A 114,705-nucleotide genomic window follows, 5' to 3' on the forward strand; every position below is an offset into this window, starting at 1 on the left:
CCAGCAGGCCGCCGATCCACAGCCCCAGCAGCTGGATGAGGCCGACGGCGGTGCTCCCGAGGTAGAGCCGTCCGACGCCGCAGATCCCGACGAAGGGCAGCAGCAGTTGCAGCAGACCCGCAGTGGTCTTCGACTTGTCGGAGAACGGTTCGCCGGTCGCCGGATCCCGCCCGTACGGGGCGGAGGGATCGCCGTAGGCACCGTAACCGGTGGGCCCGTAACCGGAGGATCCGTAGCCCGGTGCGGAGGCCGGCGGGTACTGCGGCGCGCCCTGGAACTGCGGGTCGGGTGTGCCGTAGACGGGTCCGGTGCCGCCGTACCGGCCGCCGGTCTGTGCCTCGGACTCGTGCGCGGTGCCGTACTGCCCTTCGCTCGACGGCGGCGGATAGCTCGGCGTGGTGCCCCAGCCCGGACCGTTGCCCATGCCCGCATAGGTGTTCCAGCCCGGTCCCGCCGTACCCCAGGTGGGCGCGGTCGACTCGGTGGTGGGCGGCGGAACGGACAGCGACGCCTGGGCGGTCGGATCGTAGTCGGCGGTGCCACCGAACGCGGGCAGTTCCTCGGTGGAGGCCGGCTCGCCGTCGCGTGGTGCGGCGCTCGCGCCGGCTTCGGACGTCTCCTCGGCGGCGGCCTGTTTGCGCAGGTCCGGCCCCGTGGAGGTCTCGTCCTTCTTCCGCAGATCCGGGCCCGTGGGCTCCGGGGACCCCGCGTCGGATGTGGGACCCGGGGATCCCGGGTCGGATGTGGTCACGACTTGTCCCCTTCGTTCTCGCTGCGCGTACCTGACTCGACCTTACCGCCGGGCTCGGCCGGCACCACCGACCCGGACGCGCCGTCGCGGTGCCCGTCGTCGGTCTCGGTTGCGCCACCGGCCGCGGCGGCCTCGTCTGCGCCACCCGGACGGCGGGATTTCAGTTCCTCCGGCGCTTCCCGGCCCTTGCGCGCGACGACGACGTAGGCGACGGCGAGGACGAACACGATGGCGGACGTGAAGGAATTGATCCGGATCCCGGCGATCTCGGTGGCCGGATCGGACCGCATGAGTTCGACGAAGAAGCGGCCCGCGCTGTATCCGGCCACGTAGAGAGCGAACAGTCGGCCGTGTCCGATGCGGAATCGCCGGTCGACGAACACGAGCAGCAGCACGACGAGCAGATTCCACACCAGCTCGTACAGGAACGTCGGGTGCACCACCGCCGCGACCTGCCCGGTGGAGATTCCGTCGATGAGGTCCGGGCTAGTCTGTCCTGCGTCGTTGCGGCGTTCGTAGATCTCGAGGCCCCACGGCACGGTCGTCTCCCGACCGTAGAGTTCCTGGTTGAACCAGTTGCCGAGCCGGCCGATGGCCTGGGCCAGCAGGATCGCCGGGGCCAGCGCGTCACCGAAGGCGGGCAGGGGGACGCCGCGGCGACGGCACCCGATCCAGGCGCCCACCCCGCCGAGGGCGACCGCCCCCCAGATGCCCAGCCCGCCCTGCCAGATCTTCAGCGCGTCGACCGGGTCGGCGCCCGCACCGAAGTACTTCTGCCAGTCGGTGGCGACGTGGTAAAGGCGGCCACCGATCAGACCGAACGGCACCGCCCACACCGCGACGTCGAGCACGGTGCCCGGTTCGCCGCCGCGGGCGACCCAGCGGCGGTCGCCCCAGAAGATCGCGACGACGATCCCGACGATGATGCACAGGGCGTAGGCCCGCAGCGCGATCGGCCCGAGGTACCACACCCCCTGCGGCGGACTGGGCAGATACGCCAGGACGGTGGCGGCGGGGACGGCGGTGGAGGTCACGTGGCCACGCTAGCCGAGCGCACGCCCTCCGCGAGTTCCGTGGTGAGCGCGCGCAACGCGTCGGCGCCCTGCGCCACGGCGGCCACCAGCGCAGAGCCGACGATCACCGCGTCGGCGTAGGCGGCGATCTGGGCGGCCTGGTCCCGCGACCGCACGCCCAGGCCGACACCCACGGGAATCTGCGAGTGCTCGCGCACGCGGGCGACGAGTTCGGGCGCCATGTCCGAGACGGCGTCGCGGGCGCCGGTCACGCCCATCGTGGAGGTGGCGTAGACGAATCCGCGGCAGGAGTCGACGGTCGTGGCGAGACGCTCGGCGGTCGAGGACGGGGCGACGAGGAAGATGCGGTCGAGCCCGTGCCGGTCCGCCGCCGCCATCCACCGCTCGGCCTCGTCGGGAATGAGGTCCGGGGTGATGATGCCCAGTCCTCCGGCGGCGGCGAGGTCGCGGGCGAACTCGTCGATCCCGTACTTGAGGACGATGTTCCAGTAGGTCATCACGACAGCGTGGCCCCCGGCGGCGGCGACGGCCTCGACGACGCGGAACACGTCCCGCACCCGGAAACCCGCCGTGAGTGCCCCGTCGGCGGCGGCCTGGATGGTGGGGCCGTCCATCACCGGGTCGCTGTAGGGGATGCCGACCTCGACGATGTCGCACCCGGCCTGCACGAGCGTTTCGAACGCCTCGATCGAGCGCGGCAGGTCGGGGTACCCGGCGGGGAGATAGCCGACGAGCGCGGCCCGGTTCTCGGCCTTGCATCGGGCGAAGACCTCGCCGAGGCGGGACTGCGGCTGCTGGGCGCTCACTGCGCGGATCCTTCCGTCGTGTCGGGGGTGGCCGGGTCGGCGGGAAGGAGCCCGAACCACCGCGCGGCGGTGTCGACGTCCTTGTCGCCGCGGCCGGACAGATTGACCAGCACGACCGCGCCGGGGCCGAGTTCGCGACCCAGGTCCAGGGCCCCGGCGACGGCGTGCGCCGACTCGATGGCGGGGATGATGCCCTCGGTGCGCGAGAGCAGCGAGAACGCGTCCATGGCCTCGGTGTCGGTGACGGGCCGGTAGTCGGCGCGGCCGATGTCCTTGAGGTAGGAGTGCTCGGGTCCGACGCCGGGGTAGTCCAGGCCGGCGGAGATCGAATGGGACTCGACGGTCTGCCCGTCCTCGTCCTGCAGCAGGTAGGAGTAGGCGCCGTGCAGCGCGCCGGGCGTGCCGCCGGTGATGGTGGCGGCGTGCCGCCCGGTTTCCACGCCGTCGCCGCCGGCCTCGAAGCCGACCAGGCGGACGCCGGGATCGTCGAGGAAGGCATGGAAGATGCCGATGGCGTTGGACCCGCCGCCGACGCAGGCGGTGACGGCATCGGGCAACCGTCCGGTGAGCGCCTGCACCTGCGCGCGCGCCTCCAGGCCGATGATCCGCTGGAAGTCGCGCACCATCATCGGGAACGGGTGCGGGCCGGCGGCGGTGCCGAAGCAGTAGTACGTGTTGTGGGCGTTGGTGACCCAGTCGCGCATCGCCTCGTTGATCGCGTCCTTGAGGGTGCGCGAGCCGCTGGTGGCGGCGACGACCTCGGCGCCGAGCAGGCGCATCCGGGCGACGTTGAGGGCCTGCCGTTCGGTGTCGACCTCGCCCATGTAGACGACACAGTCGAGGCCGAGCAGCGCGCAGGCGGTGGCGGTGGCGACACCGTGCTGCCCGGCGCCGGTCTCCGCGATGACCCGGCTCTTGCCCATCCGTTTGGCGAGCAGGGCCTGGCCGAGCACGTTGTTGATCTTGTGTGAGCCGGTGTGGTTGAGATCCTCGCGCTTGAGCAGGATCCGGGCGCCGCCGGCGTGGTCGCTCAGCCGCTTGGCCTCGTACACCGGGGACGGCCGGCCCGTGTAGTCGCGCTGCAACCGATCGAGTTCGTCGAGGAACCCGTTGTCGACCCGCGCCTTGTCGTATTCGGCGGTGACCTCCTCGATGACCGCCATCAGCGCCTCGGGGACGAACCGCCCGCCGAAGACCCCGAAGTGGCCGCCGGGGTCGGGTTCGTGCGCGCTGTGCTCGGCCACTGCGGCGCTCATGCGGGGCAGACCGCGGCCCTTGGCGGAAAGTACGGGATCGTCTGTGCTCACCCGTCCAGTCTGCCCCAACGTCGCCCCCGCCTCGTCGCCGGGTCCGGGCCGTCGGCGGTGCACCGGACTGCGCTCAGCGCGCGGGCTTCGGGCAGGACGGATGGGTGCCGGCGGTGACCAGTTCGGCAACCGCGTGGCGCGGGTCGCCGCTGGTCACCAGACCCTCACCGACGAGCACCGCGTCGGCGCCCGCGCCGGCATAGGTGAGCAGATCGGAGGGACCGCGCACCCCGGACTCGGCGATCTTGACGACCTCGGTCGGCAACCCCGGCGCGATCCGGGCGAATGTGCTCTTGTCGACCTCGAGAGTCTTGAGATCGCGGGCGTTGACTCCGATGACCGTGGCGCCGGCCTCGAGGGCCCGGTCGGCCTCCTCCTCGGTGTGCACCTCCACGAGCGCCGTCATCCCGAGGGATTCGACACGGTCGACGAGCGAGGTCAGCACGGGTTGTTCGAGGGCGGCGACGATGAGCAGCACGATGTCTGCGCCGTGGGCACGCGCCTCGTGGATCTGGTACGGCCCCACGATGAAGTCCTTGCGCAGCACCGGGATCCGCACCGCGCGCCGCACGGCGTCGAGGTCCTCGAGGCTGCCCTGGAACCGGCGCTGCTCGGTGAGCACGCTGATCGCGCGGGCACCGCCGGCCTCGTAGGCCTTGGCGAGTTCGGCGGGATCGGAGATGTCGGCGAGCGCACCCTTCGACGGGCTCGCCCGCTTGACCTCGGCGATCACGGCGATTCCCGGCTTGAGCAACGCGGCCTTGGCGTCGAGGGACGGGGGCGCGGCGGCGGCCGCGGCCTTGACCGCAGCGAAGTCGAGGACCGCTTCCCGGGCGGCGACGTCGGCGCGCACCCCTTCGAGTATCGAGTCGAGAACTGTCATCGTGGCTCGAAGTCCTTTCGCCCCTGTCAATCCGATGTGAGAAAGCTCATCGGAGTTTCTTGAAGGGTAGTGCGCGCCCTCACCGACCCGTGCGGCGGGTCCCCGAATCGTCGGTGCCGCCCTCCCCGCCTCGATCGGCGGACCGGTCGTCGGCGGCGTCGACCGTGGGGTCCTCCCCCGCGTCGAGCGCGTCCCACAGCGTGCGTTCGGTGACCGGCTCGTCGGCGGTGTCCCGGCGGACCGTGGCCTCCCGGCGGGCGGCGGGGCTGTCGTAGCGGGACGACAGCCCCGCCCGGGCCCGCGGGGTGCGCCACAGCTGCACCGCGGCGGCCAGCGCGGCGACGGCACCGGCCAGGGCGAGCAGCGCCGGGGCGGTGGCGACGGTGAGGGAGGTGACCTCGGCGCGTGCGGGCAACTCGGCGATGCGCGCCGCGGTCGCGTCGTCGGCGCTCCCGGTGAGCAGGCCCACCGCCGGAACGGCGGCAGCGACCGCGACGACCGCGACGAGCACCGCCAGCACCCGCAGTGCCCACCCGCGCACCGCGAAGGACGCCGCGACCGCGGCCAGCAGCGCCAGGGCGAGCGGGGTCAGCGCAGCCGCCCACGTCCCCCCGACGAGCCCGGTGACCCGGTCCTCACCGAGGCCGTCGGAGGAGGTGACGGTCACCCAGGTCAGGCGGCTCGCACCCCACAGCGCGGCGGCGGCGGTCGCGAGCAGCGCGGCGGTCGCGCCGCGGCGCCGCCCGGTGGCGTCGCGAGCACTCACGACCGGTCCCCGTCGTACGGGGTGAGGGTGCCGGCGGCGGCGACGGCGGAGAGCACCGCCATGGCCTTGTTGCGCGCTTCGGTGTCCTCGTAGACCGGGTCGGAATCGGCCACGACGCCGGCACCGGCCTGCACGTAGGCGACGCCGTCCTTGACCAGGGCGGAACGGATCGCGATGGCGGTGTCGGCGTCACCGGCGAAATCGAGGTAGCCGACGATGCCGCCGTAGATGCCGCGCCGGGTCGGTTCGAGCTCGTCGATCAGTTCCATCGCCCGCACCTTGGGGGCACCGGACAGGGTCCCGGCGGGAAAGCACGCGGTGACCGCGTCGAGGGCGTGCCGGCCTTCGGCGAGGCGACCGGTCACGGTCGAGACGAGGTGCATGACGTGGCTGTAACGCTCGATGTGCCGGTAGTCGTGCACCTTGACCGTGCCGGGTTCGCACACCCGGCCCAGGTCGTTGCGGCCGAGGTCGACGAGCATGAGGTGCTCGGCGTTCTCCTTCTCGTCGGCGAGCAGGTCCTTCTCGAGCAGGATGTCCTCCTCCTCGCTGGTGCCGCGCCAGCGGGTGCCGGCGATGGGATGCGTGGTGGCGACGCCGTCGGCGACGGTCACCAGCGCCTCCGGGCTCGAGCCGACGATGGAGAACGCGGTGCCGCCGTCGCCGTCGGGAACGTGCATGAGGAACATGTACGGGCTCGGGTTCGAGGCCCGCAGCATCCGGTACACGTCGATCGGCGCCGCGGGGCAGTCGATCTCGAAGCGCTGGGACAGCACCACCTGGAACGCCTCGCCGGCCTCGATCTCGCCGATGAGCCGGCGCACGTCGGCGCCGAAGCCGTCGGTGGTGCGCTGGCGCCGGTAGTCGGGGGCGGGGCGGTCGAAGGTCGAGACGGTCGACGGGGCCGGCGCGGCCAGCGCCGCGGTCATCCGGTCCAGCCGGGCGACGGCGTCGTCGTACGCCTCGTCGACGCGCTCGTCGGAACCGTCCCAGTTGACGGCGTTGGCGATGAGGGTGATCGCGCCCTCGTGGTGGTCGACGGCGGCGAGGTCGGTGGCGAGCATCATCACCGTCTCCGGGATGTGCAGGTCGTCGACAGCGTGTTCGGGCAGCCGTTCGATCCGGCGCACGACGTCGTAGCCGAGGTAGCCGACCATGCCGCCGGTGAGCGGGGGCAGGCCGTGCAGCCGCTCGGTGTGCAGCAGCTGCAACGTCTGCCGCAGCACGTCGAGGGGGTTGCCGCCGGTGGGGGCCCCGGCGGGCACGTGCCCGTACCAGGTGGCCTCGCCGTCGACCACGGTGAGCGCGGCGGGGCTGCCTGCGCCGATGAACGACCACCGGGACCAGGACCGGCCGTTCTCGGCGGATTCGAGCAGGAAGGTGCCGGGCCGGTCGGCGGCGAGCTTGCGGTACGCCGACAACGGAGTCTCCGCGTCGGCGAGGACCTTGCGGGTCACGGGGACGACCCGGTGCTCGGCGGCGAGGAGCCGGAACTGCTCGCGGGTGGTGGTGGAGTCGGGTCGACCGCCCTCGGTGGGGTCGGGCGCCGCTGCGGGGATGGTGGTGGGCTCGCCGGACATGGCGCCCATCATCCCAGGGCCTGCCGCGACGAGCGCGGTCGCGGTAGCGTCACCGGACATGAGAGCCGGTGATACCGCCCCCGACTTCACGGCGAACGACCAGGACGGGCGTCCGCGGACCCTGTCCGCGCTGCTGGCGGACGGGCCGGTGGTGCTGTTCTTCTATCCGGCCGCGTTCACCCCCGTGTGCACGGCGGAGGCGTGCCACTTCCGGGATCTGGCGGCCGAGTTCGCGGCCGTCGGCGCGACCCGGATCGGTATCAGCACCGACCCGGTGGACCGGCTGGGCGCATGGTCGACACGCCAGTCGTTCGACTTTCCGCTGCTGTCCGACCCGGACGGCGAGGTGGCGGCCCGGTTCGGGGTGCGCCGGGGGCTGCTCGCCCGGCTGTCGCCGGTCAAGCGGACCACGTTCGTGCTGGACACCGACCGCACCGTGCTCGAGGTGATCGCCAGCGAGGTGCGCCCCGACGTGCACGCGGACCGCGCCCTCGCGGCGCTGCGGGCGCGGCGCGCGGCCCGGGACTGACGGTCAGTCCACCTGGACGGAGCGCTTCGCCAATCCCATCCAGAACCCGTCGATCACCTGCCGGGGCGCCCGCTCCGGGTCGCTCGACGCGCCGAGGGTGACGAACAGCGGGGCGAAGTGCTCGATCGTCGGGTGGGCGTACGGCATGCCGGGCGCCCGGGTGCGGAAGTCGAGCAGACCGTCGACGTCGCCGGCGGCGAGCCGCTCGGCGGCCCATGCGTCGAACTCGGCGGACCAGCCCGGCGCGGCGGCCTCGGGACGCGGGTCGCGCAGGAACGGCAGACCGTGGGTGGTGAAGCCGGAGCCGACGACGAGCACACCCTGCTCCCGGAGGGGCCGCAGCCGCGCGCCGAGCGCGAGCAGCCGCGCCGGCTCGAGGGTGGGCAGGGAGATCTGCAGGACCGGGATGTCCGCGTCCGGGTACATGACGGTGAGCGGCACGTACGCGCCGTGGTCGAGACCGCGGTGCGGCTGCTGCACGACGGGTTCGCCGTCGGGCATGAGCGCGGCCACCGTGCGGGCGAGGTCGGGGGCACCGGGCGCCGGGTAGGTGACCTCGTAGAAGCGGCGGGGGAACCCGCCGAAGTCGTACACGAGCGGGGTACCGGTGGTGGTGGCACCGATCGTCAGCGGCGCGGACTCCCAGTGCGCGGAGACCACGAGGATCGCGGTGGGGGTCGGCAGGTCGGCGGCCCAGCGCTGCAGCTGCGCCACCCACGTCGCGCTGTCGACCAGGGGCGGCGCACCGTGACTGAGGAACAGGGCGGGCATGAGACTCACACGAACTCCTAATGTTGAAGCTTCAACAATACTACCCGAGGCCGCGCCGGGGCCTCCGGAACGTCCCGGCGGGGATGGATCGGCGACGGGGCGGGTATCCCCCGCCCATGACCGGAACACAGGGCCTGAAAGTGGTCGTCACGGGCGCGACCGGAAACGTGGGCACCAGCGTCACGGCGGCACTCGCCGCCCGGGAGACCATCGGATCGGTGATCGGCATCGCCCGCCGCCCCACCGACTGGCGCTGCCCCAAGACCGACTTCGTCGTCGCCGACGTCGCCCGCGACGACCTGCACGAGCTGCTGCGGGGTGCCGACGCGGTCGTTCACCTGGCCTGGCTCTTCCAGCCCACCCACAAACCCGAGGTCACCTGGCGCAACAATGTTCTCGGATCGATCCGGGTGTTCGAGACCGCCGCCGCGGCGGGCGTCCCCGCCGTGGTGCACGCCTCGTCGGTCGGCGCCTACTCGCCGGGACCCCAGCACGAACGGATCGACGAGCGCTGGCCCACCCACGGCTGGCCCGGCGCCGCATACCCGCGGGAGAAGGCGTACCTCGAACGTTGGCTCGACGCGTTCGAACTGCGGCACCCCGACCTCCGGGTGGTCCGGATGCGGCCCGGGTTCATCTTCAAGCGCGAGTCCGCCACCGCCCAGCGCCGACTGTTCGCCGGACCGTTCGTCCCCGGACGCCTCGTCCGCGCCCTGCCCGTCGTCCCTCGCACCGCCGGGCTGCGGATGCAGGTACTGCACACCGAGGACGCCGCCGACGCGTACGTGCGGGCCGTGCTGCGACCGGTGCGGGGCGCCTTCAATCTCGCTGCCGAGCCCCCGGTCGACACCGAAGTCCTCGCCGAGATCCTCGGGGCCCGCACGGTGCCCGTCCCGGCCGCGGCGCTGCACGCGGCCGTCGCCGTCGCCTGGCACGCCCGGCTCGCCCCCGCCTCCCCCGGGCTGCTCGACACGGTGCTGCGGCTGCCGCTCATGGACTGCACCCGCGCCCGCACGGATCTCGAGTGGATCCCGCGGTTCTCTCCCCGGGCCACTCTCGAGGAGTTCCTGACCGGACTCCGCGACGGCGCGGGACTGCCGACGCCGCCACTGACGGCGGACAGCATGGGCGGCCGACTGCACGAGGTCGCCACCGGCATGGGACAGCGCCCCTGACCATCGGCTCCGACGGGACGCCGGCCTCCCGCACCGGCGGTCCCGATAGGGTGGACGATCGAGAAAGGACGGTGCACCAGTGGGCTCCGCGCAGATCGACGATACCGAGTGGCTGACCGCATCCCAGCAGCGGGCCTGGCGGAAACTGGTGGCACTGATCACCCGGTTGCCGGCCGCGCTCGACACGCAGCTGCAGCGAGACTCGGCGCTCACCCACTTCGACTACTCGGTCCTCGCCGAGCTGTCGGAGGCGCCCGGCCGGCGGCTGCGCCTGTCCGAGCTGGCGCAGCTGTCCAACGCGTCGCTCTCGCGGCTGTCCCACGTGGTGACCAAGCTGGAGAACGCCGGGTGGGTGCGCCGGCAGAGCGTGCCCGGCACGCGCGGCTCGTACGCGGTGCTCACCGACGCCGGCATGACCAAGCTCGTCGAAGCGGCGCCCGGTCACGTCGCGACCGTCCAGGCCCTGGTGTTCCGGGGCCTCGACGACGAACAGGTCGCCGCGCTCACCGAGCTCGGCACCGCACTGCTCGGGCAACTCGACCGGGGCATCGCCGCCGGGACCGGCAAGGCCTGACTCCGACGACCGCCCGGTCCGGCGGGACCTCCGCTCAGCCGAGCGCCTGGGCCCGCAGGTCGCGGGCCAGGTGGTCGCGCTGCTCGACCACCAGGCGCCGCAATGCCGCCGGGGCGTCGGCGTGCGCGTCGAGCCACCGGTCGCTCGGCTCGAGGGTGTCCCCGGCCGGGAACAACCCGACGACGATCCGGCGCGCCATCTCGATACTGCGCTCGGACCACACCGTGCGGATCGCGGCGAAGTAGTCGTCGTCGAACGGGGCGATCAGTTCCCGGTGCGCCCCGGCCCGGAACCCGGCGATGGTGGCGTCGAGGTGCTCGTTCGACAGCGCCGTGTCGGTGAGGATCGCGGTCCACGCCTGTTCCTTGACCGCGGCGAGTGGTCGCGCGGCCAGGGCACGCAGCCGAGCGGTCCGTCCGGAACCGGTGTCGTCGCGGGCGAGTTCCCCGTCGAGATCGGCGGGTTCCGCGTGCCCGGTGGCCGCCAGGGCGGTCCACAGCTGCCAGCGCAGATCCGGATCCGACCGCAGCCCCTGCGGTGCCTTCCCGGTCCCGTCGAGCATCGCCCGTAGCTCCGCGGCGCGGGTGTCGTCGACGGTGGCGGCCGTCGCGACCGCGCGGGCCCAGGCGAGTTGCCCGTCCGACCCCGGCTCGGCGGTGAACGTCGCCGTCCAGGCCGCTTCCAGCCAGAGGCGGCGCTGCTCGGGCCGGCTCGTCATCGGTAGGTAGTGCTCGATCGCATAGGACGCGTTCGCCGTCAGCGCGGTCAGCAGGGCCGGATTCGATTCGGACACCGCGAACCTGCGGACCGCGGCCAGGTACCGCGCCGCGCTCAGCTCCCCGTCACGGGTGGCGTTCCACAGCGCCGACCAGATCAATCCCCGCGCCAGCGGGTCGGCGACGCGGTCGAGCGAATGCTCCACCGTCTCGAGCGAGCGTGGATCGAGCCGGACCTTGGCGTAGGTCAGGTCGGCGTCGTTGAGCAGGATCAGCGGCGCGGGCGCGCACTCGATCGGGGTGCGTTCGGCCTCGAGGTCGACCTCGACGCGGCGCCGGCAGACCAGGTCGCCGTGCTCGTCGAAGTCGTAGTGCCCGACGGCCAGCCGGTGGGGTCGCGCCGGCCGCTGGACGATCGCGGACCGCCCCTCCCCCGCGTCCTCGAGCGTCAGGGTCGACACACCGCTGGTCTGCAACCAGGCGCGCGCCCAGCCCGACAGGTCCCGCCCCGACGTCGCCGACAGCTCGGCGAGCAGATCCGCGAGAGTGGTGTTCCCGAAGGCGTGCCTGCGGAAGTAGCGCCGCGCGCCCTCGAAGAAGGCGTCCCGCCCGACGAAGGCGACGAGCTGCTTGAGGACGCTCGCGCCCTTCGCATACGTGATGCCGTCGAAGTTGAGTTTGGCGGCCTCGAGGTCGCCGATGTCGGCGACGATCGGGTGGGTCGTCGGCAACTGGTCCTGCAGGTAGGCCCATGCCTTGCGCCGGTTCGCGAAGGCGACCCACGCGTCGGTGAACTCGGTGGCCTCGGCGCTGACCAGCGCGCCCATGTAGTCGGCGAAGGACTCCTTGAGCCACAGGTCGTCCCACCACGTCATGGTGACGAGGTCGCCGAACCACATGTGGGCCATCTCGTGCAGGATCGTGTTCGCGCGGGCCTGGTACTGCGCGGTGGTGGCGGCGCCGCGGAACACGTACGCCTCGGTGAAGGTGACGCACCCCGGATTCTCCATCGCACCCAGGTTGTACTCGGGCACGAACACCTGGTCGTACTTGCCGAACGGGTAGGGATAGCCGAAATGGTCGGCGTAGAAGTCCATCCCCTGCCGGGTCACCGCGAAGACCGCGTCGGCGTCGAGGTACTGCGCCAGCGAGGCGCGGCACAACACGGCCAGGGGAACGGCGAGTTCGTCCCGGCCCCAAGAGGATTCGGCGCGGTGGTACGGTCCCGCCACGACGGCGGTGATGTAGGTGGAGATCGGCAGTGTCGGCGCGAACTTCACCGTCTGGGCGTCGCCGAGCGACTCTCGTTCGGCGACATGCTGATTGGACAGCACCTGCCAGCCCGCCGGGGCGGACACGACGAAGGTGAACGGCGCCTTCATGTCCGGCTGTTCGAAGCACGCGAACACGCGTCGCGCGTCCGCGGGTTCGTACTGCGTGTACAGGTAGGTCCGGCCGTCGGCGGGATCGAGGTACCGGTGCAGACCCTCGCCGGACCTGCTGTAGCTTGCGGTGGCGACGACGGTGACGACGTTGTGCGCGCGCAGGCCGCTCAGCCCGATGCGCGCGCCGTCGTACCGGACGGGCACCGCGGCGCCGTTGAGCACGACCGACTCCACGGCGGGGCCGAGGAAGTCGAGCCACGTCGCGTCCGCAGTCGCGGAGAACTCGACCGTCGTCGTGGTCGTGAAGCCGGGGTTCCCGGCGTCCGGGGCGCCGCGCAGGTCGAGCTCGACGTGGTAGCTGCGGACCGACACGGCCCGGGAACGCTCGGCGGTTTCGGCTCGGGTCAGGTTCGCGGACTCCATACGGCGATCCTGCCAGGATCCGCCGGCCGGGACCGTCGGCCGGCGCGCGTCGCGGGCGGTGCGCTCTACCCGAGCGGGACACCTCCGACTCCCCACTGCTCCCGCGGCACCTCGGTGATGGTCACCCACACCGACTTCGCATCCTTGCCCGTCGCCTCCGCGTAGGCCTTGGTCACCGCCTCGATGGTGGCGCGCTTCTGCTCGACGGTGAGACCGGGGGTCTGGCTGATCTGGATGAGAGGCATGGGTGCATTGTGCCGCACCGCCGGTCGACGAGGCGTAACGAAACAATCCGGTCGGTCGATTTCCCCTCGGACACCGTCCTCGTCATGCATCACCTCTCGGAAGGATCAGCATGGGATCGTCGGAACTGTTCACCGAGTTCGTCGGCTGGGCCGCGGAAGGCTTCCTCACGGGGGATCCGATCCGGTCGGCCATCGGCACCGTCGTGTTCCTCGGACTCGGCCTGTGGAGCCTGCTCACCGGCGCGCCGATCGTCATCTGACGGCCGCTCCGCGGCCGGTGTGTCCTTTGGGCTGCTGGAGCAGCCCAAAGGACACACCGGCGCCGGAGGCGCCTATTCGGCGGCGAGCAGGACGTCCGCGTCGAAGCACGTGTGGGTGCCGGTGTGGCACGCGGCCCCGACCTGGTCGACGACGAGCAACACCGTGTCGCCGTCGCAGTCGAGCCGCACCTCGTGCACGTGCTGGGTGTGGCCGGAGGTCTCGCCCTTGACCCAGTACTGTCCGCGTGAACGCGAGAAGTACGTCGCCGTGCGGGTCTCGAGGGTCCGCGCGAGCGCCTCGTCGTCCATCCAGGCCATCATCAGCACCTCGCCGGTGGCGCGTTCCTGCGCGACGGCGGCGAACAGCCCCGCCTCGTTGCGCTTGAGCCGCGCCGCGATCGCCGGATCCAGCCTGTTCATCGCACCTCGATCCCCTCTGCGCGCATCGCCGCCTTCACCTGCGGGATGGTGAGCTCCCCGAAATGGAACACGCTGGCCGCGAGCACCGCGTCGGCGCCGGCGTGCACGGCCGGCGCGAAGTGCTCCACCGCTCCGGCGCCGCCGCTGGCGATCACCGGCACGTGGACCGCGGCGCGCACCGCCTGGATCATCGGCAGGTCGAATCCGGACTTGGTGCCGTCGGCGTCCATCGAGTTCAGCAGGATCTCCCCCACCCCGAGTTCCGCGCCGCGGCGGGCCCATTCGACGGCGTCGATGCCGGTGCCCCGACGACCGCCGTGCGTGGTGACCTCCCAGCCCGACGGGGTGTCGTCCTCGCCGTCGGGCACGGTGCGGGCGTCGACGGACAGCACGATGCACTGCGATCCGAACCGCTCGGACATCTCGCGCAGCACCTCGGGGCGGGCGATGGCAGCGGTGTTGATGCTGACCTTGTCCGCGCCGGCCCGCAGCAACCGATCCACGTCCTCGACGGTGCGCACACCGCCGCCCACCGTCAACGGGATGAACACCTGTTCGGCCGTGCGGCTGACCACGTCGAGCATGGTGCCGCGATCGCCGCTGGACGCGGTGACGTCGAGGAAGGTCAACTCGTCCGCGCCCTGCAGGTCGTACGCAGCGGCGAGCTCGACGGGATCACCGGCGTCGCGCAGGTTCTCGAAGTTCACCCCCTTGACGACGCGGCCGGCGTCGACGTCCAGACACGGGATCACCCGCACTGCCAGGGTCATGTAATTCGGTCCTCCTCGGGGACGGGACCGGCGAGCGATCCCACGATGTCGAGTATCTCCTCGTGCACACCCGGCGCTCCGGCGACCACCGAACCGGATCCGATGCGCCAGGGCTCGCCGGCGAAGTCGGTGGCGCGGCCACCGGCTGCCCGGACCAGAGCGACACCGGCGGCGTTGTCCCACGGGTGGTGCCCGAAGACGACGGCCGCGCCGAGCACGCCGGCCGCCGTGTACGCCAGGTCCACTCCGGTCGAACCGTGCATGCGCAGGCGGGAGACCCGGCGGCTGAGCTCGGTGATGACATCGAGACGGCGTCGGCCCGGGATGCGCCCGCGGCTGTCGATGTCGAAGCTGCCCACACCGACCATCACCTCCCCGAGAGCCGCCGGCTGCAGCGGCGGCTGGGGACGGCCGTTGCGCAGCAGCGGCCCGCCGGCGGTGGCCGCGAACCGGTCTCCGACGAACGGCAACCAGGTCAGTCCGAGGACCGGGTCGCCGTCCCGGACGAGCGCGAGCAGGATCCCCGCCGTGGGGAGCCCGGCCGAGTAGTTGACGGTGCCGTCGATGGGGTCGAGCAGCCATACCGTGCCCGAATCGGCTTCGGGACCGCCGAACTCCTCACCGTGCACGGAGATGCCGGTGCGCCGCTCGAGTTCGGAGGAGATGCTCCGTTCGAGCTCGAGGTCGAGGTCGGTGGCGAAGTCGTTGGGGCCCTTGTCCACCGAGCGCGGCGCCCCGCGACCGGCGACGAAACGTTCCGACGCGACGTCGAGCACCTCGCCGGCGACGGCGAGCAGGCTGGACAGGTCGGCGGGCGTGGTCATCGGATCAGCGCGAGACCGCGTCGAGTGCCTCGGTAAGCGTGAACCGGCCGGCGTACAGCGCCTTGCCGACGATGGCACCCTCGACGCCCCTGTCGACGAGACCGGCGATCGCCCGCAGGTCGTCGAGGGCGGACACGCCGCCGGAGGCGACGACGGGAGCGTCGGTGGCGGCGCAGACCTGGGCGAGCAGATCGAGGTTGGGGCCGGTGAGGGTGCCGTCCTTGGTGACGTCGGTGACGACGTACCGGCTACAACCGTCGCGGTCGAGCCGCGCGAGGACCTCCCACAGGTCGCCGCCGTCGGAGACCCAGCCGCGGCCGCGCAGACGCCACTGTCCGTCGATGAGCTTGACGTCGAGTCCGACGGCAATGCGGTCGCCGTACTCGGCGATGGCGCGGGCGCACCAGTCGGGATCCTCGATGGCGGCGGTGCCGAGGTTGACACGGGCGCACCCGGTGGCCAGCGCCGCTTCGAGGGACTCGTCGTCGCGGATACCGCCCGACAGTTCGACCTTCACGTCGAGCTCGCCGACGACGTCGGCGAGGAGCTCGCGGTTGGAGCCACGCCCGAAGGCGGCGTCGAGATCGACGAGGTGCACCCATTCGGCGCCGGCGTTCTGCCATTCGAGGGCGGCATCGCGCGGAGAGCCGTAGCTGGTCTCGCTGCCCGCCTCTCCCTGGACGAGGCGAACTGCTTCACCGTTGGCGACATCGACTGCAGGCAAAAGGACCAGGCTCACTGCGCCCATGCTAGCGGGTCGCGGCGGCCGCCGAGCACCGGCCCCGACGGTCAAACGTCCCCGTCGCGGCGCGGCACATCGTTACCGTCGCGGCGCGGCACATCGTTACCGTCGCGGCGCGGCACATCGTCCCCGTCGCGGCGCGGCACATCGTTACCGTCGCGGCCGAAGGCGCGGCGCGTCATCCGTGTCGAGACGACGCCCATCGCGCCGATCGCGCCGGCCACGCCGGCGAGGGCGACGATCAACGCGACGACGGGCCCCGGTTGCAGCACCACGATCACGACGGTGGCGAGCAGGAGCACGCCCGTGGCGGCACCCATCGCGGTCAGGGCCAGCCGGCCGAGCGAGAAGCCCGGCCGGGCCGGGTCGTCGCCCGCGCCGCGGTTCACAAACTGCCGACCCAGTTGCGCAGCAGTTCGGCCCCGGCGTCACCGGACTTCTCGGGATGGAACTGCGTCGCCGACAGCGGGCCGTTCTCGACCGCGGCGAGGAACCGCACGCCGTGCTCGGCCCAGGTCAGTGCGGGCGGAGCGATGAGCTCCGACGGCGGCAGCTCCCACGTCTGCGCGGCGTAGGAGTGCACGAAGTAGAACCGGGTGTCGGGGTCCATGCCCGCGAACAGCACGCTGTTGTCGGGGGCGTCGACGGTGTTCCACCCCATGTGCGGCAGTACCGGCGCATCGAGGCGTTCGACGGTGCCGGGCCATTCGCCGCAGCCGTCGGTCTCGACCCCGAATTCCACACCCTTGTCGAAGAGGATCTGCATGCCGACGCAGATGCCGAGCACGGGACGGCCGCCGGCGAGCCGCTGGCCGATGATGCGGTCCCCGCGCACCGCCTTCAGTCCCGCCATGCACGCCGCGAACGCGCCGACACCGGGCACGACCAGGCCGTCGGCGGCGAGCGCGACCTGCGGGTCGGCGGTCACCTCCACCTGCACGCCGGTGCGCGCCACCGCGCGCGTCGCCGAATGCAGATTGCCGGAGCCGTAGTCGAGGACGGCGACCTTGGTTGCGCTCATGGCCTCGATTCTATGGGGCCGCGCCGCGCCGCTCCGACGGCCCGGCGATCCGCGCGAGCAGCGGCAGGAGCGGCACGAGCAGCGCGACGGTGGCGAAGGCGGCGGGATAGCCTGCGACGGTGGCGATCCCGCCGAGCAGCAGGGATCCGGCCCCGGTGCCCGCGTCGAAGCCGATGTTCCAGGCGGCGCTCGCGGCGCCGATGTGGGCGGGTCCGGCGCGACGGAACGCCAGCATCAGCGCGTCGTTCTGGACGATCCCGAAACCGAGACCGAATACCACGGCCGCACCGAGCAGTACCGCCGCGCCACCGCGCTCGTCCGCGGCGAGCGCGAACGGCACCATCGCCACGGCGACCAGACCGAGCCCGGCCGGCAGGAGCCGGCCCGCACCGATCCGGTCCGCGACCGCGCCGGCACCGTAGCGGCCGACGAGGGTGGACGCGCTGATCAGCGCCAACGCGACCGCCACGTACCCGGAGGCCGCGGGTACGGCGATCGCCAGCAGCGAGGTGAGGCCACCGTAGGCGACAGCGCCGGCGGCGATCGCCACCGCCGGCAGGGCCAGTGCGCCGAGCGGCATGCGGCTTCCGGCCGCGCCGGGGCGGCGGGCGACCACCCGCGGCAGGCGCGCTATCGCGACGAGCGCGAACGTGGGCACCGCTGCGCCGAGCACGAACACGGGCACGGTGGAGGCCCGCTCGGCGACGGCCAGGCCGAGCGGCAGGCCGACCATCTGCGCCGCGGCGATGGCGATGCCCTGTGCCCCGGTGGCGCGACCGAGCAGCCGGGCGGGGGCGAGTTCGGCCACGAGCGCGGCGCTGGCCACGGTGATCATGCCGAAGCCGATGCCGCGCACCGCGGAGGTCGGCAGCACCACGGCCGGATGCAGTGACAGCAGGAGCAGCAGCGACGGCACGCCGAGGAGCAGGCATCCGGCGGCGAGCACGGTGCGGTAGCCGCGGGCCCGGACCAGGCGCGGGACGGCCGGCTGGGTGAGCACGGTCGCGGCCATGAACACCGCCGTCACCGCCCCGGCGAGGGTGCCGCTGCCGCCGGCGTCGGCGACGGCCTGCGGCACCACGGGCAGCAGCAGGGAGAAGCCGGCGAACGCGCCCGCCGCCATCGCCCAGGCGGCGGGCAGGCCCGGCACTCCGATCAGGCCGGGCCGATCCGAGGGGGTCAGAGCAGCCTCAGCACGCCGGCGATCGCGGCAAGCAGGGTCAGCGCCAGCAGCACTCCGGCGAAGAGGTTGTTCCCGGCCCGCCACATCGACCAGGTGCCGCCTGCGGCGAGGCCGGCCACCATGAACAGGCCGTAGGTCAGGACGACGTCCACTACAGGGTGCCCTTGGTCGACGGCACGCCGCTGACCCGGGGATCCGGCTCGACGGCCTGGCGCAACGCTCGCGCGACGGCCTTGAATTCGGCCTCGGTGATGTGGTGCTGGTCGCGGCCGTAGAGCACGCGGACGTGCAGGGCGATGCGGGCGTGGAAGGCCAGGGATTCGAACACGTGCTTGTTGATCACGGTCGAGTACGGCACGCCGGGGTAACCGCCGATCACCGAGTGCACCATGTAGTCCGGTTCGCCGGTGTGCACGCAGTAGGGACGGCCGGAGACGTCCACCGCCGCGTGCGCGAGGGTCTCGTCCATCGGGATGAAGGCGTCCCCGAAGCGGCGGATGCCGCGCTTGTCCCCGAGCGCCTGGTTCAGCGCCTGGCCGAGGACTATGGCGGTGTCCTCGACGGTGTGGTGCGCCTCGATCTCGATGTCGCCCTGCGCGCGCACGGTCAGGTCGAAGCTGGCGTGCTGACCGAGTGCGGTGAGCATGTGGTCGTAGAACGGGACACCGGTGGCGATGTCGGTGCGGCCGGTGCCGTCGAGGTTCAGCTCGACGACGATGGACGACTCCTTGGTGGTCCGTTCGATCCGCGCGGTGCGCGGGGTGGGGGTGGTCTGCTCGCTCATCGCGCGTCCTCGATCTCGGTGGCGGCGAGCTTTTCGCTCACCCGTAGCAGTTCGTCGTTCTCGTGGGGCAGGCCGACGGTGGTGCGCAGGAACCCGGGGATGCCGACGTCCCGGATCAGCACTCCCTCGTCGAGGTAGCGGCGCCAGGTGGCGGCGGCGTCGGCGAAGCGGCCGAACAGGACGAAATTCGCATCCGAAGGCACCACGTGGTAGCCGAATCGGGTCAGCTCGGTCACGATGCGGTCGCGTTCGGCGCACAGCCGCGCGACCGAGCCGAGAGTCTCGTCGGCGTGGCGCAGCGCAGCGCGGGCGGCGGCCTGGGTGAGCACCGACAGGTGGTAGGGCAGCCGCACGAGCAGCAGCGCTTCGACGACGGCGGGCGCGGCGGCGAGGTAGCCGAGCCGGCCACCGGCGAACGCGAACGCCTTGCTCATGGTGCGCGAGACGATCACCTTGGCCGGGTACTCGTCGATCAGGGCGAGCGCGCTGGGGGCGGCGGAGAACTCGGCGTAGGCCTCGTCGACGATCACGATGCCGGGGGCGGCCGCGCAGATCGCGCGCAGCTCGTCCAGCGGGATGCTGTGTCCGGTCGGGTTGTTGGGGCTGGTGACGAAGACCACGTCGGGGCGCTGCACCCGGATGGCGGCGACCGACGAGTCGACGTCGAGGGTGAAGTCCTCGCCCCGGTACGTGGGCAACCACTCGGTCTGGGTGCCGTCGGCGATGATCGGGTGCATCGAGTAGGACGGCACGAACCCCATCGCGGAGCGGCCCGGGCCGCCGAAGGCCTGCAGGATCTGCTGCAGGATCTCGTTGGATCCGTTGGCGGCCCAGACGTTCTCGACGCTCACGGCGACCCCGGTCTGCCGCGTGAGGTAGGCGGCCAGGTCGGTGCGCAGCGCGACGGCGTCACGGTCGGGGTAGCGGTGCAGCTGCGCGGCAGCCTCGCGCACCGACTCGGCGACGTCGTCGATCAGCGCCGGCGTCGGCGGGTGCGGGTTCTCGTTGGTGTTCAGCTGCACCGGCACCGTCAGCTGCGGCGCACCGTAGGCGGACTTGCCGCGCAGGTTCTCCCGCAGTGGCAGGTCGTCGACGGTGATACCGGATCCCGGCGTGCTCACTGCTGGTCCTCGAAGCGCAGCCGTACCGCCTCGCCGTGGGCGGGCAGGTCCTCGGCGGTGGCGAGGGTGATCACGTGTCCCGCGACGTCCTCGAGCGCCTCCCGGGTGTACTCGACGACGTGGATGCCCCGCAGGAACGTCTGCACGCTCAGGCCGGACTGGTGCCGGGCGCAGCCGGCGGTGGGCAGCACGTGGTTCGAGCCGGCGCAGTAGTCGCCGAGGCTGACCGGCGCCCAGGGACCGACGAAGATCGCGCCCGCAGCCCGCACCCGCGCCGCGACCGCGGACGCGTTCTCGGTCTGGATCTCGAGGTGTTCGGCGGCGTAGGCGTTCACGACCTGCAGACCCTGGTCGACATCGTCGACGAGGACGATCCCGGACTGGCTGCCCGACAACGCGGTCCGTACACGTTCGCGGTGCTTGGTGCGCTCGAGCTGGGCGTCGACGGCGTCGGCGACGGCGTCGGCGAGGTCGGCGCTGGTGGTGACGAGCACCGACGCCGCCATGACGTCGTGCTCGGCCTGGCTGATCATGTCGGCGGCGACGTGCACCGGGTCGGCGGTGTGGTCGGCCAGGATGGCGATCTCGGTGGGGCCGGCCTCGGCGTCGATGCCGACCACGGCGCGGCACAGGCGCTTGGCGGCGGTGACGTAGATGTTGCCCGGGCCGGTGATCATGTCCACGGGCGCCAGTTCGGCACCCTCGGTGTCGGTGCCGCCGTAGCTGAGCAGCGCCACGGCCTGGGCCCCGCCGACGGCCCACACCTCGTCGACGTCGAGCAGGGCGGCAGCGGCGAGGATCGTCGGGTGCGGCAGGCCCCCGAAGTTCGCCTGCGGCGGGGAGGCGACGACGAGCGACTCGACACCGGCGGCCTGGGCGGGCACGACGTTCATCACGACCGACGAGGGGTAGACGGCGTTGCCGCCGGGCACGTACAGCCCCACCCGCTCGACCGGCACCCAGCGTTCGGTGACGGTGCCGCCGGGCACGACCTCGGTGACGGTGTCGGTCCGGCGCTGGTCCTGGTGCACCGTGCGGGTGCGTTCGATCGCCACGACCAGCGCCGAACGCACGGCGGGATCGAGTTCGTCGAGCGCCCGGTCGAGTTCGGCCCTCGGAACCCGCACGCGGTCGGGACGGACCCCGTCGAACTTCTCGCTGTAGTCGAGGGCCGCGACGGCGCCTCGGTCGCGTACGTCCTCGACGACGGGCCGCACCTGATGCAGCACCGCGTCCACATCCACTCCGCCGCGGGGCAGCGCGCCCCTCAGCTCCGCAGTGGTGGGGGTTCGACCGCGCAGGTCGGTGCGGGCAAGCATGAGGTGTCCTCTCTCGCGAACGGGGGTCCGTTCCATTATCCGTGATGGCGGCGATCACCCTCGACGGCAGTCCCCGAACGCGCCGTCGGCGCGCTCCGGTGCGAGGGGCAGCCGGACCTATGCTGACCCCATGGAGGACGATGCGTCGCGCCCCCCGACGTTGGGGGAGCTGATCCGCCGGCAACGTGAGCTCGCCGAGTTGCCCATGCGGCAGCTGGCCGCGATGGTGGGGATCTCGAACCCGTACCTGTCGCAGATCGAACGGAACCTGCGCGCACCGAGCGAGCGCGTGCTGCAGGCGATCGCCGAGCAGCTGCATCTGTCGGCCGACGCGCTGACGGCGGAGGTGGGCCGGCCGGACCCGGGTGAGTCGGCGGTGGTCCGCGCGATCCACGAGGATCCGGACCTGACCAACGCGCAGCGGCGGTCGCTGGTGGAGATGTACGAGGCGTTCCGGGAGGTGACGGTGGGTAAGCGTCGTCGTGGCGCGCGCCCCGACGACGGCACAGAGTGAGGAAGTTCACATCGCACCCGCCAATGTGAGCCTTCCTCATGTTTCGGCTGGTGAGGGGCCCGTCCCGGACCATGCCCGGGACGTGCAGCTCGCATGTACCTCGCGGTAAGATGCGCGGCTCGGCACGCGGTGTCACCCTCGGGACACACCCCTCTTCCTCGTCTGGAGATGTCCCTTGCTCGACCACGTGCACAAGAAGTTGAAGTCGACCCTGGACCCGATCGGCTGGGGTCCCGCAGTGACGTCGGTGGCCGGACGCGCGGTCCGCAACCCTCAGGCCGTCACCGCCGCGACGGCGGAGTACGCGGGCCGGCTGGCGAAGATCCCGGCCGCGGCCACCCGCGTGTTCAACGCGAACGATCCCGACGCACCGATGCCGGTCGACCCGCGGGACCGCCGCTTCTCCGACACCGCGTGGCAGGAGAACCCCGCGTACTTCTCGCTCCTGCAGAGCTACCTGGCCACGCGGGCCTACGTCGAGGAACTCACCGAGGCCGGCTCCGGCGATCCGCTGCAGGACGGTAAGGCACGCCAGTTCGCGAACCTGATGTTCGACGCGTTGGCGCCGTCGAACTTCCTGTGGAATCCCGGTGTGCTCACCCGCGCCTTCGAGACCGGCGGGGCGAGCCTGCTGCGCGGCGCCCGCTACGCCGCGCACGACATCCTCAACCGCGGCGGCCTGCCGTTGAAGGTGGATTCGGACGCGTTCACCGTCGGCGAGAACCTCGCGGCCACACCCGGCAAGGTGGTCTTCCGCAACGACCTGATCGAGCTGATCCAGTACGCGCCGCAGACCGAGCAGGTGCACGCGGTGCCGATCCTGGCCGCACCGCCCTGGATCAACAAGTACTACATCCTCGACCTCGCGCCCGGCCGGAGCCTCGCCGAATGGGCGGTCCAGCACGGCCGAACCGTGTTCATGATCTCGTACCGGAACCCGGACGAGTCGATGCGGCACATCACGATGGACGACTACTACGTCGACGGCATCGCCACTGCGCTGGACGTGGTCGAGGAGATCACCGGCTCGCCGAAGATCGAGGTGCTCTCCATCTGCCTCGGCGGCGCGATGGCCGCGATGGCCGCCGCGCGCGCGTTCGCCGTCGGCGACAAGCGCGTGAGCGCCTTCACGATGCTCAACACGCTGCTCGACTACAGCCAGGTCGGGGAACTGGGTCTGCTGACCGACCCGGCGACGCTGGACCTCGTCGAGTTCCGGATGCGGCAGCAGGGCTTCCTGTCCGGCAAGGAGATGGCCGGCAGCTTCGACATGATCCGCGCGAAGGACCTCGTCTTCAACTACTGGGTCTCGCGGTGGATGAAGGGCGAGAAGCCGGCGGCCTTCGACATCCTCGCGTGGAACGAGGACAGCACGAGCATGCCCGCGGAGATGCACTCGCACTACCTCCGGTCGCTCTACGGCCGCAACGAGCTCGCCGAGGGCCTCTACGTGCTCGACGGACAGCCGCTGAACCTGCACGACATCGCGTGTGACACCTATGTCGTCGGCGCGATCAACGACCACATCGTGCCCTGGACGTCGTCGTACCAGGCGGTGAACCTGCTCGGGGGCGACGTGCGCTACGTGCTCACCAACGGCGGGCACGTCGCCGGTGCGGTGAACCCCCCGGGCAAGCGGGTGTGGTTCAAGGCCGTCGGCGCGCCGGACGCCGAGTCCGGCACCCCCCTGCCCGCGGATCCGCAGGTCTGGGACGAGGCCGCCACCCGCTACGAGCACTCGTGGTGGGAGGACTGGACGGCGTGGTCGAACAAGCGCGCCGGGGAACTGGTGGCGCCGCCGGCCATGGGGAGTACCGCCCATCCCCCGCTCGAGGATGCTCCGGGTACGTACGTCTTCAGCTGAGGACTTGCCCGTTAGCAATCATCCTGCTAACCTGCTAACAGCGTCCTCCGAGGCGCTGTCGCACACTCGAACGGAAGGAACGCCATGACCACCGCCAAGACCCCGGTCGACGCCGCCGTCGCCAAGACCACCGCCGACGCCGCCAAGGCCAACGAGGCCGCTGCCAAGGCCACCGCGGACGCCACCGCCGCCGCTCAGAAGATCGCCGAGTCGGCCACCGCCGCCGCCAACCAGGCCACCGCCGAGTTCACCAAGGCCCTCGACGACAGCGCCGCCCGCCTGAGCGAGTTCAACGACAAGGTCGTCGACGCCGCCAAGCAGAGCGGCAACCTGACCGTCGATACCTACGAGCGCGCCGTGTCGAGCCTGCTCGACCTGCAGGAGAAGCTCGCCTCCGCCAGCCCCGTCGGCTGGGTCGAGGACCTCACCAAGGCGCAGGTCTCCTTCGCCCGGGAGCTGACCGCCACGGTCACCACCACCGCCCGCGATCTCCTCAAGTGATCGATTGTGCGTCTTTTCCGTCGCGATCACGACGGAGAAGCCGTACCACCACACCGGGCGCCGGTTCAATGAACCCCATGGATGCCCTGCAGACCGTCGCGATCGCCGCCGCCCCGTTCCGTCTGGGGGCGGCGGCGATCGCCGGTTGGAGCAGCTACCTGGCCACCCTGACCCGGCGCGGCGCGCATCCACTCGACGTCGCGACCGACATCGCCGACTGGTGGCGGGCGCTCACCGACCGCGAACCGCCGCACTGGGCGCATCCGTGGCCCGTCGCACACTCCTGGCCGCTCGCCCGGCTGCGTGACTGCAGCGACCCCGACGCCCCGGAACCGGAAGCCGTACCCACCCTGCTGCTGCCGCCGCAGTCCGGGTCGCACTCGTGCATCGTCGATCTCTCCTCCGACCGCAGTCAGGTCCAGGCCCTGCGCGGCGGCGGGCTGACACGGCTGTACTGCCTGGACTGGGCCCCCGCCGGTCCGGCCACCGACAGCGCCTCCCTCGACGACCATCTCGCCGTCCTCGCCGAGGCCGTCGACCTGCTCGGCGGTCGGGTCAACCTGATCGGCGGCAGCCAGGGCGGCTGGCTCGCGGCGATGCACACCGCCCTGCACCCGCAGACCGTGCACAGCCTCACCGTCGCGGGGGCGCCGATCGACTTCCACGCCGACCGTCCCGCTGCCGTCGCCTTCGACCACCTGCCCCGCGCGGTGTCCACGTCCGTGCTGAACCTGTGGTACGACACCGGCCGGCTGTTCGGGGTGCTGCCCACCGACCCGGTGAGCGAGATCGAGCGCAGCCTCGAACTGCTGGGTCTGCTCGACGACCCCGAGACCCTCGCCCAGGCGATCGAGGAACGCCGGTGGTTCCTCTGGCGGCAGGAGATCCCTGCGGCGTTCCGGACGTGGATCCTCGAGCACCTGTTCATCGGCAACGACCTTGTCGCCGGCGCCGTCACCACCGCTGCCGGCACGGTGGACCTGACCGCCGTCGAGTGCCCCGTGCACATCGTCCTCGGTCGACACGACCTCGTGGTGCCACCGGGACAGGTCCTCGCCCTCGCCGACCAGGTGCGCACCCCCGCGGGTGACATCACGGTGCACGAGGTCGATGCCGGGCACCTCGGGTTGTTCGTCGGCCGGCGCGCCCTCGCCGACCTGTGGCCACGGCTCGCTGCCCGGATCGCCGCGCACTCCCGATGAGGATCTCCGCCACCGCAGTCCGGGCGGCCGCGGTCGCGGCGGCCGCGGTGGCGGTGGTACTGGCCGTCGTCGCAACCCCCGCCGCGGCGGCGCCGGCGGCGCCCGCCCACGCCCCGGCCGACGGGTTCCTGTGGGGCGTGTCGAGTTCGGGCTTCCAGTCCGAAGGCTCACCGCCGGACAGCAACTGGACCCGATACGCCGCGGCGGGCCGCACCCGCGAACCTGTCGGCACGTCGGTGGATTTCCGGCACCGCTACCGGGAGGACATCGCCGCCGCCGCAGGCCTCGGGGTGGACGTGTTCCGGTTCTCGGTCGAGTGGTCCCGCATCCAACCCACCCCACACGACTGGGACGAGACCGAACTGCGCTACTACGACGACGTGGTCGCGGCGGTGCGCGGGCACGGCATGATCCCGATGATCACCCTCGACCACTGGGTGTACCCCGGCTGGATCGCCGACCGCGGCGGCTGGCGCGATCCCGCCACGATCGAGGCGTGGCTCGCCAACGCCGAGCGGGTCGTCGCCCGGTACGCCGGGCAGGGGGTGATGTGGGTGACGATCAACGAACCGACCATCTACGTCCAGAAGGAACTCGCCTTCGGCGGGCTCACCGCCGGCGACGTCCCGCGCATGTTCGACGCCCTGGTCGTCGCGCACCGCGCCGTCTATGCCCGGATCCACGAACTGGATCCGGGGGCGCGCGTGACGTCGAACACCGCATACATACCCGGCGTCCAGACCGGACTCGACACGCTGTTCGTCGACCGGGTCCGCGACACCCTCGACTTCCTCGGCCTGGACTACTACTACGGCGCCACGGTGGACAACCCGAGCGCGATCCACGCGCTCACCGACGACTTCGCCTCGATCGTTCCGCATCCCGACGGGATGTACGAGGCGCTGATGCACTACACCCACCGTTACCCCGGGCTGCCGCTGTACGTGGTGGAGAACGGAATGCCCACCGCCGACGGGGCGCCCCGCGCCGACGGCTGGACCCGGGCGCGACACCTGCGTGAGCACGTCGACCGGGTGCGCCGAGCCGCGGCCGACGGCGCCCCCGTCTTCGGATACAACTACTGGTCGATCACCGACAACTACGAGTGGGGAAGCTACACACCACGTTTCGGCCTCTACACCGTCGACGTGCGCACCGATCCGGATCTGATGCGCCGCCCGACCGACGGGGTCGCCGCCTACCGGGCCGTCACCGGCGAGCCCTGGCCGGTGCCGGTGCCGGCACCGGTGCCGAGATGACCCGCCCGGCCCGGTCGTAGCATGGCGGGATGACCTGGCAGACCTGGGTGGCCCTGCTCGGCGCGTCCTGGATGATCAGCCTCTCCCCCGGCGCCGGCGCCATCGCATCGATGTCCTCGGGCCTCGCCCACGGGTTGCGGCGCGGCTGGTGGAACATCGTCGGACTGCAACTCGGCCTGCTGCTGCAGATCGTCGTGGTCGCCGCCGGCGTCGGCGCGATCCTCGCCGGATCCGCCGCCGCCTTCACGGTGATCAAGTGGTTCGGCGTCGCCTACCTCGTCTATCTGGGAGTGCGCCAGTGGCGCACGCGGCCCACCGAGGTCACCCCCGACGCGGCGCCGGGTCTCGGCTCGGCACCGGTCCTGGTGGCCCGCGGCTTCCTGATCAACGCGAGCAACCCGAAGGCTGTGGTGTTCATGCTGGCCGTACTGCCGCAGTTCCTCGATCCCGGGGCTCCGCTGCTGCAGCAGTACCTGATCATCGCGGCGACCATGGTGACCGTCGACATGATCGTCATGACCGGATACACGGGTCTGGCGGCACGGGTGCTGACGCTGATGCGCTCGCCACACCAGCAGCGCCTCACCGGCCGGGTGTTCTCCGGGCTGTTCTTCGCTGCCGCCGCGTTCCTCGCCACCGTGCGCCGCACGGCCACCGCGGCCTAGCGTCCGGTCAGTGCTGTCGCGGCGGCACGCCGAGCCGCTCGCACGCGGCGTGATACAGGGCGACGACCGCGGTACGGATCCCCGCCCGGTCGGCGACGGGTTCGAGCCACGGCACCCGCACCGTCGTCTCGGTGCCGCCCACCTCGGCGACCCACTCGCCGAACTCGGTGTGCACGCCGGTCATGCGCGCGACGTCTGCCGTGGGTTCGGCGAACGCACGGACCACCAGCAGGTTGTCGTCGGCGTGGTCGTCGTTCATGTGCCGGGTCACGGCCGCGACGACGGCGGGCTCGAAGGAAGTCACGCCGGCGAGCCTAGCCCGACCGATCGTGGCCGGCGGCCGGCACCCCGAAGGCGCGTTCGAGTGCGGTGAGTTCGTCGTCGAGGTGCCCGAGGAGACGATCGAGCCGCGGGACGCTGCGGCTGCACGAGGTCAGACCGAAGGCGATCCGGTCGTCGGTGCTGGTGCAGGTGATGTTGAGGGCCTGCCCGTCGACCGGCACCGACAGCGGGTACAGGGCGTCGACGCGGGCACCGTTCCAGTACAGCGGCTCGGTCGGGCCGGGCACGTTGGAGACGATCACGTTGAACGGCGGGCGGACCACGGCCCGGTTGCCGGTGAGCACCCCCACCGCAAGCGGTGCCATGCCCAGGGCACTCACGGTGAGCAGCGCCGTCTGGGAGCGGCCCCGCAGGGACTGCTTGCCGTCGACCATCGCGTCCCTGACGGCGAGCAGGCGCGCCGCCGAGTCGTCGAGGTGGGTCGCCAGCGGGCACATCAGGACGCCGACGTCGTTGCCGCCCTCGGTGGTCTTCTCCCGCCGCAGCGAGACCGGCACCATCGCGACGAGCGAATCGTCGGGCAGGGCCTCGTGTTCGAGCAGATAGGCGCGCAGTGCTCCCGCGGACATCGCGAGAACGACATCGTTGACGGTGGCGCGGGCCGCCTCGGCGACGCGCCGCAGCCGCACCAGCGACCAGTCGTGCGCGGCGAAGCGGCGGCCACCGGCGATGGAGACGTTGAACATCGTGCGCGGCGCCGCGAGCGACATCGCGCCACCGCGGCCCCGCAGGGCCCGGTCCACGGTCCCGACCACGGCGGGCACCATCCCGACGGCCTCGCCGATCACGCCGCGCACGGCGCGCACCGTCACGCCCGGCAGGTCGAGCGCGGTCCCCACCGCGGAGTGCACCGGGTCCGGGGACGGGAAGGGCGACCAGGGCGCCGGCATGTCGGTGCGGTCCGGGTCGGCGCTCAGGGCCCGGTGCAGCAGCCGCATGGCACCGACCCCGTCGGCGAGGGCGTGGTGGATCTTCGTGTAGATCGCGTACCGGCCGTCGGCGAGACCCTCGATCAGGTGCATCTCCCACAGCGGCCGGCTGCGGTCGAGCAGGGTGCTGTGCAGCCGGGACACCAGCGCGCGCAGTTCGGCGTTCCCGCCGGGCTGCGGCAGCGCGTCGCGCCGGACGTGGTACTCGAGATCGAAGTGCGGATCGTCCTCCCACGCCCACATCCCGAAGGTGGTGAGCGAGCGGACGGCTCGTCGGCGCCACAGGGACGCCACGTCGTCACGGGCGAGGGCCGCGTCGAACAAGGTGCGCAGGGTACGGGCGTCGCCGCCCGGCGGCGGCTGCAGCAGGATCAGTCCCCCGACATGCATGGGATGTTCGCGCGACTCGCCGAGCAGGAACATCGAGTCGGTCGGTGCCATCGGCAGACGCATGCGAACTCTCTCCGCTCCCCCGCCGGGGAACTCGTTCGTGGTGGGCCCCCTGTGACCCGCCGGACGCGCGCCGCCGCCGTGAGGTGCCTCACGGCGGCGGATACGTAGCCAGTTGTACGCGATCGGCGCGGCCGGCGCCACGCGCGGCGCGGCGTGGCGTCACATGTCGAGACCGAGGTCGAGGACGCTCACCGAATGGGTCAACGCGCCGACGGCGAGGTAGTCGACGCCGGTGCGGGCGTAGTCCGCGGCCACGTCGAGGGTCAGGCCCCCGGAGGACTCGAGCCGAGTCCGCGGCGCGTGGGTGTTACGCCGCTGCACCGCGATCTGCGTCTGCCACAGCGGGAAGTTGTCGAGCAGGATCAGCTCGACGTTCTCGGCGAGCACCTCGTCGAACTGCTCGAGGCTGTCGACCTCCACCTCGCACTCGAGGCCGGGGACCTGGGCCCGCACGGCCCGCAGCGCCGCGACGACCGAACCGGCGGCGACGACGTGGTTGTCCTTGATCAGCGCGGCGTCGCCGAGACCCATCCGGTGGTTGACCCCACCACCGACCCGCACCGCGTACTTCTGCAGCGCGCGCAGGCCGGGCAGGGTCTTGCGGCTGTCGCGGATCTTCGCGTCGGTGCCGGCGACGGCGTCCACCCACCGAGCGGTGGCCGTGGCGATGCCGGACAGGTGACACATCAGGTTCAGCATGGTGCGCTCGGCGGTGAGCAGGCCCCGGGTGGGTGCCTGCACCGTCAGGACGGTCTCCCCCGCCTCGGCGCGGTGCCCGTCGACGGCACGGTCGAGCACCTCGTAGGTGCCGGCGCCGAGGACCTCGTCGAGCACCAGCAGACCGATGTCGATCCCGGCGACGGTGCCGGGGCTGCGCGGCACCACCGATGCCGTGGCCACGGCATCGGCGGGCACCGTGGCGTCGGTGGTCACATCCGGGCCGTAGCGCAGGTCCTCGTCGAGGGCGACGCGCACCAGCGCGAGCGTCTCGTCCCGATCGAGTCCGGCGGGCAGCTCGGTACTGGCCATTCAGTGCGCTCCTGTGAGTTGTGGTGTGTGCAGCGTGATCTCGCCGTCCGCATCGAGCCGCGTCTCGAGGCTGCGACGCTGGGCGGGGTCGGTGCCGGGATGGTCCGAACGGGTGTGGCATCCGCGGCTCTCGGTCCGGGCGCCGGCCGCGAGGGTCAGGGCCCGGGCCGCGACGGTGAGCGCGGCGTCCTCGAGTGCCGGCGCGTCGGCGCACCGGTCGGTCGGGGCGGAAGCGAGGTTCGCCCCGGCGACGGCGAGTCCGGCCGCATCGCGGACGACGGAGGCGTGCCGGGTCATCAGCTGCTGCAACGCCGCCCGGGGCGCGCGGGGCCGCGCCGGCAGGTCGGCGTCGGCGGTCTCGACGCGCAGTCCCCCGCGCTCCTCGGCCGCTGCCACGCCGGCGCGTTCGCCGACGACGAGGCCCTCGAGCAGGCTGTTGGAGGCGAGCCGGTTGCCCCCGTGCAGGCCGGTGCGGGCGACCTCGCCCGCCGCGTACAGCCCCGGAACGCCGGTGCGGCCGTACACGTCGGTGACGACCCCACCGCACGAGTAGTGCGCGGCCGGGGCGACGGGGATCAGGTCCCGAGCCGGGTCCAGGCCCACCTGCGCGAGGGAGGCCGTGACGGTCGGGAACCGCCGCGCGAATCCCTCCAGGTGCCGCGCATCGAGCAGGACGTGGTCGTCGCCGAGTTCGGCGAGCCGGGTGGCGATGGCACGGGAGACGACGTCGCGCGGTGCGAGGTCGCCGAGGGGATGCGCTCCGGCGGTGACCGAGCGGCCGGCGCTGTCCACGAGGCGTGCGCCCTCGCCGCGCACGGCCTCGCTGACGAGTGGGCGGCGGCCGACGGATCCGGCCGCGAACAGCACGGTCGGGTGGAACTGCACGAACTCGAGGTCGGCGACGGCGGCGCCGGCGTCCAGCGCCAGCGCGATCCCGTCGGCGGTGGCGCCGGCCGGGTTGGTGCTGCACGCGTACAGCTGCCCGAGACCGCCGGTGGCCAGCAGCACGGCCGGGGCGTGGACGACACCGAGGCCCCGGCCGTCGAGGACGAGCAGCCCGGTGACTCCACCGTCGTCGGTGAGGACGCGGGCGGCGGCGGCCCCGAAGAGCACCGGCAGGCCGGCGGCGCCCAGGGCACGCTGGATCTCGGCGCCGGTGGCGTCGCCGCCGGCGTGGATGATGCGCCGGGTGCTGTGCCCGCCCTCGCGGGTGCGGGCGATGCCGCCGTCGCGGCCGCGGTCGAACACGGCGCCGAGGTCGGTGAGCGCGGCGACGGCATCCTGGCCGCCGGAGACGATGGACCGCACGGCCGCCTCGTCGCACAGACCGGCACCGGCGGCGCACGTGTCGGCGACGTGGGCGTCCACGGAATCCGCCGGGCCCGGGGCGACGACGGCGATGCCGCCCTGCGCGTACTGGGTGGCGGTGTCGGTGGGGCCGCCCTTGCTGACGGTCAGTACCCGCAGTCCGCGCCGGGACGCGGCGCGGGCGGCGGTGAGGCCGGCCACGCCGCCCCCGACCACCACGAGGTCGGCGCGGGCCTCCCAGCGGATCGTGTCCTGCCGCTCCGCTCGGGCCGCGCCGACACCGGAGGACATGATCACTCCCCGCCGCCGGGGTTGCCGATGGCGATCATCCGCTGCACCGACTGCCGCGCCCGCTCGGCGACGGCCGGGTCGACGTGGACCTCGTCCTTGCCCTCCTGCAGGCAGCGCAGCAACGCGGCCGGGGTGATCATCTTCATGTAGGGGCAGGACGCGCGGTCGTTGACGGCCTGGAAGTCGACTCCGGGTGCGGCCTTGCGCAGCTGGTGCAGCATGCCCACCTCGGTGGCGACGAGAACCTGCTTCGCGCCGGTGGCGCGGGCCGCGTCGAGCATGCCGCCGGTCGACAGGATCTTGACCTTGTCGTCGGCGACGAAGCCCTCGCCCGCGAGGTACAGCGCGGACGTCGCGCAGCCGCACTCGGGGTGGACGAACAACTCGGCGTCGGGGTGCGCCTTGGACTTGGCGGCGAGTTCGTCGCCGTTGATCCCGGCGTGCACGTGGCATTCGCCCGCCCAGATGTGCATGTTCTGCCGGCCGGTCACGCGCTTGACGTGGGCGCCGAGGAATTGGTCGGGCAGGAAGAGCACCTCGCGGTCGGGGTCGATGGAGGCGACGACGTCGACCGCGTTCGAGGAGGTGCAGCAGATGTCGGTCAGGCCCTTGACCTCGGCGGTGGTGTTGACGTACGACACGACGACCGCGTCGGGATGATCGGCCTTCCATTCGCGCAACTGCTCGGCGGTGATCGAGTCCGCGAGCGAGCAGCCGGCCCGCTCGTCGGGGATGAGGACCGTCTTGGTGGGACTGAGGATCTTCGCGGTCTCGGCCATGAAGTGCACGCCGCAGAAGACGATGGTGTCCTCCTCGGCCTCGGCGGCGATGCGCGAGAGGGCGAGGGAGTCGCCGACGTGGTCGGCAACGTCCTGGATGGCGGGCAGCTGGTAGTTGTGCGCCAGCAACGTGGCGTTGCGCTCACGCGCCAGTCGCCGGACCTCCTGGGCCCATTCCGGGGTCGCCTCGACGCCCGTGTAACCGGCGGGTCCGTCCTGGATCGGGGTCTGTGCGCCCGCCCACGTCGTAGTGGTCATGGCCTGCTCCTTCGCCGTGCACCGGGCGGGCTGTGCCCGGATTTCCGTATTCGGTGGTTTTCGACTTAGGATCGAAAACATGACACATGGTAGCACCCTTCACGAAGTGCTCATCGTCGTGTTCCAGGTCCGCCGATTCCCGGACACCCACGGGGGCACGAAGACCGAGCTCGGAGTGCTGCTGTGGCAGCGTGCCCTCGACCCGCAGGCGGGCACCTGGTCGCTGCCCGGAGGCCGCCTCCGCGACGACGAGGACCTCACCACCTCCGCGCGCCGCCAGCTGGCCGAGAAGGTCGACGTGCGCGAGGTGGCGCACCTCGAGCAGCTCTCGGTGTTCTCCGATCCGCACCGCGTGCCGGGACCGCGCACGATCGCCTCGACGTACCTCGGGCTGGTGCCGATCACCTCCGATCCCCGGCTACCCGGGGACACCGCCTGGCATCCCGTCTCGGACCTGCCGGCGATGTCCTTCGACCACGGGATCATGGTCGAGAACGCGCGCACCCGCCTGGCCGCCAAGCTGTCGTACACCAACATCGCCTTCGGGCTGGCCCCGGCCGAGTTCGCCATGTCCACGTTGCGCGAGATCTACTGCGCGGCACTCGGATACCAGGTGGACGCCACGAACCTGCAGCGCGTGCTCAAGCGGCGCGACGTCCTGACCCCCACCGGCACCACCGCGCCGTCCGGCCGGGCCGGCGGCCGGCCTCCCGCGCTGTTCCGCTTCACCGAGTCGCGCCTGCGCGTCACCGACGAGTTCGCCGCCCTGCGCCCGCCGGGTTGACCGGTGCCGGCGCCCGGGTGGACCCGGCGGGGCGGGGGTCAGCACCCGGGGTGATCCGCCCTGGCCCGCCGCACAGCGCCCGGATCGCACCCGGAGTTCGCGCGCACCCCGATTCCGCGAGCCCCGGACGCGGCGCCTCAGGCGAGGTCCGACTCCGCATCGAAGCGCGCGCGGGCGGCGTCGATTTCGGGCAGGTGCGCGTCGGCCCACGCGAGGAGGACGTCGACCGGCGGGCGGAGCGTCTTACCGAGCGGGGTCATCCGGTATTCGACCGCGACCGGGCGGGAACTGAGGAGCGTGCGCTCGACGATGCCGTTGCGTTCGAGTCGACGCAGGGTCGCGGTCAGCGACTTCTGCGTCACGGCGGGGATCGCGCGCCGCAGCTCGTTGAACCGGCTCGGACGCTCGCACAGCTCGTTGCACACCGCCAACGACCACTTGTCGAGGATCTGATCGAGCAGCTCACGATGCGGTGCGGTGACCGTGAGTGCACCGAGGGCGTCCGAGGTGGTATCGCGCACGACACCTAGTCTCGTTGAAGTGACCTTCGGAGACCAAGTATCACTGTGATACCTGTTCGGATCGATGAGCGAGGAGCACCCCATGACCGTTCGATACCTGACCCCCGAAGGCATGACCCAGCCCACCCCGTACCACCACGTCGCCGTCGGCACGGGCACCCGCCATGTCCACGTCGCCGGCCAGATCGCCCGGCTCGCGGACGGCACCCCCGTCTCACCCGGCGATCTGGCGGGACAGGTCGCCCAGGCGTTGCGGAACACCGCAACCGGACTGGCCGGTGCGGGGGCGGGGTTCGGCGACGTCCTGCGGCTGACCTTCTACGTCACGAACTGGGCACCGGAGAAGATCACCGACTTCATGGCGGGCCTCGAACAGGTCGCCGAGGAGATCGGGCTGCCCGTGCCGGTGCCGCCGGCCTCCCTCGTCGGCGTGGACTACCTGTTCGAGCCGGATGTGCTCGTCGAAGTCGAAGCGACCGCCATCCTCGACTGAGCCGGGTCCGGCCGCCGGCGGACGCGCTGCGACCGTGCCCGCCGGCGGCCGGCCCCCGTCTCAGCGACGTTCGGTCAGGCTCGAATCGAGCATCCCGTGCCGTGAGCACCGGGCCCACCAGCCGTCGGGGGCGATCTGCACGATCATCCGCCGTCCGCACTGCTCGCAGAACCGGGGCGGTTCGAGACCGAGCCGGGCCGCGGCCGGGACCGGGGCGCCCTCGTCCACGGGCCGGCCGGTGAACGGATTGAACACACCGGCCTCCTAGAAGGTCTCGCCGAGCGCCTTGATCGGCATCTTCAGCTCGCCGAGCAGGTCGAGGTCGGACTCGGCGGGCCGGCCGAGGGTGGTGAGGTAGTTGCCGACGATGACGGCGTTGATGCCGCCGAGGATGCCCTGCTTGGCGCCGAGGTCGCCGAGGGTGATCTCGCGGCCGCCGGCGAAGCGCAGGATGGTGCGCGGCAGCGCGAGCCGGAAGGCGGCAACGGCCTTGAGCGCCTCCGCCGCCGGCAGGACCTCGAGGTCCCCGAACGGGGTGCCCGGGCGCGGGTTGAGGAAGTTCAGGGGCACCTCGTCGGGTTCGAGGGCGGCCAGGTCGGCGGCGAATTCGGCGCGCTGCTCGAGCGTCTCCCCCATGCCCAGGATGCCGCCGCAGCACACCTCCATCCCGGCCTCACGGACCATCCGCAGCGTCTCCCACCGCTCCTCCCAGGTGTGGGTGGTGACGACCTGGGGGAAGAACGAGCGGGCGGTCTCGAGGTTGTGGTTGTAGCGGTGCACTCCCATCGCGGCGAGCTGGTCGACCTGCTCCCGGGTGAGCATGCCGAGCGAACACGCCACCTGGATGTCGACCTCGTTGCGGATCGCTTCGACACCGGCGGCGACCTGAGCCATCAGACGCGCGTCGGGCCCTCGGACGGCGGCGACGATGCAGAACTCGGTCGCGCCGGTCTTGGCCGTCTGCTTGGCGGCCTCGACGAGGCTGGGGATGTCGAGCCACGCCGAGCGGACCGGGGAGGCGAACAGTCCCGACTGGGAGCAGAAGTGGCAGTCCTCGGGGCAGCCGCCGGTCTTGAGGCTGATGATGCCCTCCACCTCGACCTCGGGGCCGCACCAGGTCATGCGGACCTCGTGGGCCAGGCCGAGCAGGTCCTCGAGCCGGTCGTCGGGCAGCCGCAGCACCTCGAGCACCTGCTCGCGGTCGAGTCCCTCGCCACGCCCCAGGACCTGTTCGCGGGCGAGGGCGAGGATGTCGGCACGGGCGGGGGCCTGGGTCACGGGAGTCTCCTGGAGGATGCGGGTCGCGGCACACTTGAACACCGTTCACTTGAACGACGTTCAGGCTAGGGTGACGGTGGTCTACTGTCAACGCGACGGATGCTCGGGAACCAGACGGGAGCGAACGGTGCAGTTGCGACGCGGCGACGTCCTCGACGGCGCGATGGCGATCCTCGACGAGTACGGGCTCGGCGACCTGACGATGCGGAAGCTCGCCACCTCGCTCGGCGTCCAGCCCGGGGCCCTGTACTGGCACTTCCCGAACAAGCAGACCCTGCTCGGGGCGATGGCCGACCGCATCCTCGACGGCGTCGCGGCCCCGCCCACCGCGTCCACGTGGGACGGCGCCCTCAGCGAACTCGCGCATCGCTTCCGCGCCGCACTGCTCGCGCACCGAGACGGCGCGGAACTCGTCGCCGCGACCTACGCGTCGCGCCTGACCACTGCGCGAGTGCGCGAGGCATTCGTCGCGGCGGGGCTCCGGGCCCGGTTGTCCCGGGCGCACGCCGAGCTCGCCGGATACGCGCTGCTGCACTACGTCCTCGGCCACACCGTCGACGAACAGTCCCGCCTGCAACTCGCCGAACTCGGGGCGCTGACCCGCAAGCCCGTCTCCCCCGACGTCGCCACCGAGACCGCGGCCGGTTCGGACGACGACCTGCTCGACGGGGATCCGGCCGTGCGCTTCGATTTCGGCCTGACCCTGTTCGTCGACGGCATCCGCACCCGGGTGCACGCGGGCGGCGCCGAGGCGCCCGGACCGAATGTCACACCGGTGCGGTTCAACTGAACGCATGTGACATTCGGCCGGACCGGTCAGCGCCGGAACAGCTTGTTTCCGAGCCAGACGATCGGGTCGTAGCGACGGTCGACGACGCGTTCCTTCATCGGGATCAGCGCGTTGTCCGTGATGTGGATGTTCTCCGGGCACACCTCGGTGCAGCACTTGGTGATGTTGCACAGCCCCAGTCCGTGCTCTTCCTGGGCGGCGGTGCGCCGGTCGGCCACGTCGAGCGGATGCATCTCGAGTTCGGCGATCCGCATCAGGTACCGGGGTCCGGCGAACGCCTCCTTGTTCTCCTCGTGGTCGCGCACCACGTGGCAGACGTTCTGGCACAGGAAGCACTCGATGCACTTGCGGAACTCCTGCGACCGCTGCACGTCGATCTGCCGCATCCGGTACTCCCCCGGCGCCAGGTCGGGTGGGGGCGCGAACGCCGGGATCTCCCGGGCCTTGGCGTAGTTGAAGGACACATCGGTGACCAGGTCCCGGATCACCGGGAAGGTGCGCAGCGGGGTCACGGTGACCACCTCGTCCTCCGCGAAGACCGACATCCGGGTCATACACAGCAGCCGCGGACGGCCGTTGACCTCCGCCGAGCAGGACCCGCACTTGCCCGCCTTGCAGTTCCATCGCACCGCCAGGTCGGGAGCCTGGGTGGCCTGCAGCCGGTGGACGATGTCGAGAACGACCTCCCCCTCGTTCACCTCGACGGTGTAGTCGCGCAGTTCGCCGCCCCCGTCGTCGCCGCGCCAGATCCTGAATGCCGCTCGGTAGCCCATGGCTACGGCCTCCGTCCCGGATGTTCCGCGAGTTCGTCGTCGGTGTAGTACTTGGCGAGTTCCTCGACATCGAACAGCGCCAACAGGTCCGGACGCATGGGCACCTGACGTTCGGGCGCGACGGTGACATCCGGGATCGAGCCGTCGCCGTCGTCCGTGCGACACACCAGCAGCGTCCGGCGCCAGTTCGGATCCATCGACGGGTGGTCGTCGCGGGTATGCCCGCCCCGGCTCTCGGTGCGCAGCAACGCCGCCCGGGCCACGCACTCGCTCACGAGCAGCATGTTGCGCAGATCCAGGGCGAGGTGCCAGCCGGGATTGAACTGCCGGTGCCCCTCCACGGCGACGTTGCGGATCCGTGCCCGCAACGCAGCGAGATCGTCGAGGGCGCGGGCGATCTCGTCCGCGCGCCGGATGATGCCCACCAGGTCCTGCATGCACTGCTGCAACCCGGTGTGCAGGGTGTACGGGTTCTCCGCCGTCGCGGGCTCGGCGGGATCGAAGGGCGCCAGCGCCGTACGCGCCGCCGCGACGACGTCCGCGTCCGCGAGGCGTGGACGGTGCCCGAGGCCCTGCACGTAGTCGGCGGCGCCGAGACCGGCGCGCCGGCCGAACACCAGCAGGTCCGACAGGGAGTTGCCGCCGAGCCGGTTCGATCCGTGCATCCCGCCCGAGCACTCGCCGGCGGCGAACAGGCCGGGCACGGACGCGGCCCCGGTCTCGGGATCGACCTCGATCCCGCCCATCACGTAGTGGCAGGTGGGGCCGACCTCCATCGCCTCGGCGGTGATGTCGACGTCGGCGAGTTCCTTGAACTGGTGGTGCATCGACGGCAGCCGCCGGACGATCTCCTCGGCGGGCATGCGTGAGGCGATGTCGAGGAACACCCCGCCGTGCGGGGTGCCACGACCGGCCTTGACCTCGGAATTGATGGCGCGGGCCACCTCGTCGCGCGGCAGCAGGTCCGGGGTGCGGCGATTGTTCTCCTGGTCGGTGTACCAGCGGTCGGCCTCCTCCTCCGTCTCGGCGTACTGACCTTTGAACACCGGCGGAATGTAGGAGAACATGAACCGTTCGTTCTCGGAGTTCTTCAGCACCCCACCGTCACCGCGTACCCCCTCGGTGACGAGGATGCCCTTGACGCTGGGCGGCCACACCATCCCGGTGGGGTGGAACTGGACGAACTCCATGTTGATCAGGGCGGCCCCGGCCCGCAGCGCGAGCGCATGACCGTCGCCGGTGTACTCCCACGAATTCGACGTGACCTTCCAGGACTTGCCGATCCCGCCGGTGGCGAGGACGACGGCGGGGGCCTCGAACAGCACGAACCGGCCGGACTCGCGCCAGTACCCGAACGCACCGGCGATGCGGCCCTCGCCGTCCTTCAGCAGTTCGGTGACGGTGCACTCGGCGAACACCCGCACCCGCGCGTCGTAGTCGCCGGTGGCGGCGTAGTCCTCCTGCTGGAGCGACACGATCTTCTGCTGCATCGTGCGGATCAGCTCGAGCCCGGTACGGTCGCCGACGTGCGCGAGCCGGGGGTAGGTGTGACCGCCGAAGTTGCGCTGGCTGATCCGGCCGTCGGGGGTGCGGTCGAACAACGCACCGTAGGTCTCGAGTTCCCACACCCGGTCGGGGGCCTCGCGCGCATGCAACTCGGCCATGCGCCAGTTGTTGAGGAACTTCCCTCCGCGCATGGTGTCCTGGAAGTGCACCTGCCACGAGTCGTGCGGGTTGGCGTTGCCCATCGCGGCGGCGCACCCGCCTTCCGCCATGACGGTGTGTGCCTTGCCGAACAGCGACTTGCACACGACTGCGACCCGCAGTCCGCGCTGACGCGCCTCGATGACGGCACGCAGCCCCGCCCCGCCCGCGCCGATGACCACCACGTCGTAGCTGTGCCGTTCGACGTCCGCCATCCAGTCCTCCTCTGCTGCCGAACCGCCCGCGGCAGGCGCCCGGGCCGGCGTCGTGGCTCAGCCGACGAACCGCAGGTCCGAAACCGTGCCGCTCGCCACGAGCATGATGTAGAAATCCGTGATCATCAGGGTGCCCAGCGTGGTCCACGCCAGCTGCATGTGCCGGGTGTTGAGCCTGGAAACGAACGTCCAGACCCGGTAGCGCAGCGGGTGTTTCGAGAAGTGTTTGAGCCGGCCGCCGGTGACGTGCCGGCACGAGTGGCACGAGACGGTGTATGCCCACAGCAGCACGACGTTCACCACCAGGACGATGTTGCCGAGCCCGAACCCGAACCCGCCCCCGGCACCGTGGAACGCGAGGATCGCGTCGTAGGTGTTGATCGCCGAGATGACGAGCGCGACGTAGAAGAAGTAGCGGTGCGAGTTCTGGATCAGCAGCGGCAACCGCGTCTCCCCCGTGTACCGGGCGTGCGGCTCGGCGACGGCGCAGGCCGGCGGCGCCAGCCAGATCGAGCGGTAGTAGGCCTTGCGGTAGTAGTAGCACGTCAGCCGGAACCCGAGCAGGAACGGCAGCGACAGGAACGCCAGGGGGATCCACATGGGCAGTTCACCCACCCACGTGCCGAAGTGCCGGGCACCGGGCACGCACGACGCGCTGACGCACGGGGAGTAGAACGGCGTGAGGTAGTGGTACTCCTCCACCCAGTACGCGGTGCGCACGAACGACCGGATCGTCGCGTAGACGACGAAGACGGCCAGTCCGAGTGTGGTGAGCAGGGGCGGCTGCCACCACCGGTCGGTGCGTAGCGTGCGCGCCGCGATCCGGGCCCGCGTCGCGGAGCGCACGCCGGTGCCTGCCGCGGGCGCGCTCACCGCGAGCCGTGCAGGCCGCCGAGCCCCTCGTCGTCGCAGTCGACGCCGCGGAAGATCTCGTCGTACGGGGTGTCGGGGATCGGGATCCGCTCGCCGACCGGCCGGGACGCCTCCCGCGGCGGGGAGGCCGCCAGGTCCTGCGCGTCGATGTCGAGCCGGTCCACGTCGTTGACCAGACGACGTACGGCGGCGGCGTCGCCGTACCGCGACCGGAGCGAGGTCAGGCAGTGCCGCAGGTGACCGATGGTGCGGTGCAGTTCCTGCATTTCGGTGGTGGACATTCGTACCTCCGAGAGGTCGGTCGGCACGTCGACACCTGCCGACTCTGTGTGACAGCTATCACAGTACGACATTCGCGCGGCCTCGCAGGCGAATCCGGGTATCGACGCGCACGGGCCGTGACCGAACGGGATGCCGAGCCGGATCCGGACAGAACGGACCAGGAAATGTGAAATCTCTGCTACAGGTTTCGAAAACCTGTGCTCCGGGAAGACTTGGATGCCACTGTGAAAGCAGCACGCGCTGAAGAGAGTTAGGACAGAGAAACGTCATGCAGACCACCTTGTTCGCCTCCGCCGCCTCCCGCCGCGCCTCGGCCACTGCCGGCTCGGCCATGAGCACCGAGGAGATCAAGCGCCGTATCGAGGCGATGTTCGCCGAACCACGCACCGACGAGCAGTCGGCGGGCACCGGGCGCGCATGAGGTCGAGGACGTCGATGCGGAAAGCAGGGGATCAGATGACTTCAGGATCGATCGAGGGGGGATCGGCCGGCGAACTGCTGATCGTCGGCGACTGCTCCCGGGTGCTCGACGGCGCCCGTGGGGCCGAGTTGCGGACGTGGGCACGTGAGCACGGATTCGGACTCACCGATACCTTCGCCGGAGGCCGGGTGGTGTGCGCGATCGTCGCCGAGGAGGTGCTCGACGGCGCGTGCTCCGCGGCCGAGGCGATGACGATGCAGTCCGTGCGCGCCGCAGGCGTTCCGTGCGTCTGCGTGCACGACGCCCCCGCACGGATCCTCGAGGCACTCGCCGAGCACGACCTGCCGGTCGGTGCGGGGACCTCGCCGGCCCGGGACGTCCCGGTCCCCCTCGGGACCGTATGCACCTCGGTGTTCGCCTCGGGCGGCGACGCCGCCCTTCGCCGACACCCGCAGCCTGCCTGACTTCTCCCGGAGTGCATTCCGGCCCCGGCGCGCGAAGCGCCGGGGCCGGAATCCGTTCGTGGGCAGCGTGCCGCCCGGGCGACTCGCGTCAGCCGGTGGCCGCCGAGGTCTCCCCCGGCAACTGCCAGCGCATCGCCACCTGTGTGCCGTCGGGGTTGACGGCCAGGTCGGTATCCGAGGCCAGATTCCGGATCAGCGCCAGGCCGTGCCCCCGGGAGCTATCGGCCGCCGGCGTGGCCGAACCCCGCCAGTGCCCGTGGTCGGTGACGACGACCTCCACACACCGGTCCTGCGGCGAGTACTTCGCTTCGAGGTCGACCGTGCCGTCACCGTCATCCGCGGTGTACGCGTGCTCGACGGCGTTCGCGAGCGCCTCGTAGCTGGCCAGCAGCACGTCCTGGCCGCCGACCTCGGCGAGCCGCAAGCCGCTGAGCCAGCGGTCGAGCGCCTGCCGCAGCATCGTCACCTGCGAGGCCTCGGCCCGTACGCCGCGGAAGTACAGTCCCGTCGTCAGAAAGGCCGGTGCTACGCCTCGCGCCTGCATCCTCGTTCCCTCGTCGTCGACGGGTCCCCGCCGGATTTCCACCCCGGACACACCGGTCCGGTCGAGCCGGCGCGACCCGACCGACTCGTGCCTCCGCGGCGGTTCATGCCTCCGTGCCGGCCTTGTCGGCCTGCAGAGCGGCCAGCGCCTCGTCCAGGCGGCTGTGGATCGGGAACACCTCGTCCAGGCCGAGCAGCGACAGCGGCCGGGCGGTGGCCGAACCCTGCGCGACGACGGCGTAGGGGGTCGTGCCGGCGGTCTTCTTCGACAGGTCGACCAGCACGGCGATGCCGACCGACGCGAGGAAGTTGACTGCACCGAGGTCCACGATCAGGCCCCGGCACTTGTCGTTGCCGAGGGTGGCGACAGCTTCCTCCTCGAGCTGCGGGGCGCTGACCAGATCCACGTCACCGGCCACCGACAGCACCGCGATGTCGCCGCTCCACGCCTGGGAAACGGCCATGATCGGCTGTTCGGAAGTCGCTTCGTTCATCTGTCCATCATGCAAGACACTGTCCTCCTGTGCGATAGCGGGTCCGATCCCGGGGGTCGGAGTCAACGGGGTATACCTGCGGTGAGCAGGGCGATGTCGTCCTGCGCCCGTGCAAGAATCGATTCCGAAAGTTCGGCGACGAGGCGGGCGTCGGCCACCGGGCGGTCGGAGAGGATCGGTGCGGCGCACGAGCCGGGAGCGCGGCGGATCTGCCGCGCCCCGCCCAGCCCGTGGGCGGCCTCGAGCCGGATGCGGTCGGCGTCGACGATCGGCACCGGCGCCCCGAACCAGGACGCGGCGATCCGGCCGAACGGGCCGTCGAGAATGTGGGAGTGCGAGACCGCCCGCCTGCGGGCCGTCTCGCACTGCTGGTGATCGAGCACCCTCATCGCTTGCGCTGTCTCCTACACCGACTTCCGGTCTGCCTCGGTCGGGGATACGCAGCGGTCGACGCCGGACGCGGCGAACACTGCGTAGCACTGACGTAGGGACGCGTCGTCGGGACGCGTCCTCACTGGCACTACGGCTGGTGTCTCAACCGCACCGGATACCCTACCCGAACTCGTCGTCCTCGCACATTCGTTCACCTGCGGGAAGCGTGGCGGTGCGCCCGGCCGGGCGCCGCGGGGACAGGTGTCAGGGCCGAACCGGCAGGCCGAGCCGGTCGGCAGGCAGCCAGCGGGCGGCCTGGTCGGCGAAGGACACCGCGTCGAGGGCGCCGCTGCCCGCCGGGAGGCGCCCGAGGAGGGGCACACCGGTGACCCCGGGCAGATCCTGCAGATTGCACCGCTCGGCCAGACCCGGGTGCTCCGGCCACGCACCGATCACCACGCCCGCGCACTCGACCCCGCCGGCCCGCAACGCGGCGACGGTCAGTGCGCTGTGGTTCAGGGTCCCCAGGGCGGGGGCTGCCACCACCACGGCCGGGGCGCTCACCGCGGCGGCGACGTCGACGAGGGTGAATCCGTCCTCGCCCAGCCGGACGAGCAGCCCACCGGCGCCCTCGACGAGCACCAGGTCGTGCGCGCCGGCGAGCTCGCGTACGGCGGCGACGACGACGGGCAGGTGCAGCAGGGGCCGGCCGCTGCGGCGCGCCGCGGTGTCCGGCGCCAGGGGCTCCGGGTAGCGGGCCAGTTCCACGGTGTGCACGCGTCCCCCGGTGAGCCGGGCGATCTCGGCGAGGTCGCCGGGAGCCTCGTCGGCCACCCCGGTCTGTGCCGGTTTGCATACGGCGACCCGCAGCCCCGCCGCCACCGCCACGGCGGCGTAGGCCGCCGTGACGACGGTCTTGCCCACGTCGGTGGACGTGCCGGTCACACACAGGACCGTCATGACCGTGCCCCGGACAGCACATCGGTGAGGACGTCGTCGATGTGGGCGAGTTCGTCGGCGTCCAGGTTCGCGCGGGCCGTCAGCCGCAGCCGGGACGTGCCCTCGGGAACGGACGGCGGCCGGAAGCATCCGACGTGGACCCCCCGGCTGCGGCACGCCTGCGCGGCGTCGAACGCGACCTGCGGGTCCCCGAGCACCACCGACACCACCGCCGACGTGGGGGCGGCGACCCCGGCGATCCGGGCCAGGTCGGCGGCCCGCTCGAGCACGGCTCGGGCCCGGTGCGGTTCGTCACGCAACACGCGCAGCGCACCACGGGCGGCGCCGACGGCGGCGGGCGCGAGACCGGTGTCGAAGATGAAGGTGCGGGCGGCATCGATCAGGTGGGCCCGGACGCGGGCGTCGGCGAGCACCACGCCGCCCTGCGACGCGAGGGACTTCGAGAGCGTGGCAGTGACCACGACGTCCGGCTCACCGGCGAGACCCGCCTCGTGGACGAGTCCGCGACCGCCCCCGCCCCGGACCCCCACCCCGTGGGCCTCGTCGACGAGCAGCAGCGCGTCGTGTGCCCGGCACGCCGCATGCAGTTGCTGCAGCGGCGCGAGGTCCCCGTCGGCGCTGAAGACGGAGTCGGTGAGCACGAGGGCACGCCGCTCGGTGCGGGTCGCGAGCGCCGTCCGCACGAAGTCGACGTCGGCGTGCGGGGCGATCTGCACCCGTGCGCGGGAGAGCCGGCACGCGTCGACCAGGGACGCGTGGCAGCCCGCGTCGGAGACGATCAGGGTGTCGCGGTCGGCGAGGGCGGTGACGGCGCCGAGGTTGGCGGCGTACCCGCTGGCGAACACGAGACCGGACTCGGCGCCGGTGAACTCCGCGAGTTCACGCTCGAGCAGTTCGTGCTCGCTCGTGGTGCCGGTGACGAGGCGGGACCCGGTGGCGCCACCGCCCCAGCGGCGCAGCGCGGCGGTCGCGGCGGCGAGGACCTCGGGGTGCCGGACGAGACCGAGGTAGTCGTTGGAGGCGAGGTCGACGATGCCCGGCGCCGGGGTGCGCGGATGCAGGGTGCGGCGCAGGCCCGCCGCGCGCCGGGCGTCGGCGACGTCGTCGAGCCAATCCAGGCTGGCGAAGGCGGTCATGCCCGCAGACCATACCTGAACACCGTTCAAGTCGGAATGCGGGCGGCGTGCCCGGCTCGTCCGGCACCCCACGGCGGGGTCAGGTCCGGGCGGCGGCGCACATCCCCGCGGCGATCATCCGCACGTCGTCGGCCGTGCAGATGTACGGCGGCATCGCGTAGATCAGGTTGCGGAACGGACGCAGCCACACGCCGGACGCGACGGCGGCCGCCGTCGCGGCGCGCATGTCCACGGGCCGGTCCAGTTCGAGCACGCCGATGCCGCCGAGCACCCGCGCGTCCACCACGCCCGGCAGCTCCCGCGCCGGCGCCAGACCCGCTTCGAGGCCGGCGCCGAGCGCGGCGACCTCGCCGCGCCAGTCGCGCGAGAGCAGCAGCTCCACGGCAGCGACGGCCACCGCGCACGCGAGCGGATTGCCCATGAACGTCGGGCCGTGCATGATGCCGCCGCCCTCGCCCGCGCTGACCGCCTCGGCGACGGCCGACGTGCACAGCACCGCCGCCAGCGTCAGATATCCGCCGGTCAGCGCCTTGCCCACGCACATGACGTCCGGCGCGACGGCCGCGTGATCGGCGGCGAACAGCTCCCCGGTGCGACCGAACCCGGTGGCGATCTCGTCGAAGATCAACAGCAGGCCATGGGTGTCGCACATCCGGCGCAGCTCGGTCAGGTAGCGGGGGTCGTGGAAGCGCATGCCACCCGCGCCCTGGACCACCGGCTCGACGATCACGGCGGCCAGCTCGTCCGTGTGGGCCTCGAGCGTGGCCTCGAACTCGGCGACGTACGCCGGGTCGAACTCGCGCGGCGGCGCCGGCGCGAACACCTGCCGCTGCAGTACGCCGGTCCACATCGAGTGCATGCCGCCGTCGGGGTCGCACACGCTCATCGGCGCGAACGTGTCACCGTGGTAGCCGCCCCGCCAGGTCATGAGCCGGTGCCGGCCCGGCCGGCCCACCGCGCGCTGGTACTGCAGGGCGAGCTTGACCGCGACCTCCACCGACACCGACCCGGAATCGGCGAGGAAGACCTTGTCCAGGCCGTCGGGGGTGATCCGCACGAGCAGCTCCGCGAGCCGCGCGGCCGGCTCGTGGGTGAGCCCGCCGAACATCACGTGGCTCATCCGCCCCAGTTGGCGCGTGACCGCCGCGTCGAGGGCGGGGTGGCGGTATCCGTGCACGGCGGCCCACCACGAGCTCATGCCGTCGACGAGTTCCCGGCCGTCGGCCAGCCGCAGCCGGGTGCCGTGGGCCTCGTCGACCACGAGCGGCACGGTCGATGCGGGAACGGCCCCGTAGGGATGCCACAGGTGCGCCGCGTCGAGCGTGGCGACCTCGTCGGGATTCAGGCGGCGAACGGTCACGGGGTCCGACTGTAGGCGTCCGCGCCGCGCGGCCGGTCGGCACCTGCGCCGGACCGGCTCACTCGGTCCGTACACGACCGAGGATCCCGCTAGGGTTGCCGTCATGGAACCCACCGAGCCGAGCACGTCCACCGAGGCCCTCCCGGCCGAGATCCCGGTGTGGCCGGGGAACGCCTATCCGCTCGGCGCGACCTACGACGGGGCGGGGACGAACTTCGCCCTCTTCTCCGAGGTCGCCGAGAAGGTCGAACTGTGCCTGATCGCCAAGGACGGCACCGAGACCCGCGTGCCGATCGAGGAGGTCGACGGCAACGTCTGGCACGTCTACCTCCCCACGGTGACCCCCGGCCAACGCTACGGCTACCGCGTCCACGGCCCCTACGATCCGGGGCAGGGTCTGCGCTGCGATCCGAGCAAGTTGCTGCTCGACCCGTACGGCAAGGCCTTCGACGGCGCGTTCGACGGCGATGCGTCGCTGTTCTCGTACGCCATGACGGGGTCCGAGGCCGAGGAGGCCCCGTCGGAACCGGAGCAGTCGGACGCGGCCGCGGAGGACGCCTCCGGTGCGGACGCTCCAGGTGCGGCCACCGCGGAGTCGGGCGACGAGAACGACACGCCGGCCGAGTCCGCCACCGAGCCCAAAGAACCGTCGAATCCCGATTTCCCCCAATTGGATTCGCTCGGACACACGATGACGACCGTGGTGATCAACCCGTTCTTCGACTGGGTCTCCGATCGGCATCCGCGCCGGCCCTACTACGAGACCGTCATCTACGAGGCCCACGTGAAGGGCATGACCGCGACCCATCCGGGCGTGCCGGAGCAGTTGCGCGGCACCTACGCGGGGCTGGCCCACCCGGTGATCATCGAGCACCTGCAGAGTCTCGGGGTCACCGCGATCGAACTGATGCCCGTGCACCAGTTCATGCAGGATCAGGTGCTGCTGGACCGGGGCCTGCGGAACTACTGGGGCTACAACACCTTCGGCTTCCTGGCTCCGCACCTGGACTACTCGTCGGCCAGCAACCCGAGCGGCGTCGTCGCCGAGTTCAAGGCGATGGTGCGCGCCTACCACGAGGCGGGCATCGAGGTGATCCTCGACGTGGTGTACAACCACACCGCGGAGGGCAACCACATGGGGCCGACGATCTGTTTCCGCGGCATCGACAACGCCGCCTACTACCGGCTGGTCGACGACGACAAGTCCTACTACATGGACTACACCGGCACCGGCAACAGCCTCAACGCCCGCCATCCGCACACCCTGCAGCTGATCATGGATTCGCTGCGCTACTGGGTGACCGAGATGCACGTCGACGGATTCCGCTTCGACCTGGCCTCCACCCTGGCCCGCGAGCTGCACGACGTGGACCGGCTGTCCGCGTTCTTCGACCTCGTGCAGCAGGATCCGATCGTCTCGCAGGTCAAGCTGATCGCCGAGCCGTGGGACGTCGGTGAGGGCGGCTACCAGGTGGGCAACTTCCCCGGCCTGTGGACCGAGTGGAACGGCAAGTACCGCGACACGGTCCGGGACTACTGGCGCGGGGAACCGGCCACGCTCGGCGAGTTCGCCTCCCGGCTCACCGGCTCGTCGGACCTGTACGAGGCCACCGGCCGCCGGCCGAGCGCGTCGATCAACTTCGTCACCGCCCACGACGGCTTCACCCTCGCCGACCTGGTCTCCTACAACGAGAAGCACAACGACGCCAACGGCGAGAACAACATGGACGGCGAGTCACACAACCGCTCGTGGAACTGCGGCGTGGAGGGCCCGACCGACGACGCGGACGTGCTCGCGCTGCGGCAGCGGCAGAGCCGCAACATCCTGGCCACGCTGATGCTGTCCCAGGGCACCCCCATGCTCGCGCACGGCGACGAGTTCGGGCGCACGCAGCAGGGCAACAACAACGTCTACTGCCAGGACAACGAGTTGTCCTGGATGGACTGGTCGCTCGCGGAGACGAACGCGGACCTGCTCGAGTTCACCCGCAACGTGATCGCGCTGCGCCGGTCGCACCCGGTGTTCCGGCGACGGCGGTTCTTCGAGGGCCGCCCGATCCGCAGCGGCGAGCAGTCCCGTGACATCGCCTGGCGCACCCCGGCGGGCGAGGAGATGACGCCGGAGGACTGGGACAGCGGGTTCGGCAAGTCGCTGTCGGTGTTCCTCAACGGCGAGGGCATCCACGAGCCGAACCAGCGCGGCGAACGGGTCGTCGACGATTCGTTCCTGCTGTGCTTCAACGCGCACGACGAGCCGATCGATTTCGTCACCCCCGACGGTCCGCACGCCGAGGAATGGTCGGTGGCGCTGGACACGGACGTGCCGGACGGGCTGCGCGAGCAGGTGGTGACCGCCGGGGAGTCGGTGCGGGTGCAGGCCCGTTCGCTGCTGGTGATGCGGAGGACCGCATGAGCCCGCGCCCGGTGTCGTCGACGTATCGGCTGCAGCTCACCGGCGACGGGACGACCTTCGCGGACGCGATCGCGCTCGTGGACTACCTCGACGCGCTCGGCGTCTCCCACGTGTACCTGTCCCCCGTGCTCAGCGCCGCGGCCGGCTCGACCCACGGGTACGACGTGGTGGATCCGACGACGGTGTCGGCGGCGCTCGGCGGCCGCGAGGGTCTCGCGGCCCTGGCCCGCGAGGTCCGCTCCCGCGGGATGGGTCTGCTGATCGACATCGTCCCCAACCACGTCGGCGTCGGCGATCCGCGGGAGAACCCGTGGTGGTGGGACGTGCTGCGGCACGGCCGCACCTCGCCGTACGCGACGTACTTCGACGTCGACTGGGACGCGGACAACGGCTGCGACGGCCGGATCGCCCTGCCCGTACTGGGGTCGGCGACCGACGTCGAGGATCTGACCGTGGACCGTACCGGTGACGAGCCGACGCTGGCCTACTACGAGCGGCGCTTCCCGATCGCCCCGGGCACCGACGCGGGAACCGGAGCGGAGGTGCATGCGCGGCAGGCGTACCGGCTGGTGCCGTGGGACAGCGGCCTGATCGGATACCGCCGGTTCTTCACCGTCGACGATCTCGCCGCGGTGCGGGTGGAGGATCCGGCGGTGTTCGACGCGGTGCACGCCCAGGTGGCGTCGTGGATGGACGACGACCTCACCGACGGCGTCCGCGTGGACCATCCGGACGGACTGGCGGACCCGACCGGCTACCTGCAGCGGTTGCGCGAGCTCGTCGGCCCGGACCGCTGGCTGGTCGTCGAGAAGATCCTCGGCGACGGCGAACCGCTCGACCCGACCCTGCCGGTCGACGGCACCACCGGCTACGACGCGCTCGGCGAGGTCGGTGCGGTGTTCCTCGATCCGCGCGGTGAGAAGGACCTCGACGCGCTCTCGCGTGACCGCACCGGCGCGCCCGGCGACGCGCAGTGGCTGCACGCGCAGGAGAGACAGCTCAAGAGCACGGTGCTGCAGGCGGGTCTGGCACCGGAGGTGCGCCGGCTGGTGCGGGCGGTCCGCCGGGACGCCGCCGATGCGACCTGTCCGGACGAGCACCTGCGCGACGCGGTGATCGCGGTGGTGGCGGAGCTGCCCGTGTACCGGTCCGACTACGCGCCCCTGGCCGGGATGCTGCCCCGCATCCTGGGTGAGTGCGCCCGCGCCGAACCCGCGCTCGAACCCGCGCTCGAGGTGCTGTCGCGGGCCCTGGCCCGGGGCGCAGAGGCGGCGGCCCGGTTCGGGCAGGTGTGCGGCGCCGCGACCGCCAAGGCGGTCGAGGACTGCCTGTTCTACCGCGCGGCGCGGCTGGTCTCCCTCCAGGAGGTCGGCGGCCACCCGGGCCGGTTCGGGCTGCCCGTCGCCGAATTCCACCTCGCCTGGTCGGAACGGGCGCGGTGGTGGCCGCGTGCGATGACGTCGCTGTCCACCCACGACACCAAGCGCGGCGAGGACGTCCGCGCCCGTATCGGGGTGCTCTCGCAGGTGCCGCAACTGTGGGCGGCGTGCCTGTCCGAATGGGAATCCGTCACACCGCCCCCGGACGCCGCCTCGGGACTGTTCTTGTGGCAGAACATCTTCGGGGCCTGGCCGCGTGACGGTCGAGTGACGGAGGAGCTGCGGTCCCGGCTGCACGAGTACGCCCGGAAAGCCCTGCGGGAGAACGGCGTGCGCACCACCTGGACGGAGGTGGACGAGGAGTTCGAGGGCGCGGTGGCGGCCTGGCTCGACGCGGTGTGCGACGGGCCTGTCGGCGCGTCGCTGACCGAGTTCGTCGCGTCGCTGGCCCCGCATTTCTCCGCGGACTCGCTCGGGCAGAAGCTGCTGCAGCTGCTCGGACCCGGCATCCCCGACGTGTACCAGGGCACCGAGTTGTGGGAGGACTCGCTCGTGGACCCGGACAACCGGCGGCCGGTGGACTTCGCCGCGAGGCGCCGGCTGCTCGAGCAGGACCCGCCGCCGGCCGTGGACGGCGCCGGTACCGCGAAGCTCGCGGTCGTGCGGTCGGCGCTGCGGCTGCGCCGCGAACGGCCGGCGAGCTTCGTCGGTGGCGCCTACGTCCCGCTGTCCGCGTCGGGTCCGGCCGCCGCTCACCTCATCGGGTTCGGGCGCGGCCCGGCGGCCGACGACGTCGACGTGGTGGCGCTCGCCTCGCGGCACACGGTCACCCTGGAGGAGACCGGATGGGGCGACACGACGCTCGACCTGCCGCCGGGCCGCTGGGTGGACCGGCTCACCGGGCGGCGGCTGTCGGCAACGGTGTCGCCGGCGGAGGTGTTCGCGGACCTTCCCGTAGCCGTGCTGGCCCGCGACTAGGACTGCGCCCGGGGGTGGACAACCCCCTCCCGGCGACGCCGGGAGGGGGTTGTCCGGATGCTCGATGATGCGGCGAAGGTCCGGTGGTCCGGGTCGTGTGGCGGGAGGGGCCGACCCCCCGCTGATGTGGCTCCGGTCCGAGCGGGTGCACCGGCCCCTCGAATCCGGCAAGCGCCGACGCTTCGACGAGCTGGAGATGGCCGCGGTGCGGGACGTGGCCCTTCCGAGCGGCGAAAGACCTCGCGCGCGGCGCGACGGCGGGCGATCTCTCGGACGGCGAGCGTGCGGCCCCGCGGACAGTGGGTGTGGACCCGGGACCGCCCCGCCGACGACCGACCGGATGAGGTCCGTGTCGACACCCGGAACGAGGGGTGTCGCCCGGCACCGTCGGGCGCGCTCCGCACCGCTAACGCAGGCGCAGCAGGACCAGGGCCAGGGCCGTGCCGTCCTCCCCGAGCTCGGCGGCGTAGCGACGGATCATGCTCATGTCGTGGGCGTGGGTGACGCGGGGCGCCCCCGTCCCGACCCGGAGCTGCCCGATCCGTCGCTCGAGCGCGACACGGCGCCGCACCACGGCGAGGATCTCGGTGTCGAGACTGTCGATGTCGGCGCGCAGACGGGGCAGTTCGGAGTCGGTGGTGCCTGGTTCGGCAACGGCGGTCATTTTGCCTCCCTTCGGGATTCGGCGTGTTCACTGGATCGATCCTCCCGTACCCGGGGGCCGCGAACCAGCCACCCCGGGTGGCGGATTCGCCACCCTGCCGGGATCACCGGCGGCGGATCCGGTCACAGGGCCCGACGGTATCCGCGGATCACCGGCACGGCACACACCGCGACCAGGGCCACCGACCAGGCCACGGTGCGCACCAGCGGGCCCTGGACGGCGCCGCCCAGGGCCAGCGCCTGCATCGTCTCGACGGCACTGGTCATGGGCTGGTTGCGGATCACCGGCGCGAGCACGTCCGGGTACGCACCGATCGGCACGAACCCCGGATTGAAGAACAGCATCAGCGTGCACAGCAACGAGATCGCTTCGATGACCACCGTTTTCGCGGCCATGAATGCGGCCGCGGTGACCAGCGCGGCAAACGCCAGCCCGAACAGCACCGGTACGGCCAGGAAACCGATCGCGGCGAGCGGGCCGCGGTGGAAGCGGAAACCGAGCACGACCCCGGCGGCGACGACGACGACGGTGGTCACGGTGATGCGCACCGCCTCGGCGACGAATCTCGACGCCAGCGCCGAAGCCCGGTGGACGGGCAGCACCCACAGCCGCGCGGGCAGCCCGGCCTCGCACTCGCGGCCGAGTGTGACGGCGCCGGCCAGCGAGCCGAGCAGCGCGCTCATCACGACGACCATCGGCACCGTCCCGTACAGCGCGTCCTGCCCGGCGAACGCCGAGACCTGCCGGCCGAGCACCGCCTCGAGCATGAGCAACAGCAGCACCGGGTAGGCGAGGCTCTGCAGCACCGTCATCGGATCCCGGCGCCAGCGGGTCAGCAGGCGCCCGGCCTGCAGGCCGGTGTGCCGCACGAGAGCGGGGACCGAATTCTCGGGTGTGGTCACGGTGGTGCTCATCGCTGCCTCCGGTTCGTGCGGGTGGCCAGGGGGACGACGACCAGGAGGATCCCGCCGAGCCACAGCAGCGTCGGCGTCAGGGCGGCGCCGGTGCCGTCGGCGAGCCCGCGCAGGCTCGACGCGAACTGGGAGACGGGCTGGTTGCGGACGAACGGCTGGATCCAGGCCGGGAACTGGTCGATCGGAACGAAGCCGCAGGAGAGCATTCCGAGCACGAGCTGCGGCAGCATCAGTGCCTGCGTGGTGGCCTCCGGGCTCCGGAACACGGTGCCGAGCACATCGGCCCCCAGCGTGAGGACCGTGCCGATGGTGAGCGCGAGTACGCAGAACCCGACGGCCGCGGTGGCTCCGGCGAATCGGAATCCGATCACGTACCCGCAACCGATCGCCGCCGCCAGCGACAGCGCGCACTTGACGGTGCTCGCGGACAGGCGTGCGGCGAGCGGCACGGCCGCCGCGATCGGCATCGTCGCGAACCGGCGGTCGATGCCGTGCACCGCGTCGGTCGCGGCCAGGAACGCGGCGGAGATCGCGGTGAAGGCCACGGCCTGCAGCGCGATCAGCGGCATCAGGAACTGCCCGTAGTCGACGGCCCCGCCGGTGAACAGGGCGATCACCCGTTGCAGCGGCACGTAGAACCCGACGGTGAACACGAGCGGCGCGACGAGCGCGGTGACGAGTTCGCCGCCGCGGACGGCGGGGATCAGGGTGCGCGCGGACAGCACCCACCACTGGTAGAGGGGCGACGGTGCGGCGGTCGTCGTGGTCATGCCACCACCTCGAAACGCGGCCGGGCGGCGGTGAGGGCGAGGAAGACCTCGTCCAGCGACGGCCGCCGCAGCGCGATGTCGGAGACGGCGACGCCGTGGGCGGCGACGGCCGTCGCGACCTGCGCCAGGGTGCCCGCCCCGTGCGGGGCCGGGATCGTGACGCGGTCGGCGGCGACCTCGACCACCGCCGCCGGGGCGAACCGGCGGAGCACGTGCGCCACGGCGGGCACGTCGGCCGCCCGCACCGGGACGACTTCGCAGAAGGTGGCGCCGACGCGCTGCTTCAGCTGGGCGGGGGTGCCCTCGGCGACGACCGTGCCCCGGTCGATGACGACGATCCGGTCGGCGAGCAGGTCGGCCTCCTCGAGGTACTGCGTGGTGAGCAGCGTGGTGACGCCCTGCGCCTTGAAGCCGGCGATCAGATCCCAGACCCGTTGGCGGCTGCGCGGATCGAGGCCGGTGGTCGGCTCGTCGAGGAACACCACCCGGGGCGGGACGACGAGCCCGCACGCGATGTCGATGCGGCGGCGCATGCCGCCGGAGTACTTGCCGACCCGCCGGTCGGCGGCATCCTCGAGGTCGAACTCGGCGAGCAGTTCCCGCGCGCGGGCTCGGGCCGCGCGGCGCCGCAACCCGAGCAGACGGGCGAACAGGACGAGGTTCTCGAAGCCGGTGAGCATGTCGTCGAGGGCGGCGTACTGACCGGTGAGCATCACCGCCCGGCGCACCCCGGCCGGGTCGGTGACGACGTCGTGCCCGGCCACGACGGCACGGCCGGAATCCGGCCGCAGCAGGGTGGACAGGATGTTCACGGTGGTGGTCTTGCCGGCGCCGTTGGGGCCGAGGACGCCGAGGACCTCACCGGGCTCGGCGGCGAAGCTCACACCGCACAGGGCCGGGACCGGCCCGAAGCTCTTGGTGACGGCTTCGACGAGGACGGCGGGGGTCGAGGGGGACATGGTGCTCCGTTCGGAAGAAAAGGGGGGTGGATTGCGCGGTCAGGACGCGGCGAGGTACCGGTCGTCGCCGAGATGCCGATCGAGCACCGCGGCCAGGGCGGGCACCGCGTCGGGTGCGGTCATCCGGTCGTGGGCGACATCGAGCAGGTGGTTGTGCATCGCGCCGGTGACGTAGGGTCGCCAGCCGGCGAAACCCCCGGCGTGATGCGGCTTGTCGGCCGTCGCGGTGACGAAGACGAGGTCGCCGTCGTAGAGCGGTGGCCGGTAGCCGGCGAGCAGCGCCGCCGAACCGTTGTAGTCGGCGACCATCCGGTCGAGGTGGCCGGCGTCGACGGGAGCCCCGGTGTGGGTCCGGATCAGCGCGGCGGCCTCGGCGGCCGTCAGGTCCGGATCGACGTCGGGCAGCCCCAGGGACGAGCCGAGGGCGGCGACGAGTTCGCCGGCGGTCAGCGGTTCCGGCGCGGCGACGTCGCGGGCGATCAGGTCCGCGTCGAGCAGCGCGAGCAGCGCCACCTCCTCGCCGGCGTCGCGCAGCCGCGCCGCGACGGCGTGGGCGATGAATCCGCCGAGCGACCAGCCGAGCAGGTGGTACGGGCCGGTGGGCTGGACCGCACGGATCTCGTCGACATACCGCTCGGCGTACGCGGCGATCGTCGCCGGGGCGTCCTCGCGGCCGTCGAGGTGCGGGGACTGCAGTCCGTACACCGGCCGTCCGGGGGCGAGGTGCGCGGCGAGCCCGGCGTAGCCCCACGCCAGTCCGGACGCCGGATGCACGCAGAACAGCGGGGCTCCGTCGCCGTCGGTGCGCAGCGGCAGCCGCACCGCGAACGGCGAGTCCGGCTGCCCGCCGGTGTCCTCGGCCTCGAGGCGGGCGGCCAGGGTCGCCGGGGTGGGCGCCGAGAACAGCGCGATCACCGGCACGGCGGTCCCGAGTTCGGCGCCGAGCCGATCGCAGGCACGGGTGGCATCGAGGGAGGTCCCACCCAGGTCGAAGAACGAGTCGTCGATCCCGACGTGCGTGAGGCCGAGGACCTGCGCGAACACCGCGACCACCGCCTCCTCCGCCGGGGTGCGCGGGGCGCGTCCCGAGCCGGCCGCGAACACCGGCTCCGGCAGCGCCGCGCGATCCAGCTTGCCGACCGGGGTCAGCGGCAACTCGTCGAGCACGACGATCGCCGCCGGCACCAGGTGTCCGGGCAGCCGCTGCGCCGTCCGGCGCTGTACCCGGGCCGGTTCGAGGCGGTGCCCCGGCGCCGGGAGCACGTAGGAGACGAGCACCTGGGCGCCGGACGGTCCGGGCCGCCCGACGGTGACCGCGAAGTCGACCTCGGGCAGGGCCGTGAGCGCCGCGTCGATCTCCCCGACCTCGACGCGCATCCCGCGGACCTTGACCTGGTGGTCACCGCGCCCGAGGTATTCGAGCTCGAGCCGGCCCCCGGCCCGCACCCACCGCACGAGGTCCCCGGTGCGGTACATCCGCTCCCCCGGCTGATCGGGACGGGCGACGAAGCGGCTCGCGGTCAGCCCCACCCGCCCGTGGTAGCCCCGCGCCAGCCCGGCCCCGGCCAGGTAGAGTTCGCCCGTCACGCCGGCGGGTACCGGCCGCAGGCGGGCGTCGAGCACCAGCGGCGTCACGCCGCGCACGGCCGATCCGATCGTCACCGCCCGGCCCGGCACCAGCGGGCCGGCCGTCGCCCAGATCGTGGCCTCCGTCGGTCCGTACAGGTTCAGCATCGTCCGGCCCTCGCCGAACCGGTCCACGAGTTCCGGTCCGGTCGCCTCCCCGGCCACGGCCAGCACCTCGACCGAGGTCAGGGCGGCCGGGTCGAGCGTCGACAGCGCGGCGGGGGTGACGACGAGATGGCTGACCCGGGCCGCGCGGAGCCGGTCGGCGAGTTCGGTGCCGCCGACGACGGTGGGCGGGACGACCACGAGCCGGGCGCCGACGGCGAACGCGGCGAGTTGCTCGAACACCGCGGCGTCGAAACTCGGCGACGCGATGTGCGCGACCCGGGCCTGCGGGGTCAGCGCCAGGGTCTCCCGCTGCGCGGCGACGAGATTGCCCAGTCCGCGGTGGGTGACGGTGACCGCCTTGGGAGCGCCGGTCGAACCTGAGGTGTAGATCAGGTAGGCGGGGTCGTCGACGTGCACGGCCGTGGCCCGCGGCCGCTGCGGGACGAGCGCGAGACGCGTGTCGGCAGCCGGGCCGTCGAGCACCAGCCACCCGAGCGAGGCGGGCAGGCGGTCGTGGTGCTCGGTCACGGTCACCCCCAGGACGGCACCGGAATCGGCGAGCATGTACTCGATCCGTTCCTGCGGGTGCCGGGGGTCGACGGGCACGAACGCCGCGCCCGTTCGGGCGACCGCCCACACCGCGAGCACCGAGTCGAACGATCGGGTCAGTGCCAGCGCGACGAGGGTGCCGGGGCCGGCACCCCGCGCGGCGAGGGCATCGGCGAGCAGCGCCGCGCGGGCGTCGAGTTCGCGATAGGTGACCTGCCGGTCGTCGGTGACCACGGCGACGGCCTCGGGTCGCGCCGTCGCCGCGGCGTGCAGCAGTTCCGGCAGGGTCACCGGGGCGACGGGCTCCGGGCCCGTGCCGGCCCGCAGTTCGTCGGCCTCCCGCGGATCGAGCAGGTCGACGTTGCCGATCGTGGCGTGCGGGTTCTCGGCGACCGCCGTCAGCAGCCGGCCGAAGCGGGCGGCGAGGGTCCGGGCGGTGGCGTCGTCGAACAGGTCGGTGGCGTAGCCGAGGCTCACCTCGATTCCGGCGGGTTCGCCGTTCGCGGTCGTGCGTTCGCGCAGTGTCAGGCTCAGGTCGAACGGTGAGGACTCGTGGGCGACGTCCTGCAGTGCGATGCGCAGGCCCGCGACCTCGAGCTCCGGCTCCTCGAAGTTCGCCAGCGCGAGGGAGACCTGGAACAGCGGGTGGTGCGCGGTCGAGCGGGCCGGGCGCACCGCCTCGACCACCTGGTCGAACGGCAGGTCGGCGTGGGCGAACGCGGCCAGGTCGGCCTCGCGCACCTGCGCCACCAGGTCGGCGAACGTGACCTCGGGACGCACCGGGGTGCGCAGGACCACGGTGTTGACGAACATCCCGACCAGGTCGTCGAGTTCGGCGGCGCCGCGGCCGGCGACCGCGGTGCCCACCGCGATGTCGTCGCCGGCGCCGAGACGCGAGAGCAACGCGACGAGCGCGGCGTGCACGGTCATGAACACGGTGGCGTTCTCGGTGGCGGCGACGGCCCGCAGCCGGGCGTGCACGTCGGCGTCGACTGCGAGATCCACATCGGCGCTCGCCATGGACTGCACGACCGGGCGCGGCCGGTCGGTGGGCAAGGTGATCCGGTCGGGGAGCCCGGCGAGGGTGCTCACCCAGAAGTCGCGCTGACGCGCGGCGGTCGACCGCGGATCGGTCTCGTCACCGAGGATGTCGCGCTGCCACAGCGTGTAGTCGGCGTACTGCACCGGCAGCGGCGCCCACGCCGGCGCCGCCCCCGCGGTACGCGCGGCGTACGCGGCGATCAGGTCCCGGGCCAGCGGCGCCACCGACACCCCGTCCGCGGCGATGTGGTGCAGCACCAGCACCAGCACGTGCTCCTGCGCACCCAGACGCAGCACCCGGGCCCGCACCGGCAGCTCGACGGTCAGGTCGAAACCGGCACCGACGAAACCCGCCACCGCGGCATGCACGTCGGCGGGTGCCTCGGTGAAGTCGAGCACGTTCCCGGCGTCGACGGCCACCTGGTGCGGGCCGTCCGCATCGGCGGGGAAGACGGTGCGCAGGCTCTCGTGCCGGTCGGTCACGTCCCGCCACGCCGCGGCGAGCGCCGCGGCGTCGATCGGACCGGACAGGCGCAACGCGACGGGGATGTTGTACGCCGCGGAGGTGGGGTCGAGCTGGTTGAGCACCCACATGCGCTGCTGCGCCGGTCCGAGGGGCACCCGGGCCGGGCGGGGCCGGGCCGTGAGGGCGATCCTCGGCGCGGGACGCTCGAGCAGGCGCACGGCCAGCGCCGCGGGGGTGGGCGCCTCGAACAGGTCGCGCACCGCCAGGGCGGAGTTCAGGCGGGCGACGACGCGGGTGGCGTCGAGCGAGTTGCCGCCGAGGTCGAAGAACGAGTCGTCGATGCCCACCCGGTCCAGATCCAGCACCTGGGCGAACGCGGCGACCACGGCCTCCTCGGCCGGTGTGCGGGGGGCACGCCCCGCGCCGGCGGCGAACACGGGCTCGGGCAGGGCCGCCCGGTCCAGCTTGCCCACCGGCGTCAGCGGCAACTCGTCGAGCACGACGAGCGCCGCCGGCACGAGATGGGCCGGCAGCAACTCGGACATCCGGGCCCGCAGCGCCTCGGCCGTCGGGGCGCACCCGGTCGCCGCGAGCACGTACGACACCAGTACCGGCGACCCGGCCGGTCCGGGCCGGCCCACCGTCACCGCGCGGTCGACCTCCGGCAGCCCGGCCAGCGCCGCGTCGACCTCCCCCACCTCGATCCGCATTCCGCGGATCTTGACCTGGTGGTCACTGCGGCCGACGTACTCGAGCTCGAGCCGGCCGGCGGCGTGCACCCACCGCACCACGTCCCCGGTGCGGTACATCTGCGCGCCCTGCGGATGCGCCACGAACCGGGCCGCGGTCAGTCCCGGCCGCCCGTGGTAGCCGCGCGCCAGCCCGTCGCCGGCGAGGTACAACTCCCCCGCCACACCGACCGGGACGGGCCGCAACCGGTCGTCGAGCACCAGCGGCGTCACGCCGCGCACGGCGGATCCGATCGTCAGTGCCCGGCCCGCCGTCAGTGCCGACGACGCGGTCGCCCAGATCGTGGCCTCCGTCGGCCCGTACAGGTTCAGCATCGTCCGGCCCCCGGCGAACCGCTCCACCAGGTCCGTACCGACCGCCTCGCCGGCCACCGCGAGCACCCGGACCGAGGTCGACTCCGCCGAGTCCAGCGTCGAGAGCACCGACGGGGTGAGGACCGCGTGCGTCACCTGCTCGGCCTCGAGGAGAGCGGCGAGTTCGGTGCCCCCGACGATGCCGGGCGGGACCGACACCAGGCAGCCCCCGGCGCCGAAGGCGGCCAGTTGTTCGAAGATCGCTGCGTCGAAACTGGGCGAGGCGAAGCCGAGGACCCGCGCATCCGGCCCGACGTCGAGCGAGTCGGCTTGGGCGCGCACGATGTTCGCCAGCCCGCGGTGGGTGACGGTGACGGCCTTCGGGGTGCCGGTCGAGCCGGAGGTGTAGATCAGGTAGGCGGCGTGCTCGGGATGCAGCGGCCGGGTCCGGTCCGCATCGGTCCACGGTGCGGCCGAGTCGTCGGCGTATGCGGCCCGCACCGCCGGGTCGTCGAGCTCGAGCCAGGTGAGCGCGCCGGGCAGCGCGGCCCGGTGCGCGGCCGTGGTCAGTCCGAGTGTGGTGCCGCTGTCGTGCAGCATGTGCGCGATGCGCTCGGCCGGGTACGCCGGATCGACGGGCACGAAGGCACCGCCGGCCTTGGCGACGGCCCACACGGCGAGCACCGACTCCGCGGAGCGGGGCAGCGCGAGGGCCACGCGCACGTCCGGCCCCACCCCGGCGGCGACGAGCCGGTGCGCGAGCCGGCCGGCGGCGTCGTCGAGTTCCCGGTAGGTCCAGGTGGTGCCGTCGGCACGCACGGCCGGGCGCGCGGGGTGTGCGGCGGCGGCGGCCGCGAGCAGCGTGGGCAGCAGCCACGGCCCGATACCGGCCGGGCCGGCGGTGGCGGCCAGCTCGGCGGACTCGGCGGCGTCGAGCAGCTCCACGTCCCCGACGGGGACGGCCGGGTCGGTGGTGACGGTGGCGAGGAGGCGCACGAACCGCGCGGCGAGGGTGCGGGCGGTGTCGTGGTCGAACAGGTCGGTCGCGTAGGTGAGGGTGGCGTCCAGCCCGGCGGGCCGTCCGTCGTCGCCGGTGTGTTCGCGCAGCTCGAGTGCGAGATCGAACTGCGAGGAGTCCCGGGCGATGTCCTCCACGGCGATCCCGAGCCCGTCGAGCTCGAGCGTGGGTGCCGCGAAGTCGGCCAGCGCGAGGGAGACCTGGAACAGCGGGTGGTGCGCGGTCGAGCGGGCCGGGCGCACCGCCTCGACCACCTGGTCGAACGGCAGGTCGGCGTGGGCGAACGCGGCCAGGTCGGCCTCGCGCACCTGCGCCACCAGGTCGGCGAACGTGACCTCGGGACGCACCGGGGTGCGCAGGACCACGGTGTTGACGAACATCCCGACCAGGTCGTCGAGTTCGGCGGCGCCGCGGCCGGCGACCGCGGTGCCCACCGCGATGTCGTCGCCGGCGCCGAGACGCGAGAGCAACGCGACGAGCGCGGCGTGCACGGTCATGAACACGGTGGCGTTCTCGGTGGCGGCGACGGCCCGCAGCCGGGCGTGCACGTCGGCGTCGACTGCGAGATCCACATCGGCGCTCGCGCCGGACTGCACCGCGGGTCCGGGCCGGTCGGCGGGCAGCACGATGCGGTCCGGGAGGCCGGCCAGCGTGCGGGTCCAGAACTCGCGTTGCCGGGCGGTGGTCGAGTCGGGGTCGTCGGGGTCGCCGAGCGTCTCGCGCTGCCACAGCGTGTAGTCGGCGTACTGCACCGGCAGCGGCGCCCACGCCGGCGCCGCCCCCGCGGTACGCGCGGCGTACGCGGCGATCAGGTCCCGGGCCAGCGGCGCCACCGACACCCCGTCCGCGGCGATGTGGTGCAGCACCAGCACCAGCACGTGCTCCTGCGCACCCAGACGCAGCACCCGGGCCCGCACCGGCAGCTCGACGGTCAGGTCGAAACCGGCACCGGCGAAAGTCGCCACCGCGGCACGGACCGCGTCCGCGGGCACGTCGACGATGTCGAGGGCGGGGGGCACCGCATCGACGATCACCTGGTGCGGGCCGTCCGCATCGGCCGGGAAGACGGTGCGCAGACTCTCGTGCCGGCCGGTGAGGTCGCCGAAGGCGGCCGCGAGGGCGGTGCGGTCGAGCGGTCCGCGCAGGCGCAGCGCCACCGGGATGTTGTAGACGCCGGAGGCGGGGTCGAACTGGTTGAGCACCCACATCCGGTGCTGTGCCGGTCCGAGCGGCAGGCGGGCGGGCCGCTCGCGGCGCCCGAGCGCGACGGCGGCACCGGTGCGGCCCGCGGCGCGTGCGGCCAGCGCCGCCGGGGTGGGCGCCTCGAACAGGTCGCGTACCGCCAGGGCGGTGCCGGCGGTGGCGTTGACGCGGGCGATCACGCGGGTCGCGTCGAGGGAGGTGCCGCCGAGGTCGAAGAACGAGTCGTCGGCACCGAGGTCGAAGAACGAGTCGTCGGCACCGAGGTCGAAGAACGAGTCGTCGGCACCGAGGTCGAAGGACGAGCCGTGGGCACCGCGGTCGGCCAGGCCGAGCACCTCGGCGAACGCGGCTGCGGCGGCGGTCTCCACGGGTCCGCGCGGCGCGCGGGCCGGGCGGCGGCTGCGGCCGAAGTCCGGCTCCGGCAGCGCCGTCCGGTCGAGCTTGCCGACCGGGGTGAGCGGAACCTCGTCGAGGACGACGATCGCGACGGGCACGAGATGGGCGGGGAGCTGTTCGGCGAGCCGGTCCCGCAGCCGGTCCGGGTCGAGGGTGCGTCCCGGCACGGGCCGCACGTAGGAGACGAGGACGGTGGAGCCGGTGGGTCCGGGGCGTCCGACCGTGGTCGCGAAGTCGACGTCGGCGTCGGCCGTGAGGGCGGTGTCGATTTCGCCGAGCTCGACGCGGATGCCGCGCACCTTGACCTGGAAGTCGGTGCGGCCCAGATAGTCCAGGACGGGCCGGCCGTCGCCGCCGCGGGTCCAGCGCACGAGGTCGCCGGTGCGGTACATGCGGGCGCCGGACCGGTGGGGATGCGCGACGAACCGGCTCGCGGTCAGGGGTGCACGACCGTGGTAGCCGCGCGCCAGACCGGGGCCGGACAGGTACAGTTCGCCGACCGTGCCGAGCGGCGCCGGCCGGAGCCAGCTGTCGAGGACGAGGGTTTCGGTGCCGGGGATGCCGGTGCCGAGCGTGACCGGCGCGTCGGCGGTGAGGTCGGCGACGGTGGCCCAGATGGTGGCCTCGGTCGGGCCGTAGAAGTTGAGCATCGTGCGGCCGGGCGCCCACCGGCGCACCAGGTCGGTGGGGACGGCCTCGCCGGCGACGCCCACCGTCTGCACGGTGGCGGTCGCAGCCGGGTCGAGGGTGGCCAGCACCGCGGGGGTGACGACGAGGTGGGTGACGGCGGCGGCGGTGAGCCGGGCGGTCAGTTCGTCGCCGCCGACGACGGTCGGCGGCACGACGACGAGCCCGGCGCCGACGGCGAACGCGGCGAGCTGTTCGAACACGGAGGCGTCGAAGCTCGGTGACGCGACGTGCGCGACGCGGGCCGAGAGGGTCAGTCCCAGCACGGCGATCTGGGCGTCGACCAGGTTGCCCAGGCCGCGATGGGTGACGGTGACGGCCTTCGGGGTGCCGGTGGAGCCGGAGGTGTAGATCAGGTAGGCCGGGTCGTCGAGCCGGGCCGGCGACGTCGCCGCGGGGCGGGTCGCGGCGAGGCGGGCGGTCGTGGCGGGGTCGTCGAGGACCAGCCAGGTTGCCGCGGCACCGGTCAGCCGGGCACCGTGTGCGGAGACCGTGACGCCCAGCCGGGCGCCGGAGTCGGTGAGCATGTGCTCGATCCGGTCCTGTGGATGGCGCGGGTCGACGGGAACGAAGGCGGCCCCGGTCTTCGCGACCGCCCACACGGCGAGAAGCGACTCGAACGAGCGGGTGAGCGCCAGCGCGACGGCCGTGCCGGGTCCGGCGCCGTGCGCCGCGAGCAGCCCCGCCAGCGCGTCGGCCCGGTCGTTCAGGTCGCGGTAGGTGATCTCGCCGGCATCGGTGACGACGGCGACCGCGTCCGGGTGACGGGTTGCGGTGCCGGTGAGGATCTCGGCGAGCGTGACGGCGCGGTCCCGGCCGGGGGTGAACGGGGCCGCGACCCCGGGGGCGCCGAGCGCGGCGATGCGGCGGTCCGGGGTGCGGGCGAGCGCCCCGAGCAGCTGCGCGCAGCGCTCGACGAGGTGGCGGGCGGCGACGTCGCCGACCGCGGCGGGGCGGTACCGCAGGCTCAGCTGCGGCCGGTCGCCCGGCTCGACGATCAGGCTCACGGGGTACGGGGTGGCTTCGGCGCCGGTGACGCCGAGAACGCGCATTCCGGCGCTGTCGGCCAGTGCGGAGAGAGCGTCGCGGTCGAGGGGGTAGGACTCGACGACGGCGAGGGTGTCGAACAGTTCGGTGACGCCGGCGGCCCGGTGGATCTCGGGGAGGCCGAGGTGCTGGTGCTCGAGCAGCGCCGCCTGTTCGGCCTGGATGCGGCGCAGCAGTTCGGTGCCGGTGTCGGTGGGCTGCAGGCGCACCCGCACCGGCACGGTGTTGACGAACAGACCCAGCACAGCGTCCACGCCCGGCAGCTCGGGCGGTCGGCCGGAGACGGTGGAGCCGAACACCACGTCGGTGCGGCCGGTGACCTCGGCCAGGGTCAGCGCCCACGCCGCCTGCACGACGGTGGCGAGGGTGACGTCGTGGGCGCGGGTGGCGGCGGCGAGTCCGGCGGCGGTCTCGGCGCTCAGCTCGACGGTGTGGGCGGCGCCGCCGGTGTCGGCCCCGTCGGCGTGCGGGGCGACGAGGGTGGGGGCGTCGATGCCGTCCAGCGCGCGGGCCCACGCGGTCCGCGCGGCGACGGCGTCCCGGCCGGCGAGCCAGGCCAGGTGGTTGCGGAACGACGGCGCCGGGCCGGGCACGGCCGCGCCCGCGGCGTAGGCGGTGAGCAGTTCGGCGACGAGCAGCGGGGTGGACCAGCCGTCGAGGACGAGGTGGTGGTTGGTCAGCAGCAGCCGGTACCGGTCGTCGGCGGTGCGGATGAGGTGGATGCGCAGCAGCGGCGCGGCGGTGAGGTCGAACCGGTCGGCGCGGTCCGTGTCGAGGATGCGCGCCAGTTCGCCGTCGGTGTCGGCGCGGCCGCGCAGGTCGGTTTCCCGCCAGGGCAGCACGGCGGTGTGCCGTACGAGCTGGACCGGACCGGCGGCGGTGTCACGGAAGGCGGCGCGCAGGCTGTCGTGCCGGTCGACCACGGACTGTGCCGCGGCGCGCAGCCGGGCGGCGTCGACGGTGCCGGCGAGTTCGAGCGCGGTCTGCACGGTGTAGTCGTCGGGGGCGTCCGCGGCGGCGTAGCCGGTGTGGAACAGCAGCCCGGCCTGCAGGGGGGACAGAGGCCACAGGTCGGCCAGGCCTCCCCGGTCGCGCTCCCACTCGTCGATCCGGTCCTGGTCGACGGCGACCAGCGGGAAATCGGAGGGACTGTGGCCGCCGGCGGCCGGGTCGCCGACGTGCCAGGCGAGCGCGGCGAGCGCAGCCACCCACAGCTGTGCGAACTCGTCGACGGCGTCCTCGTCGAGCAGGCCGGTCGCGTAGGTGAAGGTGCCGACGAGTCCGTCGGCGTCGACCGCGGCGTCGATGTCGAGCACCGCGGGCAGCGGCATGCGGGGTTCGCGGGTCGCGGCGGTGCCGAGCGGCAGCCACGGTGCGTCGACTGTGGTGTCGATGCGGCCGAGGAAGTTGAAGGCGATCTGCGGTGCCGGATGCGCGGGCAGGATCCCGGCGACGTACCGGAGCAGGCCGTAGCCGATGCCGTGGTCGGGGACGGCGGCGAGTCGTTCCTTGACCGATCGGATCGCCGCGGCCGCCGCGGCGCCGCCGCCGAAGGCGTCGTCGACGTCGATCCCGGTCAGGTCCACGTCCAGCGGGTGCACGGTGGTGAACCATCCGACGGTGCGGGACAGGTCCGCACCGGGGACCGCTGCCTCCTCCCGGCCGTGGCCCTCGACGCCGACGAGCGTCGCGGGGGTGGGGCGGCCACGGTTGCGGCGCCACCGCTCGGCGGCCAGGCCGAGCGCGGCGAGCAGCGCCTCGACGGGGCCGCAGTGGAACCGCTGGGGTACGGCGGTCAGGACGGCGTCGGTGACCTCGGCGGGCACGCGGACGCGCAGCTGCGCGGAGGTGGCGGCGGTGTCGCGCGCCGGGTCGAACGGCCGCTCCCCCAGCGCCGGATCGGGCGTGGCGAGAATCCGCTCCCACAGTGGCAATTCGTCGCTGCGATCGGTCTCGGTCAGGCCGTGCGCCCACCGGCGCAGCGACGTGCCGACCGGGGCGAGGGCGGACGCGGCACCGCCGTGGGTGTAGGCGGCGGCGAGGTCGGGCAGCAGGATGCGCCAGGACACCGCGTCCACGGCGAGGTGGTGGACGACGGCCACGAGCAGGTCGTCGCGGCCGCCGGGCGAGGCCAGCCACGCGAACTGGGCGACGATCCCGGCGGCGGGGTCGAGCCGGTCCGCGGCGGCCTCCAGCGCGGCCTCGGCGGCGCCGCGTGGCTCGTCGACGGGGGTGCGATGCAGCACCGCCTCGGCGGCGACCGCACCGGCGGGGAGCACCTCGAGTGTGCGGGACGCGGTCAGCCGCATCCGCAGCGCGTCGTGCCGATCGAGCAGTGCCTGCACGGCCCCGGCCAGGTGCGCGGGGTCGGGGTGCTCGGGCAGGCGGATCAGCACCGCCTGTCCGTACCGGTCGACGGGCCCGCCGTCGGTCAGCAGTTCGGCGACGATCGGGGTGGTCTCGACCGGGCCGGTGCCGCCGCCGGGGAGTTCGGCGAGGGCCGGCTCGTCGCCGGTGTCCGCCACCGCGACGGCGGCCAGGGCGGCGACGGTGCGACGTTCGAAGACGTCGCGGGCGGTGAAGCGCAGTCCGGCGGCACGAGCGCGGGAGACCAGGGTGATCGCGACGATGCTGTCGCCGCCGAGGGCGAAGAAGCTGTCGTCGGCAAAGACCCGTTCCACCCCGAGCACCTGGGCGAACAGCGCGCCGATCAGTTCCTCGCGTGCGCCTTCGGGGGCGCGGCCGCCGGGGGTCGCGGTGGCGCCGAAGTCGGGGGCGGGCAGCGCGGCCCGGTCGATCTTGCCGACGGGGGTGAGCGGCAGCTCGGGCAGCACGGTGATCACCGCGGGCACGAGGTAGGCGGGCAGGGTGGCGGCGAGTGCGGCGCGCAGGGCGTCACCGTCGACGGGGGCGCCGGGACGGCCGACGACGTAGGCGGCGAGGACGGTCGCGCCGGCGGGCGTGGCGGTGCCGACGGTGACGGCTCGGGCGACGGTGTCGTGCCGGAGCAGCGCGGCGTCGACCTCGCCGAGTTCGACGCGGAATCCACGGATCTTGACCTGGTGGTCGGTGCGGCCGGCGAACTCGAGCGCGGCGGCTGCGCCGCCGGTGTGTCCTTTGGGTTGTCCTGGCAGCCCGAAGGACACACCGCGCCAGCGGACCAGGTCGCCGGTGCGGTACATGCGTTCGCCGGGTGCCGACGGGTCGGCCACGAAGCGGGCCGCGGTCAGGTCGGGACGGCCGAGGTAGCCGCGCGCGACACCCGGCCCGGCCAGGTACAGCTCGCCGGTCACCCCCACCGGCACGGGCTGCAGCCACCGGTCGAGGACCAGGGCGCGCATGCCGCGGATCGGTGCTCCGACGTCGACGCCGGCGCCGGGACGGTGCGGGGCGGCGAACGTGGCGGTGACCGTGGCCTCGGTGGGGCCGTAGGCGTTGAGGAACTGCCGGCCCCGGGACCACCGGTCGGCCAGGTCGGGCGGGCAGGCGTCCCCACCGACCACGACCGTGCCGATCTCGGGGTGCTCGTCGGGGTCGAGGGTCGCGAGCACGGCCGGGGTCGCGTCGAGGTGGGTGACTCGTCCGGCGTGCAGTACCTCGGCGAGCTCGGCGCCGCCGTAGGCCTGCGGCGGTACCACCACCAGGGTGGCGCCGGCCGCGAAGGTCACCAGCAGCTCCTCGATCGAGGAGTCGAAGGCCGGCGAGTACAGGTGGGTGGCACGCGAATCGGGGGTGACGGCGAGCCGCGTGCGGGCGTCGTCGGCGAGGTTCGCCAGGCCGGCGTGGGTGACGACGACGCCCTTGGGGGTGCCGGTGGACCCGGAGGTGTAGACGATGTAGGCGGCGTGCTCGGGTCGGACGATCCGGTCGGTGATCGGCGCGGCGTCCATGTCCGCGACCGCCGCGACGGTCGCGGGGTCGTCCAGCACGATCCAGTCGGTGTGCTCGGGCAGGCCGTCCCGGTGCGCGGCGACGGTCAGGCCGATGCGGGCGCCGCTGTCGCGCAGGACGTGGTCGAGCCGGGCGCGGGGGTGGCCGGGGTCGACGGGCACGAACGCGGCCCCGGTCTTGGCGACCGCCCACACGGCCTGCACCGAGTCGAGCGAGCGCGCCAGCGCCAGCGCCACGGTGGTCTCCGGTCCGGCGCCGCGGGTCAGCAGCAGCCGGGCGAGCCGGTCGGTGGCGGTGTCCAGTTCGGAGTAGGTCACGGTGCGCGGACCGTCGATCACGGCGACGGCACCGGGGTCGAGGGCCGCCCCGGCGGTGAGCAGGTCGGCGAGGGTGCGGGCGGGCACCGGCTCGGCGCCGCGGGCCGGGACGAGGGCCGCGCGCTCGTCGTCGCCGAGCAGGTCCAGGTCGGTGAGCCGCCGGCCGGGGTCGGCGGTGGCGAAACGGTGTAGGAACGCGAGGAACCGTCGGTGGTGCGCGGCGAGCTCGTCCCGGGTGTACAGGTTCGGGTTGGCCTGGAAGTCGAGGTGCGTGCTGTGCCCGCCCGGGTAGAGGTTGACGAAGAGGTCCTCGATGAGCCCGGAGGTGAGCACGTGGACCCGGCCGGTGAGCGCGCCGAGCCGGACCTGGTGGTCGAACAGCATGAGGTTGACCGACGGGCCGAACCCGGCGGCGTGGTCGCCGGTGAGACCGAGGTCGCGGGCGATGTCCTCCTGCCGGTACCGCTGGCGGCGCAGCGCCCCGGTCAGCTCGAGTTCCGCTGCGGCGATCACGGAGGCGACGGTGGCGGCGTCGGTCCGCAGCCGCAGCGGCACGACGTTGGCGAGCATGCCGCCGGAGCGGCGCAGCACGGCGGTGGTGCGGGCCGAGACGGGCAGGCTGAGCATCACCTCGTCGTGGCCGGTCATCCGGGCGAGGTAGGTGCCGAACGCGGCGACCACGAGCGGGGCGAGGCTCGACCCGCGACGGGCCGCGGCATCGCGCAGGGCCTGCTCGGTGTCGGGGGGAAGTTCCGCGCCGACCAGCAGTGGATGCGCGTCGGCGGGGGCACCCCGGCCGGCCAGCGACACGGGATCGCTCAGGCCGGCCAGGTGTTCGGTCCAGTACGCGCGGTCGGTCTCGAACCGCGGGGAGCGCCGGTAGGCCTCGTCCGCGGCGACGATGTCGGGCAGCGCGGCGGTGCGCGGCGCGTGCACCGTGGTTCCGGTGACGGTGGCGGTGTAGCGCTCGGCGGTGCGCGCGACGAGGGTCATCGCTCCGACGCCGTCGAGGGCGATGTGGTGGATTCGGGCGTACCAGAACCAGCGGTCGTCGCCGACGCGCAGCACGGCGGTGACGGTGAGCCGGTCGGTGCACATGTCGACGGGGGCGGTGTAGTCGCGCTCCATCCAGTCGCGGGCCGCGGCGACCGGGTCGGCTTCGCCCCGCAGGTCGACCACCGTCAGGCGCTCTCCGGTGTGCACGACGGTCTGGAACGGGTGACCGTCCTCCTCGAGGATGCGCAGGAACCCGGTGCCGAACTCGCGTCCGACCGCACGCGCGGCAGTCTCGAGGGCGTCGAGGTCGAGATCCCCGGTGATGTCGACGTACTGGGCGATGTTGACGGGCGTGTCGCCGGCCAGGTGCTGGGCGAACCAGATGCCGCGCTGGGCCGCCGAGAGCGGAAACGCGCCGGTGGGCTGCGGGGCACCGAGATGTGCGTGGGCGACCGGGCTTTCGTGCAACACGGGGGTACTCCTGACGACCGGTGGACTGTGCTGCTTCCACGGTCGTCCGCAGACCCCGATGCAGATACCGACCCCAGCGGTGGAGGTGGCACCCGCAGGGGTGGTCGAGAATCACCCTCGGGTGCGGGAAGTCCTCAACCGGTCCAGCCCGCGGTGGGATCGCGCCGCCACAGCAGGTCGTGGATGGCTTCGACGGCGTCCCCGGCGGAGGTGACGGCGAGCACCCCGGCGGCGGGCAGCGGCCACCCCCCGATCGAGATCACCGGGACCCCGGTCCGGACGGCGAGCGCGATCTCGCTGAGCGTGCCCCAGCTGCCGCCGACCGCGATCAGCGCCTCGCACGTGCGTACCAGCAGGGCGTTGCGCATCTCGCCGAGCCCGGTCGGAATCGACACGGTCAGGTACGGGTTGGCTTCCGCGCGGTCGTCGCCGGGGAGCAGGCCGAGGGTGGTGCCGCCGGCCTCGGCGGCGCCGCGCGACGCCGCGGCCATCACCCCGCCCAGTCCCCCGGTCACGACGACGGCGCGTCGCGCCGCGAGCAGCCCGCCGACCTGACGGGCGATCCGGCGTTGTTCGGCCGTGGCTTCCGCGGGCCCGACCACGCCGACGTACCGCTGCGCATCCATGGCGAGATTGTCCACCACCCAGGGTGCAGAAGTGGCCCCCTGAGGTGAAATCCACCACCACCGGGGCTGCTCGTCCCGGCGCCGGCGTCCGTGGATCCTTGTCCGCATGTCCACCCTCCGCACCGAGCGTCTCGTGCGCCGCCACACGGTGATCGCCGACGACGGCGTGCCGCTCGCGGTCCACGAGCTCGGCGCGGCCGACGCGCCGCTCACCGCCGTGTTCGTCCACGGGCACTGCGGACGCACGGAAACCTGGTCGCCGCTTCGCGATTCGTTGATCCGGCGGTACGGGGCCACGCTGCGGATGGTGTTCTTCGACCACCGGGGTCACGGCGCGTCCGGCACTGCCGGGCCGGAGACGTACACCGTCGAGCAGCTCGGGCGTGATCTCGCGGCGGTACTGCGCGCGGTCTCCGCCGGGCCGGTGGTGCTGGTCGGCCACTCGATGGGCGGCATGACGATCCTGTCCTACGCCCGTCAGCATCCGCACGAGGTCGGCACCCGCGTCGCCGGGGTCTGTCTCATCGGCACCGCCGCCGGTGATCTCGGGCGGTCGGGTCTCGGGCGTTACCTCGACAGTCCCGCGGTCGCGTTGTTCCACCGGGCGGTGCGACACGCGCCCGGCGCGGTGCAACGCGCGCTGCACCTGGGTGGGCGGGCGGTGCGGCCGCTGCGGCGGACGTCGCAGCGACGAACCCCCGGCTCCCGGTTGGCGGCTCTGATGGCGGTGCTGGCGAACGACACGCCGGTGGTGACGATGGCGGCGTTCCTGCGATCGTTCGCGGTGCTCGACGAGTCCGCCGCGTTGGCGGTGCTCGCCGCCGTCCCCGCGGTCGTGCTGTGCGGCTCGGCGGACGAGTGGACCCCGTTCGAGCTGTCGGCCGGTCTGGCGGAGCGGCTGCCACGCGCCGAGCTGGTGCGGGTCGACGGCGCGGGCCATTCGGTGATCACCGACCGGCCCGCGGAGGTCGCGCGGGCACTCGGCGGGTTGCTGCAGCGGGTCGGGTGAGCCGCCGGTCAGAGGTCGCGTTCGGTGATGACGCCGCTGTGGAGGGCGAGCTCGGCGAGCCGGACCCGCTTCTGGTTCTGCGGCAGGTCCTCGACCCCGAATTTCGCGAACAGCGCCCGCAGGTGGGTCTTCACCGCATCGACGCTGAGGAACAGTTCGGAGGCGATGTCCTGGTTGGATGCCGGGGTGGCGAAGGCGGCGCCGTGCTTGTAGGGCCGGCACAACGCGAGCAGGATGCCGCGTTGTGTCTGCGTCAGCGATCGCACCGTCGGCAGCTCCGACGCGACACGGGTCGCCTCGTCCGGGCCGGCGCCGATCTCCTGGAAGGTCAGGCGGATCGAGCCGATCCGGATGCTGTCGCCCTCCCGAAGCCGCCGGCGTCCCGTGATGCGTTCCCCGTTGAGGAACGTGCCGTTTCGGGAGAGCCCGTCGTCGAGGATGGTCCAGTGGGTGCCGATCCACTCCACGACGGCGTGCAGGCGGGAGACCTCGTTGTCGCCGGTGAAGGCCACATCCGACGTCGGGGCCCGGCCGATGGTGACGCGAGGCGAGCCCGGCGACAGCTCGAATCGATGCTGCCGCCCCTGCTTGTCGACGTATGTCAGACGCGATTCGGTGACGACGCTCATCACAACCTCCGGGGGCGGACTCAATCCTGCCCGCAGGTCGCGGTGTCGGCAAGGGGTTCGCGGCCCAACCGCAGCAGCGTCGCCGCCAGCGCCGTGCCGTCCCGGCCCAGCGCAGTGGTGAACCGGGTGAGCGCCGCCATCTCGCGGCACGCATGCACGGACGTCGTTCCGTGCCCGGCGCGGCGCAGCCGGCCGGCACGGTGGACGAGGCCGGTCCGGTACCGGATGGCGGCGACGATCTCGGCATCGATCCGGTCGATCTCGTCGAACACGCGATCCGGGTCGGTGTGGCTCGGGGTGAACCTCTCCGAGGTTGCGGTCACGGGGCCTCCACGGGTTGTCGGTCGGTGGTCTCATCGTGACCCGGTATCGTCCTGCGCCCCAAGGAACCCTGGGGTGGAGATCGCCCCACCCTCAGCCGAGGAGCAGCGTCACGGCCACGAAGTAGATGACGATGGAGAGCAGGTCCTGGATCACCGTCGCGAGCGGGCCGGACCCGAACGCCGGGTCCTTGCCCAGCCGTTGCAGCGCCCACGGCAGCACCATCGCCACGGTCGTCGCGATGGTGCTCGCGGCCAGCACGGCCGACGCCACGGCGACCGCGAGATCCCGGTTCCCGGTCATGAGCAGCACGGCCGGCAGCATGGTCGCCCCGAGGAGCGCCCCCACCGACAGTCCGGTCAGCACCTCCCGGCGCACGATCCGGCGGATCCCCACCCCTACCGAGAATCCGCGGATGACCAGTGCCTCGGTCTGCGTCCCGACGGCGTCCGCCAGGTACACGATTCCCGGCACGAAGTACGCGACGGCGAGGTCGGCGTCGAGTTCGGCCTCGAACACCTGCATCAGGCGGGCCGAGACCATGGCCCCGATCAGACCGACGACGAGCCACGGCAGCCGGTGCCAGAGCCGGCGACGGATTCCCTCGACGCTCGAGGCCCGCGCCGCCTCCACCGAGTGCGCGAAGCCGCCGATCCGGGCCATGTCCTGATCGTGCTCGTGCAGCAGCACGGCGAGCAGTTGTTGCGGCGCGATGAGGCCGCGGAACCGGCCGTGGCCGTCCACGACGGCCAGGCCCGGCTCGCCGTGCTGCACCGCTTTCCACGCGGCGCGTTCCTGCGCGGTATCCGGGTGCACCACCGGCGGATCCGGGTCCATGAGGTCGTCCATCCGGGCGGCACCGGGGGCCGCCAGCAGCCGTTCGATCGTGACGAGACCGGCGAGCGTCTCACCGACGAGCACGGCGACGACGGCGGCACTGTCGAAGCTGTGTTCCCGCATCCGGTCGAGCACGTCGGCGGCGGTGTCGTACGGCCCGGCCACCGGGACGGCCGCGAAGCTGTGGTGTAGCGCGGTGCCGGGACTGCCCTGTCCCCGCGCCGGTGTGGCGGCAGAATCGACCATGGTTCACCGTTCCTCCGACCGCGCTCGTCCCGGGCGTCGATCGTGCCACGACCGTCCGGTTCCGGGCGGCGGCGATAATGTGCCGGTGACTCGACGCCCGCGCTACCCCCGGCCCGAATCGTCCGCTCCGTGTCCGTGCGGCCGGGGTCTTCCGTTCGGCGACTGCTGCGGGCCGTTCCTCGCGGGTGGGGACGCGCCGACGCCCGAGCAGCTGATGCGGTCGCGGTACACCGCCTTCGCGGTGGGCGACGACGACTATCTGCGTCGTACGTGGCACCCCGACACCCGCCCGGCGCGACTGGATCTCGATCCGGCGCAGCGGTGGACCGGGCTCGAGGTGGTGCGCACGAGCGGCGGGTTCCTGCACTCGGAGGGGACGGTCGAGTTCCGGGCCCACTACCGCTTCGGCGGTCACGAGGACGTGCTGCACGAGCACAGCCGGTTCCTCCGTGAGGGTGGCCGCTGGTACTACGTCGGGGCGCTCGGACGACCCTGACGAGCCCGACCGTTCGGTGTCTCAGTCGTTCGGTGTCCCAGTCGTTCGGTGTCCCAGTCGTTCGGTGTCCCAGTCGTTCGGTGTCTCAGTCGAACAGGGCGAACGCGCGCGCCACGAAGAACGCCGCCACTCCGAGCACGATCAGCGCGATGAGCACGATCGCGAAGACGGGCATCACCCGGCTCGGGTTCGGTTGGGGATGCGACAGGCCGGAGGTCTGTCCGGCGTCGGGTGGGGTGTCTCCGGGCTGTACGCCCCCACCGGCGTCGAGGCCGGGCGCATCTTCGGGTCGGGGTCCGGGGTCCTGGTTGCTCAAGTGCGCTCCTGGTGTCTGCTGTACGGAAACAGGGCCGAGCGCAGCGTCTCGGCCCCGACCGCATACCCGGTTTCCGGCGGCGCAATCCTCACCCGTGGCCGTCAACCGAACGGACCGGGCAGGTGCCGCGAGAACCACACCGCCTCCCCGAACGGTTCCGCCGCCGCATCGAAGTGCCGGCTCACGTCGGTGAGGGCATCGATCAGTCCGCTCACGGCGATCTCGTCGGCGAGGGGCAGGGAGTCCCGGTCGAGCGCGTCGGCGGCCTCGACGATCGCCGCGATCTCCAGCACGAGATCGAACATCCTCTCGCGTGCCGCGCCGACCCGGGACGCGAAGCTGGCGTGGCTCATGGAACCCCTTCTCGGCAGCGTCATCTCCGGCGCACCGTCACCGACCCGTCGAGCCGGCGACGATCGCCGTCCGCACCCCCGGTGGGGGCGCGGACGGTGGAACCTGTCGGCCCCGGGTATCCGCCGCGCGGTGGTCCGAAACACGCCCGCCGTGCCGTCGGCGGGTTGTGTCAGCGTCCCCGGTTCGGCACCGGGGCACGTCGCACCGCCCGAGGTCGGCGTGGCTGCTCGGCGGGGTTATTCGGCGGGGCTTCGGTGGATCGAGGAACGTGGACACACTTATTCGGATAATTTTGATATTCCGTCTCGTATGGATTCGTGCCCGTACATCCCGATCGCTCCTGCCCGGTGCCCTCCCGCTGCTGTGCGCGAGCTCCGCACGGTTCAGGTCGCCGGGCGGCTGCCGCGCCCCTCCGACCTGCGGATCAGCCCTTCTCCGCCGCGGCGAAGTGCTTCCTGAGGTGCTCGGCGACCGCCTCCGGCTGTTCGAGTGCCACGGAGTGCCCTGCGGCGTCCACCGTGACGTGCCGGCCGCTCGCGGCGTCGGCGATGTTCGCCGACGAGATCGGCGGCGGGTACGCGTGGTCCTCGCTCCCGGCGACGGCGAGGACCGGCACGCGGCACCCGGCCAGCTCCTCGACGATCCGCCCGCGGTGGATGACGCCGTGGGCGGCGTCGCCGATGCGGGGTTCGAGCCGGGCGATCGCGGCGCGCCACGTGCTCGTCATCGAACTCTCCTGAGCGAGGCTCGAATCGCCGAACATGATGTACATGACCGTGTCGACGACGTCCGCCGTGCCGTGCTCGGTGAGATGCTCGACCAGCGGAGCGAACTCGGCGAGCTTGTGTTCCTCCTCCGCCGACGAACCCAGCGCGGCGGCCGTGCGGAGCAGTTCGGGGCGTCGCGCGGCGAGCCGCAGCGCGACGAACCCGCCGAGCGAGTTGCCGACGACGTGGCACGGGGCCAGACCGAGGTGTTCGATCAGGGCCGCCGCGTCCTCGGCGAGGACGTCGACCGCGAGTTCCGCCCGCGGCGCCGGGGCGCTCTCGCCCTGCCCGCGATGATCGTAGGCGACGACCCGGTACCCGTCGGCGGTGAACTTCTCCGCGAGCGCGTCGAACATCGTGTGATCGAAGAAGAGCGAATGGCTGAACACGATCGGCACTCCGTCGCGCGGACCGGCGTCGACGTAGGCGAGTTCCGTCCCGTTGACCGCTGCTCGCTGCATGGAAACCTCCTGGATCGGGCCACCGCGCTCCGGCTGTGGCGTTCGTCACTACACTGCCGACGAGCGTAGGGAGCGGGCGGGACGCAGCACTCGTCGATCCGCGCAGAGCACTGTCCGGCGCGCGCACGGCCGACGAGGAGGTCCCGGTGGCAGCGGAGTACGAGGTGCGGTTCACGACGACGGGCCGGGTGCCGGAGCGCGACCGCGCCGAGTTCTGGACCGACCACGTGCGGTTCAACCACGGCACCCTGGACTATTCGTTCCCCGATCGGGACGAGCGTGCCCCGGCCGGCTTCGTCGGGGCCACACACGTGCAGCGCTGCGGCGGTCACCAGCTCGTCGAGTTCTGGTCCGATCGCATCACCTACGCGCGGACCGCCCGGCACGTCCGCGGGGACGACGACCGGAGCATGCGCTTGTTCGTGCCGAAGTCCGGTGCGCTCACCGTCGCCCACGGCGGGCACGCACTGCCGGTGCCCGTCGGGCGCGCGGCCCTGGTGTCGATGGCCCGCCCGTTCGAGCTCGTCCATGGCGCCCACGCCCGGGCGTGGGTGCTCACCGTCCCCGAGGGCTGCCTGCCCGATCGGGCCGTCGCCGACGGCCCGAGTGTGCTCGACCTGCGCCGCGGCGTCGGGGCGGTGGCGGGGACCATGACGCGGACGCTGGCCCGCGAACGCACGTCGCTGTCCGGCCCCGCCTTCGTCGCGATCAGCGCACGGGTGATCGAGCTCGTGTCCCTCGTCCTGGCCGATACCCACGGCCCCCTCCGTCCCGGTGGCCTGCAGGCGGTGGCCGAGGCGGCCCGGGCCTACGTCGACGAACGTTCGGACGACCCGGATCTGACCCCGGCGTCGATGGCCCGCGAGCTGGGCTGGTCGCTGCGCCAACTGCAGCTCGCGTTGCGGACGGCCGGCACCACGCCCGCGGAACTGCTCCGCGCCCGGCGGCTGGACCGCGCCCGCAGCCGCCTCGAGGATCCGCGCTGGAACGCGGTGTCCGTGGGGGGTATCGCCTTCGCGTCCGGCTTCGGTTCGCTCAGTGCGTTCGGCACGGCGTTCCGGGCCCGTTTCGGGACCACCCCGAGGGCGGTGCGGGCGGCCGGGCCCGCGGCCGCGCTCAGCGCAGGAGCGTCGCCCGCAGGGTCGCCGTGAGCCACGCCCGGTATTCGTCCACGTCCCAGCCGCAGTCGCGGCGCAGCAGGGCATGCACCTGCGGAGAACCCAGCGTGTAGAACACGTGCGCCGCGTGCTCCACGCTCACGTCGTCGCGCAGCAATCCGTGCCGGTGCAGCCCGTCCGCGATGGTGCGCGCGTTGTCCGCGGTCGCGCGCGCGTCCTCGTCGGCGAACCGGCGCATGTCCGGGTCCGCACCCGAGGACTCGACCGAGGTCATCAGCAGACCGCCGGCCCGCTCGAGCAGGTCGGCGCCGTAGCGGACGACCTGCTCGACGATGCGTTCGGCGTCCGAGCCCGCGGTTCCGGTCGCGACCCGTCCCGGACGTGGCCCCCGGCCCGGCGCGGGCTCGTCGCCGACGGCAACCGCGGACCCGCCCGCGACCGCGGCGTCGAGCGCCTCCCGGAACAGTTCGGACTTGCCGCCGGGGAACGCCGTGAAGACCGTGCGCACCGCCACCCCGGCAGCCTCGGCGATCTGCCTGACCGTGGTGCTGACGTACCCGCGGTCGACGAAGAGCCGGGCGGCGGCGTCGACGATCGTCGCTCGCGTCCGGCGCGCAGCCTCCTCACGCAGCGGTGAACTGTAGGCCCTCTTGGCATGCTGGGACATCGAACTCAGCTTATCAGCATCGGTTGCATCGGAACTGCAGCCGATTCCGGAGGTCTGCAGCGGCAGCGGCGAGCGGGCATGCTGATCGGGTGCACACCTTCGAGGTCTGGGCTCCGACCCCGCAATCCGTCCGGCTCCACGTCGACGGCACCGTTCACTCCATGCGCCGGGAGGACCAGGGGTGGTGGCGCACCGAGGTCGACGCCTCCCCCGGTGCCCGTTACGGCTTCCTCCTCGACGAGGACGAGACCGTGCTGCCCGACCCGCGCTCCCCGCGGCAACCGGACGGGGTGCACGGGCTGTCCCAGCTGCACACGCTCGACGAGCGCGCCTGGACCGACACGTCGTGGACCGGCCGGCAACTCGCCGGCGGGGTGGTGTACGAGTTGCACGTGGGCACCTTCACCGAGGAGGGCACCTTCGACGCGGCCGTCGCCCGGCTCGACGACCTCGTCGACCTCGGTGTCGACCTGGTCGAACTCATGCCGGTCAACGCCTTCAACGGCACCCGCGGGTGGGGTTACGACGGTGTGCTCTGGTACGCGGTGCACGAGCCCTACGGCGGTCCGGACGGCCTGCAGCGCTTCGTCGACGCCGCCCACGCCCGCGGCCTCGGGGTGATCCTGGACGTGGTGTACAACCATCTCGGACCGTCCGGCAACTACCTGGACCGCTACGGGCCGTACCTGTCCGGTGGGCAGGGCACCTGGGGTGCGTCGGTCAACCTCGACGGTCCGGACTCCGGCGAGGTGCGCCGCTACATCCTCGACAACGCCCTGCGCTGGATGCGGGAGTTCCACATCGACGGGCTGCGCCTGGACGCGGTGCACGCTCTCGTCGACCACACCGCCGTGCATCTGCTCGAGGAGCTGGCCGTCGCGACGTACCGGATGTCGGCGCATCTGGGCCGTCCGCTCAGCCTGATCGCGGAGAGCGATCTGAACGATCCGAAGATGATCTCGCCCCGCGCAGCCGGCGGTTACGGCCTGCAGGCGCAGTGGGACGACGACATCCACCACGCCGTGCACGCCGCCGTCTCCGGGGAGCGGCAGGGCTACTACGGCGATTTCGGTTCGCTCGACTGCCTCGCCCGCACCCTGCGGCACGGGTTCTTCCACGCCGGCACCTATTCGAGCTTCCGCGGGCGCACCCACGGGCGGCCGCTCGACACCGGGCGCGTCCCGGCGAGCTCCCTGCTGGCCTACACGTGCACCCACGACCAGGTCGGCAACCGGGCGGTCGGCGACCGGCCCGGCCACTACCTCGACTCCGGTCAGCTCGCCGTCAAGGCCGCGCTGGTGCTGACCTCCCCGTTCACCCCCATGCTGTTCATGGGCGAGGAGTGGGACGCGAGCTCACCGTTCCAGTACTTCACCTCCCACCCGGAACCCGAGTTGGCCCGGGCCACCGCCGAAGGACGTCGGCGCGAGTTCTCCGAGCACGGATGGGACGCCCAGGACGTCCCCGACCCGCAGGATCCGGAGACGTTCCGGCGGTCGACGCTGAACTGGGCCGAACGGACCGAACCCGCCCACGCACGGGTGCTCGACTGCTACCGGCAGCTCCTGGCGTTGCGCCGCGAACGCGCCGAGCTGACCGATCCGTGGCTCGAGCACCTGCACGTCGACTACGACGAGGACGAGCGCTGGATCGTGCTGCACCGCGGCAGCCTGCGCGTGGCGTGCAACCTCGGACCCGACCCGGTCACCGTGCCCTTCGGCGGGGCTCCCCTCGTGTGGTGGGAGCCGGTGGTGGTCAACCGGACCGCCTCCGCGACCCTCGTCCCGGGGCATTCGTTCGTCGTTCTCGACGCCGCCGCTGCACCTCGGACCTGACGGGTCATCGCGGGCTCAGCATCCGCAGGGTGAGCACGGCAGTGGCCGCCAGAATCGCCGCCGTGGCGGCCGCGGCACCGTGGGTGCCGGCGACGAACGCGGAGCGCGCCGACTCGAGGAGGATCTCCGCCTCGGCCGCCGGCAGGCGGCCGGCCGCGGCGACGGCGCCGCCGAGGGTATCGAACTCGTGGTCCCCACCCGGGACGCCGAGCCGGGACCGGTAGACGGCGGTGACGACGCTGCCGAGGACCGCGACACCGAGGGCGACACCGAGCTCGTAGGCCGTCTCCGACACCGCGGACGCGGCGCCGGCCCGGTCGGCCGGGGCGGCCCCGACCACCAGGTCGGTGGTGAGGGTCAGCGCGATGCCGACGCCCACGCCGATGAGGACGAAACCGGCGACGAACACGCCGGCTCCGTGCGCGGTGTCCAGCGCCAGGAGCACGGCGGCGCCCACGGCTGCGACGGCCAGGGCACCCGACAGGACGGTTCCCACCGGCAGGCGCCGCACGAGCCAGGCCGCGCCGAGTGCGGACAGGGCGCTGGTCGCGGTGCCGGGGAGCATCAGCAGACCCGCCTCCAGCGGTCCGACTCCGAGGACCAGCTGCAGGTACTGGGAACCGAAGAACAACACCCCGGCGAGGGCGAAGATCGACAGCAGATTGGTCGCGACGGCGGCCGAGAACTCGCGGTGCCGGAACAGCGTGAGGTCGAGCAGCGGATCCGCCGCGCTCCGCTGGCGACGAACGAACGCGACGGCGGCCGTCAGACCACCCCCCAGCGCGACCAGCGCCGCGACGCGGGGGCCGTGCAGCGCGGTCTCCTTGACCGCGTAGACGATCGGTACCACGGCCAGCAGGGACAGGGCGGCTCCCGGCAGGTCGAAGCGGCCCGGGTGCGGATCCCGCGATTCCGGGACGAGGAACGGCGCGGCGACCACGAGGACCGCCATGATCGGAAGGTTGATCAGGAACACCGACCCCCACCAGAAGTGCTCGAGCAGCCAGCCGCCGACGAGCGGGCCGGCGGCGGCCCCGCCGCCGGCCATCGCGCCCCACACGCCGATGGCGACGGTCCGCTCCCGCGGATCGGTGAACATGTGCCGGATGAGTCCCAGGGTGGCGGGCATGAGGGTGGCGCCCGAGACACCCTGTAGTGCCCGCGCCACGATCAGCAGCTCGGGACTCGGCGCCCACGCCGCGAGCACCGACGCCGCGGCGAAGCCGACGGCACCGATCAGCAGGAGCCGGCGTCGGCCGACGCGGTCGCCGAGCACGCCCATCGTCACCAGCAGACCGGCCACGGCGAACGAATACACGTCGATGATCCACAGCAGCTGGACCCCACTCGGGGCCAGATCGGCGCTGAGGAAGGGCAGGGCGAGGTCGAGAACGGTTGCATCGACCGCGATCAGCAGCACGGCACCCGCGAGCACCACCAGGCCCGCCCAGGTGCGCACGCCGGCCTGCGCATGCCCGGTTCCCGCGTCCGCCGGGTGGACCGGCGGCATCTGCCCGGTGTTCGTCATCCTTCGTCCCTCCACACTGAACCGTCCAGCCGGTACACAAAGTACGGTAGCACCTACCGTCCGGACGGTACAGAAACGGACGGTAGGATCGGGCCATGGCCTCCGACACACGCGACCGGATCCTCGACGCCCTCGAACGCACCCTCGTCGACGTGGGGGTCGCCCAGGTGACGCTCGAGGGCGTCGCGGCCGCCGCAGGGGTATCGAAAGGCGGTCTGCTGTACCACTTCCCGACCAAGGAGGCGATGCTCGCCGCCATGGTGCGGCGCCTCGGCGAACGCGGCGACGCCCGACTCGCCGACGCCGTCGCGGGCGGCACCCCGGTCGCGGAGTGGTACCTTGCCGACCCGGACGAGACCGGCGACTCGGCGGAGATGGACCTGTTCCGGTCCACGGTGGCCGCCCTGCGCAGCGCCGACGGCCGGCACGACGACGTGCACCGGGCGGTCGTCGAGGTGCTGCGGTCGTGGGACGAGGGGCTGCGCGCGGAGATCGAAGACCCGGTCACCGCCGAGATCGTGCGCCTCGTCGGCGACGGCATCTACCTGGGCGCGATGCTCGGCCTGCCCAAGCCCGACCCGGAACTGCACAGGCGCGTCGTCGCCCGGCTCCTGGGGACGAAGAACCCTTGATTGTCGCCGACCGTCCCGAGTACGGTCAAGAGTAGTCGGGGAATCTTCCTGCACGCACACGCTTCTCGGGGTGTATTTCCATGAAACTCCGGACTGCCACCGTCGGCGCACTCCTCGCCGCCACCCTCACTCTCGCCCCGGCCGGAGTCGCGGCCGCGGCACCCGCCGACGCCCCGGCGCCGATCGGGATCACTTGGGAGCAGACCGATCACCGCAACGACTGGGATCGCCGCGACCACCGCGACCGCCGGGACCACGATCGCGGCTGGGAACGGAACCGGTGGGGTCCGCCGGCCCCGTGCTGGTGGTTCGGCCCCTGGCTGGTCTGCGCCCCCTGGCGCTGAGCGGCCGCCGCGGACCGCGGCGGGGGACGGCGCTCCCCCGCCGGGATCCCGTCCGGCTCAGGTGAGATAGCGGTAGGCCGGCGAGCCCGGCTCGAGCCGCTGCGCCTCGATCGGCGAGAGGTCCATCCGCGCCAGCAGTGACGCCAGACCGTCGGCCGTGCCGAGTTCGATGCCGACCAGCGCCGCACCGAACTCCCGGTTGTTGCGCTTGACGTACTCGAACAGGGTGATGTCGTCGTCGGGACCGAGCACCTCGTCGAGGAACCGTCGCAGCGCCCCGGGCTCCTGGGGGAAGTCCACCAGGAAGTAGTGCTTGAGACCGCGGTGCACCAGAGAACGCTCGATGACCTCCCCGTAGCGGGAGACGTCGTTGTTGCCCCCCGAGATCAGGCACACCACCGTCGCACCCGGCGCGACGGTCAGCCCCTCGAGCGCGGCGACGGACAGCGCCCCCGCCGGCTCGGCGATGATGCCCTCGTTCTGATACAGGTCGAGCATCGCCGTGCACACGGCGCCCTCGTCGACCTGGGTCATCCCGAACGGCCCGGTGCCCAGGCCGTCGTTGCGCAGCGCCGCGACCAGCGGCAGGTTCGCGTGGGAGACGATCTCGGGGCCGAGCCGGGAGACGACCGCGTACGGCACGTCGCCGACCCGTTTCACGGCGGCTCCGTCGACGAACGGATCCACTTCCGGCAGGGTCACCGGCCCGCCCGCGACGAGGGCAGCGGTCATCGACGCCGCCCCGGCCGGTTCCACCCCGACGATCGAGGTGTGCGGCGACTTCTCGTGCAGGTACGCCGCGATGCCGGCCAGGCAGCCACCGCCGCCGACCGGAACCAGCACCAGGTCCGGCGCCGCCGGCAGCTGATCGAGCATCTCCCGGGCGATGGTGCCCTGACCCGCCGCGGTGCGGGCGTCGTCGAACGGCGCGACCATCGTCGCGCCGGTCCGCGCGACGTCCTCCGCGGCCGCCGCGGCGGCCGCGTCGAAGGTGTCACCCGTCGGGATGAGTTCGACGAACGCCCCGCCGTGCGCGCGGATCCGGTCCCGCTTCTGCTTAGGGGTCCGGGTGGGCACGTAGATCCGGCCCCGGACCCCCATCGCCCGGCACGAGTAGGCCACGCCCTGTGCGTGATTGCCGGCGCTGGCCGTCACCACACCCGCCTCGCGTTCCGCCGGGGAGAGCTGCGCCATGACGTTGTAGGCGCCGCGCAGCTTGTACGAGCGCACGCGGGTGAGATCCTCGCGTTTGAGATAGACGTTCGCCCCGGTGAGGACGGAGAGCCGCTCGCTGTATTCGAGCGGTGTGGGGGCGACGACCGCGGAAATTCGCTCCGCCGCGGCCTCGATGTCGGCCACGCTCAGGGCGGGCAGGTGCATCGGATCAGCGGTTCGCGAAGTAGTGGTCACCTACCCATGCTGCCACTACCGACCCGGAACCCCCAATGCGGGTTTCGCCACTGCGTCCGCTGCCGCGGCCGCCGGACCCCGCGCGCTACCGGGGCTCGAGGACGAAGACCGGGATCTCCCGATCCGTCTTCTTCTGGTACTCGGCGTAGTCGGGGAACGCCTCGACCGCACGCCGCCACCACAGGTCCTTCTCCCTGCCGTGGACCTCGCGGGCGGTCATGTCCCGGACCGTCGGCCCGTCACGCAGTTCGACGTGCGGATCCGCCCGGACGTTGAAGTACCAGACCGGATGCGTCGGGGCACCACCGAGCGAGGCGACCACCGCGTACACCCCGTCGTGCTCGACCCGCATCAGCGGGGTCTTCCGGAGCTTGCCGCTCTTCGCTCCGCGGCTGGTCAGCACGACCACCGGCCGGCCGTTGAGGGTCGTGCCCTCGGTGCCGCCGGAACCCTCGTACAGCGCCACCTGATCGGCGGCCCACTGGGACGGACTCGGTTCGTATTCTCCGGTGAGAGGCATGGCTCCAGTCAACACCGGCGCGCACTCCGCCGCAGCGCACCGGGCGGATCCGTCCGCCCGGGTCCGACATCACCCCCGCGATCGGCAAAGTTCGGTGGCCCGAACACAAGTCTGCGAGTAGCCTGGTGAACGGATTCCCCGAGGCGCACGGAGGTCGAGATGACGACGGATTCGCCCGCTCGCGTCCGCCGCCGGCCCGCGTCCGTCGACGTGGCCGGAACCGCATGGCCGCTGTACAAGCTCGAGGCGCTCGTCGCGGCCGTCCTGGTGCTGCTGGCGCTGTTCGCGATCACCGCGGACGCGCAGACCGCCGTGCTCGCCGCCGCCGGCACCGCCACCGTCGTGTGGTGGGCTCGCCTGCTGCACTACCGCCGCGAGCCCTGACCGCCCCCGTCCCGGGAGCCGGTCACGTCGCCAGGCAGGCCGGCCCGAGCAGGGCTTTGAGATCCCCCATCAGCGCAGACGAGGGCTCCACCCGCAGGCTGTCGTCCACCTTCAGCACGGTCACCTTGCTGCCGGAGATCAACCGCACGTGCACATCCGAGGTACCCGGGTGGCGGGTGAGCACGCTCTTGAGCGCACCCACCTTGTCGGGGGTGCACAACCGGGTGGGCATCGACACCGACAGCGGCTTGGCCACCCCCACCTGAGACAGGTCGGGCACGGCAAGATCGTTGGCGATCAACGAGATCCGGTCGTCACGGACCGACACCCGGGCCTTGACCAGCACCACGGAGTCCTCGACGACGTCCATGCCGTACACGGAGTAGGACTGCGGGAAGAACAGCACCTCGATCCCGCCGGCGAGGTCCTCGAGCTGAGCCGACGCCCATGTCAGGCCGTTCTTGTTGATGCGGCGGTTCACCGAGGCCAGGATGCCGCCCACGGTGACCTGGGCGCCGTCCTTGATCGCGCCTTCGAGGATGGTCGGGATCGCGGTGTCGGCCTGCTGGGCGAGGACGTGCTCGACGCCGTTGAGCGGATGCCCGGACACGTACAGGCCCAGCATCTCCCGTTCGAGGGCGAGCTTGTGCTTGGTGTCCCATTCCTCCTCGGGGATCTTCACGTTGAACACCGAGGTCACCGACTCGTCGGCATCCGCGCCGCCGAACAGGTCGAACTGCCCGATCGCCTCGGCCTTCTTGGTGCCCATCACCGCGTCGATCGCGTCGGCGTGCACGAGCATCAGGCCCTTGCGGGGATGGCCGAGCGAGTCGAAGCCGCCGGCCTTGATCAGCGACTCGGTGACCTTCTTCGAGCACGCGAGAGCGTCGATCTTGTTGAGGTAGTCGGAGAAGTCGGTGAACCGGCCCTTCTCCTCCCGCGCGCGGATGATGGACGCGACGACGTTGGAGCCGACATTGCGGACCGCGCCGAGGCCGAATCGGATGTCCTCCCCCACCGACGCGAAGTCCACCCGCGACTCGTTGACGTCCGGCGGCAGCACCGTGATCCCCATCTTGCGGCAGTCGGACAGGTAGACCGCGGCCTTGTCCTTGTCGTCGCCGACCGACGTGAGCAGGCCCGCCATGTACTCGGCCGGGTAGTTGGCCTTGAGGTAGGCCGTCCAGAAGGAGACCAGGCCGTACCCGGCGGCATGCGACTTGTTGAACGCGTACCCGGCGAAGGGCAGGATCGTGTCCCACAGGGCCTTGATCGCCGGCTTGGAGAAACCGTTGGCGAGCATGCCCTCCTCGAAGCCCTCGAACTCGGCGGCGAGGACCTCGGCCTTCTTCTTGCCCATCGCGCGGCGCAGGATGTCGGCTCGTCCGAGCGAGTAACCGGCCACCTTCTGAGCGATCTGCATGATCTGCTCCTGGTAGACGATCAGACCGTAGGTGTCGGCGAGGATGTCCTTCAGCGGTTCCTCGAGCTCGGGGTGGATCGGCTTGACCTCTTGCCGGCCGTTCTTGCGGTCGGCGTAGTCGTTGTGGGCGTTCATGCCCATCGGTCCGGGCCGGTACAGCGCGAGCACGGCGACGATGTCCTCGAACCCGGTCGGCTGCATGCGGCGCAGCAGATCCCGCATCGCGCTGCCGTCGAGCTGGAACACGCCGAGGGTGTCGCCGCGGGCCAGTAGCTCGTACGTGGGCGGATCCTCGAGCGGCAGCGTGTCGAGGTCGAGGTCGATGCCGCGGTTGTTCTTGATGTTCTCGATCGCGTCGCCGATGACGGTGAGGTTGCGCAGACCGAGGAAGTCCATCTTCAGCAGGCCGATGGCCTCGCACGACGGGTAGTCCCAACCGGTGATGATCGCGCCGTCCTGCGCCCGCTTCCACAGCGGGATGGCATCCATCAGCGGTTCGGAGGACATGATCACCGCGCACGCGTGGACGCCCGCGTTGCGGATCAGGCCCTCGAGGCCGAGCGCGGTGTCGTAGATCTTCTTCACGTCCGGGTTGGATTCGATCAGCGCCCGGACCTCGGCGGCCTCCTTGTACCGCTCGTGGTTCGGATCGGTGATGCCCGAGACCGGGATGTCCTTGGCCATGATCGGCGGCGGCAGCGCCTTGGTGATCTGATCGGCGATGGCGAATCCGGGCTGGCCGAACTGCACGCGGGCCGAATCCTTGATCGCGGCCTTGGTCTTGATGGTGCCGAACGTGATCACCTGGGCCACGCGGTCGGCCCCCCACCGGTCGGTGGCGTAGCGCACCATCTCACCGCGGCGGCGATCGTCGAAGTCGATGTCGATGTCGGGCATGGACACGCGCTCGGGGTTGAGGAACCGCTCGAACAGCAGACCGTGCGGGATCGGGTCGATGTTCGTGATGCCCATCGCGTAGGCGACGAGGGAGCCCGCGGCCGAACCGCGGCCGGGGCCGACGCGGATGCCGACCTCGCGAGCGTGGCTGATCAGGTCACCGACGACGAGGAAGTAGGCGGGGAAGCCCATCTCGTTGATGACGCCGATCTCGTACTCGGCGCGGGTGAGGTACTCCTGCGGCACGCCGTCCGGGAATCGCCGGTCGAGCCCGCGCAGAACCTCCTCGCGCAGCCATGTCGCCTGCGTGTGCCCCTCGGGGACGGGGAAGATCGGCATCCGGTCCCGGTGGGTCCACACCTCCTTGTAGGGCTGGACCCGCTCGGCGATCAGGAGCGTGTTGTCGCACGCGCCCGGCACCTCGTCGTCCCACAGCGCCCGCATCTCCGCGGCGGACTTCAGGTAGTAGCCGTCACCGTCGAACTTGAAGCGGGTCGGATCCGAGAGCGTCTTGCCGGTCTGGATGCACAGCAGCGCCTCGTGGTTCTCGGCGGCGTCCTTGGTGACGTAGTGGCAGTCGTTGGTCGCCAGCGGCGGGATGTCGAGCTTGCGGCCGATGTCGAGCAGGCCCTCACGGACCCGACGCTCGATGGACAGGCCGTGGTCCATGAGTTCGAGGAAGAAGTTGTCCTTGCCCCAGATCTCCTGCCACTTCGCGGCCGCCTCGAGCGCTTCGCGCTCGTGGCCCAGACGCAGCCTGGTCTGGATCTCCCCGGACGGGCAACCGGTGGTGGCGATGATGCCCTCGGCGTGGTGGGCGATGAGATCCTCGTCCATGCGGGCCCACTTGCCGAGCTGCCCCTCGATCGACGCGAGCGACGACAGCTTGAACAGGTTGCGCAGCCCGGTGGCGTTCTCGGCGACCATCGTCATGTGCGTGTACGAGCCCGAGCCGGAGACGTCGTCGGATTTCTGGCTCGGGTCGCCCCACTGCACGCGCTTGGTGCTGAACCGCGACTCGGGCGCGATGTAGGCCTCGATGCCGATGATCGGCTTGATGCCCTGCTTCTCGGCGACGTTGTAGAACTCGCTGGCGCCGTACATGTTCCCGTGGTCGGTCATCCCGACCGCCGTCATCCCCAGCCGCTCGGCCTCCTTGAACAGGGGACCGACCTTCGCGGCTCCGTCGAGCATCGAATACTCGGTGTGGTTGTGCAGATGAACGAACGAGTCAGCCACGCGTGCCTCTCCCGGAAGGTCTGTGAGCATCCCGAGTGTAGGCCCCCGCGGCGACGGGATCGGACCGCCACACCGGCCCGGACGGCGTGTCGTGACCGGTGTTACTGCGGTGCACTCGAGGGGACCGGCTCGAGCGTCCCGCGAGCCCGGCGACCCCGGGCCACGGCGTCGGCGGTGAAGATCGCGAGCGCGATCCAGATCAGCCCGAACCCGATCCAGCGGGAGGCGGGCATGTCCTCGTGCAGGACCAGCACACCCCACGCCATCTGCAGGCTCGGCGTCAGGTACTGCAGCATGCCGAGGGTGACCAGGGGAACCCGCTGGGCGGCCGCACCGAACAGCAGCAGGGGCAGCGCCGTGACGAGCCCGGCCGACACGAGCAGCAGCGAGTGCCCGGCGCCGTGACCGAGGAACGTGCCGGTGCCGGTGACGGCGAGGAAGATCAGGTAGCCCGCCGCGAAGGGCACGGCGACGACGCCCTCCCCCGTCAGCGAGGTGCGCGGGTCGAGCGGCACGATCTTCTTGATCACCCCGTACAGGGCGAACGAGAACGCGAGGGTGAGCGCGATGATCGGCGGCCGCCCGTAGTCCACGGTGATCACCGCCACCGCGGCGGTCGCCACGAGCAGCGCCGCGATCTGCGCGCGGCGCAGCCGCTCCCGGAAGAACAGCACCCCGAACAGCACGCTGACCAGCGGGTTGACGAAGTAGCCCAGTGCGGTTTCGACCACCCGACCCGAGACCACGCCGTAGATGTAGGTGCCCCAGTTGACGGCGATGGCCGCGGAGGCCGCCGCGACCAGCGCCCACACCCGCACCTCCAGTCCCCGCAGCGAGCCGAGCCGGCCGAGGACGGCGAGCAGCAGCAGCATCGCCAGCAGCGTCCACAGCACCCGGTGGGCGAGGATCTCCACGGCTCCGGCGGGTTCGAGCAGGCCGAAGAACGCGGGGAACATCCCCCACGTCAGGTAGGCGCCGAGTCCGAACAGGATGCCGGTGTCGGGGCGGGATGCGGTGCTGCTCACCAGTCAACGGTAGGGCGGGCGGATGCTCCGGAGCGCGCCGGGGCGATCAGAACGACACGGTCGGCGGCAGTTCCGTGCCCGCCGGGGCGGTGTAGAACTCGCGCTCGCGCACCCCTGCCGGCCCTGCGAAGAACATCCACGGGATGGTCTTCAGCGACGTGTTGAGCCGGCCTGCGGCGTCGTTGTAGTACTGGCGGGCGAAGGCGAGCTGGTCCTCGGTCTCCCCCAGCTGACGCTGCAGGTCCAGGAAGTTGGCCGAGGCCTTGAGGTCCGGGTAGTTCTCGGCGACGGCGAGCACGTCGAACATCGCCTTCTCGAGGCGCGCGTCGGCCTGGGCCTTCTCCGCCACCGTGCCGCCGGAGGCGGCCCGCGACGCGGCGGTGCGCGCGGCGGTGACCTCCTCGAACACGCTCTTCTCGTGCGCCGCGTAGCCTCGCACCGTCGACACGAGATTCGGCACCAGGTCGGCGCGCCGGCTCAGTTGCACGTCGATGCCGCCCAGGGCCTCCTGGGCCAGCACGTCGGCGCGGCGCAGCCGGTTGAACCCGACCACGAACACGGCGACGAGCACCACCACCAGCACGACGACGATCACGACTGCGGTCACCATGGGACCGCCCTCCTTCCGCTGCCCGGCACCGGTGCGGGCGCGCCGGTGCCTCGTTCACCACTCGGTCACCAGGAGCCGCCGCCCCCGCCGCCACCACCGCCGCCGCCACCACCGCCCGACGACGAGGACTGGGACGCGGTGTACGCGCCGATCGACGACGACAGGGCCGACTCGAAACTGTCGAATCCTCCTGCCCCGGAAGCGAATCCGTGCACTCCGACCGGATACGGGTACCACGCCGGCACCGGTGGCTCCGCCCCGGTGACCGTGCGGTACTTCTCCGCCCACTTCTCGGCCACGCCGAAGGCGACCGCGTGCGGAATGTAGCGGGTGTAGAGGTCCTGTTCCGCCGAGAACCGGTAGCGGTCCTCGCTCGACGGGGTCACGAGCATGCGCCGGAACCCGCCGGCACGCGACCACAGCTCGCGGCCCTTCGCGGTGCGCCGGGTCCCCGCCTCCGGGCGCAGCAGTTCCCAGCCCCCGAACACGAACGCCGCCGCCGGCAGGCCCCACATGCTCGGCCACACCGGCACGGCGAACCCGGCCACCGCGAGCACCAGCGCCAGCACCACCGCCGCCTTACCGAGGCGCTCGTGCGTGGACGGGGCCACCAGACCCTCGTTGCGGGCCCAGATCCGGCACTGGGACGCCAGCTCCGTCGTCGCCTTCGACAGCCGTTCCCCCGCCGACTTCGAGCCGTCGGCCCGCAGCACCGCCCCCGGGTACGAGATCTGCAGCGCGTCGCCGACCGCCCGGGTCACCGGATCGGTCGCCGCCCACGTGTCCGCGGAGGCGACGCCCCGGACCTCCCACACGTCCGACTTCTTGCCGGTCCCGGCGGGACGCAACTCGACCAGCCCCTCCTCTGCGGCGTACAGCAGCGTGGCCGCGAGCGGTGCAGGTCCGGGGCGTTCGGAGGCGACGTAGACGGTCTGCACCGGTCCGAAACCGTCCGGCGGCGCGTACAGCACCGGCAACCCCGGCTCGGGTTCGCGGGCCGTCCAGGCCCATCGTGCGGCGGCGGCGAACGCGAGGAGACTCGACGCCGCGACCAGGGCCACGATCGGCGCCGACCGGCCGACGATCGGATCCCAGGCGACCGACCAGGGCACCGTGCTCCGGGCCGGGGCGTCGAGCCCGAGCCCGATGCGCACGTTCACCGCGGTGCGGGGTGCGAGCCCGGTCACGCCGACGGACACGGTGTCGGTGCCGGCCCCGCCGAGGACGCAGGTCGCCCCCGGCGCCGCACATTCGACCACGCCCGACGCCGCGGGCAGCCGCACCGTGATGTCGGCACGGTCGACGGCCATCTCCCACCCGCCGGGTACCACGCTCCAGTGGAAGACCGATCCGACCGGGGCCGCCGTCCCGGCGGCCGTGTCGAACGTGCCGGCGGCCGCGCCCGGCGGGTCGAGGACCCCCTCCGTGGTGTACGCGAGGCGATAGGTGTGGGTGCCCGGCTCCAGGTACACGTCGGGGTCGCCGATCTTCGCGACGACGAGTCGGCGGCCCTGCTCCCAGCTCGTCTCGTACGGTTCGGGCTCGCCGTCACGTTCGACAAAGACGATCTCGGGGATGTGGCGCACGTGCGGGTCGGCGCCCGTGGTGACGTCCCAGTACCGGAAGATGCCGTGCCGGTCGGCCGGAAAGTCGACCGTGACGGTTTCGGTGGCGGTGAGGCCGCCGTCGGCGTCGACGGCGTAGTCGACGCTGTAGTTCGTGATCCGCGCCGGATCCGCCGCCTCGGAGGCCTCGCCGGTGTCGAGCCCGGCGAGCAGCGGCCACAGCAGACCGGCCGCGGCGAGCAGCGCCACCACGAGGTACCCCAGAACCCGTGCCACGGCGTCACCGTACCCAGTGGCGACGCGCCTGTCCCGCCGACCGGGCTCAGGGCTCGCCGTCGTCCGGTCCCGGAGCGACGACGTCGACGTGCTCGGGCAGCAGCGGGTTCACCGAGAACGCCCCCGCGACGGCGTCCGGCGGCAGCAGTTCGACGGCGCGGACGCCGGGGGCGGCGGCGAGCTCGGTCGCCGCCGCCGGCGCGACGCGCACCACGACGCCGACGACGCAGGCGCACCCGTCCGCGAGGCGATCGGCCGAGACCGCGGCGACACGCGCGGCCCGGTCGGCGCCGGCCGCCTGGCGCAGTCGGCCCGCCGCGACGGCAGGCGCACGCCGCAGCGCCTCCGGGTGCTCGGGCACGTCGACCGCGACCAGCGGGGTCTGCACCCGCTCGATCGGGACGCGGAACAGCACCTGCGCGATGCGGGGGTCTCCCGGCAGCGCCGCCGCCTGCTCGACCGGCACCGGCGCAGTGAAGGAGACCAGTGCCCACCGCGGTTCGCCGGTGGCGGACTCGACGCTCGCCTGGGCGCGCGCGAGGTAGCCGGCGACCGCCTCGCCGTGGTCCGGACCGAGCGTGTCGGTGCGCACCGTCGCCGGCCGGGGCGGGGTGAGCAGTCCGGCCGCGAGCACCGCCAGCAGCAGTGCCGCCGTCGCCGCCCAGGGCAGGGACACGCGCCGCACGGTCAGGCGCTGCGCAGCACGGCGAGCGCGTGCTCGAGGTCGGCCGGGTACTTGCTGGTGATCTCGACCCAGCGTCCGTCGGCCGGGTGCGCGAACCCGAGAGAGCGGGCGTGCAGCCACTGGCGTTCGAGACCGAGCCGCTCCGCCAGGCGCGGGTCGGCGCCGTAGGTCAGATCCCCGCAGCAGGGGTGACGCAGCGCCGAGAAGTGCACGCGGATCTGGTGGGTGCGGCCGGTCTCGAGGTGGATGTCGAGCAGGCTCGCGGCCTGGAACGCCTCCACGGTGTCGTAGTGCGTGATGCTGGGCTTGCCGTCGGCGGTGACGGCGAACTTCCAGTCGCTGCTGCGGTGCCGGCCGATCGGCGCGTCGATCGTGCCGCTGCTCGGATCGGGGTGTCCCTGCACGAGGGCGTGGTAGCGCTTGTCGATGGTGCGCTGCTTGAAGGCCCGCTTGAGCACCGTGTAGGCACGCTCGGACGTCGCGACGACCATCACTCCGGAGGTTCCCACGTCGAGCCGGTGGACGATGCCCTGCCGTTCGTGGGCGCCGGAGGTGGAGATCCGGAACCCGGCTGCGGCCAGGCCGCCGATCACGGTCGGTCCGGTCCAGCCGACGCTCGCGTGCGCCGCGACGCCCACGGGCTTGTCCACCGCGACGATGTCGTCGTCCGCGTAGAGGATCTCCATGCCCTCGACCGGGGTCGCCTCGATGGTCAGCGGCCGCGGCGGCTCGGGCAGTTCCACCTCGAGCCACGAACCGGCGGACAGCCGGTCCGACTTTCCCGCGGCGGCGCCGTCGACGAGGACGGCACCCTCCTCGGTCAGGGCGGCGATCGCCGTGCGCGACAGGCCGAGCAGCCGTGCCAGGCCCGTGTCGACCCGCATCCCGTCGAGCCCGTCGGGGACGGGCATCGCCCGGGTTTCTCTCACTGGTGTGCTTCCTTTCTGCTGCTGCGGGCGGAGTCGGTCTTGCGTGAGCCGTCCGGTTCGATGCCGAAGACGGTCAGCGCGACGAGCAGGATCGCGCCGCAGACGATGGCGGAATCGGCGACGTTGAACACCGGCCACCAGCCGACGGACACGAAGTCGACGACGTGCCCCTGCAGCGGGCCCGGGGACCGGAAGATCCGGTCGACCAGATTACCCAGCGCTCCGCCGAGGACGAGTCCGAGTCCCAGGGCCCACCACCCCGACCGCAACGTGCGGCCGATCCGGACCACACCCACCACGACGGCGACCGCGACGAGGGTCAGCAGCCACGTCATACCGGTCGCCATGGAGAAGGCGGCACCCGGGTTGCGCACCAGCGTCAACGTCACCGTGTCCCCGACGACGGAGATCGGGTCGGCCGGGTCGATGTAGTGGACCGCGAGGATCTTCGTGAGCAGATCGAGGCCGAAGACCACCGCGGCGAGGGCGAGCAGCGCACGCAGTCGCCGGACCGGCGCGGGCGCATCCTTCCCCGGGGAGTCGGCCGGCGCCGACGCACTCGGTTCCGCGACGGTGTCGGGGTGGGCATCGTGCTCGGTGGGGTCGTCGGTCACCTTGCCATCATCCCCCATCGGAGGAGCACGACGGCCACCCCGCCCGCCGTGGCTACCCTGGGGTGCGTGCCTGTGCTGCCCAGATTCGCCCGCCCGAGGGCCCGCTCCCTCGGTGTGGCCCTGTCCCTGACCACCCTTCTCGCCGGGTGTGGCAACTCCGCCGACGGCGCGGCCCCTGCCTCGACGGCGACCTCGACGGAGGTCACGGTGCCCGTCGCCGCGGTCACCGCGGTGGTCCTGGACCCGGGGGCCGAGCCGCGCAGCCGGATCCGTCTCACCCCGCCCGCCGGCACAACCCAGCAGGTGGCGCTCACGACGTCCTCGCAGGTCTTCCAGTCGATCGGTGATCAGCCGGAGCAGGATTTCTCCACCCCCGAACTGACGTTGCCGCTCACCGCAACCGTGGGCGAAGCCGTGTCGGACACCGCGCCGAGCAGCCTCGTGGACCTGCGGATCGCGGATGCGACATCCCCGGACGCGGCCCTCGCCGCGGCGCTCGGTCCCGCCGAGGGATCCGAGGCGGGGCTGACGATGTCGCCGTCCGGGGCGGTGAGCGCGCTGCGGCTCGACCCCACCCCGGACTCCGCGGACATCGCCCGCTCGGCCATCGAACAGGCCTTCTACCAGGCCGTGTACCGGATGGTGTCGTTCCCCGAGGACGAGATCGGCGTGGGTGCCGTGTGGGAGATCCACCAGCAGGTGATGAGCGGGATGGCGCTCGATCAGGTTGCCACCGCGAGCCTGCTCGAACGGGACGGCGACCGGCTGACCGTGCAGTTGCGCATCACGCAGACCCCACGGGAGTCCACCTGGGCTCTGCCGAACGGGTCCGGCCAGTTGAACATCGACCGGTACGAGATGACAGGCGAGGGCACGATGACGATCGACCTGGGCCGGCCGCTCCCGATCGCCGGGGATCTGACTGTCGGCGGTGAACAGGCCTACAGCGATCCCGCGGGCACCACGCGCCTGGCACAGACCCTGGTGGACCGGGTGCGCTGGCAGTCCTGAGCGCCCGCCGGACGTGACGGCGGCCGGGGCGGAATCTCCGCCCCGGCCGCCGCGTCGGTCTTCGTCAGGCGCAGGCGGGCGACTGCAGCTGAGCGGTCGCGACGATGGCGCAGGCGTTGTTCTTCGACAGCTTCCACACGCCGTCCTCGGCGACGAAGTCGACGGTGCCGACGGCGGGCTGCTGCGCACCGGCCAGCAGGGTCTCGATTCCGGCGGTGACCGTGCCGTTCTGGTTGTCGTTGACGTCCAGGACGGTGATCTGCGCGCCGGCCTGCTCAGCGGCGGCGGCGACCTGGTCGATCAGTGCCGGATCCTGCTCGGCGCCCTGCACGAGGTTCACCTTCTCCTCGGCCGGGACGGTCTCGTCGAACGCCTTGGCCAGCATGGCGTTGAGATCCTCGACGGTCGGCACCGGCGGGTACTGCGCGACGGCCGTCGTGGTGCTGGTGGTGGTCTTCGCCGAGGTCGAGGTCGAGCTACCTCCGTCGTCCGAGCTGCAGGCGGACATCGTGAGGGCGGCGGCCACAGCCACCGTGGCGACAGTGATCTTGCGAAGCTTCAAGTTCTCGTCCTTCTCGTTCTCGATCGTGCACGGATACCGTGCTCGGTTCATCCAGCAGCGGATGCTCCACCGGGACAGCGGATCGCCCGTAAGCGTACCCGGCGGTAGTAAGAAGACTTTGAGAGCGGCGGGGCACGCGCATTCACCCGAGTGCGGCGAGCGGATCGGCCTCGGACAGGGCGGGATCGTTCTCGTCGAGGGTGCGGGCTGGGCCCGGTCCGGACGAGCGGGTCTCGAAGCGGACCGTCACCACGCCGTGTCCGGCGCCCTGCACCCAGCCGTGCCCGAATTCCGGATGCCGCACGTCCGTGCCGGGACGCCACCGCGGTCCCGCCGGCGGCGCGGCCCGCTCGGGCCGGACCTGCGGCGACGATTCCACCGTGCCCTCCGGGGCCTGCTCGAGCTCGGGAAAGAGCGAGTCCTGCCGGATGCTGGACAACCCGGCGAGGCCGACACCGACGAGGCGGATCGCGCCGATCTCGAGCGGATCGAGCACGAGCCGCTGCGCCGCCGCCGTGAGCGTCGCCACGTCCTCGGTGGCGTACGGCAACGTCGACGACCGGGTGAGGATGCTCATGTCGGCCTTGCGCAACTTGAGCACGACGGTCCGGGCGGCGCGACCGTCGCGCCGCAGCCGGCGGTGCGCGGCGTCGGCGGCGGTGGTGACGGCGCGTCGCAGCTCGGCGAGCGTGACGATGTCGGTCTGGTACGTCGTCTCGGCGCTGACCTGCTTGGCGTCGGCGCGTTCGAGGACCGGCCGATCGTCGTGCCCACCGGCGAGCCGGTGCAGCGCAGGACCGACCGTCGCACCCAGGATCGACGCCGCCTCCGCGACCGGCAGCGCCGCCAGGTCCCCGATCGTGTCGATCCCCAGCCGGCGCAGCCGCTCCTCCGACACCGGACCGATCCCCCACAGCTTGCGCACGGGCAGACCGTGCAGCAGTGTCAGCTCCTCCTCGGGCCGCACGACCAGCGCTCCGTCGGGCTTGGCGAGGCCCGAGGCGATCTTGGCGATCTGTTTGCCGGAGCCGGCGCCGACGGACGCGACGAGACCGGTGCGGTCCCGCACCTGTTCACGCAGCCGCGCACAGAACCCTTCCACCTCCCGGTGCGCGGCGCCGGCGAGTTCGGCGGGCTCGGCGAACGCCTCGTCGAGCGACAGCGTCTCGAGCACGGGGATCTGTTCGCGCAGCACCTCGAACACGGTGTGACTGAGGGTCTGGTAGAGCACGCCCCGCGGCGGCAGCACCACCGCCGCGGGCCCCACCAGCCGGCGCGCGCGGCTCATCGGCATCGCCGACCGCGCCCCGAAGACCCGAGCCTCGTAGCTGGCCCCGGCGACCACGCCGCGCGCGCCGAGACCGCCGACGAGCACCGGTCGCCCCCGAAGGGTCGGCCGGGTCAGTTGCTCGGCCGAGGCGAAGAAGGCGTCGAGGTCCAGGTGCAGGACCCAACGTCCACCGCCGCGAGTCACCACGTCGGACACCCGCGAATCTTCGCCCCTCGCACCGACATCACGCCCGCATCGGCGTCACCGCCGTGGCCGCGCCACGCGCCGGGGTCACCGCCGTGGCCGCGCCACGCGCCGGGGTCACCGCCGTGGCCGCGCCACGCGCCGGCGTCACCGCCGTGGCCGCGCCACGCGCCGGCGTCACCGCCGTGGCCGCGCCACGCGCCGGCGTCACCGCCGTGGCCGCGCCACGCGCCGGCGTCACCGGGACGCTCATGCCTTGACGATCGCCGCACGCACCCCTTCGCCGAGCTCGAGCGCCCCGTCGCCGGCGGGTGCCAGTTCGAAGCTGGTGGCCAGCACCTCCGAGGCGATGAGCGCGCGGTGCCGCATCGCCCAGTCGGCGCGGTCGGCCGGCACCTCGAACACCACGCCGATGCGGTCCGAGACCTCCAAGCCCAGGTTGCGGCGCGCGTCCTGCAGCTCGCGGATCCGGTCCTTCGCCCAGCCCTCGGCCTCGAGCTCCTCGGTGACCGTGGAGTCCAGCACCACCAGGCCGGCGCCGCCGGGCAGCGCCGCCGTGGACTCCGGCTCCGCCGCCACCAGGCGCGTGGTGTACTCCTCCGGCAGCAGGGCGATGCCGGCGGCGGTGACGGTGCCGTCGTCCGCCTCCGACCAGTCCCCGGCCTTGACTGCCTTGATGACCGTCTGCACGTCCTTGCCGAGGCGCGGCCCCGCGGCGCGGGCGTTGACGACCAGTTCGAAGCGCCCGTGCGCATCGACGTCGTCGGTCAGCTCGACCGACTTCACGTTCACCTCGTCCTGGACGAGATCGGCGAACGGCTGCAGCCGGTGGGCGTCGGGGGCGGCCACGGTGACCTGCGGGAGCGGCAGCCGCACGCGCAGCTTCTGCGCCTTGCGCAGCGAGAGCACCGTCGAGCACACCGCGCGGACCTCGTCCATCGACTCGACCAGGGCCGGGTCGGCCGGCAGCTCCCCGGCCGCCGGCCAGTCCGCCAGATGCACCGAGCGACCGCCGGTCAGGCCCCGCCAGATCACCTCGGTGACCAGCGGCAGCAGCGGGGCCGCCAGGCGGCTGACGACCTCGAGCACGGTGTGCAGGGTGTCGATCGCGTCGGCGTCCTCGTCCCAGAACCGGCTGCGGGAGCGGCGCACGTACCAGTTGGTGAGGGCGTCGCAGAACGTGCGCAGCTCGTCGCAGGCCCCGGCGATGTCGACCACCTCGAGGGCGTCGGTGATCGCGTCGCGGGTGGCAGCGAGCTTGGCCAGGATGTACCGGTCGAGCACGTGCGGCGAGTCGGTGCGCCAGGTGCCGGGCTCGGACGCGTACAGCTGCAGGAAGCTCCACGCGTTCCACAGCGGCAGCAGCGCCTGCCGGACACCCTCGCGGATGCCCTGCTCGGTGACGACGAGGTTGCCGCCGCGCAGGATGGGCGAGGACATCAGGAACCAGCGCATGGCATCGGAGCCGTCGCGGGCGAACACCTCGTTGACATCGGGGTAGTTGCCCTTGGACTTGCTCATCTTCAGCCCGTCGTCGCCGAGCACGATGCCGTGCGCCGCGACGGTCTTGAAGGCGGGCCGGTCGAACAGCGCGGTGGCCAGCACGTGCAGGGTGTAGAACCAGCCGCGGGTCTGCCCGTTGTACTCGACGATGAAATCGCCCGGATAGTGGGAGTCGAACCACCCCTGATTCTCGAACGGGTAGTGCACCTGCGCGAACGGCATCGAGCCCGACTCGAACCAGCAGTCGAGCACCTCGGGGACGCGGCGCATCGTCGACGTCCCGGTCGGGTCGTCCGGGTTGGGCCGGGTCAGCTCGTCGATCATCGGCCGGTGCAGGTCGGCCGGGCGCACCCCGAAGTCGTGTTCGAGTTCGTCGAGGGAGCCGTAGACGTCGATCCGCGGGTAGGCCGGGTCGTCCGAGACCCACACCGGAATCGGGCTGCCCCAGTAGCGGTTCCGGCTGATGTTCCAGTCGCGGGCACCTTCGAGCCACTTGCCGAACTGTCCGTCGCGGATGTGCTCGGGCACCCAGGTGATCTGCTTGTTCAACTCCACCATGCGGTCCCGGAACTGGGTGACGGCGACGAACCACGACGGCACCGCCATGTAGATCAGCGGTTGCCCGGACCGCCACGAGTGCGGGTAGGAGTGCTCGATCGTCTCGTGCCGCAACAGCTTCCCGGCGGCCTTGAGGTCCTTGATGATCACCGGGTTGGCGTCGAAGACCTGCAGCCCCTCGTAGGGCGGGACCATCGCGGTGAACTTCCCGCCCGGATCGAGCGGCTGCACCAGTTCGATGCCGTTGCGCTGGCAGTACTCCATGTCTTCTTCACCGAAAGCCGGTGCCAAGTGCACGATTCCGGTGCCGGAGTCGGTGGTGACATAGTCGGCGGCGATGATCCGGTGGGCGTTCTCGCGGCCCACGAAGAAGTCGAACGGCGGCTCGTAGGCCAGACCCACGAGGTCGGCGCCGGAATAGCGGCCGAGCACCTCGGGTTCGTCACCGAGTTCGCGCGCGTAGTGACCGACCCGCTCCTGCGCGAGCACGTAGGTCTTGCCGTCGGCGCCGCGCACGCCGACGTACTCGATGTCGGGATGCACCGCGATCGCGAGGTTGGACGGCAGGGTCCACGGCGTGGTGGTCCAGATCAGCGCGCACGCGCCGTCGAGCTCGGAGCCGGGGGCGCGCAGCACCATGTCCACGGTCACCGCCGGGTCCTGGCGCATCTTGTACGCGTCGTCGAGCCGGGTCTCCTGGTTCGACAGCGGGGTCTGCTCGTACCACGAGTAGGGCAGCACCCGGAAGCCCTGGTAGATCAGGCCCTTGTCGTAGAGCCGCTTGAAGGCCCACATGACCGACTCCATGAAGTCCAGGTCCAGGGTCTTGTAGTCGTTGTCGAAGTCCACCCAGCGGGCCTGCCGGGTGACGTAGTCGCGCCACTCCCCGGTGTACCGCAGCACCGACGTCTTGCAGTAGGCGTTGAACTCGGCGAGTCCCATCGTGTCGATCTGGGACTTGTCCGTGATGCCGAGCTGCTTCTCCGCCTCGAGCTCGGCGGGCAGGCCGTGACAGTCCCAGCCGAAGCGCCGCTCGACCTTCTTCCCGCGCATCGTCTGGAAGCGCGGGATCAGGTCCTTGACGTAACCGGTGAGCAGGTGGCCGTAGTGCGGCAGACCGTTCGCGAAGGGCGGGCCGTCGTAGAAGACGAATTCCTCGGCGCCGTCGCGGTTCGACACCGAGGCGCGGAAGGTGTCGTCCTTGGTCCACCCGTCGAGGACCTCGACCTCGAGCTCGGGGAAATCGACGCCCGAATCCTTGGCCACCCCGTAGTCGACGAGCGGGTACTTGCCGGTCGACGCGACCGGGGCCTGCGGGGTGTCGGGGGTGCTCTTCGTCACAGCGTGACTCCTCGTGCCTAGACGTGTCCGGCACGGGGACGATCACCGCGCACTGTGCGCCGGCAACCGCGGTACCACCCCGCTTGCACCGTCTCTCCGGGCTCTGCCGGCGAGACGGGCCTCTCGTTCGGGCTGTGACGGGCCCACCCGTTCGGTTCTACTGAGCAGTGCCGGTCGGCACGGCCTTTCTTCCGAAGGCTCCCCGGTGATGGCCGGATCGTCGCCGTCCCCGGCGGCCGCCGGGGCAGGACTACAGAGTCTGTCCTCGAACTATTCTATGCCGCCGCGCTCACTCGCCGGCATCGCGTCCCCCGCGACGCCGGTCCGGTTCGGCTGCCGTCGCCGTCGGGGGCGCGGTCCGCTTGCCGCCCAGCGCGCTGATCAGCAGCAGGACCGCGCCCACCACACACACGACGATGCAACCCCAGGCCCACAGCACGGAGCCCGTCATGAGCGCCACGACGAGCATGCCGAAGCCGACGGCTGCGAGGGAGAGCGTCACTACCAGCACGGCGCACCCTCCTCCGAACCCGGCATCGGACCCCCGCCTCGATCAGCTGTTGCCCTTGGCGAAGGACGTGGACCCGAACGAGGAGTTCGACTGGTTGAACGCCTCCTGGCCGCCGTCGACCGGCACGGCGGAGCCGCGCTGCTCGAGTTCCTCGAGCTGGGATTCGAGGTAGGACTTCAGGCGCACCCGGTACTCACGTTCGAACGTCTTGAGCTGCTCGATGCGACCCTCGAGCACCGAACGCTGCTGGTTGATGGTCGCCATGATCTCGGTGTGCTTCTTCTCCGCGTCCGCCTGCAGCGCGTCGGCCTTCTCCTTGGCCTGGCGCAGCTGCGTCTCCGAACGGGTCCGGGCGTCGGCCAGCATCGCCTCGGACTTCTGCCGCGCGTCCGCGATCATCGCCTCGCTGCGAGTGCGCGCATCGGAGATGAGCTGCTCGGAGTTGGTGCGGGCGTTGCGCAGCAGTTCCTCGGCCTCGGTCTTGGCGTCGCCGGTGAGGCGGTCCGCCATCTCCTGGGCCAGACCGAGCACCTTGGCCGCCTGCATGCTCGCGTCCGCGGAGGCCGGTGCGGCCGCGACCGGTGCGGGCGCCGGCGCCGGCGCCGGAGCGGGCGCGGGCTCCGGCGGCTTCGGCGCCTCGACGACGCGCGCGGGTTCCGGTTTGGCGGCCGGGGCCGGAGCCCCACCGGAACGGGCACCCTTCTTGGCCTCGGCCAGCTCCTGGTCGAGCTCGGCCACCCGCTGCCGCAGGTCGGCGTTCTCCTCGATCAGGTGGGTCAGTTCCTGCTCGACGAGATCCAGGAATGCGTCGACCTCGTCCTCGTTGTAACCACGCTTTCCGATCGGCGGCTTGCTGAACGCGACATTGTGCACATCAGCTGGGGTCAGCGGCATGGAAGGATCCCTTCACGCGTCGTGTGAGCGGTCAAGCAAGCATTCAGTTATATCCACAGTGCGTCACGCGTATCAAACTCACTGTAACTGGCACCCCATTCTGGCACAGGGCGGCTTTCACGCGGATCGTCCGAGCAGGTGTCGGCCGTCAGAGCGTCCCACCTCGGGGAATGAATGCCATGAGGAAGTAGACGATGAAGAGCAGCACCATGATGGACAGATCCAGTCGCACCCCGCCGAGATTCAGCGGAGGAATGAGCCGGCGCAACAGTTTCACCGGCGGATCGGTGACCGTGAAGATTGCCTCGAGAACGACGACGACGAATCCCGTCGGCTTCCAGTCCCGCGCGAACGTCCGGATGAACTCGACGATGATCCGGCCGATCAGCAGCAGCCAGAAAATGAACAGCAGGAACCAGAGCACCTCGAATACGGCCACCCGCCCACTCTGCCCGACGACGGCGCATCGAGCCAAACCGAAACGCCCGGCATCCGGTGTTGCACACCGGGCACCGGGCGTCGACCGTGCCGGGAACCGCCGCGGCGGATCAGGTCACTGCTGGTTGTAGAACCCCGTCTCCGCGATCCGGCGGCGTTCCTCGGCGGAGACGTCGATGTCCGCCGGGGACAGCAGGAACACCTTCGTGGCGACCTTGTCGAACGAACCGCGCAGCGCGAAGGCCAACCCGGCCGCGAAGTCGACGAGCCGCTTGGCGTCGGCGTTGCTCATCTCGACCAGGTCCATGATCACCGGGGTGCCGTCGCGGAACCGCTCACCGATCGTGCGGGCCTCGCCGTAGTCCCGGGGACGCAGCGTGGTGATCTTCGACAACGGGCCTCCCTCGTCGAACAGCGCGCCGCGACGGGCCTCGGACCGTTCCAGGCGGCCCTCGGAACCGAGCGACGACCGCGCGGCGGCGCGGGCCGGCGGCGGGGTCGGGCGCGGTGCGCGGGCCGTGATCGGCTCCACGCGCGCCGCCCGCACGGGCGGCTCGTAACGATCGAAACCGTCCGGTTCGAAGTCGCGGCCGGCATCCTCCCGCCGCGACGCCTTGTACTCGTCCCGGTGCGACGGTCCGTAACCACCGCCCGCGTACGGCGGCTCGTCGTAGTCCCGGTCGCGCTCGCGGCGGGCGCTCGCGGGGTCGTCGAGGTAGTCGTCCTCGTACTCCTCGAGCGGCACCATCCCGAAGTACGCCTTGAACTTGTGGAGTGAGCTCATGGATCAACCTTCCTCGCGCGGCGGTCGCCACTCAGGCTAACGGCCGCGCGCCCAACACCGCGGTTCCGACACGCACGCACGTCGAACCCCATCGCACCGCCGCCTCGAGGTCGCCGGACATCCCGGCCGACAGTTCGGTGGCCTCGGGATGATCGGAACGCAGCGCGGCATGGAGCCCGGCGAGCCGTTCGAAGGCGGCGTCCGGGTCCCAGCCCAGCGGCGGCACCGCCATGAGCCCGCGCAACGCGAGCCCGGCGGTCCCGGTGATCTCGTCCGCGAGCGCGCGCAGGTCGGCGGAGCTCACCCCGCCTCGCTGCGGGTCGTCGTCGAGACTGACCTGCAGCAGGACGGACAGCGGCGTGTCGCGGTCACCGGAATCCCGCGCGGCCCGCGCACCGGAGTCCAGTGCGTGCGCCAGCCGGGCGCTGTCGACCGAGTGCACGGTGTGGGCCCAGCGGGCCACGGCACGCGCCTTGTTGCGTTGCACCCGGCCGATCATATGCCAAGCGACGGCAGGATCGGTTGTCCGCGAACGGAATTCGGCAACCTTCGCGGTTGCCTCCTGTTCGCGGGATTCACCGAAGGCGCGGCACCCGAGTCCGTAGAGGATCTCCACGTCGGAGACCGGGAAGAACTTCGTCACCGGCAGCAGCGCGATCTCCGCCGGGTCGCGGCCCGCCGCCCGGGCCGCGGCGTCGAGCCGCTCGTGTGCCCGGCGCAGTCCGTCGGCGATCTCGGCACGCCGCGCGTCGGCGTCCGCTGCGGTCACCTGCCACCTCCGGCGGCGGGGTTCATCGGCCACCTCCGGCGGCGGGGCTCATCGGCCACCTCCGGCGGCGGGGTCCGGTCCGGCCTCGAGCCAGATCACCGCCGCCAGCCGTCCGGTCGGCGCCTGCCGGCGATGGCTGAACAACGTCGGATCCTCGATGGTGCATCGGGGATCCTCCGCGACGGCCGTGACGCCGTGTTCGAGCAGTTGCCGTCGCAACCCGGCCCGCAGGTCCAGCGCGGGCGTGCCCGCGACGGTGCGGGTGGCGCTACCGGGCAGATGCGCCTCCACGTCGGCCTGCATCGAAGCGGGCACCTCGTACCGGCGGCCGCTCGCAGCAGGTCCGAGGAACGCGCCGATGCGCTCCGGTCGCGCACCGAGTTCGGTCATCGTGTCCAGGACCCGGGGCACGATCCCCACGCGGGCACCGATCCGGCCCGCGTGCACGGCGGCGATCACGCCCGCCTCCTCGTCGGACAGCAGCACCGGCACGCAGTCCGCACTCAACGTGACGAGCGCGAGACCGGGCTCGCGCGTGACCAGCGCGTCGGTCGCGGGCACCGGGCCGCGGACCGGGCCGTCCACGACGGTGACGTTGCGACTGTGGATCTGCTCCATCCACACGAGCCGCTCGTAGGGCAGTCCGATCACCGAGGCGAGCCGGCGCCGGTTCGCCTCGACCGCGGCCGGGTCGTCACCCACGTGGTCACCGAGATTGAAAGAGTCGTAGGGCGGGGCGGAGACGCCGCCGGCACGGGTGGTGACGACCCGCCGCGCCCGCAGCACCGGCTGTGTCACCGTCAACGGCGCATGAAGATCGGCACGTCGACGTCGTCGTCGCCGTCCTCGTCCGTCTCGACCGGCCGCGCCGGCTGGGCCGACCCGATCGGCGGGAGGGAGCTGCCCGCGACGGGTTGCTGCTCGCGCGCCGGCATCTCCTCGGCCCGTTCCCGCTCCGAGCGACCGACGTCGCCGGCACGCCCCGCGCCGACGGTGCCGCCGCGCGTTGCGGGGGTCGGCGGGGCCGACTCGACGGGACGTCGCGCCGGGGTGCCGCCGTCGAACCCGGCCGCGATGACGGTGACGCGCACCTCGTCGCCCAGGGAGTCGTCGATGACCGTGCCGAAGATGATGTTCGCGTCGATGTGGGCGGCCTCCTGCACCAGCGAGGCGGCCTCGTTGATCTCGAACAGGCCGAGGTCGGAGCCGCCGGCGATGGACAGCAGCACGCCGCGTGCACCCTCCATCGACGCCTCGAGCAGGGGCGAGTTGATCGCCGCCTCGGCGGCCTTGATGGCCCTGCCCTCGCCCCGGGAGGAACCGATGCCCATCAGGGCGCTGCCGGCGCCGGACATCACGCCCTTGACGTCCGCGAAGTCGACGTTGATCAGGCCCGGGGTGGTGATGAGGTCGGTGATGCCCTGGACACCGTTGAGCAGCACCTCGTCGGCGGAGCGGAACGCGTCCATGAGGCTGACGGCGGCGTCGCCGAGCTGCAGGAGCCGGTCGTTGGGGATGACGATGAGGGTGTCGCACGACTCGCGCAGGGTCTGGATGCCCGTGTCGGCCTGGCTGCCGCGGCGCTTGCCCTCGAACGAGAACGGCCGCGTGACGACGCCGACGGTCAGCGCTCCGAGCTTGCGGGCGATGCTCGCGACCACGGGCGCGCCGCCGGTGCCGGTCCCGCCGCCCTCACCGGCGGTGACGAAGACCATGTCGGCGCCCTTGAGCACCTCTTCGATCTCGTCCTTGTGGTCCTCGGCGGCCTTGCGGCCGACCTCGGGGTCCGCACCGGCGCCGAGCCCCCGGGTGAGTTCGCGGCCGACGTCGAGCTTGACATCGGCGTCGGACATGAGCAGGGCCTGCGCGTCGGTGTTCACCGCGATGAACTCGACTCCCTTGAGTCCCTGTTCGATCATGCGGTTGACCGCGTTCACGCCGCCACCGCCGATACCGACGACCTTGATTACGGCGAGGTAGTTGTGCGGGGGCGTCATGGGCTCTCGCCTTCCTGAGAAATCGGTCACGCTTCGATCATCATCGGTGAGGTACGGACAAACCCTCAACCACAGGTCGATGGTTATGTCAAGTATCTCGACTGGTGCGAAACGCTATGGCACTGTGGCGGCGATCCGCCAGCAGGCGCGCCGACGGCGCGCATGATTTTCGTCCTGGGGCCGCGATCGCCGTCCGCGTCGTCATCGCACCGTCGGCAGGTCGGGCGCCGCCACGTCGTAGGTCTGCCCCGGCTGGGTGAGCAGCGGCAGCACCACCCGGGCCTTGCGATCCGAGCGGTCCACCGTGCCCCACACCACGACCCGGCCGTCGTGCAGGGTGAGCGAGACCTCGGATGCCGACGGAGCGTTCACCTCCCCCACCTGCACACGCAGCTCGGGCGGCAGCGCCGCGAGCACCTCGATCGCCGCGGCCGTCGCCGGGTCGCCGGGACCGGGGGCGGGGGTGACCAGGCGTGGGGTCAGCATGGGCGGCGGCTCGACCGCGAAGTCCACCCCGTCGGCGTCGAGCGAGTGCGTGCCGTCGGGCGCGTCGACGAACACCACTGCCTCCCGCTCGGTCACCGTGACCCGCACGGTGGAGGGGTAGACGCGCTGGACCCGTACGGACGCGGCCCGCGGCAGCGCCGCGACCCGTTGCGCCGCCGCCGCCGTGTCGACCTGCAGCAGCGGTGTGCCCTCCGCGAGTTCGAGACGGGCCAGCACGTCCTCCTGCGGGATCGCCGTCGCCCCCACGACCTCGACGGTCCGCACGGACAGCAGCGGCGACAGCCACGCGATGCCGATCAGGCCGAGTACCGCCGCCACCACCGCCGCACCGATCAGCACCGTCCGCACCCGCACGGACCGGCCCGACGGCCGTCGCGCGGGCCGCGCCGCCCCGCGAGGGCGGATGCGGGTGGTGGCGGCGGGCGTCACGGACCGACCGGTCCCGGTCCGGCGGCAGCTCCCGGCCGCAGCCGGCCGGGCTTGCTGCGCAGGGCATCGAGAATCTGGCGCCCGAGCATGGTCACGTCCCCGGCACCCATGGTGATCACGACGTCGCCGGGACGGCTCAGTCGCGCGACCTGGCGCGGCACGAGGGACAGATCCGGCTGGTAGTGCACGGGCCTGGACACCGACTGCGCGACGAGGGCACCGCTCACGCCCGGTCGCGGCTTCTCGCGCGCCCCGTAGACGTCCAGGACCACGACCTCGTCGGCGAGGTCGAGGGCCGCGCCGAACTCGGTCGCGAAGGTCTCGGTGCGCGAGTACAGGTGTGGCTGGAAGACGACGATCACGCGCGGCCGCTCGGTGCCCGTCTCGGTGTAGCGGACCGGCTCGCCGGCGACCAGCTCCGCGGCCGCGGCGAGAACCGCGCGGACCTCGGTGGGATGGTGGGCGTAGTCGTCGAACACCCGCACGCCGTGTTCGCGGCCGCTGTACTGGAATCGCCGATGCACCCCGCCGAAACCGGCCAGACCCTCGACCGCCTCCTCGACCGGGGCGCCCGCCTCGAGGGAGGCGAGCAGTGCGGCGAGCGCGTTGAGCGCCATGTGCCGGCCGGGAACGGACAGCCGCACCGTGCGCGGTGCCGCCTCGTCGGCCAGGTGGAACTCGGCCACTCCCCCGACGTCCTTGGCCTCCCAGTTGAGCAGACGCACCCCCACCCGCACCCCGTCGACCTCGGCGCCGTCACCGGTCGCCGCCGCCGTGCCGTATCCGGTGACGCGCAGGTCGTCCGGGCGACGGGCCGTCGCGCGTCGCGCCAGGGCGGCCGAGCCGGGGTCGTCGAGGCAGGTCACGAGCAGCCCACCGGGGGCGATACGGTCGACGAAGTCGTCGAACACCTGCACGTACGCCTCTTCGGTGCCGAAGAAGTCGAGGTGGTCGGCCTCGATGTTGGTCACGATCACCACGTCGGGGTCGTACTGGAGGAGCGAACCGTCGCTCTCGTCGGCCTCGGCGACGAACACGTCCCCGCTGCCGTGGTGCGCGTTGGTGCCCGACTCGTTGAGTTCGCCGCCCACGGCGAAGGACGGGTCGAAGCCGCAGTGCTGCAGAGTCACCACCAGCATCGAGGTCGTCGACGTCTTGCCGTGCGTGCCGGCGACCAGGAAGGTGCGGTGCCCGCGCATCAGTGCGGCCAGCACCGCCGGGCGCAACAGGACGGGAACACCGCGTTCGCGGGCGGCGACCAGCTCGGGATTGTCCTGGGGGATCGCGGCGTGCGTCGTCACCACGGCGGTGGGGCCGCCCTCGAGCAGGTCCAGCGCGCTTGCGTCGTGTCCGATGCGCACCGAGGCGCCGCGCGCACGCAACGCCAGCACGCCGCGGCTCTCCTTCGCGTCCGATCCGGAGACCTTCCCGCCGCGAGCGAGCAGGATCCGGGCGATGCCGGACATCCCGGCCCCGCCGATGCCTACCATGTGCACCCGCTCGAGCTCCGGGGGCAGCTGCTCGCTCATCGATCACTCCTGTTCGCTTCCACGCCTGCGACGTCCAGCACGATCCGCGCCACCTCGGCGGCGGCGCTGCGGTGGCCCGCTCCTGCCGCCCGCCGTCCCATCTCGGCCAGGCGGGTGGCGTCACGCAACAGCGGGATCACCGTGTCGGCCACGAACGCCGGGGTCAGTTCCTCGTCCGCCACGATCATCCCACCTCCGACCGCCACCACCGGCCGGGCGTTGAGTTCCTGCTCTCCGTTGCCGTGCGGCAACGGCACGTACACCGCCGGCAACCCCACCGCGGACACCTCGGCGACGGTCATCGCACCGGAGCGGCAGATCACCGCGTCAGCAGCGGAGTACGCCAGGTCCATCCGTGTCAGGTAGGGCACCGCGACGTAGGGACAACGGTCGTGCTCGGGACGTGCCGGCACGTCGACGGTGTTCTTGGGGCCGTGGGCGTGCAGCACGGCGATGCCCGCGGCGGCGAGCTGCCCGGCGGCACCCGAGACGGCCTCGTTGAGCGAGCGGGCGCCCTGCGAACCGCCGAACACCAGGAGCACCGGCCCGTCCGGGGGCAGCCCGAAGTGGGCCCGGGCCCGGGCGCGCAGCGCGGCGCGGTCCAGCCCCGTGATGGACGACCGGACGGGGATGCCGACGATCTCGGCCTCGCCGCGGCGCACGATGCCCGACCCCGGGACCGCGGCCAGGACGCGGGCCGCGCGCACAGCCCCGATCTTGTTGGCGATACCGGCGCGGGCGTTGGCTTCGTGGACGACGACGGGGATGCGGCGCCGACGGCGCAGCGGCCCGGCACCGGCGGCCAGGTACGCGGGCAGCGCCACGTAGCCGCCGAATCCGACGACGACGTCGGCGTGCACGTGGTCGAGCACCTCGCGGGTCCGGCGAACCGAGGCGAGGACCCGCGCCGGCAGTCGGGCCAGGTCGGCGGTGAGCTTGCGGGGCAGCGGCACCGGGGGGACCAGTTCGAGGGGATAGCCGCGCTGCGGCACGAGGGTGGTCTCCAGTCCCCGTTCGGTGCCCAGCGCGGTGATCGTCGCGGTCGGCACCAACTCGCGGATCGCGTCGGCGACCGCGAGGGCCGGCTCGATGTGCCCGGCGGTACCGCCCCCGGCCACCACCACGGACAGGGCAGACTGCTCGCCGCTCACCTACGGTTTCCTCGCTCTCCGGTTCGTCCGTCTCTGCTGTCGGTCGTGCGCGCCGGGCGTCTCGCCCGGCGAGGGGCCTGGTCCCGCGGCGTCGCGGACTGTGTCGTGCGCCCGCGCGCGCGTTCGTGAGATGCGCGTTCCGGTGGGGCCGGCCGCTTGCGGACCGCCGTGCCGCTGCCCCGCTCGGCGCCGGCCCGGCGCGGCTCGGCCCGGGCGGGATCGGCACGCCGGTCGAGTCGCACGGCCTCGCCGCGCGCCGGGGTGTACTGCTCCGGTTTCGGCAGCCGCAGCAGCCGTCCGAAGCGGCCGTCCTGCCCGGCGTGCAGGGCGGCGACGGCCTCCGGTTCGTGCCGGGCCGCGTTGGCGATCAGACCGAACATCAGCAGCGTCGTCGCAGTGGAGGTGCCGCCGGCCGAGACCAGCGGAAGCTGCAGTCCGGTCACGGGCAGCAGTCCGACGACGTAGCCGATGTTGATGAACGCCTGTCCGATGATCCAGGTGGTGGCGGTGGCGGTGAGCAACCGCAGGAACGGATCGACCGAGCGCAGCGAGATCCGCAGGCCGGCGTACGCGAACAGACCGAACAGGCCGATCACGGCCAGGCCGCCGAGGAAACCGAGCTCTTCACCGATGATGGCGAAGATGAAGTCGTTGTGGGCGTTGGGCAGGTAGCTCCACTTGGCGCGGCTCTGTCCGAGCCCGCGGCCCCAGAATCCGCCGTCGGCCAGGGAGAACTTCGCCTGGCGTGCCTGGTAGCCGATGCCCTGGGGGTCCGCGCCGGGGTTGAAGAAGGCCCGTACACGTGCGGACCGGTACCCGGCGGTCAGGGCGAGGAGCACCGCGAGCCCGGCGGCGGTACCGACGATCGTCAGGAACACCCGCAGCCGCAGACCCGCGAACCAGAGCAGCGCCAGGACGATGATCGCGAGCGAGACGGTGGTGCCCAGGTCCGGCTGGAGGATGATCAGCAGGGTGACCACGAGGGTGGCCGGGACCAACGGAATCATCATCTCGCGGGTGCTGGAGCGCTCCGCGCGGCGCGACGCGAGCAGGTGCGCACCCCACACGGCGATGGCGATCTTGGCCAGCTCGGAGGGCTGCAGCGACACGCCGGCGACGACGAACCACCCGCGGGTGCCCTGCGACTCCGTGCCGATGCCGGGGATGAGCACCAGGACCAGCAGCACGACGGTGACCGCGAACGCCGGGAACGAGAACCGGCGCAGCACCCGCACCGGAACGATCAGGGCGAGGTAGAAGATGACCAGGCCGAGAGCCGCGAAGATCGCCTGCGAGGTGAACAGGCCGTAGGCCGAACCGTTCGTGGCGACGGCCTCGACACTCGACGACGACAGGACCATCACCAGGCCCAGCACGGTGAGCAGCACCGCGATCGTGACGACCAGGTGGAACGAGGCCAGGGGCCGGGCCAGCCACAGCCCGACCCGGTTCCGCGCCGCCCCGTCGGCGGGCTGCGGCGCGTTCACCGCCGCGTCCCGCCCCCGCGCAGTTGCTCGACCGCGGCGGCGAACGCGCGACCACGCTGCGCGTAGTCGGCGAACATGTCCAGCGACGCCGCGGCCGGCGCCAGCAGCACGGTGTCCCCCGCCGTCGCCAGCGACGCCGCCTCGCGCACCGCGGTCCGCATGGCCTCGGGCCCGTCCACACCCGCGAGCGCCACCCGGCGTGCCGTAGTCGGGACCGTCCCCGGTTCGCTCGTGCTCATCGGTCCATCGTCGCGCGTGTCGAGGACGACCACGGGGACGTCGGGGGCGTGTCGCGCGAGCGCGTCGGCGATGCGGTCGGCGTCCCGGCCGAGCAGCACCACCCCGGCGAGACGGGGGGCGACCTCCGCCACCAGGTCGTCGACGTGGGCGCCCTTGAGCAGGCCGCCGGCGACCCATACCACCCGGTCGTGGGCGAGCAGCGACGTGCGCGCCGCGTGCGGATTGGTGGCCTTCGAATCGTCGATGTACGCCACGCCGTCGACGGTGCCGACGGGGGCGGCGCGGTGCGGTCCGACGCGGTGCCGGCGCAGACCGTCGTGCACGGCGGAGGCGGGGACGTCGATCGCCCGGGCCAGTGCCGCGGCGGCGAGCGCGTCGGACAGGCCGGCGGGCCCGGCCGGGGTCACGTCGGCGACCGCAGCGAGCACTGCGGAGTCGGCGAACGCGCGGTCGACCAGAACGTCGCCACTGATGCCGAGCTCACCGGCCTGCGGGTAGCCGAGGGTGAAGCCGACCGTGACGACGGCCCGCGACCGGTCGCGCAGGCTCTCGGCGATCGGATCGTCGAGGCCGAGCACGCCGACGGTGCCGGCCAGCGCTCGCGCCTTGGCGTCGATGTAGCCCGCCATCCCGCCGTGCCAGTCCAGGTGGTCCTCGGCGATGTTGAGGATCACGCCGGCCTCGGGCCGCACCGACGGCGCCCAGTGCAGCTGGAACGACGACAGTTCGACGGCGAGGACGTCGGCGCGGGGTTCTGTGCGGCGCAGCGCGTCGAGCACGGGCAGGCCGATGTTGCCGCACGCCACGGACGCGAGCCCCGAAGCCTCGAGAATCGACTGCAGCATCATCGTCGTCGTGGTCTTGCCGTTGGTGCCGGTGACGACGAGCCAGCGCCGCGGCGGGCCGTAGATCTCGGCCTGGTCGATGCGCCAGGACAGTTCGATGTCCCCCCAGATCGGCACGGCCGCCCCCGCGGCGTGCGAGAGCAGCGGTGCGTCCGGCGCGAAGCCGGGGCTGGTCACGACCAGGGCGTATGCATGCAGCGACGAGGCGTCCGCGACGAGGTCGTCGAGATCGACGGTGTCGGCACCGAGTTCGCGGCAGCGCGCGAGGGCCTGCGGGTCGCGGTCGGCCACGGTCACCGCCGCGCCGAGGTCCGCGAGGGGCCCGAGGGTGGCGCGGCCGGACATCCCGCCCCCGGCGACGAGCACGCGGGCGCCGCGGAGCCGGTCGAGGTCTTGGCGGCGCAGTTCGTCAGTCACGGTGTCAGTCCCCGATCGCCGCTAGGTATTCGCTGTAGAACAGGGCCATGCCGATGGCCGAGGCGATGGCCGCGAGCAACCAGAACCGGATGATCACCGTCGTCTCGGCCCAGCCGCCGAGTTCGAAGTGGTGATGGAACGGCGCCATCCGGAACACGCGACGCCGGCTGGACCGGAACACCGCAACCTGAATGACCACGGACGCCGCCTCGGCGACGAACAGGGCACCGATGACGACCATCAGCAGCTCGGTGCGCGTCGTGACGGACAGACCCGCGAGCATGCCGCCGAGGGCGAGCGAGCCGGTGTCCCCCATGAAGATCTTCGCGGGGGCGGCGTTCCACCACAGGAAACCGATGCACGCGGCGGCGCCGGCGGCGCACAGCAACGCCAGGTCGAGCGGGTCCCGTACGTCGTAGCAGCCCTTGCCGGGGTCGGCGACGCACGAGTTGCGGTACTGCCAGAACGTGATGATCACGTAGGCGCCGAGTACCAGGCTCATCGATCCCGCGGCGAGGCCGTCGAGGCCGTCGGTGAGGTTGACGGCATTGGACCACGCGCTCACGAGCAGGTACACGAAGAGGATGAACACCACCGCACCCATCGAGACCGTGGCGATGTCGCGCACGTAGGACAGGTGGGTGCTGCCGGGGGTGAGCCCGTCGCCGTTGCGGAACTGCAGGGCGAGGATGCCGAAGGCGACGGCGGCGACGAGCTGGCCGACCAGTTTGGCGGTCTTGTTCAGGCCCAGGTTGCGCTGCTTGCGGATCTTGATGAAGTCGTCGAGGAAGCCGACGCCGCCGAGCGCGGTGGTCAGACCCAGCACGAGCAGGCCCGAGGCCGACGGTCCCTCCGCGCCCTCGTAGGCCAGGCCGATGGCGTGCGCGCCGAAGTAGCCGGCCCACAGGCCGGCGAGGATCGCCACGCCGCCCATCGTCGGGGTGCCGCGCTTGGACTGATGGCTCTGCGGTCCCTCGACGCGGATCTCCTGGCCGAATCCCTGCCGCGAGAACGCCTTGATCAGCACCGGCGTCAGCAGGATCGACACCGCCAGTGCGATTCCCGCGGCGAAGAGGATCTGTCTCACCGTGCGGCCTCCGTTTCCGTTCCTGCCGTGCCCACCGATCCTGCGAGGATCGCCTCCGCCACCGTCCACAGCCGGACGGACTGCGAGGCCTTGACCAGCACCAGGTCGCCGGGCTGCAGTTCGCGCTCGAGGAGCGCGATCGCCGCGTCGGCGTCGGGGACGTGGGTCGCCTCGTCGCCCCAGGATCCTTCCATCACCGCACCCTGGTAGAGACCGCGGACCGGACGCGTCGCGCCGACCGCGACGATGCGGGTGACGTCCAGGCGCACCGCGAGCCGGCCGATCGCGTCGTGCTCGACGACCGACTCGTCCCCGAGTTCACCCATCTCCCCCAGCACCGCCCAGGTCCGGCGCGGGCTCTCGCCCGCGCGCGCCATCGTCACCAGCGCCTTGAGCGCCGCGCGCATCGAATCGGGGTTCGCGTTGTAGGCGTCGTCGACGACGGTGACGCCGTCGGCGCGGGTGCGCACGTCCATGCGGTGCGCCGACACCGCGCCGGCGCCGCCGAGCGCGGTCGCGACCTGCTCGAGGGTGGCGCCGCACTCGAGGGCGACGGCCGCGGCCGCGAGGGCGTTGCCGATGTGGTGCTCGCCGTGCACCGCGAGGGTGACTGCGGCGCGGCGCTCGGTGTCGCCGTCGCGCACGACCAGGGTGAACGTGGGCCGGGCGTGCTCGTCGAGGTGGACGTCGGTCGCCCGGACGTGCGCGGCCGGGTCGCTGCCGACGAACACGACGCGGGCACGGGTGCGGGGCGCCATCGCGGCGACCAGCGGATCGTCGGCGTTGAGGATCGCCACGCCGCCCTCCGCGGCGGGCGGCAGGGCTTCGACGAGCTCGCCCTTCGTCCGCGCGATGACCTCCCGGGAACCGAATTCCCCCAGGTGGGCGGTGCCGACGTTGAGTACCGCCCCGATCCGTGGCGGGGCGACGGTAGCGAGGGCCGCGATGTGCCCGGGTCCGCGCGCCGACATCTCCAGGACCAGGAACCGGGTGTCGGGGGTCGCGCGCAGCGCCGTCCACGGATGTCCGAGTTCGTTGTTGAAGGAGCCGGGCGGTGCGACGACGGGACCGAGCGGCGCGAGCACCGCCGCGAGCAGGTCCTTCGTGGAGGTCTTGCCGGCGGAGCCGGTGACGCCGACGACGGTCAGTCCGGCCGCGGTGAGTTCGTCGACCGCGGCGCGGGCGAGGGCACCCAGCGCGGCGAGCACCGCGGCGCCGGAACCGTCGGCGTCGTGCTCGAAAGCCAGCGAGTTGGTCTCGACCGGCGGCACCGGCGGCACCACGACGGCGGGCACACCCACCGGCCGGGCGGCGAGCACCGCGGCGGCACCGGCGGCGATCGCCTCGGCGGCGTGATCGTGCCCGTCGGAACGGGCTCCCGGCAGGGCGAGGAACAGCCCGTGCGGGGTGACCTTGCGGGAGTCGAACTCGACGGTGCCCGTCACCTCGACGGCCGGGTCGTCGACGTCGTGCAGTGTCCCGCCGACCACCTCCGCGATGCGGGCGAGTGTCATCGGGATCATCGGGTGCCTCCGTACTGCTCGCTACCTGCGCCGGTGAACCGGTCGATGGCCGCGGCGAGCACCTCGCGGTCGTCGAAGGGGTGCTTGACCCCGTGGATCTCCTGACCGGTCTCGTGGCCCTTGCCGGCCACGAGGACGATGTCGCCCGGACGTGCCCAGCGCACGGCCGCTTCGATGGCAGCCGCCCGGTCGCCGATCTCGCGGACCTGTCCCCGCTGGTGGTCGGGGACGGCGCGGGCACCGGCGAGCACCGCGGCCCGGATGACCTCCGGGTCCTCGGTGCGGGGGTTGTCGTCGGTGACGACGAGCAGGTCCGCTCCCCGGGCTCCGACCTCACCCATCAGGGGCCGCTTGCCGTGGTCCCGGTCGCCGCCGGCGCCGACGACGACGGCGAGGCGGCCACCGCCCGCCCGCCCGCGCAGCGTCGCGACGACGGCCTCGAGCGCAGCAGGCTTGTGCGCGTAGTCGACGACGGCGAGGAATCCCTGACCGCGGTCGACCCGCTCGACGCGCCCGGGCACGTCGACGTCGGCGATGCCCGCGGCCGCGGCGTCGACGTCGACCCCGGCGGCCGCGCACACCGCGACGGCGAGGGCGGCGTTGGCGACGTTGAAGTGGCCGGGCAGGCGCACCGCAACGCGCCGCTCGGCGGCGTCGGGGCCGGTGAGGGTGAACGTCTGGGAGCCGGACGGATCGGTGCGCA

Annotated in this window: 106 protein-coding genes (2 of these 106 running past the window's edge); 26 read left to right on the forward strand and 80 right to left on the reverse strand. The window is 72.3% G+C overall.

The window, feature by feature from the left end:
* From QNA09_RS12520 to QNA09_RS12550, 7 genes are all read right to left on the reverse strand, one after another.
* Positions 1-751 carry the 5' portion of a TM2 domain-containing protein gene (locus tag QNA09_RS12520; RefSeq protein WP_203010774.1) on the reverse strand. 119 nt of this gene lie to the left of the window's left edge, so the window shows 751 of its 870 coding nt (coding positions 1-751); it begins with the start codon at positions 749-751; the stop codon falls past the left edge of the window.
* A complete protein-coding gene (gene lgt, locus QNA09_RS12525; RefSeq protein ID WP_010595281.1) occupies positions 748-1,785 on the reverse strand; it encodes a prolipoprotein diacylglyceryl transferase in 1,038 nt (345 codons plus the stop codon). Before lgt ends, QNA09_RS12520 begins: the two co-directional genes overlap by 4 nt.
* Complete coding sequence (gene trpA, locus QNA09_RS12530) at positions 1,782-2,591, reverse strand: tryptophan synthase subunit alpha (RefSeq protein WP_010595280.1); 810 nt, start codon at positions 2,589-2,591, stop codon at positions 1,782-1,784. Before trpA ends, lgt begins: the two co-directional genes overlap by 4 nt.
* A complete protein-coding gene (gene trpB, locus QNA09_RS12535; RefSeq protein WP_051059606.1) occupies positions 2,588-3,847 on the reverse strand; it encodes a tryptophan synthase subunit beta in 1,260 nt (419 codons plus the stop codon). Before trpB ends, trpA begins: the two co-directional genes overlap by 4 nt.
* Before the next feature lie 124 nt (positions 3,848-3,971).
* The gene (gene trpC / locus QNA09_RS12540; RefSeq protein ID WP_308072458.1) at positions 3,972-4,781 is read right to left on the reverse strand and encodes an indole-3-glycerol phosphate synthase TrpC; all 810 of its coding nucleotides are present in this window, start codon (positions 4,779-4,781) and stop codon (positions 3,972-3,974) included.
* A 79-nt stretch (positions 4,782-4,860) separates the two neighbouring features.
* Positions 4,861-5,547: a TIGR02234 family membrane protein gene (locus QNA09_RS12545; RefSeq protein WP_017681435.1), complete on the reverse strand. Its 687-nt coding sequence runs from the start codon at positions 5,545-5,547 to the stop codon at positions 4,861-4,863.
* Positions 5,544-7,127 (reverse strand): anthranilate synthase component I, encoded by a 1,584-nt coding sequence (locus tag QNA09_RS12550; RefSeq protein ID WP_010595275.1) that lies wholly within the window; start codon positions 7,125-7,127, stop codon positions 5,544-5,546. The genes QNA09_RS12545 and QNA09_RS12550 overlap by 4 nt, the downstream gene beginning before the upstream one ends.
* A gap of 58 nt (positions 7,128-7,185) precedes the next feature.
* Between QNA09_RS12550 and QNA09_RS12555 the strand changes: the two genes are divergently transcribed.
* On the forward strand, positions 7,186-7,656 hold the full coding sequence (locus QNA09_RS12555) for a peroxiredoxin (RefSeq protein ID WP_017681433.1): 471 nt from the start codon (positions 7,186-7,188) through the stop codon (positions 7,654-7,656).
* 3 nt (positions 7,657-7,659) lie between these two features.
* Here the strand turns inward: QNA09_RS12555 and QNA09_RS12560 are convergent, their stop codons facing one another.
* On the reverse strand, positions 7,660-8,427 hold the full coding sequence (locus QNA09_RS12560; RefSeq protein WP_010595273.1) for a dioxygenase: 768 nt from the start codon (positions 8,425-8,427) through the stop codon (positions 7,660-7,662).
* Between the two features lie 116 nt (positions 8,428-8,543).
* Between QNA09_RS12560 and QNA09_RS12565 the strand changes: the two genes are divergently transcribed.
* Positions 8,544-9,602: an NAD-dependent epimerase/dehydratase family protein gene (locus QNA09_RS12565; RefSeq protein WP_162919324.1), complete on the forward strand. Its 1,059-nt coding sequence runs from the start codon at positions 8,544-8,546 to the stop codon at positions 9,600-9,602.
* A 79-nt stretch (positions 9,603-9,681) separates the two neighbouring features.
* On the forward strand, positions 9,682-10,176 hold the full coding sequence (locus QNA09_RS12570; protein ID WP_010595271.1) for a MarR family winged helix-turn-helix transcriptional regulator: 495 nt from the start codon (positions 9,682-9,684) through the stop codon (positions 10,174-10,176).
* Positions 10,177-10,210: 34 nt separating this feature from the next.
* On the opposite strand, the gene pepN is transcribed toward QNA09_RS12570, so the two are convergent.
* Both pepN and QNA09_RS12580 read right to left on the reverse strand, forming a co-directional pair.
* Entirely contained in the window at positions 10,211-12,700 is a 2,490-nt protein-coding gene (gene pepN, locus QNA09_RS12575) for an aminopeptidase N (RefSeq protein WP_017681431.1), read from the reverse strand.
* A gap of 65 nt (positions 12,701-12,765) precedes the next feature.
* Positions 12,766-12,963, reverse strand: a complete 198-nt coding sequence (locus tag QNA09_RS12580; RefSeq protein ID WP_072786386.1) for a tautomerase family protein — start codon at positions 12,961-12,963, stop codon at positions 12,766-12,768.
* Between the two features lie 92 nt (positions 12,964-13,055).
* Between QNA09_RS12580 and QNA09_RS12585 the strand changes: the two genes are divergently transcribed.
* The gene (locus QNA09_RS12585) at positions 13,056-13,205 is read left to right on the forward strand and encodes a hypothetical protein (protein WP_017681430.1); all 150 of its coding nucleotides are present in this window, start codon (positions 13,056-13,058) and stop codon (positions 13,203-13,205) included.
* Positions 13,206-13,277: 72 nt separating this feature from the next.
* Here QNA09_RS12585 and hisI read toward each other — a convergent pair whose 3' ends face one another.
* Genes hisI through hisD form a run of 11 tightly spaced genes read right to left on the reverse strand, consistent with a single transcriptional unit; the run spans position 13,278 to position 21,389 of the window.
* Positions 13,278-13,625 carry a phosphoribosyl-AMP cyclohydrolase gene (gene hisI / locus QNA09_RS12590; protein WP_010595268.1) on the reverse strand — a complete coding sequence of 116 codons (348 nt, stop codon included), beginning with the start codon at positions 13,623-13,625 and terminating at the stop codon, positions 13,278-13,280.
* The gene (gene hisF, locus QNA09_RS12595) at positions 13,622-14,395 is read right to left on the reverse strand and encodes an imidazole glycerol phosphate synthase subunit HisF (RefSeq protein WP_010595267.1); all 774 of its coding nucleotides are present in this window, start codon (positions 14,393-14,395) and stop codon (positions 13,622-13,624) included. Before hisF ends, hisI begins: the two co-directional genes overlap by 4 nt.
* A complete protein-coding gene (locus QNA09_RS12600) occupies positions 14,392-15,219 on the reverse strand; it encodes an inositol monophosphatase family protein (RefSeq protein ID WP_010595266.1) in 828 nt (275 codons plus the stop codon). Before QNA09_RS12600 ends, hisF begins: the two co-directional genes overlap by 4 nt.
* A gap of 4 nt (positions 15,220-15,223) precedes the next feature.
* Positions 15,224-15,958: a bifunctional 1-(5-phosphoribosyl)-5-((5-phosphoribosylamino)methylideneamino)imidazole-4-carboxamide isomerase/phosphoribosylanthranilate isomerase PriA gene (gene priA, locus QNA09_RS12605; protein WP_003935804.1), complete on the reverse strand. Its 735-nt coding sequence runs from the start codon at positions 15,956-15,958 to the stop codon at positions 15,224-15,226.
* Positions 15,959-16,008: 50 nt separating this feature from the next.
* Complete coding sequence (locus tag QNA09_RS12610; RefSeq protein WP_119699838.1) at positions 16,009-16,350, reverse strand: hypothetical protein; 342 nt, start codon at positions 16,348-16,350, stop codon at positions 16,009-16,011.
* Positions 16,347-16,982: an imidazole glycerol phosphate synthase subunit HisH gene (gene hisH, locus QNA09_RS12615; RefSeq protein WP_010595265.1), complete on the reverse strand. Its 636-nt coding sequence runs from the start codon at positions 16,980-16,982 to the stop codon at positions 16,347-16,349. The genes QNA09_RS12610 and hisH overlap by 4 nt, the downstream gene beginning before the upstream one ends.
* 10 nt (positions 16,983-16,992) lie before the next feature.
* A complete protein-coding gene (locus QNA09_RS12620; RefSeq protein ID WP_010595264.1) occupies positions 16,993-18,132 on the reverse strand; it encodes an MFS transporter in 1,140 nt (379 codons plus the stop codon).
* A 29-nt stretch (positions 18,133-18,161) separates the two neighbouring features.
* Positions 18,162-18,317 (reverse strand): hypothetical protein, encoded by a 156-nt coding sequence (locus QNA09_RS12625; protein WP_017681426.1) that lies wholly within the window; start codon positions 18,315-18,317, stop codon positions 18,162-18,164.
* Positions 18,317-18,949 (reverse strand): imidazoleglycerol-phosphate dehydratase HisB, encoded by a 633-nt coding sequence (gene hisB, locus QNA09_RS12630; RefSeq protein WP_010595263.1) that lies wholly within the window; start codon positions 18,947-18,949, stop codon positions 18,317-18,319. The genes QNA09_RS12625 and hisB overlap by 1 nt, the downstream gene beginning before the upstream one ends.
* Positions 18,946-20,070, reverse strand: a complete 1,125-nt coding sequence (locus QNA09_RS12635) for a histidinol-phosphate transaminase (protein ID WP_017681425.1) — start codon at positions 20,068-20,070, stop codon at positions 18,946-18,948. The genes hisB and QNA09_RS12635 overlap by 4 nt, the downstream gene beginning before the upstream one ends.
* On the reverse strand, positions 20,067-21,389 hold the full coding sequence (hisD, locus tag QNA09_RS12640; protein ID WP_248957261.1) for a histidinol dehydrogenase: 1,323 nt from the start codon (positions 21,387-21,389) through the stop codon (positions 20,067-20,069). Before hisD ends, QNA09_RS12635 begins: the two co-directional genes overlap by 4 nt.
* A 130-nt stretch (positions 21,390-21,519) precedes the next feature.
* Between hisD and QNA09_RS12645 the strand changes: the two genes are divergently transcribed.
* From QNA09_RS12645 to QNA09_RS12670, 6 genes are all read left to right on the forward strand, one after another.
* Positions 21,520-21,903: a helix-turn-helix domain-containing protein gene (locus QNA09_RS12645; protein ID WP_010595260.1), complete on the forward strand. Its 384-nt coding sequence runs from the start codon at positions 21,520-21,522 to the stop codon at positions 21,901-21,903.
* Positions 21,904-22,078: 175 nt separating this feature from the next.
* Entirely contained in the window at positions 22,079-23,767 is a 1,689-nt protein-coding gene (locus tag QNA09_RS12650) for an alpha/beta hydrolase (protein WP_017681423.1), read from the forward strand.
* 84 nt (positions 23,768-23,851) lie between these two features.
* Positions 23,852-24,268 (forward strand): hypothetical protein, encoded by a 417-nt coding sequence (locus QNA09_RS12655; RefSeq protein ID WP_010595257.1) that lies wholly within the window; start codon positions 23,852-23,854, stop codon positions 24,266-24,268.
* A gap of 77 nt (positions 24,269-24,345) precedes the next feature.
* Positions 24,346-25,470: a DUF3141 domain-containing protein gene (locus tag QNA09_RS12660; RefSeq protein ID WP_026137928.1), complete on the forward strand. Its 1,125-nt coding sequence runs from the start codon at positions 24,346-24,348 to the stop codon at positions 25,468-25,470.
* Complete coding sequence (locus tag QNA09_RS12665) at positions 25,467-26,729, forward strand: family 1 glycosylhydrolase (RefSeq protein ID WP_059174644.1); 1,263 nt, start codon at positions 25,467-25,469, stop codon at positions 26,727-26,729. Before QNA09_RS12660 ends, QNA09_RS12665 begins: the two co-directional genes overlap by 4 nt.
* 29 nt (positions 26,730-26,758) lie before the next feature.
* Positions 26,759-27,394, forward strand: coding sequence for a LysE family transporter (locus QNA09_RS12670; RefSeq protein WP_040272571.1), 636 nt, complete (start codon positions 26,759-26,761; stop codon positions 27,392-27,394).
* Positions 27,395-27,401: 7 nt separating this feature from the next.
* Here QNA09_RS12670 and QNA09_RS12675 read toward each other — a convergent pair whose 3' ends face one another.
* The 5 genes from QNA09_RS12675 to nadA all read right to left on the reverse strand — a co-directional run bounded on the left by QNA09_RS12675 (position 27,402) and on the right by nadA (position 32,783).
* Positions 27,402-27,698 (reverse strand): DUF2470 domain-containing protein, encoded by a 297-nt coding sequence (locus QNA09_RS12675; protein ID WP_010595253.1) that lies wholly within the window; start codon positions 27,696-27,698, stop codon positions 27,402-27,404.
* Between the two features lie 10 nt (positions 27,699-27,708).
* Positions 27,709-29,118: a wax ester/triacylglycerol synthase family O-acyltransferase gene (locus QNA09_RS12680; RefSeq protein ID WP_248957262.1), complete on the reverse strand. Its 1,410-nt coding sequence runs from the start codon at positions 29,116-29,118 to the stop codon at positions 27,709-27,711.
* A gap of 159 nt (positions 29,119-29,277) precedes the next feature.
* The gene (nadC, locus tag QNA09_RS12685) at positions 29,278-30,147 is read right to left on the reverse strand and encodes a carboxylating nicotinate-nucleotide diphosphorylase (RefSeq protein ID WP_248957263.1); all 870 of its coding nucleotides are present in this window, start codon (positions 30,145-30,147) and stop codon (positions 29,278-29,280) included.
* Positions 30,148-31,746 carry an L-aspartate oxidase gene (locus QNA09_RS12690; RefSeq protein ID WP_191902789.1) on the reverse strand — a complete coding sequence of 533 codons (1,599 nt, stop codon included), beginning with the start codon at positions 31,744-31,746 and terminating at the stop codon, positions 30,148-30,150.
* A 2-nt stretch (positions 31,747-31,748) separates the two neighbouring features.
* Positions 31,749-32,783: a quinolinate synthase NadA gene (gene nadA / locus QNA09_RS12695; protein WP_048771020.1), complete on the reverse strand. Its 1,035-nt coding sequence runs from the start codon at positions 32,781-32,783 to the stop codon at positions 31,749-31,751.
* Between the two features lie 79 nt (positions 32,784-32,862).
* On the opposite strand from nadA, the gene QNA09_RS12700 reads away from it, so the two are divergent.
* Entirely contained in the window at positions 32,863-33,567 is a 705-nt protein-coding gene (locus QNA09_RS12700) for an NUDIX domain-containing protein (protein ID WP_010595248.1), read from the forward strand.
* A 137-nt stretch (positions 33,568-33,704) separates the two neighbouring features.
* Here QNA09_RS12700 and QNA09_RS12705 read toward each other — a convergent pair whose 3' ends face one another.
* Positions 33,705-34,088 (reverse strand): helix-turn-helix domain-containing protein, encoded by a 384-nt coding sequence (locus QNA09_RS12705; protein WP_010595247.1) that lies wholly within the window; start codon positions 34,086-34,088, stop codon positions 33,705-33,707.
* An 82-nt stretch (positions 34,089-34,170) separates the two neighbouring features.
* Between QNA09_RS12705 and QNA09_RS12710 the strand changes: the two genes are divergently transcribed.
* Positions 34,171-34,581, forward strand: coding sequence for a RidA family protein (locus QNA09_RS12710; RefSeq protein ID WP_017681416.1), 411 nt, complete (start codon positions 34,171-34,173; stop codon positions 34,579-34,581).
* A gap of 60 nt (positions 34,582-34,641) precedes the next feature.
* On the opposite strand, the gene QNA09_RS12715 is transcribed toward QNA09_RS12710, so the two are convergent.
* Complete coding sequence (locus tag QNA09_RS12715; RefSeq protein ID WP_003935826.1) at positions 34,642-34,836, reverse strand: hypothetical protein; 195 nt, start codon at positions 34,834-34,836, stop codon at positions 34,642-34,644.
* Positions 34,837-34,845: 9 nt separating this feature from the next.
* Positions 34,846-35,859: a biotin synthase BioB gene (gene bioB, locus QNA09_RS12720; RefSeq protein WP_026137926.1), complete on the reverse strand. Its 1,014-nt coding sequence runs from the start codon at positions 35,857-35,859 to the stop codon at positions 34,846-34,848.
* Between the two features lie 127 nt (positions 35,860-35,986).
* Here bioB and QNA09_RS12725 point away from each other — a divergent pair, with 127 nt between their 5' ends.
* Positions 35,987-36,649: a TetR/AcrR family transcriptional regulator C-terminal domain-containing protein gene (locus QNA09_RS12725; protein ID WP_040272579.1), complete on the forward strand. Its 663-nt coding sequence runs from the start codon at positions 35,987-35,989 to the stop codon at positions 36,647-36,649.
* A 26-nt stretch (positions 36,650-36,675) separates the two neighbouring features.
* Here QNA09_RS12725 and QNA09_RS12730 read toward each other — a convergent pair whose 3' ends face one another.
* The 4 genes from QNA09_RS12730 to QNA09_RS12745 are packed head-to-tail and all read right to left on the reverse strand — an operon-like array spanning position 36,676 to position 40,495.
* Positions 36,676-37,422, reverse strand: a complete 747-nt coding sequence (locus QNA09_RS12730) for a succinate dehydrogenase/fumarate reductase iron-sulfur subunit (protein WP_010595243.1) — start codon at positions 37,420-37,422, stop codon at positions 36,676-36,678.
* 2 nt (positions 37,423-37,424) lie between these two features.
* On the reverse strand, positions 37,425-39,341 hold the full coding sequence (locus tag QNA09_RS12735; protein WP_017681413.1) for a fumarate reductase/succinate dehydrogenase flavoprotein subunit: 1,917 nt from the start codon (positions 39,339-39,341) through the stop codon (positions 37,425-37,427).
* A 57-nt stretch (positions 39,342-39,398) separates the two neighbouring features.
* On the reverse strand, positions 39,399-40,214 hold the full coding sequence (locus tag QNA09_RS12740) for a hypothetical protein (RefSeq protein WP_010595241.1): 816 nt from the start codon (positions 40,212-40,214) through the stop codon (positions 39,399-39,401).
* Positions 40,211-40,495, reverse strand: a complete 285-nt coding sequence (locus QNA09_RS12745) for a hypothetical protein (protein ID WP_003935832.1) — start codon at positions 40,493-40,495, stop codon at positions 40,211-40,213. The genes QNA09_RS12740 and QNA09_RS12745 overlap by 4 nt, the downstream gene beginning before the upstream one ends.
* A 269-nt stretch (positions 40,496-40,764) precedes the next feature.
* Here QNA09_RS12745 and QNA09_RS12750 point away from each other — a divergent pair, with 269 nt between their 5' ends.
* Together QNA09_RS12750 and QNA09_RS12755 are read left to right on the forward strand one after the other, a co-directional pair.
* Positions 40,765-40,917: a hypothetical protein gene (locus QNA09_RS12750; protein ID WP_017681412.1), complete on the forward strand. Its 153-nt coding sequence runs from the start codon at positions 40,765-40,767 to the stop codon at positions 40,915-40,917.
* 35 nt (positions 40,918-40,952) lie between these two features.
* Positions 40,953-41,381 carry a hypothetical protein gene (locus QNA09_RS12755; protein ID WP_010595239.1) on the forward strand — a complete coding sequence of 143 codons (429 nt, stop codon included), beginning with the start codon at positions 40,953-40,955 and terminating at the stop codon, positions 41,379-41,381.
* Positions 41,382-41,469: 88 nt separating this feature from the next.
* On the opposite strand, the gene QNA09_RS12760 is transcribed toward QNA09_RS12755, so the two are convergent.
* From QNA09_RS12760 to QNA09_RS12785, 6 genes are all read right to left on the reverse strand, one after another.
* The gene (locus tag QNA09_RS12760) at positions 41,470-41,925 is read right to left on the reverse strand and encodes an ATP-binding protein (RefSeq protein ID WP_051059605.1); all 456 of its coding nucleotides are present in this window, start codon (positions 41,923-41,925) and stop codon (positions 41,470-41,472) included.
* 103 nt (positions 41,926-42,028) lie between these two features.
* Positions 42,029-42,418 (reverse strand): STAS domain-containing protein, encoded by a 390-nt coding sequence (locus QNA09_RS12765; RefSeq protein ID WP_003935836.1) that lies wholly within the window; start codon positions 42,416-42,418, stop codon positions 42,029-42,031.
* A gap of 62 nt (positions 42,419-42,480) precedes the next feature.
* A complete protein-coding gene (locus QNA09_RS12770) occupies positions 42,481-42,807 on the reverse strand; it encodes a hypothetical protein (RefSeq protein ID WP_010595237.1) in 327 nt (108 codons plus the stop codon).
* A gap of 247 nt (positions 42,808-43,054) precedes the next feature.
* Positions 43,055-43,750 (reverse strand): dethiobiotin synthase, encoded by a 696-nt coding sequence (gene bioD, locus QNA09_RS12775; protein WP_017681410.1) that lies wholly within the window; start codon positions 43,748-43,750, stop codon positions 43,055-43,057.
* Positions 43,747-44,886 carry an 8-amino-7-oxononanoate synthase gene (locus QNA09_RS12780; RefSeq protein WP_017681409.1) on the reverse strand — a complete coding sequence of 380 codons (1,140 nt, stop codon included), beginning with the start codon at positions 44,884-44,886 and terminating at the stop codon, positions 43,747-43,749. The genes bioD and QNA09_RS12780 overlap by 4 nt, the downstream gene beginning before the upstream one ends.
* A gap of 79 nt (positions 44,887-44,965) precedes the next feature.
* Positions 44,966-46,246, reverse strand: a complete 1,281-nt coding sequence (locus tag QNA09_RS12785) for an adenosylmethionine--8-amino-7-oxononanoate transaminase (RefSeq protein ID WP_017681408.1) — start codon at positions 46,244-46,246, stop codon at positions 44,966-44,968.
* Between the two features lie 103 nt (positions 46,247-46,349).
* On the opposite strand from QNA09_RS12785, the gene glgX reads away from it, so the two are divergent.
* Positions 46,350-48,659 (forward strand): glycogen debranching protein GlgX, encoded by a 2,310-nt coding sequence (gene glgX / locus QNA09_RS12790; protein WP_010595232.1) that lies wholly within the window; start codon positions 46,350-46,352, stop codon positions 48,657-48,659.
* Positions 48,656-51,016 carry a malto-oligosyltrehalose synthase gene (gene treY / locus QNA09_RS12795; protein WP_017681407.1) on the forward strand — a complete coding sequence of 787 codons (2,361 nt, stop codon included), beginning with the start codon at positions 48,656-48,658 and terminating at the stop codon, positions 51,014-51,016. The genes glgX and treY overlap by 4 nt, the downstream gene beginning before the upstream one ends.
* Positions 51,017-51,422: 406 nt before the next feature.
* Here the strand turns inward: treY and QNA09_RS12800 are convergent, their stop codons facing one another.
* From QNA09_RS12800 to QNA09_RS12825, 6 genes are all read right to left on the reverse strand, one after another.
* Complete coding sequence (locus tag QNA09_RS12800; protein ID WP_010595229.1) at positions 51,423-51,680, reverse strand: chorismate mutase; 258 nt, start codon at positions 51,678-51,680, stop codon at positions 51,423-51,425.
* Between the two features lie 122 nt (positions 51,681-51,802).
* Positions 51,803-52,594 (reverse strand): ABC transporter permease, encoded by a 792-nt coding sequence (locus tag QNA09_RS12805; protein WP_010595228.1) that lies wholly within the window; start codon positions 52,592-52,594, stop codon positions 51,803-51,805.
* Positions 52,591-53,364 (reverse strand): ABC transporter permease, encoded by a 774-nt coding sequence (locus QNA09_RS12810; RefSeq protein WP_010595227.1) that lies wholly within the window; start codon positions 53,362-53,364, stop codon positions 52,591-52,593. The genes QNA09_RS12805 and QNA09_RS12810 overlap by 4 nt, the downstream gene beginning before the upstream one ends.
* Positions 53,361-54,323, reverse strand: a complete 963-nt coding sequence (locus tag QNA09_RS12815; RefSeq protein ID WP_010595226.1) for a daunorubicin resistance protein DrrA family ABC transporter ATP-binding protein — start codon at positions 54,321-54,323, stop codon at positions 53,361-53,363. The genes QNA09_RS12810 and QNA09_RS12815 overlap by 4 nt, the downstream gene beginning before the upstream one ends.
* 39 nt (positions 54,324-54,362) lie before the next feature.
* Entirely contained in the window at positions 54,363-69,182 is a 14,820-nt protein-coding gene (locus QNA09_RS12820; protein WP_308072460.1) for a non-ribosomal peptide synthetase, read from the reverse strand.
* 134 nt (positions 69,183-69,316) lie between these two features.
* On the reverse strand, positions 69,317-69,808 hold the full coding sequence (locus QNA09_RS12825; protein WP_003938253.1) for a TIGR00725 family protein: 492 nt from the start codon (positions 69,806-69,808) through the stop codon (positions 69,317-69,319).
* A gap of 106 nt (positions 69,809-69,914) precedes the next feature.
* On the opposite strand from QNA09_RS12825, the gene QNA09_RS12830 reads away from it, so the two are divergent.
* Positions 69,915-70,817, forward strand: a complete 903-nt coding sequence (locus tag QNA09_RS12830; RefSeq protein ID WP_119699842.1) for an alpha/beta fold hydrolase — start codon at positions 69,915-69,917, stop codon at positions 70,815-70,817.
* A gap of 8 nt (positions 70,818-70,825) precedes the next feature.
* Here the strand turns inward: QNA09_RS12830 and QNA09_RS12835 are convergent, their stop codons facing one another.
* From QNA09_RS12835 to QNA09_RS12845, 3 genes are all read right to left on the reverse strand, one after another.
* The gene (locus QNA09_RS12835) at positions 70,826-71,446 is read right to left on the reverse strand and encodes an FHA domain-containing protein (protein WP_010594424.1); all 621 of its coding nucleotides are present in this window, start codon (positions 71,444-71,446) and stop codon (positions 70,826-70,828) included.
* A gap of 20 nt (positions 71,447-71,466) precedes the next feature.
* Positions 71,467-71,769, reverse strand: a complete 303-nt coding sequence (locus QNA09_RS12840) for a chorismate mutase (protein ID WP_010594423.1) — start codon at positions 71,767-71,769, stop codon at positions 71,467-71,469.
* 91 nt (positions 71,770-71,860) lie between these two features.
* Positions 71,861-72,850 carry a magnesium transporter gene (locus QNA09_RS12845; protein WP_010594422.1) on the reverse strand — a complete coding sequence of 330 codons (990 nt, stop codon included), beginning with the start codon at positions 72,848-72,850 and terminating at the stop codon, positions 71,861-71,863.
* An 85-nt stretch (positions 72,851-72,935) separates the two neighbouring features.
* Between QNA09_RS12845 and QNA09_RS12850 the strand changes: the two genes are divergently transcribed.
* Positions 72,936-73,346, forward strand: a complete 411-nt coding sequence (locus QNA09_RS12850) for a YchJ family protein (RefSeq protein WP_108754919.1) — start codon at positions 72,936-72,938, stop codon at positions 73,344-73,346.
* An 85-nt stretch (positions 73,347-73,431) separates the two neighbouring features.
* Here the strand turns inward: QNA09_RS12850 and QNA09_RS12855 are convergent, their stop codons facing one another.
* The 3 genes from QNA09_RS12855 to QNA09_RS12865 form a co-directional block, all read right to left on the reverse strand.
* Positions 73,432-73,662, reverse strand: coding sequence for a DUF6480 family protein (locus tag QNA09_RS12855; protein ID WP_010594420.1), 231 nt, complete (start codon positions 73,660-73,662; stop codon positions 73,432-73,434).
* A gap of 101 nt (positions 73,663-73,763) precedes the next feature.
* On the reverse strand, positions 73,764-74,015 hold the full coding sequence (locus tag QNA09_RS12860; RefSeq protein WP_010594419.1) for a hypothetical protein: 252 nt from the start codon (positions 74,013-74,015) through the stop codon (positions 73,764-73,766).
* 425 nt (positions 74,016-74,440) lie between these two features.
* A complete protein-coding gene (locus QNA09_RS12865; protein WP_119699843.1) occupies positions 74,441-75,244 on the reverse strand; it encodes an alpha/beta fold hydrolase in 804 nt (267 codons plus the stop codon).
* A 146-nt stretch (positions 75,245-75,390) separates the two neighbouring features.
* Between QNA09_RS12865 and QNA09_RS12870 the strand changes: the two genes are divergently transcribed.
* A complete protein-coding gene (locus QNA09_RS12870) occupies positions 75,391-76,395 on the forward strand; it encodes a helix-turn-helix domain-containing protein (RefSeq protein WP_010594417.1) in 1,005 nt (334 codons plus the stop codon).
* Here the strand turns inward: QNA09_RS12870 and QNA09_RS12875 are convergent.
* Positions 76,361-77,029 carry a TetR/AcrR family transcriptional regulator gene (locus tag QNA09_RS12875; protein ID WP_010594416.1) on the reverse strand — a complete coding sequence of 223 codons (669 nt, stop codon included), beginning with the start codon at positions 77,027-77,029 and terminating at the stop codon, positions 76,361-76,363. The two genes, QNA09_RS12870 and QNA09_RS12875, sit on opposite strands and share 35 nt — an antisense overlap.
* A gap of 89 nt (positions 77,030-77,118) precedes the next feature.
* Here QNA09_RS12875 and treZ point away from each other — a divergent pair, with 89 nt between their 5' ends.
* Positions 77,119-78,864, forward strand: a complete 1,746-nt coding sequence (gene treZ / locus QNA09_RS12880) for a malto-oligosyltrehalose trehalohydrolase (protein WP_048771003.1) — start codon at positions 77,119-77,121, stop codon at positions 78,862-78,864.
* Positions 78,865-78,868: 4 nt separating this feature from the next.
* Here the strand turns inward: treZ and QNA09_RS12885 are convergent, their stop codons facing one another.
* Complete coding sequence (locus QNA09_RS12885) at positions 78,869-80,392, reverse strand: MFS transporter (protein WP_048771001.1); 1,524 nt, start codon at positions 80,390-80,392, stop codon at positions 78,869-78,871.
* Between the two features lie 95 nt (positions 80,393-80,487).
* On the opposite strand from QNA09_RS12885, the gene QNA09_RS12890 reads away from it, so the two are divergent.
* Complete coding sequence (locus QNA09_RS12890; protein ID WP_010594413.1) at positions 80,488-81,024, forward strand: TetR/AcrR family transcriptional regulator; 537 nt, start codon at positions 80,488-80,490, stop codon at positions 81,022-81,024.
* 80 nt (positions 81,025-81,104) lie between these two features.
* On the forward strand, positions 81,105-81,368 hold the full coding sequence (locus tag QNA09_RS12895; RefSeq protein ID WP_010594412.1) for a hypothetical protein: 264 nt from the start codon (positions 81,105-81,107) through the stop codon (positions 81,366-81,368).
* A gap of 57 nt (positions 81,369-81,425) precedes the next feature.
* Here the strand turns inward: QNA09_RS12895 and ilvA are convergent, their stop codons facing one another.
* Both ilvA and QNA09_RS12905 read right to left on the reverse strand, forming a co-directional pair.
* On the reverse strand, positions 81,426-82,748 hold the full coding sequence (gene ilvA / locus QNA09_RS12900) for a threonine ammonia-lyase IlvA (RefSeq protein ID WP_010594411.1): 1,323 nt from the start codon (positions 82,746-82,748) through the stop codon (positions 81,426-81,428).
* A gap of 115 nt (positions 82,749-82,863) precedes the next feature.
* On the reverse strand, positions 82,864-83,298 hold the full coding sequence (locus QNA09_RS12905) for a nitroreductase family deazaflavin-dependent oxidoreductase (RefSeq protein WP_010594410.1): 435 nt from the start codon (positions 83,296-83,298) through the stop codon (positions 82,864-82,866).
* 159 nt (positions 83,299-83,457) lie between these two features.
* Here QNA09_RS12905 and QNA09_RS12910 point away from each other — a divergent pair, with 159 nt between their 5' ends.
* The gene (locus QNA09_RS12910) at positions 83,458-83,682 is read left to right on the forward strand and encodes a hypothetical protein (protein ID WP_010594409.1); all 225 of its coding nucleotides are present in this window, start codon (positions 83,458-83,460) and stop codon (positions 83,680-83,682) included.
* Positions 83,683-83,704: 22 nt separating this feature from the next.
* Here QNA09_RS12910 and dnaE read toward each other — a convergent pair whose 3' ends face one another.
* The 7 genes from dnaE to lspA all read right to left on the reverse strand — a co-directional run bounded on the left by dnaE (position 83,705) and on the right by lspA (position 92,963).
* Positions 83,705-87,241: a DNA polymerase III subunit alpha gene (gene dnaE, locus QNA09_RS12915; protein ID WP_010594408.1), complete on the reverse strand. Its 3,537-nt coding sequence runs from the start codon at positions 87,239-87,241 to the stop codon at positions 83,705-83,707.
* Positions 87,242-87,342: 101 nt separating this feature from the next.
* Positions 87,343-88,266 carry an EamA family transporter RarD gene (gene rarD / locus QNA09_RS12920; RefSeq protein ID WP_119699844.1) on the reverse strand — a complete coding sequence of 308 codons (924 nt, stop codon included), beginning with the start codon at positions 88,264-88,266 and terminating at the stop codon, positions 87,343-87,345.
* Positions 88,267-88,312: 46 nt separating this feature from the next.
* Positions 88,313-88,876, reverse strand: a complete 564-nt coding sequence (locus tag QNA09_RS12925) for a LemA family protein (RefSeq protein ID WP_119699845.1) — start codon at positions 88,874-88,876, stop codon at positions 88,313-88,315.
* 65 nt (positions 88,877-88,941) lie between these two features.
* Positions 88,942-90,717 (reverse strand): DUF2207 domain-containing protein, encoded by a 1,776-nt coding sequence (locus tag QNA09_RS12930; RefSeq protein ID WP_119699846.1) that lies wholly within the window; start codon positions 90,715-90,717, stop codon positions 88,942-88,944.
* A gap of 46 nt (positions 90,718-90,763) precedes the next feature.
* Complete coding sequence (locus tag QNA09_RS12935) at positions 90,764-91,393, reverse strand: hypothetical protein (RefSeq protein WP_082061290.1); 630 nt, start codon at positions 91,391-91,393, stop codon at positions 90,764-90,766.
* An 11-nt stretch (positions 91,394-91,404) separates the two neighbouring features.
* A complete protein-coding gene (locus QNA09_RS12940; RefSeq protein ID WP_017682382.1) occupies positions 91,405-92,313 on the reverse strand; it encodes an RluA family pseudouridine synthase in 909 nt (302 codons plus the stop codon).
* Between the two features lie 14 nt (positions 92,314-92,327).
* Positions 92,328-92,963: a signal peptidase II gene (lspA, locus tag QNA09_RS12945; RefSeq protein ID WP_051059616.1), complete on the reverse strand. Its 636-nt coding sequence runs from the start codon at positions 92,961-92,963 to the stop codon at positions 92,328-92,330.
* A gap of 48 nt (positions 92,964-93,011) precedes the next feature.
* Here lspA and QNA09_RS12950 point away from each other — a divergent pair, with 48 nt between their 5' ends.
* On the forward strand, positions 93,012-93,956 hold the full coding sequence (locus QNA09_RS12950; RefSeq protein ID WP_372446869.1) for a hypothetical protein: 945 nt from the start codon (positions 93,012-93,014) through the stop codon (positions 93,954-93,956).
* Between the two features lie 64 nt (positions 93,957-94,020).
* On the opposite strand, the gene QNA09_RS12955 is transcribed toward QNA09_RS12950, so the two are convergent.
* Complete coding sequence (locus QNA09_RS12955) at positions 94,021-94,569, reverse strand: hypothetical protein (protein ID WP_017682384.1); 549 nt, start codon at positions 94,567-94,569, stop codon at positions 94,021-94,023.
* Positions 94,570-94,660: 91 nt separating this feature from the next.
* A complete protein-coding gene (locus tag QNA09_RS12960) occupies positions 94,661-96,004 on the reverse strand; it encodes a DNA polymerase IV (protein WP_010594398.1) in 1,344 nt (447 codons plus the stop codon).
* Positions 96,005-96,057: 53 nt separating this feature from the next.
* Between QNA09_RS12960 and QNA09_RS12965 the strand changes: the two genes are divergently transcribed.
* Positions 96,058-96,252 (forward strand): hypothetical protein, encoded by a 195-nt coding sequence (locus QNA09_RS12965; protein WP_108754920.1) that lies wholly within the window; start codon positions 96,058-96,060, stop codon positions 96,250-96,252.
* On the opposite strand, the gene ileS is transcribed toward QNA09_RS12965, so the two are convergent.
* The 16 genes from ileS to QNA09_RS13045 all read right to left on the reverse strand — a co-directional run.
* The gene (ileS, locus tag QNA09_RS12970; RefSeq protein WP_102031186.1) at positions 96,242-99,394 is read right to left on the reverse strand and encodes an isoleucine--tRNA ligase; all 3,153 of its coding nucleotides are present in this window, start codon (positions 99,392-99,394) and stop codon (positions 96,242-96,244) included. The genes QNA09_RS12965 and ileS overlap by 11 nt on opposite strands.
* A gap of 289 nt (positions 99,395-99,683) precedes the next feature.
* Positions 99,684-99,905: a hypothetical protein gene (locus QNA09_RS12975; protein WP_010594396.1), complete on the reverse strand. Its 222-nt coding sequence runs from the start codon at positions 99,903-99,905 to the stop codon at positions 99,684-99,686.
* Positions 99,906-99,947: 42 nt separating this feature from the next.
* Positions 99,948-100,799: a DivIVA domain-containing protein gene (locus tag QNA09_RS12980; RefSeq protein WP_010594395.1), complete on the reverse strand. Its 852-nt coding sequence runs from the start codon at positions 100,797-100,799 to the stop codon at positions 99,948-99,950.
* 148 nt (positions 100,800-100,947) lie between these two features.
* Complete coding sequence (locus tag QNA09_RS12985; protein ID WP_003938221.1) at positions 100,948-101,238, reverse strand: YggT family protein; 291 nt, start codon at positions 101,236-101,238, stop codon at positions 100,948-100,950.
* A gap of 114 nt (positions 101,239-101,352) precedes the next feature.
* Positions 101,353-102,021 (reverse strand): cell division protein SepF, encoded by a 669-nt coding sequence (locus tag QNA09_RS12990; RefSeq protein WP_003938220.1) that lies wholly within the window; start codon positions 102,019-102,021, stop codon positions 101,353-101,355.
* A 31-nt stretch (positions 102,022-102,052) separates the two neighbouring features.
* Positions 102,053-102,790, reverse strand: a complete 738-nt coding sequence (locus tag QNA09_RS12995) for a YggS family pyridoxal phosphate-dependent enzyme (RefSeq protein WP_268965621.1) — start codon at positions 102,788-102,790, stop codon at positions 102,053-102,055.
* A gap of 48 nt (positions 102,791-102,838) precedes the next feature.
* Positions 102,839-103,594: a peptidoglycan editing factor PgeF gene (gene pgeF / locus QNA09_RS13000; RefSeq protein WP_234420097.1), complete on the reverse strand. Its 756-nt coding sequence runs from the start codon at positions 103,592-103,594 to the stop codon at positions 102,839-102,841.
* On the reverse strand, positions 103,591-104,787 hold the full coding sequence (gene ftsZ / locus QNA09_RS13005; protein ID WP_010594392.1) for a cell division protein FtsZ: 1,197 nt from the start codon (positions 104,785-104,787) through the stop codon (positions 103,591-103,593). Before ftsZ ends, pgeF begins: the two co-directional genes overlap by 4 nt.
* Before the next feature lie 201 nt (positions 104,788-104,988).
* Positions 104,989-105,723 (reverse strand): cell division protein FtsQ/DivIB, encoded by a 735-nt coding sequence (locus tag QNA09_RS13010; RefSeq protein WP_017681762.1) that lies wholly within the window; start codon positions 105,721-105,723, stop codon positions 104,989-104,991.
* Entirely contained in the window at positions 105,720-107,252 is a 1,533-nt protein-coding gene (gene murC, locus QNA09_RS13015) for a UDP-N-acetylmuramate--L-alanine ligase (protein ID WP_048770986.1), read from the reverse strand. Before murC ends, QNA09_RS13010 begins: the two co-directional genes overlap by 4 nt.
* The gene (gene murG, locus QNA09_RS13020) at positions 107,249-108,403 is read right to left on the reverse strand and encodes an undecaprenyldiphospho-muramoylpentapeptide beta-N-acetylglucosaminyltransferase (protein WP_165276431.1); all 1,155 of its coding nucleotides are present in this window, start codon (positions 108,401-108,403) and stop codon (positions 107,249-107,251) included. Before murG ends, murC begins: the two co-directional genes overlap by 4 nt.
* Entirely contained in the window at positions 108,400-109,890 is a 1,491-nt protein-coding gene (gene ftsW, locus QNA09_RS13025; RefSeq protein WP_010594388.1) for a putative lipid II flippase FtsW, read from the reverse strand. Before ftsW ends, murG begins: the two co-directional genes overlap by 4 nt.
* Entirely contained in the window at positions 109,887-111,392 is a 1,506-nt protein-coding gene (murD, locus tag QNA09_RS13030; RefSeq protein ID WP_119699847.1) for a UDP-N-acetylmuramoyl-L-alanine--D-glutamate ligase, read from the reverse strand. Before murD ends, ftsW begins: the two co-directional genes overlap by 4 nt.
* Positions 111,393-111,396: 4 nt before the next feature.
* Positions 111,397-112,479 carry a phospho-N-acetylmuramoyl-pentapeptide-transferase gene (gene mraY, locus QNA09_RS13035; protein ID WP_003934158.1) on the reverse strand — a complete coding sequence of 361 codons (1,083 nt, stop codon included), beginning with the start codon at positions 112,477-112,479 and terminating at the stop codon, positions 111,397-111,399.
* Complete coding sequence (gene murF, locus QNA09_RS13040) at positions 112,476-114,002, reverse strand: UDP-N-acetylmuramoyl-tripeptide--D-alanyl-D-alanine ligase (protein WP_010594386.1); 1,527 nt, start codon at positions 114,000-114,002, stop codon at positions 112,476-112,478. Before murF ends, mraY begins: the two co-directional genes overlap by 4 nt.
* On the reverse strand, positions 113,999-114,705 hold the final stretch of the coding sequence (locus QNA09_RS13045) for a UDP-N-acetylmuramoyl-L-alanyl-D-glutamate--2,6-diaminopimelate ligase (protein WP_228287195.1). The gene runs 880 nt beyond the window's last position; 707 of the gene's 1,587 nt are visible here — the last part of the coding sequence; its start codon lies beyond the right edge, outside the window — the gene reads right to left on this strand; the stop codon is at positions 113,999-114,001. The genes murF and QNA09_RS13045 overlap by 4 nt, the downstream gene beginning before the upstream one ends.

Source organism: Rhodococcus sp. AH-ZY2, assembly GCF_030916465.1.
In the GTDB taxonomy this organism is placed as follows: Bacteria; Actinomycetota; Actinomycetes; order Mycobacteriales; family Mycobacteriaceae; genus Rhodococcus; species Rhodococcus ruber.

Excerpts from the sequence above, each read along its gene's own strand:
- QNA09_RS12755 (WP_010595239.1), top strand. The coding sequence starts at position 40,953 with ATGACTTCAGGATCGATCGAGGGGGGATCGGCCGGCGAACTGCTGATC.
- hisI (WP_010595268.1), bottom strand. The coding sequence starts at position 13,625 with ATGAACAGGCTGGATCCGGCGATCGCGGCGCGGCTCAAGCGCAACGAG.
- QNA09_RS12770 (WP_010595237.1), bottom strand. The coding sequence starts at position 42,807 with ATGAGGGTGCTCGATCACCAGCAGTGCGAGACGGCCCGCAGGCGGGCG.
- QNA09_RS12600 (WP_010595266.1), bottom strand. The coding sequence starts at position 15,219 with ATGACCACGCCCGCCGACCTGTCCAGCCTGCTCGCCGTCGCCGGCGAG.
- QNA09_RS12860 (WP_010594419.1), bottom strand. The coding sequence starts at position 74,015 with ATGAGCCACGCCAGCTTCGCGTCCCGGGTCGGCGCGGCACGCGAGAGG.
- ftsZ (WP_010594392.1), bottom strand. The coding sequence starts at position 104,787 with ATGACGCCCCCGCACAACTACCTCGCCGTAATCAAGGTCGTCGGTATC.
- QNA09_RS12890 (WP_010594413.1), top strand. The coding sequence starts at position 80,488 with ATGGCCTCCGACACACGCGACCGGATCCTCGACGCCCTCGAACGCACC.
- QNA09_RS12690 (WP_191902789.1), bottom strand. The coding sequence starts at position 31,746 with ATGTCCTCCGGTGTCGGCGCGGCCCGAGCGGAGCGGCAGGACACGATC.
- murF (WP_010594386.1), bottom strand. The coding sequence starts at position 114,002 with ATGATCCCGATGACACTCGCCCGCATCGCGGAGGTGGTCGGCGGGACA.
- QNA09_RS12550 (WP_010595275.1), bottom strand. The coding sequence starts at position 7,127 with ATGTCCGGCGAGCCCACCACCATCCCCGCAGCGGCGCCCGACCCCACC.
- QNA09_RS12800 (WP_010595229.1), bottom strand. The coding sequence starts at position 51,680 with ATGACCGCCGTTGCCGAACCAGGCACCACCGACTCCGAACTGCCCCGT.
- QNA09_RS12555 (WP_017681433.1), top strand. The coding sequence starts at position 7,186 with ATGAGAGCCGGTGATACCGCCCCCGACTTCACGGCGAACGACCAGGAC.
- QNA09_RS12665 (WP_059174644.1), top strand. The coding sequence starts at position 25,467 with ATGAGGATCTCCGCCACCGCAGTCCGGGCGGCCGCGGTCGCGGCGGCC.
- QNA09_RS12710 (WP_017681416.1), top strand. The coding sequence starts at position 34,171 with ATGACCGTTCGATACCTGACCCCCGAAGGCATGACCCAGCCCACCCCG.
- QNA09_RS12835 (WP_010594424.1), bottom strand. The coding sequence starts at position 71,446 with ATGAGCGTCGTCACCGAATCGCGTCTGACATACGTCGACAAGCAGGGG.
- nadA (WP_048771020.1), bottom strand. The coding sequence starts at position 32,783 with ATGACCACTACGACGTGGGCGGGCGCACAGACCCCGATCCAGGACGGA.
- QNA09_RS12565 (WP_162919324.1), top strand. The coding sequence starts at position 8,544 with ATGACCGGAACACAGGGCCTGAAAGTGGTCGTCACGGGCGCGACCGGA.
- QNA09_RS12645 (WP_010595260.1), top strand. The coding sequence starts at position 21,520 with ATGGAGGACGATGCGTCGCGCCCCCCGACGTTGGGGGAGCTGATCCGC.
- bioD (WP_017681410.1), bottom strand. The coding sequence starts at position 43,750 with ATGACGGTCCTGTGTGTGACCGGCACGTCCACCGACGTGGGCAAGACC.
- QNA09_RS12730 (WP_010595243.1), bottom strand. The coding sequence starts at position 37,422 with ATGGGCTACCGAGCGGCATTCAGGATCTGGCGCGGCGACGACGGGGGC.
- QNA09_RS12865 (WP_119699843.1), bottom strand. The coding sequence starts at position 75,244 with ATGCAGCGAGCAGCGGTCAACGGGACGGAACTCGCCTACGTCGACGCC.
- QNA09_RS12875 (WP_010594416.1), bottom strand. The coding sequence starts at position 77,029 with ATGTCCCAGCATGCCAAGAGGGCCTACAGTTCACCGCTGCGTGAGGAG.
- QNA09_RS12680 (WP_248957262.1), bottom strand. The coding sequence starts at position 29,118 with ATGCGTCTGCCGATGGCACCGACCGACTCGATGTTCCTGCTCGGCGAG.
- hisD (WP_248957261.1), bottom strand. The coding sequence starts at position 21,389 with ATGCTTGCCCGCACCGACCTGCGCGGTCGAACCCCCACCACTGCGGAG.
- QNA09_RS12885 (WP_048771001.1), bottom strand. The coding sequence starts at position 80,392 with ATGACGAACACCGGGCAGATGCCGCCGGTCCACCCGGCGGACGCGGGA.
- QNA09_RS12810 (WP_010595227.1), bottom strand. The coding sequence starts at position 53,364 with ATGACCACGACGACCGCCGCACCGTCGCCCCTCTACCAGTGGTGGGTG.
- hisF (WP_010595267.1), bottom strand. The coding sequence starts at position 14,395 with ATGACCCTGGCAGTGCGGGTGATCCCGTGTCTGGACGTCGACGCCGGC.
- QNA09_RS12745 (WP_003935832.1), bottom strand. The coding sequence starts at position 40,495 with ATGTCCACCACCGAAATGCAGGAACTGCACCGCACCATCGGTCACCTG.
- QNA09_RS12585 (WP_017681430.1), top strand. The coding sequence starts at position 13,056 with ATGGGATCGTCGGAACTGTTCACCGAGTTCGTCGGCTGGGCCGCGGAA.
- QNA09_RS12760 (WP_051059605.1), bottom strand. The coding sequence starts at position 41,925 with ATGCAGGCGCGAGGCGTAGCACCGGCCTTTCTGACGACGGGACTGTAC.
- QNA09_RS12940 (WP_017682382.1), bottom strand. The coding sequence starts at position 92,313 with ATGCCCGTCCCCGACGGGCTCGACGGGATGCGGGTCGACACGGGCCTG.
- QNA09_RS12805 (WP_010595228.1), bottom strand. The coding sequence starts at position 52,594 with ATGAGCACCACCGTGACCACACCCGAGAATTCGGTCCCCGCTCTCGTG.
- QNA09_RS12700 (WP_010595248.1), top strand. The coding sequence starts at position 32,863 with ATGACACATGGTAGCACCCTTCACGAAGTGCTCATCGTCGTGTTCCAG.
- QNA09_RS12670 (WP_040272571.1), top strand. The coding sequence starts at position 26,759 with ATGACCTGGCAGACCTGGGTGGCCCTGCTCGGCGCGTCCTGGATGATC.
- hisH (WP_010595265.1), bottom strand. The coding sequence starts at position 16,982 with ATGAGCGCAACCAAGGTCGCCGTCCTCGACTACGGCTCCGGCAATCTG.
- QNA09_RS12905 (WP_010594410.1), bottom strand. The coding sequence starts at position 83,298 with ATGCCTCTCACCGGAGAATACGAACCGAGTCCGTCCCAGTGGGCCGCC.
- QNA09_RS12990 (WP_003938220.1), bottom strand. The coding sequence starts at position 102,021 with ATGAGCTCACTCCACAAGTTCAAGGCGTACTTCGGGATGGTGCCGCTC.
- hisB (WP_010595263.1), bottom strand. The coding sequence starts at position 18,949 with ATGAGCGAGCAGACCACCCCCACCCCGCGCACCGCGCGGATCGAACGG.
- QNA09_RS12825 (WP_003938253.1), bottom strand. The coding sequence starts at position 69,808 with ATGGATGCGCAGCGGTACGTCGGCGTGGTCGGGCCCGCGGAAGCCACG.
- QNA09_RS12895 (WP_010594412.1), top strand. The coding sequence starts at position 81,105 with ATGAAACTCCGGACTGCCACCGTCGGCGCACTCCTCGCCGCCACCCTC.
- QNA09_RS12750 (WP_017681412.1), top strand. The coding sequence starts at position 40,765 with ATGCAGACCACCTTGTTCGCCTCCGCCGCCTCCCGCCGCGCCTCGGCC.
- QNA09_RS12735 (WP_017681413.1), bottom strand. The coding sequence starts at position 39,341 with ATGGCGGACGTCGAACGGCACAGCTACGACGTGGTGGTCATCGGCGCG.
- nadC (WP_248957263.1), bottom strand. The coding sequence starts at position 30,147 with ATGGCCAGTACCGAGCTGCCCGCCGGACTCGATCGGGACGAGACGCTC.
- murC (WP_048770986.1), bottom strand. The coding sequence starts at position 107,252 with ATGAGCGAGCAGCTGCCCCCGGAGCTCGAGCGGGTGCACATGGTAGGC.
- ilvA (WP_010594411.1), bottom strand. The coding sequence starts at position 82,748 with ATGCACCTGCCCGCCCTGAGCGTGGCCGACATCGAGGCCGCGGCGGAG.
- QNA09_RS12780 (WP_017681409.1), bottom strand. The coding sequence starts at position 44,886 with ATGACCGCCTTCGCCAGCCTGGATTGGCTCGACGACGTCGCCGACGCC.
- QNA09_RS12910 (WP_010594409.1), top strand. The coding sequence starts at position 83,458 with ATGACGACGGATTCGCCCGCTCGCGTCCGCCGCCGGCCCGCGTCCGTC.
- QNA09_RS12660 (WP_026137928.1), top strand. The coding sequence starts at position 24,346 with ATGGATGCCCTGCAGACCGTCGCGATCGCCGCCGCCCCGTTCCGTCTG.
- QNA09_RS12845 (WP_010594422.1), bottom strand. The coding sequence starts at position 72,850 with ATGGTCGATTCTGCCGCCACACCGGCGCGGGGACAGGGCAGTCCCGGC.
- QNA09_RS12765 (WP_003935836.1), bottom strand. The coding sequence starts at position 42,418 with ATGAACGAAGCGACTTCCGAACAGCCGATCATGGCCGTTTCCCAGGCG.
- trpB (WP_051059606.1), bottom strand. The coding sequence starts at position 3,847 with ATGAGCGCCGCAGTGGCCGAGCACAGCGCGCACGAACCCGACCCCGGC.
- pepN (WP_017681431.1), bottom strand. The coding sequence starts at position 12,700 with ATGGAGTCCGCGAACCTGACCCGAGCCGAAACCGCCGAGCGTTCCCGG.
- QNA09_RS12655 (WP_010595257.1), top strand. The coding sequence starts at position 23,852 with ATGACCACCGCCAAGACCCCGGTCGACGCCGCCGTCGCCAAGACCACC.
- QNA09_RS12560 (WP_010595273.1), bottom strand. The coding sequence starts at position 8,427 with ATGCCCGCCCTGTTCCTCAGTCACGGTGCGCCGCCCCTGGTCGACAGC.
- glgX (WP_010595232.1), top strand. The coding sequence starts at position 46,350 with ATGGAACCCACCGAGCCGAGCACGTCCACCGAGGCCCTCCCGGCCGAG.
- treY (WP_017681407.1), top strand. The coding sequence starts at position 48,656 with ATGAGCCCGCGCCCGGTGTCGTCGACGTATCGGCTGCAGCTCACCGGC.
- QNA09_RS12815 (WP_010595226.1), bottom strand. The coding sequence starts at position 54,323 with ATGTCCCCCTCGACCCCCGCCGTCCTCGTCGAAGCCGTCACCAAGAGC.
- QNA09_RS12830 (WP_119699842.1), top strand. The coding sequence starts at position 69,915 with ATGTCCACCCTCCGCACCGAGCGTCTCGTGCGCCGCCACACGGTGATC.
- QNA09_RS12980 (WP_010594395.1), bottom strand. The coding sequence starts at position 100,799 with ATGCCGCTGACCCCAGCTGATGTGCACAATGTCGCGTTCAGCAAGCCG.
- lspA (WP_051059616.1), bottom strand. The coding sequence starts at position 92,963 with ATGGGGGATGATGGCAAGGTGACCGACGACCCCACCGAGCACGATGCC.
- QNA09_RS12955 (WP_017682384.1), bottom strand. The coding sequence starts at position 94,569 with ATGAACCGAGCACGGTATCCGTGCACGATCGAGAACGAGAAGGACGAG.
- trpC (WP_308072458.1), bottom strand. The coding sequence starts at position 4,781 with ATGACAGTTCTCGACTCGATACTCGAAGGGGTGCGCGCCGACGTCGCC.
- QNA09_RS12925 (WP_119699845.1), bottom strand. The coding sequence starts at position 88,876 with ATGGTGACCGCAGTCGTGATCGTCGTCGTGCTGGTGGTGGTGCTCGTC.